Annotated in this window: 99 protein-coding genes and 1 tRNA gene (1 of these 100 only partly in view); 46 read left to right on the plus strand and 54 right to left on the minus strand. The window is 68.3% G+C overall.

The features are described 5' to 3' along the window. The 3 genes from tilS to R2APBS1_RS05005 all read right to left on the minus strand — a co-directional run. On the minus strand, positions 1 to 517 hold the 5' portion of the coding sequence (gene tilS / locus R2APBS1_RS04995) for a tRNA lysidine(34) synthetase TilS (RefSeq protein ID WP_015447097.1). It extends 788 nt beyond the left edge of the window; 517 of the gene's 1,305 nt are visible here — the first part of the coding sequence; the start codon lies at positions 515 to 517; its stop codon lies off the left edge, out of view. After that, positions 514 to 1,248, minus strand: a complete 735-nt coding sequence (locus R2APBS1_RS05000) for an NYN domain-containing protein (protein ID WP_007512021.1) — start codon at positions 1,246 to 1,248, stop codon at positions 514 to 516. The genes tilS and R2APBS1_RS05000 overlap by 4 nt, the downstream gene beginning before the upstream one ends. Before the next feature lie 63 nt (positions 1,249 to 1,311). After that, entirely contained in the window at positions 1,312 to 2,268 is a 957-nt protein-coding gene (locus R2APBS1_RS05005) for an acetyl-CoA carboxylase carboxyltransferase subunit alpha (RefSeq protein WP_015447098.1), read from the minus strand. Between the two features lie 159 nt (positions 2,269 to 2,427). Here R2APBS1_RS05005 and R2APBS1_RS05010 point away from each other — a divergent pair, with 159 nt between their 5' ends. Continuing rightward, positions 2,428 to 2,802 (plus strand): YajD family HNH nuclease, encoded by a 375-nt coding sequence (locus tag R2APBS1_RS05010; protein WP_015447099.1) that lies wholly within the window; start codon positions 2,428 to 2,430, stop codon positions 2,800 to 2,802. Between the two features lie 121 nt (positions 2,803 to 2,923). Here the strand turns inward: R2APBS1_RS05010 and dnaE are convergent, their stop codons facing one another. The 17 genes from dnaE to rpsB all read right to left on the minus strand — a co-directional run bounded on the left by dnaE (position 2,924) and on the right by rpsB (position 22,079). Beyond that, a complete protein-coding gene (gene dnaE, locus R2APBS1_RS05015; RefSeq protein WP_041676861.1) occupies positions 2,924 to 6,463 on the minus strand; it encodes a DNA polymerase III subunit alpha in 3,540 nt (1,179 codons plus the stop codon). Between the two features lie 111 nt (positions 6,464 to 6,574). After that, complete coding sequence (locus tag R2APBS1_RS05020; protein WP_007512027.1) at positions 6,575 to 7,114, minus strand: TlpA family protein disulfide reductase; 540 nt, start codon at positions 7,112 to 7,114, stop codon at positions 6,575 to 6,577. 67 nt (positions 7,115 to 7,181) lie between these two features. Then, on the minus strand, positions 7,182 to 7,385 hold the full coding sequence (locus tag R2APBS1_RS05025) for a hypothetical protein (protein WP_015447101.1): 204 nt from the start codon (positions 7,383 to 7,385) through the stop codon (positions 7,182 to 7,184). 214 nt (positions 7,386 to 7,599) lie between these two features. Further along, positions 7,600 to 8,253: a ribonuclease HII gene (rnhB, locus tag R2APBS1_RS05030; protein ID WP_007512028.1), complete on the minus strand. Its 654-nt coding sequence runs from the start codon at positions 8,251 to 8,253 to the stop codon at positions 7,600 to 7,602. Next, the gene (gene lpxB / locus R2APBS1_RS05035; protein ID WP_015447102.1) at positions 8,246 to 9,460 is read right to left on the minus strand and encodes a lipid-A-disaccharide synthase; all 1,215 of its coding nucleotides are present in this window, start codon (positions 9,458 to 9,460) and stop codon (positions 8,246 to 8,248) included. The genes rnhB and lpxB overlap by 8 nt, the downstream gene beginning before the upstream one ends. A gap of 51 nt (positions 9,461 to 9,511) precedes the next feature. Further along, on the minus strand, positions 9,512 to 10,285 hold the full coding sequence (gene lpxA, locus R2APBS1_RS05040) for an acyl-ACP--UDP-N-acetylglucosamine O-acyltransferase (protein ID WP_015447103.1): 774 nt from the start codon (positions 10,283 to 10,285) through the stop codon (positions 9,512 to 9,514). Beyond that, positions 10,282 to 10,755 carry a 3-hydroxyacyl-ACP dehydratase FabZ gene (gene fabZ / locus R2APBS1_RS05045; protein ID WP_007512031.1) on the minus strand — a complete coding sequence of 158 codons (474 nt, stop codon included), beginning with the start codon at positions 10,753 to 10,755 and terminating at the stop codon, positions 10,282 to 10,284. The genes lpxA and fabZ overlap by 4 nt, the downstream gene beginning before the upstream one ends. Continuing rightward, positions 10,748 to 11,776 (minus strand): UDP-3-O-(3-hydroxymyristoyl)glucosamine N-acyltransferase, encoded by a 1,029-nt coding sequence (lpxD, locus tag R2APBS1_RS05050; RefSeq protein ID WP_007512032.1) that lies wholly within the window; start codon positions 11,774 to 11,776, stop codon positions 10,748 to 10,750. The genes fabZ and lpxD overlap by 8 nt, the downstream gene beginning before the upstream one ends. A 131-nt stretch (positions 11,777 to 11,907) precedes the next feature. Continuing rightward, a complete protein-coding gene (gene bamA, locus R2APBS1_RS05055; RefSeq protein ID WP_007512033.1) occupies positions 11,908 to 14,328 on the minus strand; it encodes an outer membrane protein assembly factor BamA in 2,421 nt (806 codons plus the stop codon). Positions 14,329 to 14,520: 192 nt separating this feature from the next. Then, a complete protein-coding gene (gene rseP / locus R2APBS1_RS05060) occupies positions 14,521 to 15,867 on the minus strand; it encodes an RIP metalloprotease RseP (protein WP_015447104.1) in 1,347 nt (448 codons plus the stop codon). A gap of 36 nt (positions 15,868 to 15,903) precedes the next feature. After that, complete coding sequence (locus tag R2APBS1_RS05065; protein WP_007512035.1) at positions 15,904 to 17,079, minus strand: 1-deoxy-D-xylulose-5-phosphate reductoisomerase; 1,176 nt, start codon at positions 17,077 to 17,079, stop codon at positions 15,904 to 15,906. Next, positions 17,076 to 17,900 (minus strand): phosphatidate cytidylyltransferase, encoded by an 825-nt coding sequence (locus R2APBS1_RS05070; protein WP_015447105.1) that lies wholly within the window; start codon positions 17,898 to 17,900, stop codon positions 17,076 to 17,078. Before R2APBS1_RS05070 ends, R2APBS1_RS05065 begins: the two co-directional genes overlap by 4 nt. Positions 17,901 to 17,909: 9 nt before the next feature. Then, the gene (gene uppS / locus R2APBS1_RS05075; RefSeq protein WP_015447106.1) at positions 17,910 to 18,650 is read right to left on the minus strand and encodes a polyprenyl diphosphate synthase; all 741 of its coding nucleotides are present in this window, start codon (positions 18,648 to 18,650) and stop codon (positions 17,910 to 17,912) included. Positions 18,651 to 18,667: 17 nt separating this feature from the next. Further along, complete coding sequence (frr, locus tag R2APBS1_RS05080; RefSeq protein ID WP_007512040.1) at positions 18,668 to 19,225, minus strand: ribosome recycling factor; 558 nt, start codon at positions 19,223 to 19,225, stop codon at positions 18,668 to 18,670. A gap of 71 nt (positions 19,226 to 19,296) precedes the next feature. Then, complete coding sequence (pyrH, locus tag R2APBS1_RS05085) at positions 19,297 to 20,019, minus strand: UMP kinase (RefSeq protein ID WP_007512042.1); 723 nt, start codon at positions 20,017 to 20,019, stop codon at positions 19,297 to 19,299. 203 nt (positions 20,020 to 20,222) lie between these two features. Further along, on the minus strand, positions 20,223 to 21,104 hold the full coding sequence (gene tsf, locus R2APBS1_RS05090; RefSeq protein WP_015447107.1) for a translation elongation factor Ts: 882 nt from the start codon (positions 21,102 to 21,104) through the stop codon (positions 20,223 to 20,225). A gap of 102 nt (positions 21,105 to 21,206) precedes the next feature. After that, a complete protein-coding gene (rpsB, locus tag R2APBS1_RS05095) occupies positions 21,207 to 22,079 on the minus strand; it encodes a 30S ribosomal protein S2 (protein WP_007512047.1) in 873 nt (290 codons plus the stop codon). A gap of 313 nt (positions 22,080 to 22,392) precedes the next feature. On the opposite strand from rpsB, the gene map reads away from it, so the two are divergent. The 3 genes from map (at position 22,393) to R2APBS1_RS05110 (ending at position 26,405) form a co-directional block, all read left to right on the plus strand. Continuing rightward, a complete protein-coding gene (gene map, locus R2APBS1_RS05100; RefSeq protein ID WP_007512049.1) occupies positions 22,393 to 23,157 on the plus strand; it encodes a type I methionyl aminopeptidase in 765 nt (254 codons plus the stop codon). Positions 23,158 to 23,260: 103 nt separating this feature from the next. Continuing rightward, complete coding sequence (gene glnD / locus R2APBS1_RS05105) at positions 23,261 to 25,894, plus strand: [protein-PII] uridylyltransferase (protein ID WP_015447108.1); 2,634 nt, start codon at positions 23,261 to 23,263, stop codon at positions 25,892 to 25,894. 61 nt (positions 25,895 to 25,955) lie between these two features. Beyond that, on the plus strand, positions 25,956 to 26,405 hold the full coding sequence (locus tag R2APBS1_RS05110) for a CopD family protein (protein ID WP_015447109.1): 450 nt from the start codon (positions 25,956 to 25,958) through the stop codon (positions 26,403 to 26,405). Between the two features lie 102 nt (positions 26,406 to 26,507). Here R2APBS1_RS05110 and R2APBS1_RS05115 read toward each other — a convergent pair whose 3' ends face one another. After that, positions 26,508 to 27,518, minus strand: coding sequence for an NAD-dependent epimerase (locus tag R2APBS1_RS05115; RefSeq protein WP_015447110.1), 1,011 nt, complete (start codon positions 27,516 to 27,518; stop codon positions 26,508 to 26,510). A gap of 260 nt (positions 27,519 to 27,778) precedes the next feature. Between R2APBS1_RS05115 and thrS the strand changes: the two genes are divergently transcribed. The 9 genes from thrS (at position 27,779) to R2APBS1_RS05160 (ending at position 35,398) form a co-directional block, all read left to right on the plus strand. Beyond that, positions 27,779 to 29,680, plus strand: coding sequence for a threonine--tRNA ligase (thrS, locus tag R2APBS1_RS05120; protein WP_015447111.1), 1,902 nt, complete (start codon positions 27,779 to 27,781; stop codon positions 29,678 to 29,680). Positions 29,681 to 29,724: 44 nt separating this feature from the next. Next, the gene (gene infC / locus R2APBS1_RS05125) at positions 29,725 to 30,249 is read left to right on the plus strand and encodes a translation initiation factor IF-3 (RefSeq protein WP_304412458.1); all 525 of its coding nucleotides are present in this window, start codon (positions 29,725 to 29,727) and stop codon (positions 30,247 to 30,249) included. 320 nt (positions 30,250 to 30,569) lie between these two features. After that, a complete protein-coding gene (gene rpmI / locus R2APBS1_RS05130; RefSeq protein WP_007512063.1) occupies positions 30,570 to 30,767 on the plus strand; it encodes a 50S ribosomal protein L35 in 198 nt (65 codons plus the stop codon). An 11-nt stretch (positions 30,768 to 30,778) separates the two neighbouring features. Further along, entirely contained in the window at positions 30,779 to 31,138 is a 360-nt protein-coding gene (gene rplT, locus R2APBS1_RS05135) for a 50S ribosomal protein L20 (protein WP_007512065.1), read from the plus strand. A gap of 97 nt (positions 31,139 to 31,235) precedes the next feature. After that, positions 31,236 to 32,231, plus strand: coding sequence for a phenylalanine--tRNA ligase subunit alpha (gene pheS / locus R2APBS1_RS05140; RefSeq protein ID WP_007512067.1), 996 nt, complete (start codon positions 31,236 to 31,238; stop codon positions 32,229 to 32,231). Between the two features lie 22 nt (positions 32,232 to 32,253). Next, entirely contained in the window at positions 32,254 to 34,632 is a 2,379-nt protein-coding gene (pheT, locus tag R2APBS1_RS05145; protein ID WP_015447113.1) for a phenylalanine--tRNA ligase subunit beta, read from the plus strand. A gap of 1 nt (position 34,633) precedes the next feature. Continuing rightward, positions 34,634 to 34,933 carry an integration host factor subunit alpha gene (gene ihfA, locus R2APBS1_RS05150; RefSeq protein ID WP_007512071.1) on the plus strand — a complete coding sequence of 100 codons (300 nt, stop codon included), beginning with the start codon at positions 34,634 to 34,636 and terminating at the stop codon, positions 34,931 to 34,933. Then, positions 34,914 to 35,270, plus strand: a complete 357-nt coding sequence (locus R2APBS1_RS05155) for a MerR family transcriptional regulator (RefSeq protein ID WP_007512073.1) — start codon at positions 34,914 to 34,916, stop codon at positions 35,268 to 35,270. The genes ihfA and R2APBS1_RS05155 overlap by 20 nt, the downstream gene beginning before the upstream one ends. Positions 35,271 to 35,321: 51 nt before the next feature. After that, positions 35,322 to 35,398, plus strand: a tRNA-Pro gene (locus R2APBS1_RS05160). 127 nt (positions 35,399 to 35,525) lie between these two features. On the opposite strand, the gene serA is transcribed toward R2APBS1_RS05160, so the two are convergent. Next, positions 35,526 to 36,758, minus strand: a complete 1,233-nt coding sequence (gene serA / locus R2APBS1_RS05165; protein ID WP_007512075.1) for a phosphoglycerate dehydrogenase — start codon at positions 36,756 to 36,758, stop codon at positions 35,526 to 35,528. A gap of 115 nt (positions 36,759 to 36,873) precedes the next feature. Between serA and R2APBS1_RS05170 the strand changes: the two genes are divergently transcribed. Both R2APBS1_RS05170 and pip read left to right on the plus strand, forming a co-directional pair. Beyond that, positions 36,874 to 38,265: an FAD-binding oxidoreductase gene (locus R2APBS1_RS05170; RefSeq protein ID WP_015447114.1), complete on the plus strand. Its 1,392-nt coding sequence runs from the start codon at positions 36,874 to 36,876 to the stop codon at positions 38,263 to 38,265. 61 nt (positions 38,266 to 38,326) lie between these two features. After that, positions 38,327 to 39,286, plus strand: coding sequence for a prolyl aminopeptidase (gene pip, locus R2APBS1_RS05175; protein ID WP_015447115.1), 960 nt, complete (start codon positions 38,327 to 38,329; stop codon positions 39,284 to 39,286). A gap of 37 nt (positions 39,287 to 39,323) precedes the next feature. Here the strand turns inward: pip and upp are convergent, their stop codons facing one another. The 3 genes from upp to R2APBS1_RS05190 all read right to left on the minus strand — a co-directional run bounded on the left by upp (position 39,324) and on the right by R2APBS1_RS05190 (position 42,135). After that, positions 39,324 to 39,968, minus strand: a complete 645-nt coding sequence (gene upp, locus R2APBS1_RS05180; RefSeq protein ID WP_015447116.1) for a uracil phosphoribosyltransferase — start codon at positions 39,966 to 39,968, stop codon at positions 39,324 to 39,326. A 123-nt stretch (positions 39,969 to 40,091) separates the two neighbouring features. Next, positions 40,092 to 40,484 (minus strand): PsiF family protein, encoded by a 393-nt coding sequence (locus R2APBS1_RS05185; RefSeq protein ID WP_007512083.1) that lies wholly within the window; start codon positions 40,482 to 40,484, stop codon positions 40,092 to 40,094. A 154-nt stretch (positions 40,485 to 40,638) separates the two neighbouring features. Next, positions 40,639 to 42,135 (minus strand): aminotransferase class III-fold pyridoxal phosphate-dependent enzyme, encoded by a 1,497-nt coding sequence (locus R2APBS1_RS05190; protein WP_015447117.1) that lies wholly within the window; start codon positions 42,133 to 42,135, stop codon positions 40,639 to 40,641. 290 nt (positions 42,136 to 42,425) lie between these two features. Between R2APBS1_RS05190 and R2APBS1_RS05195 the strand changes: the two genes are divergently transcribed. From R2APBS1_RS05195 to secF, 9 genes are all read left to right on the plus strand, one after another. Continuing rightward, complete coding sequence (locus R2APBS1_RS05195) at positions 42,426 to 43,355, plus strand: ABC transporter ATP-binding protein (RefSeq protein ID WP_015447118.1); 930 nt, start codon at positions 42,426 to 42,428, stop codon at positions 43,353 to 43,355. A gap of 1 nt (position 43,356) precedes the next feature. Next, the gene (locus tag R2APBS1_RS05200; protein ID WP_015447119.1) at positions 43,357 to 44,148 is read left to right on the plus strand and encodes an ABC transporter permease; all 792 of its coding nucleotides are present in this window, start codon (positions 43,357 to 43,359) and stop codon (positions 44,146 to 44,148) included. A 45-nt stretch (positions 44,149 to 44,193) separates the two neighbouring features. Beyond that, on the plus strand, positions 44,194 to 45,423 hold the full coding sequence (locus R2APBS1_RS05205) for a sensor histidine kinase (RefSeq protein WP_015447120.1): 1,230 nt from the start codon (positions 44,194 to 44,196) through the stop codon (positions 45,421 to 45,423). Between the two features lie 75 nt (positions 45,424 to 45,498). After that, a complete protein-coding gene (locus tag R2APBS1_RS05210) occupies positions 45,499 to 46,101 on the plus strand; it encodes a response regulator transcription factor (protein WP_015447121.1) in 603 nt (200 codons plus the stop codon). A 66-nt stretch (positions 46,102 to 46,167) separates the two neighbouring features. Further along, positions 46,168 to 47,199 carry a tRNA preQ1(34) S-adenosylmethionine ribosyltransferase-isomerase QueA gene (gene queA / locus R2APBS1_RS05215; RefSeq protein ID WP_041676862.1) on the plus strand — a complete coding sequence of 344 codons (1,032 nt, stop codon included), beginning with the start codon at positions 46,168 to 46,170 and terminating at the stop codon, positions 47,197 to 47,199. A gap of 96 nt (positions 47,200 to 47,295) precedes the next feature. After that, on the plus strand, positions 47,296 to 48,423 hold the full coding sequence (gene tgt, locus R2APBS1_RS05220) for a tRNA guanosine(34) transglycosylase Tgt (protein WP_041676675.1): 1,128 nt from the start codon (positions 47,296 to 47,298) through the stop codon (positions 48,421 to 48,423). Positions 48,424 to 48,582: 159 nt separating this feature from the next. After that, positions 48,583 to 48,915 (plus strand): preprotein translocase subunit YajC, encoded by a 333-nt coding sequence (gene yajC, locus R2APBS1_RS05225; RefSeq protein WP_007512100.1) that lies wholly within the window; start codon positions 48,583 to 48,585, stop codon positions 48,913 to 48,915. Between the two features lie 111 nt (positions 48,916 to 49,026). Then, positions 49,027 to 50,910: a protein translocase subunit SecD gene (gene secD / locus R2APBS1_RS05230; protein WP_015447124.1), complete on the plus strand. Its 1,884-nt coding sequence runs from the start codon at positions 49,027 to 49,029 to the stop codon at positions 50,908 to 50,910. 71 nt (positions 50,911 to 50,981) lie between these two features. After that, complete coding sequence (gene secF / locus R2APBS1_RS05235) at positions 50,982 to 51,944, plus strand: protein translocase subunit SecF (RefSeq protein WP_015447125.1); 963 nt, start codon at positions 50,982 to 50,984, stop codon at positions 51,942 to 51,944. 141 nt (positions 51,945 to 52,085) lie between these two features. Here the strand turns inward: secF and murU are convergent, their stop codons facing one another. Further along, positions 52,086 to 52,790 (minus strand): N-acetylmuramate alpha-1-phosphate uridylyltransferase MurU, encoded by a 705-nt coding sequence (murU, locus tag R2APBS1_RS05240; protein ID WP_015447126.1) that lies wholly within the window; start codon positions 52,788 to 52,790, stop codon positions 52,086 to 52,088. Further along, positions 52,787 to 53,797 carry an aminoglycoside phosphotransferase family protein gene (locus R2APBS1_RS05245; RefSeq protein ID WP_007512108.1) on the minus strand — a complete coding sequence of 337 codons (1,011 nt, stop codon included), beginning with the start codon at positions 53,795 to 53,797 and terminating at the stop codon, positions 52,787 to 52,789. Before R2APBS1_RS05245 ends, murU begins: the two co-directional genes overlap by 4 nt. A 143-nt stretch (positions 53,798 to 53,940) precedes the next feature. Here R2APBS1_RS05245 and R2APBS1_RS05250 point away from each other — a divergent pair, with 143 nt between their 5' ends. The 7 genes from R2APBS1_RS05250 (at position 53,941) to panE (ending at position 61,505) form a co-directional block, all read left to right on the plus strand. After that, positions 53,941 to 54,429, plus strand: a complete 489-nt coding sequence (locus R2APBS1_RS05250; RefSeq protein WP_015447127.1) for an SUF system Fe-S cluster assembly regulator — start codon at positions 53,941 to 53,943, stop codon at positions 54,427 to 54,429. Between the two features lie 8 nt (positions 54,430 to 54,437). Then, positions 54,438 to 55,904, plus strand: coding sequence for a Fe-S cluster assembly protein SufB (gene sufB / locus R2APBS1_RS05255; protein WP_162829213.1), 1,467 nt, complete (start codon positions 54,438 to 54,440; stop codon positions 55,902 to 55,904). A gap of 211 nt (positions 55,905 to 56,115) precedes the next feature. After that, on the plus strand, positions 56,116 to 56,868 hold the full coding sequence (sufC, locus tag R2APBS1_RS05260) for a Fe-S cluster assembly ATPase SufC (RefSeq protein WP_015447128.1): 753 nt from the start codon (positions 56,116 to 56,118) through the stop codon (positions 56,866 to 56,868). Next, positions 56,865 to 58,184: a Fe-S cluster assembly protein SufD gene (gene sufD, locus R2APBS1_RS05265; RefSeq protein ID WP_015447129.1), complete on the plus strand. Its 1,320-nt coding sequence runs from the start codon at positions 56,865 to 56,867 to the stop codon at positions 58,182 to 58,184. Before sufC ends, sufD begins: the two co-directional genes overlap by 4 nt. 153 nt (positions 58,185 to 58,337) lie before the next feature. Then, positions 58,338 to 59,582 (plus strand): cysteine desulfurase, encoded by a 1,245-nt coding sequence (locus R2APBS1_RS05270; protein WP_007512117.1) that lies wholly within the window; start codon positions 58,338 to 58,340, stop codon positions 59,580 to 59,582. 74 nt (positions 59,583 to 59,656) lie between these two features. Beyond that, positions 59,657 to 60,571, plus strand: a complete 915-nt coding sequence (locus tag R2APBS1_RS05275; protein ID WP_007512119.1) for an acyltransferase — start codon at positions 59,657 to 59,659, stop codon at positions 60,569 to 60,571. Between the two features lies 1 nt (position 60,572). Continuing rightward, positions 60,573 to 61,505: a 2-dehydropantoate 2-reductase gene (gene panE / locus R2APBS1_RS05280; protein WP_015447130.1), complete on the plus strand. Its 933-nt coding sequence runs from the start codon at positions 60,573 to 60,575 to the stop codon at positions 61,503 to 61,505. A gap of 133 nt (positions 61,506 to 61,638) precedes the next feature. Here panE and R2APBS1_RS05285 read toward each other — a convergent pair whose 3' ends face one another. Further along, positions 61,639 to 63,675 carry a M13 family metallopeptidase gene (locus R2APBS1_RS05285; protein ID WP_015447131.1) on the minus strand — a complete coding sequence of 679 codons (2,037 nt, stop codon included), beginning with the start codon at positions 63,673 to 63,675 and terminating at the stop codon, positions 61,639 to 61,641. Between the two features lie 176 nt (positions 63,676 to 63,851). Here R2APBS1_RS05285 and R2APBS1_RS05290 point away from each other — a divergent pair, with 176 nt between their 5' ends. The 3 genes from R2APBS1_RS05290 (at position 63,852) to R2APBS1_RS05300 (ending at position 65,535) form a co-directional block, all read left to right on the plus strand. Beyond that, entirely contained in the window at positions 63,852 to 64,400 is a 549-nt protein-coding gene (locus R2APBS1_RS05290) for a GNAT family N-acetyltransferase (RefSeq protein WP_015447132.1), read from the plus strand. Beyond that, on the plus strand, positions 64,397 to 64,711 hold the full coding sequence (locus R2APBS1_RS05295) for a non-heme iron oxygenase ferredoxin subunit (RefSeq protein ID WP_007512127.1): 315 nt from the start codon (positions 64,397 to 64,399) through the stop codon (positions 64,709 to 64,711). Before R2APBS1_RS05290 ends, R2APBS1_RS05295 begins: the two co-directional genes overlap by 4 nt. 71 nt (positions 64,712 to 64,782) lie before the next feature. Next, the gene (locus tag R2APBS1_RS05300) at positions 64,783 to 65,535 is read left to right on the plus strand and encodes a CPBP family intramembrane glutamic endopeptidase (RefSeq protein ID WP_041676677.1); all 753 of its coding nucleotides are present in this window, start codon (positions 64,783 to 64,785) and stop codon (positions 65,533 to 65,535) included. On the opposite strand, the gene R2APBS1_RS05305 is transcribed toward R2APBS1_RS05300, so the two are convergent. Beyond that, positions 65,509 to 66,291, minus strand: coding sequence for a MipA/OmpV family protein (locus tag R2APBS1_RS05305; RefSeq protein ID WP_015447134.1), 783 nt, complete (start codon positions 66,289 to 66,291; stop codon positions 65,509 to 65,511). The genes R2APBS1_RS05300 and R2APBS1_RS05305 overlap by 27 nt on opposite strands. Before the next feature lie 140 nt (positions 66,292 to 66,431). On the opposite strand from R2APBS1_RS05305, the gene R2APBS1_RS05310 reads away from it, so the two are divergent. Beyond that, on the plus strand, positions 66,432 to 67,133 hold the full coding sequence (locus tag R2APBS1_RS05310) for an MtnX-like HAD-IB family phosphatase (RefSeq protein WP_015447135.1): 702 nt from the start codon (positions 66,432 to 66,434) through the stop codon (positions 67,131 to 67,133). Positions 67,134 to 67,180: 47 nt separating this feature from the next. Continuing rightward, positions 67,181 to 68,584 carry an aspartate aminotransferase family protein gene (locus R2APBS1_RS05315; RefSeq protein ID WP_007512135.1) on the plus strand — a complete coding sequence of 468 codons (1,404 nt, stop codon included), beginning with the start codon at positions 67,181 to 67,183 and terminating at the stop codon, positions 68,582 to 68,584. 897 nt (positions 68,585 to 69,481) lie between these two features. On the opposite strand, the gene R2APBS1_RS20020 is transcribed toward R2APBS1_RS05315, so the two are convergent. The 3 genes from R2APBS1_RS20020 to R2APBS1_RS05325 form a co-directional block, all read right to left on the minus strand. Next, positions 69,482 to 70,006 carry a hypothetical protein gene (locus R2APBS1_RS20020; protein WP_157769701.1) on the minus strand — a complete coding sequence of 175 codons (525 nt, stop codon included), beginning with the start codon at positions 70,004 to 70,006 and terminating at the stop codon, positions 69,482 to 69,484. Positions 70,007 to 70,706: 700 nt separating this feature from the next. After that, the gene (locus R2APBS1_RS05320) at positions 70,707 to 71,936 is read right to left on the minus strand and encodes a beta-ketoacyl-[acyl-carrier-protein] synthase family protein (protein WP_015447137.1); all 1,230 of its coding nucleotides are present in this window, start codon (positions 71,934 to 71,936) and stop codon (positions 70,707 to 70,709) included. Continuing rightward, a complete protein-coding gene (locus R2APBS1_RS05325) occupies positions 71,936 to 72,208 on the minus strand; it encodes an acyl carrier protein (RefSeq protein WP_007512144.1) in 273 nt (90 codons plus the stop codon). Before R2APBS1_RS05325 ends, R2APBS1_RS05320 begins: the two co-directional genes overlap by 1 nt. 90 nt (positions 72,209 to 72,298) lie before the next feature. Here R2APBS1_RS05325 and R2APBS1_RS05330 point away from each other — a divergent pair, with 90 nt between their 5' ends. Both R2APBS1_RS05330 and R2APBS1_RS05335 read left to right on the plus strand, forming a co-directional pair. Then, entirely contained in the window at positions 72,299 to 73,369 is a 1,071-nt protein-coding gene (locus R2APBS1_RS05330; RefSeq protein ID WP_015447138.1) for a GNAT family N-acetyltransferase, read from the plus strand. After that, complete coding sequence (locus R2APBS1_RS05335; protein ID WP_015447139.1) at positions 73,362 to 74,252, plus strand: hypothetical protein; 891 nt, start codon at positions 73,362 to 73,364, stop codon at positions 74,250 to 74,252. The genes R2APBS1_RS05330 and R2APBS1_RS05335 overlap by 8 nt, the downstream gene beginning before the upstream one ends. On the opposite strand, the gene R2APBS1_RS05340 is transcribed toward R2APBS1_RS05335, so the two are convergent. From R2APBS1_RS05340 to R2APBS1_RS05390, 11 genes are all read right to left on the minus strand, one after another. Beyond that, positions 74,249 to 75,844: an ArnT family glycosyltransferase gene (locus R2APBS1_RS05340; RefSeq protein WP_015447140.1), complete on the minus strand. Its 1,596-nt coding sequence runs from the start codon at positions 75,842 to 75,844 to the stop codon at positions 74,249 to 74,251. The genes R2APBS1_RS05335 and R2APBS1_RS05340 overlap by 4 nt on opposite strands. 136 nt (positions 75,845 to 75,980) lie before the next feature. Continuing rightward, on the minus strand, positions 75,981 to 77,186 hold the full coding sequence (locus tag R2APBS1_RS05345) for a DegT/DnrJ/EryC1/StrS family aminotransferase (RefSeq protein WP_041676678.1): 1,206 nt from the start codon (positions 77,184 to 77,186) through the stop codon (positions 75,981 to 75,983). A 22-nt stretch (positions 77,187 to 77,208) separates the two neighbouring features. Beyond that, positions 77,209 to 77,616, minus strand: coding sequence for a DMT family transporter (locus R2APBS1_RS05350; RefSeq protein ID WP_015447142.1), 408 nt, complete (start codon positions 77,614 to 77,616; stop codon positions 77,209 to 77,211). Beyond that, positions 77,613 to 77,993, minus strand: coding sequence for an EamA family transporter (locus tag R2APBS1_RS05355; RefSeq protein WP_007513327.1), 381 nt, complete (start codon positions 77,991 to 77,993; stop codon positions 77,613 to 77,615). Before R2APBS1_RS05355 ends, R2APBS1_RS05350 begins: the two co-directional genes overlap by 4 nt. Beyond that, entirely contained in the window at positions 77,993 to 78,829 is an 837-nt protein-coding gene (locus tag R2APBS1_RS05360; protein WP_007513325.1) for an alpha/beta hydrolase, read from the minus strand. Before R2APBS1_RS05360 ends, R2APBS1_RS05355 begins: the two co-directional genes overlap by 1 nt. 67 nt (positions 78,830 to 78,896) lie before the next feature. Further along, on the minus strand, positions 78,897 to 79,868 hold the full coding sequence (locus R2APBS1_RS05365) for an efflux RND transporter periplasmic adaptor subunit (RefSeq protein WP_007513322.1): 972 nt from the start codon (positions 79,866 to 79,868) through the stop codon (positions 78,897 to 78,899). Next, positions 79,865 to 80,617, minus strand: coding sequence for an ABC transporter ATP-binding protein (locus tag R2APBS1_RS05370; protein WP_007513320.1), 753 nt, complete (start codon positions 80,615 to 80,617; stop codon positions 79,865 to 79,867). Before R2APBS1_RS05370 ends, R2APBS1_RS05365 begins: the two co-directional genes overlap by 4 nt. 5 nt (positions 80,618 to 80,622) lie before the next feature. Continuing rightward, a complete protein-coding gene (locus R2APBS1_RS05375; RefSeq protein ID WP_015447143.1) occupies positions 80,623 to 81,753 on the minus strand; it encodes an ABC transporter permease in 1,131 nt (376 codons plus the stop codon). Between the two features lie 136 nt (positions 81,754 to 81,889). Beyond that, complete coding sequence (locus tag R2APBS1_RS05380; RefSeq protein ID WP_015447144.1) at positions 81,890 to 83,344, minus strand: TolC family protein; 1,455 nt, start codon at positions 83,342 to 83,344, stop codon at positions 81,890 to 81,892. 161 nt (positions 83,345 to 83,505) lie between these two features. Further along, positions 83,506 to 84,921 (minus strand): sensor histidine kinase, encoded by a 1,416-nt coding sequence (locus tag R2APBS1_RS05385; protein WP_015447145.1) that lies wholly within the window; start codon positions 84,919 to 84,921, stop codon positions 83,506 to 83,508. Then, positions 84,918 to 85,607 carry a response regulator gene (locus R2APBS1_RS05390; protein ID WP_007513313.1) on the minus strand — a complete coding sequence of 230 codons (690 nt, stop codon included), beginning with the start codon at positions 85,605 to 85,607 and terminating at the stop codon, positions 84,918 to 84,920. The genes R2APBS1_RS05385 and R2APBS1_RS05390 overlap by 4 nt, the downstream gene beginning before the upstream one ends. A gap of 272 nt (positions 85,608 to 85,879) precedes the next feature. Between R2APBS1_RS05390 and R2APBS1_RS05395 the strand changes: the two genes are divergently transcribed. From R2APBS1_RS05395 to R2APBS1_RS05405, 3 genes are all read left to right on the plus strand, one after another. After that, positions 85,880 to 87,562: a flavodoxin domain-containing protein gene (locus R2APBS1_RS05395; protein ID WP_041676680.1), complete on the plus strand. Its 1,683-nt coding sequence runs from the start codon at positions 85,880 to 85,882 to the stop codon at positions 87,560 to 87,562. An 81-nt stretch (positions 87,563 to 87,643) separates the two neighbouring features. Next, on the plus strand, positions 87,644 to 89,857 hold the full coding sequence (locus R2APBS1_RS05400; RefSeq protein ID WP_015447147.1) for a M1 family metallopeptidase: 2,214 nt from the start codon (positions 87,644 to 87,646) through the stop codon (positions 89,855 to 89,857). Continuing rightward, positions 89,857 to 90,777 carry a hypothetical protein gene (locus tag R2APBS1_RS05405; RefSeq protein WP_015447148.1) on the plus strand — a complete coding sequence of 307 codons (921 nt, stop codon included), beginning with the start codon at positions 89,857 to 89,859 and terminating at the stop codon, positions 90,775 to 90,777. The genes R2APBS1_RS05400 and R2APBS1_RS05405 overlap by 1 nt, the downstream gene beginning before the upstream one ends. 45 nt (positions 90,778 to 90,822) lie before the next feature. Here the strand turns inward: R2APBS1_RS05405 and R2APBS1_RS05410 are convergent, their stop codons facing one another. From R2APBS1_RS05410 to R2APBS1_RS05420, 3 genes are all read right to left on the minus strand, one after another. Continuing rightward, complete coding sequence (locus R2APBS1_RS05410; protein ID WP_007513306.1) at positions 90,823 to 91,362, minus strand: GNAT family N-acetyltransferase; 540 nt, start codon at positions 91,360 to 91,362, stop codon at positions 90,823 to 90,825. Between the two features lie 5 nt (positions 91,363 to 91,367). After that, on the minus strand, positions 91,368 to 91,841 hold the full coding sequence (locus tag R2APBS1_RS05415; protein WP_007513303.1) for an SET domain-containing protein-lysine N-methyltransferase: 474 nt from the start codon (positions 91,839 to 91,841) through the stop codon (positions 91,368 to 91,370). 104 nt (positions 91,842 to 91,945) lie between these two features. Continuing rightward, complete coding sequence (locus tag R2APBS1_RS05420; protein ID WP_015447149.1) at positions 91,946 to 92,314, minus strand: ComEA family DNA-binding protein; 369 nt, start codon at positions 92,312 to 92,314, stop codon at positions 91,946 to 91,948. 207 nt (positions 92,315 to 92,521) lie between these two features. Here R2APBS1_RS05420 and R2APBS1_RS05425 point away from each other — a divergent pair, with 207 nt between their 5' ends. The 5 genes from R2APBS1_RS05425 (at position 92,522) to R2APBS1_RS05445 (ending at position 97,782) form a co-directional block, all read left to right on the plus strand. Next, the gene (locus tag R2APBS1_RS05425; protein WP_007513300.1) at positions 92,522 to 93,937 is read left to right on the plus strand and encodes a M20 family metallopeptidase; all 1,416 of its coding nucleotides are present in this window, start codon (positions 92,522 to 92,524) and stop codon (positions 93,935 to 93,937) included. 100 nt (positions 93,938 to 94,037) lie between these two features. After that, complete coding sequence (locus tag R2APBS1_RS05430) at positions 94,038 to 94,772, plus strand: YggS family pyridoxal phosphate-dependent enzyme (RefSeq protein ID WP_007513298.1); 735 nt, start codon at positions 94,038 to 94,040, stop codon at positions 94,770 to 94,772. Between the two features lie 182 nt (positions 94,773 to 94,954). Next, complete coding sequence (locus R2APBS1_RS05435; protein WP_007513296.1) at positions 94,955 to 95,644, plus strand: C40 family peptidase; 690 nt, start codon at positions 94,955 to 94,957, stop codon at positions 95,642 to 95,644. Positions 95,645 to 95,783: 139 nt separating this feature from the next. After that, positions 95,784 to 96,401 carry a rhomboid family intramembrane serine protease gene (locus R2APBS1_RS05440; protein ID WP_007513294.1) on the plus strand — a complete coding sequence of 206 codons (618 nt, stop codon included), beginning with the start codon at positions 95,784 to 95,786 and terminating at the stop codon, positions 96,399 to 96,401. 25 nt (positions 96,402 to 96,426) lie between these two features. After that, positions 96,427 to 97,782: an amino acid permease gene (locus R2APBS1_RS05445; protein WP_015447150.1), complete on the plus strand. Its 1,356-nt coding sequence runs from the start codon at positions 96,427 to 96,429 to the stop codon at positions 97,780 to 97,782. 47 nt (positions 97,783 to 97,829) lie between these two features. Here the strand turns inward: R2APBS1_RS05445 and rapA are convergent, their stop codons facing one another. From rapA to R2APBS1_RS05485, 8 genes are all read right to left on the minus strand, one after another. Continuing rightward, on the minus strand, positions 97,830 to 100,670 hold the full coding sequence (gene rapA, locus R2APBS1_RS05450) for an RNA polymerase-associated protein RapA (protein WP_015447151.1): 2,841 nt from the start codon (positions 100,668 to 100,670) through the stop codon (positions 97,830 to 97,832). Between the two features lie 234 nt (positions 100,671 to 100,904). After that, positions 100,905 to 103,028, minus strand: a complete 2,124-nt coding sequence (locus R2APBS1_RS05455) for a M13 family metallopeptidase (RefSeq protein ID WP_015447152.1) — start codon at positions 103,026 to 103,028, stop codon at positions 100,905 to 100,907. A gap of 120 nt (positions 103,029 to 103,148) precedes the next feature. Continuing rightward, complete coding sequence (locus tag R2APBS1_RS05460; RefSeq protein ID WP_015447153.1) at positions 103,149 to 104,960, minus strand: M14 family metallopeptidase; 1,812 nt, start codon at positions 104,958 to 104,960, stop codon at positions 103,149 to 103,151. An 84-nt stretch (positions 104,961 to 105,044) separates the two neighbouring features. Then, positions 105,045 to 105,707: a DUF502 domain-containing protein gene (locus R2APBS1_RS05465; RefSeq protein WP_041676863.1), complete on the minus strand. Its 663-nt coding sequence runs from the start codon at positions 105,705 to 105,707 to the stop codon at positions 105,045 to 105,047. A gap of 570 nt (positions 105,708 to 106,277) precedes the next feature. Further along, a complete protein-coding gene (locus tag R2APBS1_RS05470; RefSeq protein ID WP_015447155.1) occupies positions 106,278 to 107,330 on the minus strand; it encodes a nuclease-related domain-containing protein in 1,053 nt (350 codons plus the stop codon). Positions 107,331 to 107,393: 63 nt separating this feature from the next. Continuing rightward, positions 107,394 to 109,904: a DEAD/DEAH box helicase gene (locus tag R2APBS1_RS05475; protein ID WP_015447156.1), complete on the minus strand. Its 2,511-nt coding sequence runs from the start codon at positions 109,902 to 109,904 to the stop codon at positions 107,394 to 107,396. 1 nt (position 109,905) lies between these two features. After that, positions 109,906 to 111,591 (minus strand): site-specific DNA-methyltransferase, encoded by a 1,686-nt coding sequence (locus R2APBS1_RS05480; protein ID WP_085999891.1) that lies wholly within the window; start codon positions 111,589 to 111,591, stop codon positions 109,906 to 109,908. Positions 111,592 to 112,238: 647 nt separating this feature from the next. Then, positions 112,239 to 112,826 (minus strand): ComF family protein, encoded by a 588-nt coding sequence (locus R2APBS1_RS05485; protein WP_007510375.1) that lies wholly within the window; start codon positions 112,824 to 112,826, stop codon positions 112,239 to 112,241. Between the last annotated feature and the right edge of the window lie 74 nt (positions 112,827 to 112,900).

A 112,900-nucleotide genomic window follows, 5' to 3' on the forward strand; every position in this document is an offset into this window, starting at 1 on the left:
AATCGCGCAACTGCCGCCGCGACAGCGCCAGCAGCGGGCGCCACAGCTGGCCGCGGCCGAACGGGCGCAGCGCGCGCATGCCGCCGAGTCCTTCCGGTCCGGCGCCGCGCAACAGTTTCAGCAGTACCGTCTCGGCCTGGTCGTCGCGATGGTGGCCGAGCAGCAGGCAGTCGCCTTCGCGCAGTTGCATCGCCAGCGCGGCGTAGCGCGCGTCGCGTGCGGCGGCTTCCACGCCCAGCCCGGTGTCGCCGTCGACCCGCACGCGCAGCACCTCGCACGGCACGTCCAGGGCGGCGCAGAAGCGCTCGCAGTGCGCCGCCCATGCCGCGCTGTCCGGGTGCAGCGCGTGGTCGACATGCAGCGCGCGCAGTCCGTGCATGCGTGCGGCCGGCAACTGCGCCAGCGCATGCAGCAGGGCGCTGGAATCCGGGCCACCGCTGAACGCCACGCACAGCCCTGCCGGCAACGGCATGGACGCCAGCGCAGCCTGCAGGTGCTGGTGCAGCGGCTCGTTCACTTCCTGCTTTCGCGGGGCCGCACGTAGAGGTGCTTGCCGTTGCCGATCTGGCGTTCCTCGGTGTCGAACAGGCCGATCCCCTTGATCAGGCCGCTGAGCTTGGCGTAGCCGTAATTGCGCGAGTCGAAGTCGGGCGACTGCTTGCTGATGATGTTGCCGATGGTGCCCAGGCTGGCCCAGCCGGTGTCGTCCGAGGCGGCCTCCAGCGCGCCGCGCAGCAGGTTCATCAGGCGCGTGTCGCCGCGCAGCTCCTTCGCCGAGCGCTGCTTCGGCGCCGCCGCGGTCTCGGTCTCGGCGATGCCGGCCAGCACCTCGGTGTAGATGAACTTGTCGCAGGCGGTGCGGAACGGCTCGGGCGTCTTCTTCTCGCCGAAACCGTACACGGTCTGGCCGGATTCGCGGATGCGCGAGGCAAGCCGGGTGAAGTCGCTGTCGCTGGAGACGATGCAGAAGCCGTCGAAGCGCCCGGCGTAGAGCAGGTCCATCGCGTCGATGATCATCGCCGAGTCGGTGGCGTTCTTGCCGACGGTGTAGCGGAACTGCTGGATCGGCTGGATCGAATGGCGCAGCAGCACTTCCTTCCAGCCGCTGAGATCGGGCTTGGTCCAGTCGCCGTAGATGCGCTTGACGTGTGCGGTGCCGTACTTGGCCACCTCGGCCAGCAGGCCCTCGACGATCGCCGGGCGGGCGTTGTCGGCGTCGATCAGTACGGCGAGCTTGTCGTGGGCCATGGTCGGCTACCGGCGGCGGGAATGCCGCCGATGGTAGCGCGCGGCCGGGCCGGCTGCAGGCGGCTATTCCTGGTACGCGCCGTAGCCGCGCAACCGCTGGTAGCGTTGCTGCAGCAGATCGGTGAGCGGCATCGCCTGCAGTTCGTCGAGCTGGTTCAGCAGCACCGCCTTCAGGCGGATCGCCATCGAGCGCGGGTTGCGGTGCGCGCCGCCCAGCGGTTCGCGGATCAGCTTGTCGACCAGGCCCAGTTCGAACAGGCGCGGTGCGGTCATGCCCAGCGCCTCGGCGGCGTCCTTCACCTTGTCCGGGCTTTTCCACAGGATCGAGGCGCAGCCTTCCGGCGAGATCACCGAATAGGTCGAGTACTGCAGCATATTGGTGCGGTCGCCCACGCCGATCGCCAGCGCGCCGCCGGAGCCGCCCTCGCCGATCACGGTGCAGATGATCGGCACTTTCAGCTCGGCCATCTCCAGCAGGTTGCGCGCGATCGCCTCGCTCTGGCCGCGTTCCTCGGCGCCCACGCCGGGGTAGGCGCCGGGGGTGTCGATCAGGGTCAGCAGCGGCAGGCCGAAGCGCTCGGCCATCTTCATCAGGCGCAGTGCCTTGCGGTAGCCCTCGGGGCGCGGCATGCCGAAGTTGCGGCGCACCTTGTCCTTGGTGTTGCGGCCCTTCTGGTGGCCGATGATCACCACCGGTCGACCGTTGATGCGGCCCAGCCCGCCCACGATGGCAGCGTCCTCGGCGTACATGCGGTCGCCGGCCAGCTCGTGGAACTCCTCGCAGATCACGCCGATGTAGTCCAGCGTGTACGGCCGCGCCGGGTGGCGCGAGAGCTGGGTGGTCTGCCACGAGTTGAGGTTGCGGAAGATCTCGGCGGTCTTGATCTTCAGCTTCTCGCGCAGGCGGCCCACCTCATCCTCGATGTTGAACGCCTGGCCGTCACTGGCGTGGCGAAGCTCTTCGATCTTCGCGTCCAGTTCGGCAATCGGTTGTTCGAAATCGAGGAAGTTGGGGTTCATTCGTTGCTATTCATGGCACAGAAGCGACTCAGTATACCGTCCCGCAGAAAAACGCGAGAACGCCGCCGTATGGCTGTGACGGGATCGACAGATGCCTGCCGCAGGCCGGGCGGTTGCGCTATCGTCCGCCCCATCGAACGCCGCCGCCGGATCCTCGCCATGCCCAACAAGCCCATCGACAACGCGAAACTCGACCGCATCGTGGCCGAGGCCCGGCACGCCGCCGAACAGCGCGAACTGGGCTATCGCGAGCGCGCGCTGAAGATGTACCCGTGGGTGTGCGGTCGTTGTGCGCGCGAGTTCACCCGCGCCAACCTGCAGGAACTGACCGTGCACCACCGCAACCACGACCACGATTTCAACCCGCCGGACGGCAGCAACTGGGAACTGTTGTGCGTGTACTGCCACGACAACGAGCACGCGCGGTACATCGACCATGTGCGCGGTGGGGTGATGGCGGTGGAGGCGGCGGCGCCGGCCACCGGCAATCCGTTCGCGGATTTGAAGGCGATGATGGAACGAGGCAAGTCGTAGGAGCCCGCTCGCGGGCGATGCTTTTTGCTTTTGCGAATTCCGGCTCTCAACAGACGAATGTCTGGTCATCCGGGCTTTCAAAGCATCGCCCGCGAGCGGGCTCCTGCGGGAGCGAAGCGGCTCAGTCCTGCTGCTTGACGATGCGCAGGCGCGCGGCCTGCACGCCGGGCAGGGCGCGCACGGTGCGCAGCAGCTCCGGGATGGCTTCCACGCGCCAGGCTTCGCCGAGTTCGAGATCGGCCTGCGCATGGCGGTTGCGGTAGCCGTGCAAGGTCACGCTGGTGCGGCCGCCGCGGTAGCCGGCCAGCGCCTGCTGCAGCTGGCCGACGAAACCCGGGCCGATGCCGTTCAACTTCAGCTGCAGCAATCGCGCGTGCCGGCGGCAGGCGTCGGCCAGTGAGCAGGCGCTGCGCGCGCGCAGCTGGAAGCCGCCGCCGGAGAAGTCGTCGATGCGCAGGCCGCCGTCGACCACCAGCATCTCGTCACGGGTCAGCAGCGGCGCCATCTGCTGGTACAGCTCGCCGAAGAAGCTCACCTCGATGATGCCGCTGCCGTCCTCCAGCCGCACGAACGCGTCGCTGTCGCCGCGCTTGCGCACGGCGGTGACCATGCCGGCGACGGTCCATGGCGTGTCGGGGCCGCGGCGGAAACGGTTGCCGTCGTCGTGGTCGTTCTTGCGCGGCTTCGGCGGCTGGTAGCGGTCGGCGATCTCGCCGAGCGGGCAGCTCGACAGCTGCGCCAGCTCGTCCTTCCACGGGTCGGTGGGATGGCCGGACAGGTAATGGCCGAGCGTGTCGCGCTCGCCCTGCAGCTTCTGCTCCAGCGGCCATTCGGGCACGGTCGGCAACTCGATCTTCAGCACCGGCGTGGCGTTGCCCATTGCTGCGCCGAACATGTCGTTCTGGCCGGACTGGCGGTCGCGCAGGTGCTGTTCGGCGGCCTTGATCGCGTCGGGCAGCTGCAGCATCAGGCTGGCGCGGTTGGCGGCGAGCGCATCCAGAGCGCCGGAGAGGATCAGCGCCTCCAGCACGCGGCGGTTGAGCCGGGTCGGATCGACGCGGCGGCAGAAGTCGGCCAGGTCGGCGTACCTGCCGTTGGCGCGCTCGGCGACGATGGCTTCGCAGGCGCCCTGGCCGACGCCCTTGATCGCGCCGAGGCCATACTGGATGACCTTCGGTTCCACTGCCACGAACATGTACTCGGACGCGTTGACGTCCGGCGGCTGCACGGCGATGCCGATGGCGCGCGACTCGTCGAGGAAGGTCACCACCTTGTCGGTGTTGTCCATGTCCGAGGAGATCGTCGCGGCCATGAACTCGGCCGGGTAGTGCGCCTTCAGCCAGGCGGTCTGGTAGGAGACCAGCGCGTAGGCGGCGGCATGCGACTTGTTGAAGCCGTAGCCGGCGAACTTCTCCATCAGGTCGAAGATGGAATCGGCCTTCTCGCCGCTGAGGCCGTCCTTCGCCGCGCCTTCGCGGAACTTGGCGCGCTCCTTGGCCATCTCCTCGAGTTTCTTCTTGCCCATCGCGCGGCGCAGCAGGTCGGCGCCGCCGAGCGAGTAGCCGCCGACGATCTGCGCCATCTGCATCACCTGTTCCTGGTAGACCATGATGCCGTAGGTCTCTTTCAGGATCGGCTCGACGCGCGGGTCGGGGTATTCCACGTCCTCGCGGCCGTGCTTGCGCGCCACGAAGCTGGGGATCAGGTCCATCGGGCCGGGGCGGTACAGCGCCACCAGCGCGATGATGTCCTCGAAGCGGTCGGGTTTCGCGTCCTTCAGCATGCGCTGCATGCCGGAGGATTCCAGCTGGAACACCGCGACGGTCTGCGCCTTCTTCAGCAGCTCGTACGACGCCGGGTCGTCCAGCGGCAGCGCCGAGATGTCGAGCAGGGCCTCGCCGGCTTTCGCGCGGCGCGCGTTGATCGCCTTCACCGCCCAGTCGATGATGGTCAGCGTGCGCAGGCCGAGGAAGTCGAACTTGACCAGGCCGACCGCCTCGACATCGTCCTTGTCGTACTGGGTCACCACGCCGCCGCCGCCGGCTTCGCAGTACAGCGGCGCGAAGTCGGTGAGTGGGCTGGGCGCGATCACCACGCCGCCGGCGTGCTTGCCGGCGTTGCGGGTGAGGTTTTCGAGCTTCAGCGCCAGGTCGATCAGCGCACGCGCTTCCTCGTCCTGCTCGTACAGCTCGCAGAATTCCTTGACGACGCGCTCGGGCTCCTTCTTCGCCTTCTCGCTGCGGCCCAGCGCGCACGACAGCGTGAGGTCGAGCGGCCGCGCCGGGATCAGCTTGGCGATGCGGTCGACTTGGGTGTAGCCGAAGCCGAGCACGCGGCCGGAGTCGCGCAGCACGGCCTTGGCGGCCATCGAGCCGTAGGTGATGATCTGGCTGACGCGGTCGCGGCCGTACTTGCGCGCCACGTAGTCGATCACCTCGTCGCGGCGGTCCATGCAGAAGTCGATGTCGAAGTCGGGCATCGACACGCGTTCGGGGTTGAGGAAGCGCTCGAACAGCAGGTTGAACTGCAACGGGTCCAGGTCGGTGATCTTCAGCGCCCAGGCCACCAGCGAGCCGGCACCGGAACCGCGGCCGGGGCCAACCGGGATGCCGTTCTGTTTGCCCCAGTTGATGAAGTCCGCCACGATCAGGAAGTAGCCGGGGAAGCCCATCTTGACGATGACGTCCAGCTCGCGCTCCAGCCGCGCCTGGTAGTCGGCGAGCGTGTGGTCGGCGGCCAGCGGCGCGTTGGCCAGGCGTTCCTTGAGACCTTGCCGTGCCAGCTCGCGGATGTGGCTGTCGAGGTCGTGGCCTGCGGGCACCGGGAAGTCGGGCAGGTAGTAGGTGCCGAACTTCAGTTCCAGGGTGCAGCGTTTCGCCAGTTCGACGGTGTTTTCCAGCGCCTCGGGCAGGTCCGCGAACAGCGCGGCCATTTCCTCCGGCGTCTTCAGGTATTGCTGGTCGCTGTAGTCGCGCGGGCGCTTGGGGTCGGCCAGCACGCGGCCCTGCTGGATGCACACGCGCGCCTCGTGCGCGCCGAAATCGTTCTGGGTGAGGAAGCGCACGTCGTTGCTGGCCAGCACCGGCAGGCCCAGTTCGGCGGCCAGCGCCAGCGCGGCGGTGTTCCAGGCTTCTTCGCCCTCGCGGCCGCAGCGGGTCAGCTCCAGGTACAGCCGCTCGGGGAACAGCTGCGCCAGCGGACGCAGCTTCGCCAGTGCGGCCTCGTTGCCCTGGTTCAGCGCGAGGCGGCCGACTTCGCTCTCGCGGCCGAGCAGGGCGATCAGCCCGTCGCTGGCATCGACGCTCAGCCAGCCGGCCTCGACCAGCGCACGGCCGCCGTGCTGGCCTTCCTGCCAGGCGCGCGAAACCAGTCGCGACAAATTGAGATAGCCCGCGCGGTGCTGGCACAGCAGGGTGAGCCGCCACGGGCGCGGGTCGTCCGGCGCGGCCATCCACAGGTCGCAGCCGCCGATCGGCTTGATGCCGGCGGCGCTGCAGGCCTTGTAGAACTTCACCAGCGCGAACATGTTGCTGTCGTCGGTCAGCGCCAGCGCCGGGATGCCGTCGCGCACGCAGGCGGCGACCAGCGCCTTGATGCGGATGGTCGAATCGACCAGCGAGTATTCGCTGTGCAGGTGCAGGTGGGTATAGCGGACGGTCATGCGTTCTTGCGCGGTGAGTCCCCGCAGGCTACCCGGCACCTTGCCCAGCGGCAAGATTGACTTCCGTGCGGTTTGCGCGAAGCGCGGCGGCGCCTCGCCGGAGCTTGCCGCTCAGCCCGGCGCGACGGCCACCGCCGGCGGTGCCGGCTCGGCCAGCAGTGCGTTGATCTCGGCGACCAGGCTGTCCAGCATGTCTTCGCCATAGCCCACGTGCACATGGGCTACGGTGCCGTCGCGATGCAGCATCACCATGACCGGGATGCCCTTGTCGGTGCCGTACGGTTTGCCGAGGGTGCCGTCGCGGTCCCAGGTCATCAGCAGGCCGGGCAGGCGCGGGCGCAGGGCACGAACGGTCCGCACGTAGGTCTGCCGGTCTTCTTCGTGATTGATGGTGACTACCTGCAGGGGCAGGCCACGCTCGGTGGCCAGCGTCTGCAGGCCCGCCAGTATCGGCAGTTCCTTCATGCAGTAGCCGCACCAGGTGGCCCAGAAGCTGACCACTACCACTTTGCCGTGCAGCGACGAGACGCTCACCGTCTTGCCGTCCTGGGTCGTGCCCAGCGCGTCTGGCGGCGCATCTCCCGGTTGCACGCCGGCATGGGCGGCCAGGCAGAACAGCAGTCCGAGCAGTGCGATGCCGAGGCGGCGCATGTCTTCCATCTCCATGTGGTATGCCGCCAGCGTAGCGGGATGCCCGGGGCAGGGGAAGCGGCGCGCCTCAGCGGACGCGGAAGCGTTCGCCATCCTCCCCGGCGGGCAACACGTAATGCTCCAGGCTGTTCACCGCCAGCGGGCGGAGGTTGTAGTCGGCATGCAGCGGCAGCGCCTCGTCGACGCCGTCGGGTGCGAGATGGACCGACTCGGGCACGGCCATGCTGGCCGGCATCGGTGGAACGGATGGGCGGATGGACGGAGGCATCATGGCACGACTCCTGCGGTCTGCGTGGTGCATCGAGGCACCTGTGGCAGCGGGTCGGCGGGTCGGCGCCGGCTGGACATCGCTGCTGCTGCGGATGCGTCCGTGCGGGTGGCGTTCCCTGATGTCAATGATGCTCCCGATCGGGAGAAAGTTGCATAGACCGATGGCCTATGCCGGTCAGTCTCATCCGGTGCGCGATCAGCGGCCGGCGCGGCAGTTAGAACAGCTGGCCCTGGTCCAGCAGCAGGCGCACCGGCGCGAAGCTGCGGCGGTGTTGCGCGCATGGCCCGAGCCGCTGCAGCGCGGCCAGGTGCGCCGGCGTCGAGTAGCCCTTGTGCGCGGCGAAACCGTAGCCGGGGTACTCGCCATCGAGCGCCACCATCACGCGGTCGCGGCTGACCTTGGCCAGGATCGAGGCCGCGCTGATCGCCGGCTCCAGCGCGTCGCCGCCGACGATCGCGCGGCCGGGACAGGGCAGGTCGCGCGGCAGTTGGTTGCCGTCGATCAGCGCCGCGTGGGCGGCCGGCGCAAGGCCGGCCAGCGCGCGGCACATGCCGGTCATGGTGGCCTGGAGGATGTTCAGGCGGTCGATCTCGTCGCGCTCGATCAGCACGATGCGGTACGCCAGCGCGCGCTCGATGATCAGCGGATACAGCGCCTCGCGCTTCGCCTCGCTGAGCTGTTTGGAGTCGTTCAGTCCGACGATCGGGCGGGCCGGATCGAGGATCACCGCGGCCACCGCCAGCGGGCCGGCCAGCGGGCCGCGGCCGGCTTCGTCGACGCCGGCGATGAAGATGCTGCCTGCGTTCGCCGGTTCCTCCCGCCGCGGGGAAGGTTCGCCCCGGCAGGGGTCGGCCGGGCGCTTATCCATCGCTGCGTTGCGCGTCGATCAGCTCGGCGATCGCCGCCGCCGCACGATCCCCCGCGTGGCCTTCCAGGCCGCCGCGCAGGGCTTGGTGCAGTTGCTCGAATGCGGCCACGATCGCGCCGCGCCGCTCGCTGTCCTTGAACAGCGCCAGGGTGGCGGCGGCCAGCTTGTCGGCGGTGCAGTCGTCCTGCATCAGCTCGGGCACCAGCAGGCCGTCGCCGAGGCCGCAGGCGCGGGCCAGGATGTTCGGCAGCGCGTAGATGTCGGTCTTCAGCATCTTCAGCGCGAGGGCGATGCGGTAGCTCAGCGGTGCGACGCGGTAGCCCACCACCATCGGCCGCTTGGCCAGCATCGCCTCCAGTGTGGCGGTGCCGGAGGCTAGCAGCACCACGTCGGCAGCCAGCATCGCCTCGTGCGCGTGGCCGTCCAGCAGCAGCGGCGTGGTTTCGTCGCGCGGTCCGCCGGCGAGCAGCGCCTCGAGCCGGGCGCGCACCTGCGGGTTGGCGGCGGGGATCACCACGCGCAGCCCGGGCACGGCGGCGGCCACGCGATTCGCCGCTTCGATGAAGGCCCGCCCCAGCCGGCTGACCTCGGACAGCCGGCTGCCGGGCAGCACGGCCAGCACCGGCGCCTGCTGCGGCAGCTGCAGGAGCTCGCGTGCACCGACGCGGTCGGAGACCAGCGCGAAACGGTCGGCCAGCGGGTGACCGACGAAGCGGGCGTCGACGCCGTGCTTCGCGTAGATCGCCGGCTCCATCGGGAACAGGCACAGCACGCGGCTGGCGCTTCGGCCGATCTTCTGCGCGCGCTGCTCGCGCCAGGCCCACACCGACGGGCTGACGTAGTGCACGGTGAGTACGCCGGCCTGCTTCAGGCGCTGCTCCACGCCGAGGTTGAAGTCGGGGGCGTCGATGCCGACCACCACCGCCGGCCGCTCCTCGAGCAGGCGCGCGAGCAGCACCTTGCGCAGGCGCAGCAGGCGCGGCAGGTGGCGGATCACCTCGCTGAAGCCGAACAGCGACAGCTCGCGGATGTCGTACCAGGATTCGAAGCCCTCGCGCTGCATGCGCGCGCCGCCGATGCCGACGAAACGCGCCTGCGGGTAGCGCTGGCGCAACGCCGCGATCAGGTCGGCGCCGAGCTGGTCGCCGGAGTCTTCGCCGGCGAGGATGGCGATCAGGGGGGATTCGAGCGGCGGGTGGTCAGTCATGCCGGAAGCATAAGCCAGAGCGAGTGCCTGATTGCCCGACAAGCGAGACGCTTATCGGGCGAGCGCCCGCTCGCTGTGGTCGAGGAATTCCAGCATCGCGCGCACGTCATCGCTCTCACGCGCCAGCTCGACCAGCTTCTCGCGCGCCTCGGGCAGCGGCAGGCCGGCCATGTACAGCGTGCGGTAGGCGCGCTTGATCGCGGCGATACGCGTGGCGTCGAAGCCGCGGCGCTTCAGGCCTTCGCTGTTGATACCGCGCGGGCGGCCCTGCTGCTCGTTCGCCATCATCACGAACGGCGGCACGTCGTGGCCGACCAGGCAGCCCATGCCGATGAAGGCGTGCGCGCCGACCTTGCAGAACTGGTGCACGCCGGAATAGCCGGACAGGATCGTCCAGTCGCCGATGGTGACGTGGCCGGCCAGTGCGGAATAGTTGGAGAACACTACGTTGTTGCCGATCTGGCAGTCGTGCGCGATGTGCACGTAGGCGAGCACCCAGTTGTCGTTGCCGATGCGGGTGACGCCGCCGCCGTGGCCGGTGCCGCGGTTGAGCGTGGTGAATTCGCGGATCAGGTTGCGGTCGCCGATCACCAGCTCGGTGCGCTCGCCTTCCCACTTCTTGTCCTGCGGTGCGCCGCCCAGCGAGGCGAACTGGGCGATGCGGTTGTCACGGCCGATCTTCGTGGGGCCTTCGATCACCACATGCGGACCGATCACCGTGCCGTCGCCGATCTCGACTTCGGCGCCGATCACGCTGTAGGCGCCGATGCCGACGTTGGCGCCGATGACGGCGGAAGGATCGATCAGCGCAGTGGGATGGATCATTTCCCGGCCCTCGCGGCGCACATCAGTTCACAACTGGCCACTTCCTTGCCGTCGACCAGGCTGCGTGCCACGAACAGACCCATGCCGCGCACCAGGCGTTTCTGGCTGACCTCGAAGCGCAACTGGTCGCCGGGCACCACCGGCGCGCTGAAGCGCGCGTTGTCGACCTTGACCAGGTAGAACAGCGGGCTGCCCTTGTCGCCCTTCGCGTGGCGGCTCAGCTGGGTCAGCAGGCCGGCGGCCTGCGCCATCGCCTCGATGAGCAGTACGCCGGGCATCACCGGGTGGCCGGGGAAGTGGCCCTGGAAGAACGGCTCGTTGATGGTTACGTTCTTCAGCGCGACCACGCTGACGTCGGGCACGATCTCGACCACGCGGTCCACCAGCAGGAACGGGTAGCGGTGCGGCAGCAGTTCCTGGATCTGTTCCACGTTGATCGGCAGTGCCGTGAAGTCGCCTTGCTCACTCATTGTCGCTGTCCTTCTCCAGCGCCGACACGCGACGCGCGTACTCGTCCAGATGCTTGAAGCGCGCCGCGTTCTTCCGCCACTGGCGGTTGTCCTGCAGCGGCACGCCGGATGAATATTCGCCGGGCTCGCGGATCGAGTGCGTGACCAGGCTCTTGGCGGTAATGGTAACCCGGTCGGCCAGTTCGAGATGGCCGAGCACGCCGGCGTTGCCGCCGATCATGCACCAGCGGCCGATCTTCGCACTGCCGGCCACCGCGGCGCAGCCGGCCATCGCGGTGTGCGCGCCGACGTGCACGTTGTGCGCGATCTGGATCTGGTTGTCCAGCCGCACGTCCTCTTCCAGCACGGTGTCGTCCAGCGCGCCGCGGTCGATGGTGGTGTTCGCGCCGATCTCGCAGTCGTCGCCGATGCGCACGCCGCCGAGCTGCGGCAGCTTGATCCAGTGGTCGGTGTCGAAAGCGAGGCCGAAGCCATCCGAGCCGATCACCGCGCCCGGGTGCACCAGTACGCGCCGGCCCAGCGTGACCCGCGTCACCAGGGTGACGCGCGCGACCAGCCGCGACTGCGCGCCGACGGTGCAGTCCTCGCCGATGAGGCAGTGCGGGCCGAGCACGGCACCGTCGCCGATCACCGCGCCGTCCGCGATCACGCAGCCCGGCCCGATGCTGGCGCTGGCGCTGACCTGCGCCCCAGTGGCGACCACGGCAGTGGGGTGGATGCCCGCCGGTGCGGCCGGCAGCCGTTCGAACAGTGCGGCGATCTTTGCGTAGGCGACGTACGGGTCGCGCGCGATCAGCGCCGCGGTGGGGCAGTCGGCAAGGTTCTCCTCGCGCAGCACCACCACCCCGGCGCGCGTGGCGGCCAGCTGGGCGGTGTACTTGCTGTTGGCGAGGAAGCTCAGCTGGCCGGGGTCGGCGCCGGTCAGCGTGCCGACGCCGCCGATGACTCGTGCGCCATCGCCGCTGAAGCCGAGGCCGAAGCGTTCGGCCAGCTCGGTCACCGTGTAGTTGATTGCGCTCATGCGTGGCTCCGGAACCTGCCGGCCATTGTAGGGGGTGGCACCATGGCCTGCAGTGCGCCAGGCGACGGCAGGCCGGCAAAAGAAAGCGCGGCCCGGCCGCGCTTTCCTTCGATCCCCGACTTGGGGTCAGCTCAGAACTGGCTGCCGAAGGTGAACTGGATGCGCTCCTCGTAGTGGCGATCGGCGGCCTTGGAACGCAGCGGTACGGCGAAGCTGATGATCAGCGGGCCGATCGGCGCCTGCCACTGCAGCGACAGGCCGGTGGAGGCGCGCAGCTCGCTGGCGTCGAAGCTCTTGTAGTCCTTGTAGACGTTGCCGACGTCCATGAACCAGGACACGCGCGCGGTGTTGACGTCCTTCAGGAACGGCAGCGGCAGGAACACCTGTGCGGTGCCGAGCACCTTGAACGCGCCGCCGATCGGCTGTGCGTAATAGGCGCCGTTGTTGCACATGCCGTTGGCGTCGGGCGCGCTGCCGTCGATGCAGACCCGCGGTCCCAACGTATTGTCCTGGTAGCCGCGCACGTCGCGCACGCCGCCGGCGTAGTAGTTCTGCCAGAACGGCAGGTCCTGGCGCATGTCGGTGATGACGTGACCGGGGCTCTGCGCCAGGCTGGCGTCCTTCAATGCCGTGAAGGCGTCGTCGCTGATGCCGTTCCCGCCGTAGGTCTTGCCGTAGCCGACCTGGCCGTCGAGGTACAGCACGAAGCCCTTGCCGATCGGCCAGTAGTGGTTGAGCTCGGTGCTGAGCTTCCAGTACTGCACGGTCGAGCCGGGCAGGGCGATGTCGGTCGAGGCGGAGATCAGGCCGCCGCGGGTCGGCGCCCAGTAGCCATTGCGGGTGTCGTGGTTCCAGCCCAGCGTGCCGGTCCAGGTGTGGATGGTCTTGTTGCCGATCTCGTTCTGGTAGTCGAGCAGCACCTGCGGGCTGTAGCCCTGGAACAGGTTGACCTTGTTGCTGCTGATGCCCAGGCCCACGCGCAAGCCGTCGGTTTCGCTGATCGGGATGCCGAGGTAGGTGGAGAAGCTTTTCGCGCTGGTGGCGTAGTTGGCGAAATCGGTGTTGCCGTAGTCGGTCTTCGAGTACGAGGCGCTGTAGCCGATGCCGATGCCGCTGTCGGTCAGGTACGGGTTGTAGTAGTTGAGGCCGAGGCGGGTGTAATAGGTGCTGCGCTCGCCGCTGATCGAGAAGCTGTCGCCGGTGCCGAACAGGTTGTTCTGCGACACCGAGGCATTCAGGATGATGCCGGAGTACTGCGAATAGCCGATGCCGAACTGCATGCTGCCGGCGGACTGCTCCTCGACCTTGACGGTGACGTCCACCTTGTCCTGGGTACCGGGCACCATCTTCTGGTCGATGTCGACCTTCTTGAAGTAGCCCAGCCGCTGCAGGCGGACCTTGGAGCGGTCGATCGCCGCCTGCGAGTACCAGGAGCCCTCGAGCTGGCGCATCTCGCGGCGCAGCACGTCGTCCTCGGTGCGCGTGTTGCCCTGGAACACCACCCGCCGCACGTACACGCGCTGGCCGGGTTCGACGTACAGGGTCAGGTCGACCGTGCGCTTTTCCTTGTCCAGCTTCGGGATCGGGGTGACCTTGGCGTAGGCGTAGCCGATGTTGGCCAGGATCGCCTTGATCGCCTTGGTGCTGGCTTCGACGGCGGCGCGGTTGAAGGTCTCGCCTGCCTTGATGAAGACCAGCTGGCGCATGGTCGCCTCCGGCAGGATCAGCTCGCCGAGCAGCTTGACGTCGGCGACCTTGTAGATCTCGCCTTCCTTGATGCTGGCGTCGATGTACATCGCGCGCTTGTCCGGCGCGATCGCCACCTGGGTGGAGTCGACGCCGAAATCGGCATAGCCGCGGTCCATGTAGTAGGACTGCAGCTTCTCCAGGTCGCCGGAGAGCTTCTCGCGCGAGTACTGGTCGTCCTTCGAGTACCACGACATCCAGTTGGTGGTATCCGATTCGAAACCTTCGCGGATCTGCTTGTCGGTGAACGCATGGTTGCCGAGGATGTTCAGTTCCTTGATCTTGGCGGCCTTGCCTTCGCGGATCTCGATCTCGACGGCGACGCGGTTGCGGTCCAGCCGGGTCACGTGCGGATCGACCGAGACGTTGTACTTGCCGCGGTTGTAGTACTGCCGGATCAGTTCCTGCTGCACGTTGTCCAGCGCCAGGCGGTCGAACGTCTCGCCCTCGGACAGCCCGATTTCCTTCAGGCCCTTCTTCAGGTCGTCGGTCTTGATGTCCTTGTTGCCGCGCAGGGTCAGCTTGGCGATCGACGGCCGCTCGACCACCTTGATCACCAGGATGCTGCCTTCGCGCTCGAACTCCACGTCGCTGAAGAACTTGGTGCGGTACAGCGCGCGGATGGCGCGCTGGGCGCCGTCGTTGGTCAACTGGTCGCCCTTGTTGATCGGCAGGTAGTTGTACACGGTACCGGCCGAGATCCGGCTGAGGCCGTCGATGCGGATGTCCGACACCACGAATGGGTCGAACGCGAACGCATTGGCGGAGAGGGAGGCAAGCAGGATCAGCGCGGCGATACGCTTCATCGTCGATTCCGTTGGGTTATTTCGATGGAGCGGCCGGCGCGGCCGCCCCGATCAACGCATGAGGCAGGGACAGGCCCCGCCTCGAAAATGAATCTGCACTCCACCGCGGGAGTGCGTCGGCGGACACATCGCCGCGCCGTGCCGCCGCGGACTGGCGTGTCGCCGACATGCTGCGTTCGCCGACCATCGGCATCACGACAGCAGCATGCGGTGGATATCGTTGTAGAACGCCAGCCCCATCAGGGTGAACAGCAACGCCAGGCCGATGTACTGGCCCACCACCATCGCCTGTTCGCTGACCGGGCTGCCCTTGATCAATTCGACGAGATAATACAGCAGGTGCCCACCATCGAGGACCGGGATCGGCAGCAGGTTGAGGATCGCCAGGCTCAGCGACACCAGCGCGAGGAATTGCAGGAACCACGGCAGGCCCATGCCGGCCGACGCGTTGGCCACCTCGGCAATGCCGATCACGCCGGACAGGTTGCGGGTCGAGGCCTCGCCGGTGAGCATCTTGCCGAGCATGCCGAAAGTCTGCGTGGTGTTGCGCCAGGTGGTGTCGAGCGAGGCGGTCATTGCTTTCAGCGGGCCGTAGCTCACGGTAGCCGCTTCGACCGGCGGCGCGCCGACGCCAAGCACCCACTTCGGCGGCTGGCCTTCCAGCGATTCCCACTTGGCGGTGACGTTCAGCCGCAGCGGCTGCCCCTCGCGCTCGATGCCGATCGCCAGCGTCAGCGACTTGGCTGCCGCAGTCTGCACCAGCTTGCCGAATGCGACGAAGTCCTCCACCGGCTGGCCGTTGACGCTGACGATGCGGTCGCCCCCGCGCATGCCGGCCAGTGCGGCCGGCTGGCCGGGCATCACGGTGGCGGCGACCGCCGGCGGCGGCGCCAGCTTCAGGCCGAGCTTGCCCAGGTACTGGCCCACGTCCTGCCCCGGCGGCAGTTCGTCCAGCGGCAACACCAGCTCGCGCGTGCGCCCGTCCTGGCCGCACACGGTGAGCGGCAGCGGTGCGCGCCCGAGCAGGGCGTTGGCTACCGCGTCCATCGTGTCGGTCCAGGTGGCGACGGTGCGGTTGTCGATGCGAAGGATGCGGTCGCCCGACTGGATGCCGGCGCTGGCGGCGAGGCTTTGCGGCGCCGCGGTCACCACCGGGGCCACGTCCGGGCGGCCCAGCATGAACATCAGCCAGAACGCGACGACGGTGAAGATCAGGTTGAAGCCCGGTCCGGCGGCGACGATGGCGATGCGCTGCCACACCGGCTTGCCGGTGAATTCCTGCTCGCGCAGGGCTGGGTCGACCTCGCCTTCGCGCGCGTCGAGCATCTTCACGTAGCCGCCGAGCGGGATCGCGGCGATCTGGTACTCGGTGCCGTCGCGGCCGATGCGCTTCCAGATCGCGTTGCCGAAACCGACCGAGAAGCGCAGCACCTTGACCCCACAACGGCGCGCGACCCAGTAGTGGCCGAATTCGTGGAAGGTCACCAGCACGCCAAGCGTGACCAGCAGCCAGAACACCGAGCCGAAGAAGGAAGTCATCAAGTACCGTGGCGAAAAGTCATCGAAGCAAGAATATCAGCAAGCATTGCGCAGGATGCGGCGGGCCGCCTCCCGGGCCGTGCGGTCGCGTTCACAAAGGGTTTCAACATCGACCACGGCTTGTGCCGGCAGTTCCGCAAGCACGGCCTCGACCACGTCGGCGATCGACAGGAACGGCAGCGCGCCGGCCAGGAAGGCTTCCACGGCGATCTCGTTGGCAGCGTTCAGCACGGCCGGGGCATCGCCGCCGGCACGCAGCGCCTGGAATGCCAGCGCCAGGCAACGGAAGGTGTTGAGGTCCGGCGATTCGAACTGCAGCGGCGCGCAGGCGGCCAGGTCCAGCGACGCCACGCCGGATTCGACCCGCTCCGGCCACGCCAGCGCGTGCGCGATCGCGGTGCGCATGTCCGGGTTGCCGAGCTGGGCCAGCACCGAGCCGTCGACGTACTCCACCATCGAATGCACCAGGCTCTGCGGGTGCACCACCACGTCGATCGCTTCGGCCGGCGCGCCGAACAGGTGGTGCGCCTCGATCACCTCCAGGCCCTTGTTCATCAGCGTGGCCGAATCGACCGAGATCTTGCGCCCCATCACCCAGTTCGGGTGCTTGCAGGCCTGGTCCGGCGTGATGTCGGCCAGCTCGGCGCGCGTGCGGCCGCGGAACGGGCCGCCGGAAGCGGTCAGGATCAGCCGGCGCACGCCGCTCCCGCGCAGCTCGGGGCGCCCGCCCGGCAGGCACTGGAAGATCGCGTTGTGCTCGGAATCGACCGGGATCAGCGCACCGCCACCGGTGGCGACTGCCTCCAGCAGCAGCGGGCCGGCCATCACGATGGATTCCTTGTTCGCCAGCAGCAGGTGCTTGCCGGCGCGCGCGGCGGCCAGGGTGGACTCCAGCCCGGCGGCACCGACGATCGCGGCGACCACGGTGTCGCACAGTCCGCCGGCGGCGGCGGCGGTCAGCGCGGCGTGGCCGCTGGCCACTTCGCAGCGCACGCCGGCGGCGACCAGCCGGCGCGACAGCTCGGTTTCCAGCGAGGGATCGGCGATCACCGCCAGGGCCGGCCGATGCTGCGCGCACAGCGCCACCAGCGCCTCGACCTGGCGATGCGCCGTCAGCACGCTGGCGCGGAAACGCTGGGGATGGCGCGCGATGACGTCGAGCGTGTTGCCGCCGATCGAGCCGGTGGCGCCGAGGACGGCGACGTTTTTCACTGGTCGAGCCCGAGCAGCGCCAGGCCGGCGGCGAACACCGGCAGTGCGGCGAACACGCTGTCCAGCCGGTCCAGCAGGCCGCCGTGGCCGGGGAACAGGGTGCCCGAATCCTTCACCTGGGCGTGCCGCTTCATCAGGCTCTCGATCAGATCGCCGACGATCGACGCCGCCACCGTCAGCGCCGTCAGCAGCGCCAGCATCAGCAGCGCGGCGCCGCGCACGCCGAGCAGCCAGCCGCCGGCCTCGGCGACCAGCACCCCGGCCACCATCGCGCCGTAGGCGCCGGCCCAGGTCTTGCCGGGGCTGATCTGCGGCGCCAGCTTGCGCCTGCCGAAGGTGCGGCCGCTGAAATACGCACCGATGTCGGACGCCCACACGATCACCAGTGCCAGCAGGGTCCACCAGTGGCCGTGCGGCACGCGCGCATGGATGCTGACCAGGGCGACCCAGGTCGGGAAGATCACGAACGCGCCGGCCAGCAACTTCAGCGTACGGTTTTCGCGAGTGGGCGCCGCGGCGAACGCGAAGTGGCGCAGCCACAGGCAGGCCAGCAGCCACCAAGCCGCGCCGGCGGCCAGCAGCAGCGGGGTCAGCGCGGTGGCGTGGCTTCGCCACAGCAGGGCGAACACGCCGGCCGCCACGAGCAGCAGGGCGACACGCCATGGGCGGCTGTGCAGGCCGCTCAGCTGCGCCCATTCCCACCCCGCGGCCAGGAACGCCAGCGCGACGATGCCCGCGAAGATGCCGGTCGGTGGCAGCAGGATGATCAGGATCGCCAGCGGCGCGAGCACCAGGGCGGTGAGAATGCGCTGAAGCAGCATGGAAATCCTCTACGAAGCGGTGGCGACCTGCTCGCCGGTACGGCCGTAACGGCGCTCCCGGCGGGCATAGTCTTCGATGGCCCGACGCAGGCAGGCCTGGTCGAAATCGGGCCACAAGGTGTCGGTAAAGTACAGTTCGGCGTACGCCACCTGCCACAACAGGAAGTTGCTGATGCGGCATTCGCCGCCGGTGCGGATGAACAGGTCCAGCGGCGGCAGCTCGGCCAGGCTCATCCACTGGCCCAGCCGGGCCTCGTCGATCTCGTCCGCGCGCAGCTCGCCGCGCGCCACCGCGGCGGCGGCCTGGCGGCTGGCCTGCACGATGTCCCAGCGACCGCCGTAGCTCACCGCAATGTTCACCTGCAGCCGGTCGTTGCCGGCGGTGCGGGCCATCGCCGCCTGCATGCGCTCGCGCAGCGCCTCGTCGAAGGCGGCCAGGTCGCCGATGAAGCGCAGCCGCACGCCGTGGCCATGCAGCTCGTCCACTTCCTTGTCCAGCGCGCGCACGAACAGGCCCATCAGGGCGCCGACTTCATCCTGCGGGCGTTGCCAGTTCTCGCTGGAGAACGCGAACAGGGTCAATGCCTGCACGCCCTCGCGCAGGCACGCCTCGATCGCCTCGCGCACGGCCTTGCGTCCGGCGTTGTGGCCGAAGCTGCGCGGGCGGTGTCGGGCTTTCGCCCAGCGGCCGTTGCCGTCCATCACGATGGCGATGTGGCGCGGAACCTGGGCGGCCTCGACGCCGGGCATGGTGGATGCGATGACGCTCAGAGCGCCATCAGCTCCTCTTCCTTCGCCTTGACCACGGCGTCGACATCCTTCACCGCGCGATCGGTGAGCTTCTGGATCTCGTCGTCGATGCGGCGGTCGTCGTCCTCGGTAATGAGCTTTTCCTTGAGCAGGTCCTTGACCTGCTGCAGGGCGTCGCGACGCACGTTGCGGATCGCGATCTTGGCGTTTTCGCCCTCGTGGCCGACGTGCCTGGCCAGCTCCCTGCGGCGCTCCTCGGTGAGCGCGGGCATGTTCAGGCGGATCACGGTGCCGGCGGTGGTCGGCGTGATGCCCAGGTCGGAGGCCATCAGCGCCTTCTCGATCGGCGCCACCATGGTTTTTTCCCACGGCGTGATGATGATCGTGCGCGCGTCGGACAGCGAGACCGAGGCGACCTGGGGCAACGGCATGTCCGAGCCGTAGTAGGACACCTTGATGCCGTCCACCAGCGCCGTGCTGGCGCGGCCGGTGCGGATGCGGGTGAGGTCGTGCTTGAGTGATTCGATGCTCTTGCCCATGCGGGTCTGGGCGTCGTTCTTGATGTCGTTGAGCATGGGCGCTTCCCGGTGGATCTGGCAACGTTCGATTATAGCAGTGGCGCGGCGTGAGGCTTGCTGCGGCGCGGTCAGCCGCCGTCGACCAGGGTGCCGATCGACTCGCCCCGCATGATCCGCATCAGGCTGCCCGGCACGGTCATGTCGTAAATGCGCAGCGGCATGCCATGGTCGCGGCACAGCGCGATGGCGGCGGTGTCCATCACCTGCAGGTTGCGCTGGATCACGTCGCCGTAGGTGAGCTGCTCGTAGCGGGTGGCGTCGGCGTGGCGCGCCGGGTCGGCGGTGTACACGCCATCCACCTTGGTCGCCTTCAGCAGCAGGTCGGCGCCGATTTCCACCGCGCGCAGCGCGGCGGCGGAATCGGTGGTGAAGAACGGATTGCCGGTGCCGGCGGCGAACAGCACGATGCGGCCTTTCTCGATGTGGCGGATCGCACGGCGGCGGATATAGTCCTCGGCCACGTCGTGGATCTGGATCGCGCTCATCACCCGCGCGTAGCCGCCGCGTTTTTCGATCGCATCGGCCATCGCCAGCGCGTTCATCACCGTGGCCAGCATGCCCATGTGGTCGCCGGTGACCCGGTCCATGCCGGCCGCGGCGAGGCCGGCGCCGCGGAAGATGTTGCCGCCGCCGATCACCACGCCCACCTCCACGCCGGCGCGGCGCACCTCGATGATCTCGTCGGCGAGCCGGCCGATCACCTTCGGGTCGATGCCGTAGTCGGCATCGCCCATCAGCGCTTCACCGGAGAGCTTGAGCAGGATGCGGCGGTACTTGGGCTGGTCGCTCATGGGGTCTCCGGATTGTGTGGGGCAAACCGGCGCATTGTAGCTGAGAGCCGGGGGCGGGACGAGGAGCGGAAGGCAGGAAGCGGCCGGTCCGCGTCCGGAAACGAACAGGGCCGCGGTTTCCCGCGACCCTGTTCGAAGCGCTGCCCTTTCTGAAAGTCCGGCCACGGACGGCCGGTTTTCACCGTCAGGGATGACGGGTCACATTACCTCAAGCCGGCCTGCTTCATCACTTCGGCGGCGAAGTCCTCTTCCACCTTCTCGATGCCTTCGCCGACGGCCAGGCGAGCCACCGAGACCACGTCGGCGCCTTCCTTCTTCAGCGCCTCGGCCACGCTCACGTTGGTGTCCAGCACGTAGGGCTGGCCGAGCAGGGTGACCTCGGAGACGATCTTGTGGACCTTGCCGGAGACGATCTTCTCCAGGATGTCGGCGGGCTTGTTCTTTTCCTTGTCCGACATGGCGGCCAGCGCGATTTCCTTTTCCTTGGCGAGGAAGTCGGCCGGCACGTCCTCGGCACGGACATAGGCCGGGTTCATCGCGGCGACGTGCATCGCGATGCCCTTGGCCAGTTCGCCGGAACCGCCCTTGAGCGCCACCAGCACGCCGATGCGGCCGCCGTGGATGTAGCTGCCGATGATGCCGTCGGTGGAGACGCGGGCCAGGCGGCGCACGTCGATCTTCTCGCCGATGGTGGCGATCAGCGCCTTGGCGGCTTCTTCCACGTTGGTGGCGCCCGGGTAGGCGGCCGCTTTCAGCGCGTCGATGTCGGCGGCGCCGGAGTTCAGCGCGACGTCGGCGACGGTGTCGCTGAATTTCAGGAAGCTGGCGTCCTTGGCGACGAAGTCGGTCTCGCAGTTGATCTCGACCAGCACGGCCTTGCCCGGGGCCTGGGCGGCCACGATGCGGCCTTCGGCGGCGACGCGGCTGGCCTTCTTGTCGGCCTTGGCCAGGCCGGACTTGCGCAGCCATTCCATCGCGACTTCGATGTCGCCGTTGTTCTCGACCAGCGCCTTCTTGCATTCCATCATGCCGGCGCCGGACCGCTCGCGCAGCTCCTTGACCAGTTGTGCGGAAATATTGCTCATCGTCAATCCTCTGAATGCGTCAGTTGCGCGGCGGCGATGGAGCGCCACCGCGCGGTTATCGCGTGCGGATGCGACGGCGGCGCCGGGCCGCCGGCGCCGCGCTTACTTGGCGGCAGGCGCGCCGTCGTTGCGCGGGCCGCGGCCGCCGTCACGGCCGCCATCGCGGCGCGGGGCGCTCTTGCGCGGGGCGGCGTCGCGGCGCGGAGCCGGCTTGCGATCGACCTTGGCGACCGGGTTGCCTTCCTCGTCCAGCTCGACGAAGTCGTTGGCGTCGCCCTGGGCGGCGGCCGGCGCGGCGGCCTTGCCTTCGAGGATCGAGTCGGCGGCGGCGCGGGCGTACAGCTGGATCGCGCGGATCGCGTCGTCATTGCCCGGGATGGCGTAGTCGACCAGCTCCGGGTTGTAGTTGGTGTCGACCACCGCGATCACCGGGATGCCGAGCTTCTTGGCTTCCTGCACGGCAATGTCTTCGTGGCCGATGTCGATCACGAACAGCGCGTCGGGCAGGCGGTTCATGTCCTTGATGCCGCCCAGCGAGGCCTGCAGCTTGTCGCGCTCGCGGCGACGGGCCAGCACTTCGTGCTTGACCAGCTTCTCGAAGCTGCCGTCGGTCTCGGCCGCTTCCAGCTCCTTCAGGCGCGAAACGGACTGCTTCACGGTGCGGAAGTTGGTCAGCATGCCGCCGAGCCAGCGCGAGGTGACGAACGGCATGCCGGCGCGGGCGGCCTCTTCGGCCAGCGGCTCGCGCGCCGAGCGCTTGGTGCCGACGAACAGGACGGTGCCGCGCTTTTGCGCCAGACCCGACAGGAAGTTCATCGCGTCGGTGAACAGCGGCAGGGTCTTTTCGAGGTTGATGATGTGGATCTTGCCGCGGGCACCGAAGATGTACGGGGCCATCTTCGGGTTCCAGTAACGGGTCTGGTGACCGAAATGGACGCCGGCTTCGAGCATCTGGCGCATGGTGACTTGGGCCATGGGTGTAACTCCGATTGTTGAGCCTGGTGACAGGCTCGGGGGTTGGGACCTCCACGCATCCCCGGCTTCGACCGCGACTGGCCCGGTTTCACTGATGGGCGAGGCGCGGCACCCCGAAGGCGGTGCCGATGCGTGTGTGGCGTTGGTTGGGTGTTGTACCGCTGGGGGTTACAATCCCGGTTCGCTTTGCGCTGGCCGGGCCGTCAAGACGGGCCGGTCAGGTCTGCAAAACTCCGAAATTGTAGCCGGTCCGCCGGCAGCGCGGCAAGTTGCTGGATTTCCTGGGCTTCTGTCGCCATATGAAGTGGAATCCATGGCCATTACCCTGAAATCCCCCGCCGACCTCGAAGGCATGCGCGTCGCCGGCAAGCTGGCGGCCGAAGTGCTGGCGATGCTCAAGGAGTACGTCAAGCCCGGCGTCACCACCGAGGAACTGGACCGGCGCGCCTACGAGCACATCGTCAAGGTGCAGAAGGCGATCCCCGCCAACGTCGGCTACCACGGCTTCCCCAAGACCCTGTGCACCTCGGTCAACCACGTGATCTGCCATGGCATCCCGAACGAGGGCAAGGTGCTCAAGGACGGCGACATCGTCAACCTCGACGTCACCGTGATCAAGGACGGCTGGCACGGCGACACCAGCCGCATGTACATCGCCGGCGCCCCTTCGGTGCTGGCCAAACGGCTGGTCGACACCACCTTCGAGGCGATGATGCGCGGTATCCAGGCGGTGCGCCCGGGCGCCACGCTGGGCGACATCGGCCACGCGATCCAGCAGCATGCCGAGGCGGCCGGCTTTTCGGTGGTGCGTGAGTATTGCGGCCACGGCATCGGCAAGGTCTACCACGACGAGCCGCAGGTGCTGCACTACGGCAAGCCCGGTATCGGCGTCGAGCTGAAGAAGGGCATGACCTTCACCATCGAGCCGATGATCAACGCCGGCAAGCCGCATACCCGCCAGCTGCCGGACGGCTGGACGGTGGTGACCAAGGACCACTCGCTGTCGGCGCAGTGGGAACACACCATCGCCGTCACCGACGACGGCTTCGAGATCCTCACGCCCTGGCCGGATGCCTGATGGAGGGATATGGGGAATAGGGAATGGGAAGACCCGGATGTCGCCGCGGCGTGGCAGACTGGCTTTTCCCATTCCCTATTTCCCATTTCCTGTTCCTTTCGCAATGAGCGTCGTGCTGCCGCCACTCCCCCGTCTGCCGACAGCCGTGCCGCGCTCGGGCGTGTCGGCGGAGGCGCGGCAGGCGTTGCGGCAGCTGCTGGGCGACGTCGACCGCATGCTGGCCACCGCGTTTCGCGATGGCGCCGACGCCAGCGTGCTGGCGCGACGCCGCGGCGAGTCGGTGGCGCGCATCGTGGCGCACGTGTGGACCGCCTGCCTTGGCGATGTGACCGGGGCGGCGCTGTTCGCGGTCGGCGGCTTCGGCCGTGGCTTGCTGTTTCCGTATTCGGACGTGGACCTGCTGGCGCTGGTGCAGTCGCCGGAACCGGCGCGCCTGCGCGCGCTGGAACAGTTTTTCGCCACGCTGTGGGACGTCGGCCTGAAGGTTGGCCACGCGGTGCGCGATCCTGTGCAGTGCCGCGCGCTGGCCGCGCAGGACGCCAGCGTGTTCACCAGCCTGCTGGATGCGCGCCGGCTGGCCGGCGATGCGGCGTTCGACGCGCAACTCAAGACCATCGTGGAGGACCCGGCGCTGTGGCCGCCGCAGGAATACCTGGCCGCCCGGCTGGCCGAACGCAATGCGCGGCACGCACGCTACGACGATACCGCCTACAACCTGGAGCCGAACCTCAAGGACGGCCCGGGCGGCCTGCGCACGCTCGACTCCCTGCGCTGGATGGGGCAGCGGCTGGCGCATGCGGACGACCTGGCCGACATGGTGGCCGAAGGCCTGCTCGACCCGGCCGAACAGGCCTTGCTGGAACAGTCCGAAGCGGTCTTGCGCCGCTACCGCTATGCGCTGCACCTGGAGGCCGGGCGCCCCGAGGAACGATTGCTGTTCGACTACCAGCGCGCGCTGGCCGCGCGGCTGGGCTTCGAGGACGAGCACGCGAAGAATCTCGGCGTCGAGCAGTTCATGCAAGGTTATTACCGCGCCGCCAGCCAGGTCGAGCGGCTCGGCATGCAGGTGGCCGAGCGCTTCGAGGAGATGCTGGAGCCGCCGGGCGAAGCGGTTCCGGTGGGCAGGGATTTCGTGCGCTACGGCAAGCGCCTGGCGGCGGTCGACCCGCATTTGTTCATGCGCCGGCCGGCCGCCCTGGTGGAAATCTTCATCGCGCGGATGGACCAGTCCGGCGTGGCCGGCTTCAGCGCTGACACCATGCGCCGCATCCACCAGGCCACCGCCGCGCATGGCGATGCGCTGGCCGACGACGGCGAGGTGCTGGCCGCCTTCCTGCGGCTGCTGCGCCGTGGCGCGCCGGCGGTGGAGGCGCTGTGGCGGATGAACCGGCACGGCCTGCTGGCGGCGATCCTGCCCGCGTTCGGCAAGGTGTTCGGGCGCATGCAGTACGACCTGTTCCACGTCTACACGGTCGACGAACACACCCTGCGCGTGCTGCGCAACCTTGCACGCTTTGCCGACCCGGCGGCACAGCGCGAATTCCCGCTGGGCTGCGAGATCTGGGCCGGCCTGCCGGTACCGGAAGTGCTGCTGCTGGCGGGGCTGTTCCATGACATCGCCAAGGGCCGCGGCGGCGACCATTCGGTGCTGGGTGAGCAGGATGCACGCGTCTTCTGCAGCCGGCTGGGCCTGCCGCCCGGCGACGTCGAACAGGTCGCCTGGCTGGTGCGCTGGCACCTGCTGATGAGCACCACCGCGCAGCGCCAGGACATCACCGATCCCGACGTGGTGCACCGGTTTGCGCAAGTCGTCGGCAATCGCGAGCGGCTCGGCCAGTTGTACCTGCTGACCATCGCCGACATCATCGGCACCAGTCCGCGGCTGTGGAACGGCTGGAAGGACCGGCTGCTGGCCGACCTTTACACCAGTACCCGCTACGCCTTGCGCAGCGACGTGGAGCTGCCGCGCGACATCGGGGCGCGCGTGCGCGAATGTTCCGAGTATGCACTCGCGCTGCTGCTGGACGAGGGGCACGCTGAAGCCGATGTGGTGCGGGTCTGGGCCGACTTCCCGCAGCTCAGCTTCCTGCGCCATCGGCCCGAGCAGATCGCCTGGCAGACCGCGGCGATCCTGCGCGCGCACGGTGCGCTGCCGCTGGTGGCGGTGCACCCGCTGTCGGTGCGCGGCAGCACCGAGCTGTTTGTCTACACGCCCGATCGCGACGGCCTGTTCGCCACCGTCACCGCGGTGCTGGACCGCTTGCGCTTCTCGGTGATGGAGTCGCGCATCCTCAGCTCGCCGACCGGGATGGCGCTGGACACCTTCCTGCTGCTCGATGCGGACAGCCAGCAGCCGGTCAGCGCGGCGCGCGCGGAGGAACTGCAGCAGCGGCTGCAGCGCGCACTGGTGCAATCGGCCGGCGTGCAGCCGAGCAAGCGCGGCCTGTCGCGCCACCAGAAACATTTCCAGATGACGCCGCAGATCAGCTTCCACGCCGCCGGCGACCGCACCCAGCTGGCCCTGGTCGGCACCGACCGCCCCGGCCTGCTGGCCGCGGTGGCGCAGGTGATGCTGGCCACCGGGGTGCGCGTGCACGACGCGCGCATCGCCACTTTCGGCGAACGCGTGGAGGATTTCTTCCAGCTCACCGACCGGCACAACGCGCCGCTCGATGCGGCCCAGCAGGATCGCCTGCTGCATGCGCTGCTGGAGCGCATCGGGCCGGCACGGGATTGACCGGCGATCCCCGCGCTATCATCGCGACCGCTGCGCGTCGCAGCGGCCACGTGTCTTTGCCATGACCTATCTGCTGATCAAGTCGCTGCATCTGCTGTTCGTCATTGCCTGGATGGCCACGGTGTTCTACCTGCCGCGGATCCTGGTGAACCTGGCCGAGGCGGCGAACGAGCCGGTGGTGCTGGCGCGGCTGCAACTGATGGGGCGGCGGCTGTACAAGTTCGGCCACAACATGTTCGGCATCGCGTTCCTGTTCGGGCTGACCCTGTGGCAGGGCTGGCGGGTGTTTCCGCAGACGTTGCCGAACGTCACCGCCGGCACGCACTGGATCGACGCCAAGCTGACCCTGGTCGCCGTGCTGCTGGCCTACTTCGTCTGGGCCGGGCGCATGCTCAAACGTAGCGAGAAGGGCGACGCGCTGCCGTCCTCGCGCGCGCTGCGCTGGCTCAACGAACCGCCGGTGCTGCTGCTGCTGGCCGTGATCTGGCTGGTGCTCGCCAAGCCTTTCTGAGGCCGCGTTGTCGTAGGAGCCCGCTTGCGGGCGGTGTTCTTGCGAATTCCGAATCCCGCGAAAAGTATCGCCCGCAAGGGGGCTCCTGCGCGCGCATGTGCATCAGTCGAGGCGGTGGTATTCGCGGTACCACGCGACGAAGCGTGTCACGCCATCCTCGATCGAGGTATTCGGCGCGTAGCCCACGTCGCGGCGCAGCGCCGTCACGTCGGCCCAGGTGTCGGGCACGTCGCCTGGCTGCATCGGCAGCAGGCGTTTTTCCACGCGGCGGCCGAAGTTCTGCTCCAGCAGTTCGATGAAGCGCAGCAGCTGCACCGGCTGGTCGTTGCCGAGGTTGTAGACGCGGTACGGCGCGTTCGAGCTGCCGGGGTTCGGCCGCTCCGCGTCGTAGGCCGGGTCCGGTTCGGCCGGATGGTCGAGCGTGCGGATCACGCCCTCGACGATGTCGTCGATATAGGTGAAGTCGCGGCTGTGGTGGCCGAAGTTGAACACGTCGATCGGTTCGCCGCGGCTGATGCGGTCGGCGAACAGCATCGGCGACATGTCCGGCCGGCCCCACGGCCCGTACACGGTGAAGAAGCGCAGGCCGGTGGTGGGCAGGCCATACAGATGGCTGTAGGTATGCGCCATCAGCTCGTTCGCCTTCTTGCTGGCGGCGTACAGGCTGACCGGATGGTCGACCGCGTCCTCCACCGCGAACGGCAGCTTGCGGTTGGCGCCGTAGACCGAGCTGGACGAGGCGTACACCAGATGCTCCACGCTGCCGTGGCGGCAGGCCTCGAGCATGTTGACGAAGCCGACCAGGTTGCTCGCCACGTAGGCCTGCGGGTTCTGCAGCGAATAGCGCACGCCGGCCTGCGCGGCGAGGTTCACCACCCGCTGCGGTGCGCATGCGGCAAACGCGTGATTCAGCGCCTCCGCGTCGGCCAGGTCGGCACGCTGGTGCGTGTAGTTCGGATGGTCGATGAAGCGCGCCAGCCGTGCTTCCTTCAGCGCCGGGTCGTAGTAGGTGTTGTGGTTGTCGACGCCGTACACCACGTCGCCGCGCGCCAGCAGGCGCTGCGCCAGCGCGGCGCCGATGAAGCCGGCGGTGCCGGTGACCAGGATGCGCATGGAGTGTCCTCGGAAGATCGGGGCATTCTACCGTCGGGCGCGGCCGGCAAGGCTGCGCCAAGTGTGGATTGACAGGCAATCCGGGCTAAACTAGCGTCTCGGCATCATCCACGAGACCCAAGGTGGCCCGCGCCTGCGCCGGCCGAGTGTGCGACATGGCAACTACCCGCTTCCACGACTGACCGCCGCCACGCCTTCGTTTTTTCGTTTACCAAAGAAAAGGGCGTCATGCCCTTTTTTGCTTTTCCAGAGAAGCTTCCATGATTGAAATCACGCTACCCGACGGCAGCAAGAGGCCGTTCGATCACCCCGTCACCGTGCAGGACGTGGCCGCCTCCATCGGCGCCGGCCTGGCCAAGGCGACTCTGGCCGGCAAGGTCGACGGACGGCTGGTCGACGCCAGCTTCGCGATCGGGCACGACGCCAGCGTGCAGATCGTCACCGAGAAGAGTCCCGAGGCACTGGAAATCCTGCGCCACTCCACCGCGCACCTGATGGGTCAGGCCGTGCAGCGGCTGTTCCCCGGCGCGCAGGTCACCATCGGCCCGGTGATCGACAACGGCTTCTACTACGACTTCGCCTACGAGCGCCCGTTCACGCCCGAGGACTTGCCGAAGATCGAGGCGGAGATGCACAAGCTCGTCGCCGAGCAACTGCCGGTGACGCGCAGCGTGAAGTCGCGCGACGAGGCGGTGGCGTTCTTCCGCGGCCTGGGCGAGAGCTACAAGGCCGAGATCATCCAGGGCATTCCCGCCGCCGAGGATCTGTCGCTGTACTCGCAGGGCGAGTTCACCGACCTGTGTCGCGGCCCGCACGTGCCGAACACCGGCAAGCTGCATTCGTTCAAGCTGATGAAGGTGGCCGGCGCGTACTGGCGTGGCGACTCCAGCAACGCAATGCTCAGCCGCATTTACGGCACCGCCTGGCTCAACGACAAGGATCTGAAGGCGTATCTGTACCAGCTGGAGGAGGCCGAGAAACGCGATCACCGCAAGCTTGGCAAGCAGCTCGACCTGTTCCACCAGCAGGAAGAAAGCCCCGGCATGGTGTTCTGGCACCCGAACGGCTGGGCGATCTGGCAGCAGGTCGAGCAGTACATGCGCGGCGTCTACAGGAAGAGCGGCTACCAGGAAGTGCGCTGCCCGATGGTGCTGGACGTGTCGTTGTGGAAGAAGTCTGGCCACTGGGACAACTACAAGGAGAACATGTTCTTCACCGAGTCGGAGAAGCACACGTTCGCGCTCAAGCCGATGAACTGCCCCGGCCACGTGCAGATCTTCAACGAGGGCTTGCGCAGCTACCGCGACCTGCCGCTGCGCTACGGCGAGTTCGGCGGCTGCCACCGCAACGAACCGTCCGGCGCGCTGCACGGCATCATGCGCGTGCGCGCGTTCACCCAGGATGATGGCCACATCTTCTGCACGCCCGGGCAGATCGAATCGGAAGTCACCGAGTTCCACCGCCAGGCCATGCAGGTGTATGCCGACTTCGGTTTCAACGATATCGATGTGGCGCTGGCCCTGCGGCCGGACAAGCGCATCGGCGGCGATGATGTGTGGGATCGTGCCGAGGCGGCGCTGCGCGGCGCGTTGTCCGCCGCCGGGGTGAAGTGGACCGAGCTGCCCGGCGAGGGCGCGTTCTACGGCCCCAAGATCGAGTACCACATGAAGGACTCGATCGGTCGCGACTGGCAGGTCGGCACCATGCAGGTCGATTTCATGATGCCCGAGCGCCTGGGCGCCGAATATGTGGACGAACACTCGCAAAAACGGCATCCGGTGATGCTGCACCGGGCCATTGTCGGCTCGATGGAGCGTTTCATCGGCATCCTGATCGAGCACCACGCCGGCCTGCTGCCGGCCTGGCTGGCCCCGCTGCAGGCGGTGGTGCTCAACATCACCGACGCGCAGGCCGGTTACGTTCGCGAGGTGACGCAAGCCCTTGTCGACAAAGGTTTCCGGGTACAATCGGATTTGCGCAACGAGAAAGTCGGCTATAAAATCCGCGAGCATACGCTGCAGAAAGTGCCTTATCTTCTCGTGGTCGGTGATCGCGAGAGGGAAAGGGGTGCCGTTTCCGTGCGTACCCGTTCCGGCGAGGACCTGGGCAGCATGCCGCTGGCCGGCTTCGTCGAACGACTGGAGACCGAAATCCGGCGCTGAGCGCCGGGCGGTCTGTTTCATCACTTCTTCTGGAGGATCGTGGTATCGCTACCACCGACAACAAGGGCAATCGTCGCAACCTGGAAATCCGCGTGCCGCGAGTGCGCGTGATTGGCGCCGACTCGGAACAGCTGGGCATCCTCAGCCGTGACGAGGCGCTGAGCCTGGCGCAGGAAGCAGGCATGGATCTGGTCGAGATCCAGCCGAACGGCGACCCCCCGGTCTGCCGCATCATGGATTACGGCAAGTTCAAGTTCGAAGCCCAGAAGAAGGCGCAGGCCGCCAAGAAGAAGCAGAAACAGGTCGAGATCAAGGAAGTGAAGTTCCGTCCGGTGACGGACGTGGGCGACTACCAGATCAAGCTGCGCAACATGCTCCGCTTCCTGGAAGAGGGCGACAAGGTCAAGGTCACCATCCGTTTCCGCGGCCGCGAGATGTCGCACCAGGACCTGGGCCAAAACCTGGCCAAGAAGATCCAGGAAGACGTCGGCGACAACGGCCAGGTCGAGTCCTTCCCGCGGCTGGAAGGGCGCCAGATGGTCATGATGATCGGCCCGAAGAAGAAGTAAGCCGAGCGTCTTTGGTAGGAGCCCGCTTGCGGGCGATGCTCTTCGCGTCGCAGGGCCTGAAGCATCGTTTCCATGGGCTGCGGGCAAGCCGCACCCTCACCTCAATCCTCTCCCGAAGGGAGAGGATGCCATCGTCAGCACTTCGTGCTGGTGTTTGGCTTTTTGAGCCCGTATAATCACCGGTTCGACCCGCCCGGATGGGTCGTGTCCCGATCGTGGCAGGACGGAAAGCGTGGCCGGACCCTCGGGTCGCGGTCGCCGCCAGATCAGTCAGAAACCGGGGCTGCCCGCGCAAGGCCGTCCCACTCAAGGAGCATCCCATGCCCAAGATCAAGACCAACCGAGCGGCTGCGAAGCGTTTTCGCAAGACCGCGTCGGGCAAGATCAAGTGCGGCCACGCATTCAAGTCGCACATCCTGACCAAGAAGTCGACCAAGCAGAAGCGTGGTCTCCGTGCCCCGAACCACCTCAAGGCGTGTGATGCGCCCGGCGTGGCTCGCATGCTGCCGTACTTGTGAGGAGATAGACCATGGCTCGTGTAAAGCGTGGTGTCACCGCACGTCGTCGTCACAAGAAAATCATCGGCCGCGCCAAGGGCTATTACAACGCCCGCCGCAAGGTCTTCCGCGTTGCCAACCAGGCCGTGGTCAAGGCCGGCCAGTACGCGTACATCGGCCGCAAGCAGCGCAAGCGCCAGTTCCGTGCACTGTGGATCGTGCGCATCAACGCTGCTGCGCGCATGTTCGGCCTGTCCTACAGCCGCCTGATCAATGGCCTCTCCAAGGCCGGCATCACGGTCGACCGCAAGGTTCTCGCTGATATCGCCGTGCACGACATCAAGGCGTTTGGGGCCATTGCTGACAAGGCGAAGGCTGCCCTGGCTGCTTGATCGTCGCTTGCGACGATAGAATGCGAATCAAGCGGGGAGGAGGCCACACGCCTCCTCCCCGTTTTCGTTTTTGGACGTCCGAACCGGGATTGCACCGATGGATGATTTGGAACGCCAGGCCGCGCAGGCGCTGGCCGATATCGACAAGGCCGACACGCTGGAGGCGCTCGACGCGCTGCGCGTCGCACTGCTGGGCAAGAGCGGCGTCGTCACCGCTGCACTGAAGACGCTGGGTGCACTGGCGCCGGAGGAGCGCAAGGCGCGCGGCGCCGAGGTGAACAAGGTGAAGGACTGCCTTGCCGACGCGCTGGCGGTGCGCAAGCAGTTGCTGGAGCAGGCCGAGCTGGATCGCCGGCTCGCGTCCGAATCCATCGACATCTCGCTGCCCGGCCGCGACGGCGAGCGCGGCGGCATCCACCCGGTCACCCGTGCGCTGGAACGCATCGCATCGATCTTCGCGCGGCTCGGCTACCAGCGTGCCGATGGCCCGGAGATCGAGGACGACTGGCACAACTTCGAGGCGCTGAACTTCCCGCCGCACCATCCGGCGCGCGCCATGCACGACACCTTCTACTTCGGTGACGGTCGCCTGCTGCGCACGCATACGTCACCGGTGCAGATCCGCAGCATGGCCGGGCGCCAGCCGCCGATCCGCATCATCGCGCCGGGCAAGGTCTACCGCAGCGATTCGGACCAGACCCACTCGCCGATGTTCCACCAGATCGAAGGCCTGCTGGTCGACGAGACCTCCAGCTTCGCCGACCTGAAAGGCACGCTGGCCGAGTTCATCCGCGCGTTCTTCGAGCGCGACTTCGAGATGCGCTTCCGCCCCAGCTACTTCCCGTTCACCGAACCTTCGGCCGAAGTGGATATCCGCTGGGATGCCGAAGATGGTTCGACGCGCTGGCTCGAAGTACTGGGCTGCGGCATGGTCCATCCGAACGTGCTGAAGAACTGCGGCATCGACCCGGAACGCTACACCGGTTTCGCCTTCGGCCTCGGTGTCGAACGCTTCGCGATGCTGCGCTACGGCGTGTCCGACCTGCGCGCGTTCTTCGAGAACGACCTGCGTTTCCTCAGGCAGTTTGCCTGATCGCATCCGGGAATCCACGAGCATGAAATTTTCCGAGAACTGGCTGCGCGAGCTGGTCGAGATCCAGGCCGACCGCGCCGAGCTGGCCCATGCGTTGACCATGGCCGGGCTGGAAGTGGAAGAACTCACCCCGCTGGGTGACGGCCTGGCTGGCGTGGTGGTGGCCAGGATCGTCGCCGCCGAGAAGCATCCCGAAGCCGACCGCCTGCAGGTATGCAAGGTTGACGCGGGGCAGGGCGAGCCGCTGCAGATCGTCTGCGGCGCGCCGAATGCGCGAGTCGGCATCAACGTGCCGCTGGCCACCATCGGCGCCACCTTGCCTGGCGGCATCCGCATCAAGGCGGCCAGGCTGCGCGGCGTGGAGTCGTTCGGCATGCTGTGCTCGGCGAAGGAGCTGGGCATCGACACCGACGCCTCCGGCTTGCTGGAGTTGCCGACGGATGCGCCAGTCGGCCAGCCGCTGGCCGGCTACCTCGGCCTGCCCGACGCCAGCTTCGAATTGAAGCTGACGCCGAACCGCCCCGATTGCCTGGGCCTGGTCGGCCTGGCCCACGACGTGGCCGCGCTGTTCGGCAGCACGGTGAGGCTGCCGGCATCGGCGACGGTGCCCGTGACCAGCAACGCGCGTCGCGGCATCCGCCTGGAGGCAGGCAAGGACGCGCCGCGCTACCTCGGTCGCATCATCGAAGGCGTGGACCCGGCGGCGCGCTCGCCGCTGTGGCTGGCCGAGCGCCTGCGTCGCGCCGGCCTGCGCCCGATCAGCGCGGTGGTCGACGTCACCAACTACGTGATGCTGGAGCTGGGCCAGCCGCTGCACGCGTTCGACAACGACACGCTGGAAGGCGACATCATCGTGCGCCACGCGCACGCTGGCGAAACGCTGAAGCTGCTCGACGGCAACGAGGCGAAGCTGGACGAGAGCTTCGTGCTGATCGCCGACGAGAAGAAGGCGCTGGCCGTGGCTGGCGTGATGGGCGGCCACGACTCGCGCGTCAGCGACGCCACGCGCAACGTTTTCCTGGAATCCGCGCACTTCGCGCCGGCCGCGATCATGGGCCGCGCACGCAAGCTGGGCCTGCACACCGATGCCTCGCACCGCTTCGAGCGCGGCGTCGACCCCGAGCTGCCGCGCCGCGCCCTGGAGCGCGCCAGTGAGCTGCTGCTGGCGATCGCCGGCGGCCAAGCCGGCCCGGTGCTGGCGGCAGAGAACCCGGCCGATCTGCCGATGCCGGCTCCGGTCGCCTTGCGCCGCGTGCGCCTGCAGCGCGTGCTCGGCGTGGACGTGGCCGAGGCCGAGGTGGCGCGCATCTTCACCGCGCTGGGCATGCAGGTGGCAACGACCGCCGACGGCTGGCGGGTTACCGCGCCGAGCAGCCGTTTCGACATCGAGCGCGAGGAGGACCTGATCGAGGAGGTCGCGCGCATCTTCGGCTACGACAACATCCCCACCGCGACGCCGGCCGGCGCGCTGACCCTGGCGATCGAGCCGGAGGCGCGCATCAACGAACTGGCGTTGCGCGAACAACTGGCCGCACGCGGCTATCACGAGGCGATCAACCTGTCGTTCGTGGCAGCGGAGTTGCTGGCGGGCTGGGGTTTCACCGAGCACCTGGTGCCGCTGGCCAATCCGTTGTCGGCCGACCTGGCGGTGATGCGACCCTCGCTGTTGCCGGGGCTGGTCGAGGCGCTGCGCCACAATCGCGCGCGCCAGCAAGAGCGGGTGCGGCTGTTCGAGGTTGCGCGGGTATTTGCTGAGGGCAACCCGCCGGTGGAAACCCCGAGCCTGGCCATCGTGGCCTGTGGCGCTGCCCGTGCCGAGCAGTGGGGCGAGCCGTCGCGGGTGCCGGATTTCTTCGATCTCAAGGGCGACCTGGACGCACTGATCGCCTGGGGCGGCGAGCCCTGGCGCTGGTCGGTGCATGCCGATGACCTGCCGGGCTGGCTGCACCCGGGGCGCGGCGCCCGGGTGGCGCGGGATGGCCTCACCGTGGGCTACCTGGGCGCATTGCACCCGCAATTGGCCAAGGCGCTCGATCTGGGCCCGGACGTGCACGTGCTGGAGCTGGCGCTGGAGCCGCTGCTGACCCGTCGCCTGCCCCGGGCGCAGGCGGTACCCCGGTTCCCGGCCGTGCGCCGCGACATCGCGGTGGACCTGCCCGAAGCGGTCCGTTGGTCACAAATCGAGCAGGTGGTTCGCGGCACGCTGGGCGAACGGCTGAGGGAATTGCGCCTGTTTGACCGTTACCGCGGCAAGGGAGTCGAAGCAGGCCGAAAAAGTCTCGCTATGGGCTTGATTTTGCAGGACGCTTCACGCACGCTTACCGACGACGACGCGGACCGTTGCGTACGTGATGCGATAGCTGCGTTGGAGCAATCATGCAAGGCAAAGCTGCGAGGGTGAGATGGCGCTGACCAAGGCGGAAATGGCCGAGCGGCTTTTCCTCGACGTGGGCCTCAACAAGCGTGAGGCGAAGGAGTTCGTGGACGCCTACTTCGAGGTGGTTCGCGGAGCCCTGGAAAACGGCGAACAGGTGAAGCTGTCCGGCTTCGGCAATTTCGACCTGCGACTGAAGAACCAGCGGCCCGGACGCAATCCGAAGACCGGCGAGGAGATTCCGATCTCCGCCCGGCGCGTGGTGACGTTTCGGCCTGGACAGAAACTCAAGGTAAGAGTCGAGGGCTATGCTGGACCAAGGGAATAACACCGAACTGCCTGCCATCCCGGCCAAGCGCTACTTCACCATTGGTGAGGTCAGCGAGTTGTGCGGTGTGAAGCCTCACGTACTGCGCTACTGGGAGCAGGAGTTCCCTGCGCTCAATCCGGTCAAGCGCCGAGGCAACCGCCGCTACTACCAGCGCCACGACGTGCTGATGATCCGCCAGATCCGCTCGCTGCTGTACGACGAGGGCTTCACCATCACCGGCGCGCGTGCGCGTCTGGAAGGTCCGCAGGCGCGGATGGAAGCGAGCATCTCGCACCAGATCGTGCGCCAGGTGCGGATGGAACTGGAAGAAGTGCTGACCCTGCTGCGTCGCTGAAGGCTTCCGGACGCGCCGCACAAGCTGTTAGACTTGCCAGCTTGCCGTAGTCGGGGCGTAGCGCAGCCTGGTAGCGCATCTGCCTGGGGGGCAGAGGGTCGTCGGTTCGAATCCGGCCGCCCCGACCAATTCGGCCTGGACATGAAAAAAGCGCCCGATGGGCGCTTTTTTCATGTCGCAAATGGAGGTGGCAGGGGGAACCGGAAAAGCAGGTGGAATCGCCGCTTCGACTCTTCCGATTCCCGATGCCCGGCCTCAATACAACACGCGGCTGCGCAGCGTGCCCGGGATCGCCGCCAGCTTCGCCTTCAGCTCGCTGGCCTGGGCCTCGTCGGCGCTGACGTCGATCACCACGTAGCCCACCTCGCTGTCGGTCTGCAGGAACTGCGCGTCGATGTTGATGTTGCCGGCCGAGAACAGTTCGTTGATGCGCGACAGCGTGCCCGGCACGTTGCGGTGGATGTGCAGCAGGCGGCGGCTGTGCGGGTGTTCGGGCAGGGCCACTTCGGGAAAGTTCACCGCCGACAGGGTGGAGCCGTTGTCGCTGTAGCGGACCAGCTTGCTGGCTACCTCGATGCCGATGTTGTCCTGCGCTTCCAGCGTGCTGCCGCCGATGTGCGGGGTCAGGATCACGTTGTCCAGGCCGATCAGCGGCGAGACGAAGGGATCGTCGTTGCCTTTCGGTTCGAGCGGAAACACGTCGACCGCGGCGCCGGCCAGGTGACCGGCGCGCAGCACCGCGGCCAGCGCGTCGATGTCCACCACGCTGCCGCGCGAAGCGTTGATCAGCATCGCGCCGGCGCGCATCTTCGCCAGTTGTTCGCGGCGGATCATCAGCCGGGTGGCGGGGGTCTCCGGCACGTGCAGGGTGACCACGTCGGCGCGTTCCAGCAATTCGTCCAGACTGGACACGGCGCGCGCATTGCCGAGCGCCAGCTTGGTCTCGATGTCGTGGAAGATCACCCGCATGCCCAGGCTTTCGGCCAACACGCCGACCTGGGTGCCGATGTGGCCGTAGCCGACGATGCCGAGCACCTTGTCGCGCGTCTCGTAGCTGCCGCTGGCCGACTTGGCCCAGCCGCCGCGATGGCACTGCGCGTTCTTCTGCGGGATGCCGCGCAGCAGCATGATCGCCTCGGCGATCACCAGCTCGGCCACGCTGCGGGTGTTGGAATAAGGCGCGTTGAACACCGGCACGCCGAGCCTGCGTGCCGCGGCCAGGTCCACCTGGTTGGTGCCGATGCAGAAGCAGCCCACCGCGATCAGCCGCTTGGCCTGGGCCAGCACGTCGGCGGTGAGCTGGGTGCGCGAGCGGATACCGACGATGTGCGCGTCGGCGATGCGCGCCTTCAGTTCGTCTTCCGGCAGCGACTTTGCATGCAGCTCGACCTGGCTGTAGCCGGCGCGGCGAAAGTTGTCGACCGCACTGGCACTGACGCCCTCCAGCAGCAATACCTTGATGTCCTGGCGGGGGTAGGAGGTCTGCATGCGTCGTCCCGGGTCGAGTGGAGTTGTCGGCCACTATGCCAGATTTGCGGCACTGCAGCACTGGACGCGGAGCGAAGCGGCTGGCAGGCTGCGGAAATGCCCCTGGAGCCGAAGCATGTCCGACCCACGCCTCGCCGAACTGTCCCGCCGCTTGCCGGCACTGCGCCTGCTCGCGACGGCCGCCGAACTGGAGCATTACGGTCGCGACTGGACCCGTCGCTGGACACCGGCGCCACTGGCGATCGCGCTGCCGGCCGGCGCAGAGGAGGTGCAGGCGATCGTGCGCTGGGCGAACGAGCTGCGCGTGGCGATCGTGCCGTCAGGCGGGCGCACCGGCCTGTCCGGCGGCGCGGTGGCGGCCAACGGCGAGCTGGTGCTGAGCCTGCAGCGGATGAACCGGCTGCTGGATTTCAACGCGGTCGACCGCACGCTCACCGTGCAGCCCGGAATGGTCCTGCAGCATGTGCACGACGCCGCGCGCGAGCACGGCCTGCTCTACCCGGTGGATTTCGCCGCGCGCGGCTCGTGCTCGATCGGCGGCAACATCGCCACCAACGCCGGCGGCATCCGGGTGATCCGCTACGGCAACACACGCGAATGGATTGCCGGGCTGAAGGTGGTGGCCGGCAACGGCGAACTGCTGGACTTGAACCGCGGCCTGATCAAGAACTCCAGCGGCTACGACTTCCGCCAGTTGCTGATCGGTTCGGAGGGGACGCTGGGCATCGTGGTCGAAGCCACGCTGAAGCTGACCAATCCGCCGCCGCCGTCGCAGGTGATGCTGCTGGCGCTGCCGGACATGGATGCGCTGATGCAGGTGTTCGCGCTGTTCCGCGCACGGCTGGTGCTGCAGGCGTTCGAGTTCTTCACCGACCATGCTTTGCGGCACGTGCTGGCGCACGGCGCGCAGCGCGCCATCGACGGCGACTACCCGTACTACGTGGTGTGCGAGTTCGATGCGGCCGACGAACGGCAGCAGGAGGCTGCGTTGAGCGCATTCGAGCGTGCGCTGGAACAGGGCTGGGTCAGCGACGGCGTGATCGCACAGAGCGAGGCGCAGGCCGCCGCACTGTGGCGGCTGCGCGAAGGCATCACCGAGAGCCTGGCGCCGCGGCGGCCGTACAAGAACGATGTCTCGGTGCGGGTCAGTGCGGTGCCGGCGTTCCTGCACGAGATGCAGGCGTTGCTGGCGCGCGAGTATCCGCAGGCCGAGGTGGTCTGGTTCGGCCATATCGGCGACGGCAACCTGCACATCAACGTGCTGCGTCCGGACGGCCTGGCGGAGGATGCGTTCATCGCGCAGTGCGAGCACGTCACCACGCTGCTGGCGGCAACGCTGCAGCGCCATGGCGGCAGCATCTCGGCCGAACACGGCATCGGCCTGGTCAAGCGGGCCTATCTGGAAAGCACCCGCAGCGCGGCGGAAATCGCGCTGATGCGCGGCGTGCGCCAGGTGTTCGATCCCAACGGCATCCTCAATCCCGGCAAGCTGTTCGCAGCGGATTGAGGGCCGGGAAGCCGCGCCCGTGCTAGGCTTGACGGCTTGTCGTTGACATTCAGGAGCCGTCATGCCGTCGTCGCCGCTGCGTTCGCTGTATCCCGACATCGAGCCGTTCGACAGCGGCTTCCTGCCGGTCTCGGCGCTGCACACGCTGTACTACGAGCAGAGCGGCAACCCGCACGGCAAGCCGGTGGTGTTCCTGCATGGCGGTCCGGGCGGTGGCACCAATGCGAAGTGCCGGCGCTTCTTCGATCCGGCGGTGTACCGCATCGTGCTGTTCGACCAGCGCGGCTGCGGCAAGTCCACCCCGTATGCGGAGCTGACCGACAACACCACCTGGGACCTGGTCGCCGATATCGAGCGCGTGCGCGAGCATCTGGGCATCGATCGCTGGCAGGTGTTCGGTGGCTCGTGGGGCTCCACGCTGGCACTGGCGTATGCGCAGACCCATCCGGACAAGGTCAGCGAACTGGTGTTGCGCGGCATCTTCATGCTGCGCCGGTCGGAGCTGGAGTGGTTCTACCAGAACGGCTGCGACGCGCTGTATCCGGATGCCTGGGAGACTTATCTCGCGGCGATCCCCGAGGTCGAACGCGGTGACCTGATGAGCGCCTACCACCGCCGCCTCACCAGCGCCGATGCGAAGGTCCGTACCGACGCGGCGCGCGCCTGGTCGGTGTGGGAGGGCGCCACCAGTTTCCTGTGGCAGGACAAGTCGCACATCGAGTCCAGCGCCGAAGACGAATTCGCGTTGGCGTTTGCGCGCATCGAGTGCCATTACTTCGTCAACGGCGGCTTCTTCGAACACGACGACCAGCTGCTGCGCAACGTCGAGCGCATCCGCCGCATCCCGGCGGTGATCGTGCAGGGCCGCTACGACGTGGTCTGCCCGTTGCGCAGCGCGTGGGACCTGCATCGCGCCTGGCCCGAGGCCGAGCTGCACATCGTGCAGGACGCCGGCCACTCGGCGTTCGAGCCGGGCAATGTGCACGCGCTGGTGGAGGCGACCGACCGTTTCGGCCGGTGAGGCGAGCCGCGACGGGCTCCTTCGCGGCTGGTATCGGTCAACCGTTCGCCGGTAGCTGCTTGGTGCCAAAGATCTTGTCGCCGGCGTCGCCGAGGCCGGGCAGGATGTAGCCGCGTTCGTTCAGTCGCTGGTCGATCGCGGCGGTGTAGATCTCGATGTCCGGATGCGCTGCCTGGACGCGCTTGAGGCCTTCCGGCGCGGCAACCAGAAACAGGCCCTTGATGCGCTTGCAGCCGGCCGCCTTGAGCATGTCGACGGTGGCGACCAGGGTACCGGCGGTGGCCAGCATCGGGTCGACGATCAGCGCGATGCGCTCGTCCATGCGGCCGGTGAGCTTCTCGTAATAGGTGGTCGGCTTCAGCGTCTGCTCGTCGCGCTGCAGGCCGACCACGCTGACCTTGGCCGCGGGAATCAGGTCGAGCACGCCGGGCAGCATGCCCAGGCCGGCGCGCAGGATCGGCACGATGGTGATCTTCCTGCCCTTGATCCGGTGCACCTGCAGCGGGCCGGCCCAGCCATCGATCTCTTCCTCGACGGTTTCCAGGTCCTTGGTGGCCTCGTAGGTAAGCAGGGCGGCAACCTCGGAAGCCAGCTCGCGGAACTCCTTGCTGCTGATGCCGGCACGCCGCATCAGGCCGAGCTTGTGCTGGATCAGCGGATGGCGGACTTCGACGATCTTCATGGGCGGCTGTCTTCCGGGCATCGGGGGCGTGACAGTCGGGGAGCTTAACGAAGCGGCCCCGCCGGCGCACGCATGGACATGCGAACGCCGGCGGGGCCGGAGGCGCGACAGGAGCCGGCGGTATTACGGAGTGCCGGCGGCGCCCTTGAGACAGCTGCTCATGAACGCCTTGCGCTCGGCGCCCTTGAGCGCCTTGGTCTTGGCGTCGGCATTGCAGGACTTCATTCTCTCCTGCTGGGTCTCATGGGCCGCAGGCGTCGCCGAGGGTGCGGCAGCGGCAGGAGCAGCGGCTGCGGCGGTGCTCTGGCCCTTCAGGCAGGAGCTCATGAAGGCCTTGCGTTCGGCACCTTTCTTGCCGGTCGCCTGCTTGTTGCAGTCGATCATTCGCTGCTGCTGGGCGGTATGCGGCTTGGCCGCCGGGGCGGTGGCGGGGGTGGTGGCCGGGGTGGCAGCGAAGGCGAGGCCGGCGAAGGCGAAGCAGGCGCTGAAGGCGAGCAGACGTAGTGACAGTGACATCGTGAGTCCTCCCTGGGTGACCGGCAGTTGCCGGCCGGGTCAGTCTAGGCAGGGGCCAGCCCTCACGGGAGTCGGCAAGATCTTACGTGCATGAAGTATTCAGCTGCGGCGGCATGTCGTGCGCCGCCGCCGCCGGTGTGGGCCAAACCGTCGGTCAGGCCGCTTCGGCCTTGGCCTTGCGCGGCCCTTCCAGTAGTGCCTTGCGCACATGGGACACGATCAGGTCGACCTCGGCGCTGGTGACGTTGAAGTGCGGGGTGAAGCGCAGCGAATTGGTGCCGCCATGGATCACCCCGACGCCGTGCTCGCGCAGGTATTCCTCGGTGGAACCGGCGCCGTAGCACTTGTACTCCGGGGCCAGTTCGCAGGAGAACAGCAGGCCGGTGCCCTGCACCTTGGTGATCAGGCCGCCCAGCTCGTTTTTCAGCGCGTTGAGCTTGTCGACGAACTCCTTGCCGCGCTCGCGGATGTTGCTGCGCACCTGGTCGCTGAGCTCGCCCAGCGTGGCCAGCGCCACATCCAGCGCGCGCGGGTTGGCGGTCATGGTGTTGCCGTAGATGCCCTTGCGGTACAGCCCGGCGGCGCGTTCGCCGACGGCCAGCACCGACAGCGGATACTGGCCGGCGTTGAGCGCCTTGGAGAAGGTTTCCATGTCCGGCGGCGGCAGGCCCTCGAAGCCGGGGTAGTCCACGAACGACAGCACGCCATGTGCGCGCAGGCCGGCCTGGATCGAGTCGACCAGCAAGAGGGTACCGTGCGATTCGGTCAACGCGCGCGCGGCCTGGTAGAACTCCGGCGTCACCGCGCGGCCGGGGTCGCCTTCGCCCATCACCGGCTCCAGGAACATCGCCTCGATGAACCAGCCGTGCCGGTCGGCGTCGGCGAACGCCGCTTCCAGCTGCGCCACGTCGTAGGGGGCCACGGTGATCAGGGTGTCCTCGTGGCGGTAGCTGGCGAGGTTCTGCTGGTAGGTCTTGCGGCTGGAGTCGGAATACAGCGCCGGCGCCTCGGTGCGGCCGTGGAACGCCCCCTTGACCGCCAGGCGCTTGATCGCGCGGCCGGCGTAGCGCCCTCCGGCGTCGGTCATCGCCTTGGCGTTGACGTCGGCGATGCGGCAGGCCAGCGAGACCGACTCGGAGCCGGAGTTCAGGCACAGGTAGCGCTTGTACGGGCTGCCGCCGCGGCTGCGGCCCAGTTCCTTGTTCAGCGCCGCGGTGAAGCGCAGCTGCGCCACGCTGGGCGACATCACGTTCGCCATCACCTGCGGGCGGGCCAGCGCGGCCAGGATCGCCGGGTCGTTGTGGCCGAAGCCGAGCATGCCGTAGCCGCCGTTGTCGTGCACCACGGCGCCCTTCAGGGTGACGATCCACGGACCGCGGGCGGCCGCCGGCAGGTACGGGTTGATCGCGTCGTCCGGGTAGAAGTTGACGAAACCGGCCTGCGCCCGGGCAAGCTGCTCGGCTTCATCGAGCTTGAGGAAGTCGGCCAGGTCGGCGCGCAGCTCGCGATGGCGCGCCACGGCCTCGGCAATCGCCTGGCCCAGCAACGGGTCGTTCGCCGCCATGCGCTCGATGCTGGCGTCGTCCAGGCCGGTGGTCCGCGGCTTGCCGCCGAATTCGCGCAGTTCGCGCAACTGGTTGATCACACCCATGATGAATCCTCCGTAGCTCCGCCGTAGCGGCAGGCCGTGCCGGATGGCGAAATTGATGACTGCGTGGCGGGAACCGCAAAATCCGGCGCTTCCCCAATGTTTTCAGGCGTTTCGCAGCGCCGGGGAAATGCTTCCGGCGTGCTTTTATTCCTCACAGGATACCTTGCGGCGGCGGTGGCCGTAACCCCGTGCCCTGCCGCGGGTGACGGCTGTCATGGCGGATGGTTGACGCCGGCGACTGCCGGCCGCGGCTGGCCGCGCGCAGGATGCACCGCAACCGGAGGACTCCCATGCCGCATTTCCACGACCCCGTCGCCCGCCTCGACGGCGCCATCAAGCGCTACGGCCGGCTCACCGCGCTGGATGGCGCGGACCTGCAATTGCGCCGCGGCGAACTGCTGGCGCTGCTCGGTCCCAACGGCGCCGGCAAGACCACGGCGATCGCCTTGTTGCTGGGGCTGATCCGTGCCGATGCCGGTACGGCAGAGCTGTTCGGCCAGGAGCCGCAGCGGATCGAGGCGCGTCGCCGCATCGGCGTGATGCTGCAGAACGCCGAGCTGCCGCCCACGCTGCGGGTGGGCGAACTGCTGCGGCTGACCGCCAGTTACTACCCGGCGCCGCGAGCCCTGGCCGAAAGCGCCGAGCTGGCCGGCGTCGCCGATCTGCTCAGGCGGCCCTACGCGAAACTCTCCGGCGGCCAGCAGCGGCGCGTCCAGTTCGCGCTGGCGCTGTGCGGCCGGCCCGAACTGCTGTTCCTGGACGAACCCACCGTGGGCATGGACGTCGAGGCGCGGCAGCAGCTGTGGGCAGCGATCCGCCGACTGGTGGCCGAGGGTTGTTCGGTGCTGCTGACCACGCATTACCTGGAAGAGGCCGAGGCGCTGGCCGACCGCGTCTGCGTGATGTCGCGCGGAAGGATGATCCACGAGGGTACCGTCGAGGCCTTGCGTGCGCGGGTGGCGCTGAGGCGCGTGCGTTGCCTCAGTACGCTGTCGGTCGAAGCAGTGCGCGACTGGCCCGAGGTCAGCGAGGTGCGCCGGGACCGCGAACGCCTGCATATCGCCACCGCCGCGGCCGAGGCCGTGGTACGCCGCCTGCTCGACGCCGACCCGCGACTGCGCGAGCTGGAAGTGCAGCGCGCCGGCCTGGCCGAGGCTTTCACCGAACTCACCCGCGACGCCGCCGCGGCCGCGGATACCGACCAGCGCGAGGCCGCCTGACATGCAAACCGCCATTTCCGTCACCGCATCGGCACCCGCCATCGACATGCCGCGCCGCCGGGTGCTCGGCGCCTATCTGGAAGAGGCGCGCAGCGAATGCCTGCGCTACCTGCGCGCGCCCGGCTTCACGCTGCCGATCATGCTGTTCCCGGGCATGTTCTACCTGCTGTTCGGCGTGCTGATGGCGAAATCGAACGGCGCCGACGCGGCGCGCTACCTGCTGGCCAGCTACGGCGTGTTCGGCGTGATGAGCCCGGGCCTGTTCGGCTTCGGCGTGTCGCTGGCGCTGGAGCGCGACGGCGGTCTGCTGACCTTCAAACGCGCACTGCCGATGCCGCCCGGTGCCTATCTGCTGGGCAAGATGCTGATGGCGATGGCCGCCGCGGGCGTGGTGATCCTGTTGCTGCTGACGATGGCGCTGACCCTGGGCCACGTGAGCTTGAGCCTGACCCAGGCCGGCGCCTTGCTGCTCACCGGCGTGTTCGGCGTGTTGCCGTTCTGCGCGCTGGGCATGTTCGTCGGCACGCTGATCAAGGGCCAGGGCGCGCCCGGCATGCTGCAGCTGGTCTACCTGCCGATGTCGTTCCTGTCCGGCCTGTGGATGCCGCTGCCGATGCTGCCAAAGTTCCTGCAGCAAATCGCGCCGGTATGGCCGAGCTATCACCTGGACGTGCTGGCGATGGCGGCAGTGGGTATGGACAAGGGCCCACGGCTGGGCCATGTGCTGGTGCTCGTCGGCTTTGTCGCGGTATTTCTTCTGATGGCGGCACAGCGCCTGCGCCGGCACGGTTGAAGTAGCATGCCCCGCAGACCCGGCCCCTCAGCGACCAGCCACGTCATGATCCCCGCCTTCATCGCCCGATGGTTCGTGCCGGCGCCCGATTCCGCGGTGGCCGACGACCTGCGTCGCGGCAAGTCGCCGTGGGCCGACAGCGTGCACCTGCTGTGGTCGCTGTGGATCTTCATCACGCCCCTGTTCGACCATGGCCTGCGCGGCTACACCCCGACCTGGCTGCTGTGCACGCTGGGCTCGTATCCGCTGTTCCTGCTGCTGTTCGCCAGGTTGCGGCTGGCTTCGCGGCGAACGGCGCATCGGTATGCGTGGGGCATGGCGGCGCTGTGTTTCGGCCTGCTGCGCTGGTACCCCAGCGGGCTCAGTTATTTCGTGTACGCCTGTGTGATGCTCAGCCATTGCGGCCTGCGACACTTCCGCAGTTACGTGATCCAGGTGGTGCTGCTCAACGTGGTCTATGTGGCGCTGGCCTGGTGGATCGGCTATCCGCAGGCGCTGCTGGTGATCATGCCGGTCACGGTGTTCGTCATCTGCACCATCGTCACGGTCGAGCAGATCCACCAGGAGAAGGATGCCGCGCTCAGCCTCTCCCACGACGAGGTGCGCCGGCTCGCCGCCACCGCGGAGCGCGAGCGGATCGGGCGCGACCTGCACGACCTGCTGGGGCACACGCTGTCGCTGATCACGCTGAAGCTGGAGCTGTCGCGCAAGCTGTTCGACCGCGATGTCGATGCCGCCCGGCGCGAGGTCGAAGAGGCGGAGAAGGTCGCCCGTCACGCCCTGGCCGAAGTGCGCTGCGCCGTCACCGGCATCCGCGCCACCGACCTCGCTGCCGAGCTGGCTTCGGCGCGGCTGCTGCTGGAGTCCTCGCGGGTGCACCTGGATTACGGCGAACTGCCCGCGGACCTGCCGGGCGACATCGAGCGCGGCCTGTCGCTGGTGTTGCGCGAGGCGGTGACCAACATCGCGCGCCATGCCGATGCCAGTCAGGCGCGGATCGAGCTGGCGCGCGAGCGGAACAGCGTCTGCCTGCGGATCAGCGACAACGGCCGCGGCGGCATCGAGAGCGACGGCAACGGCCTGAGCGGCATGCGCGAGCGCGTGCGCGCGCTCGGCGGCACGCTCGCGTTCGAGTCGCCGCGTGGGCAGGGCTCGCGCCTGCGGGTGGTGGTGCCGCTGCCGATCGTGCGCCTGGTCGAGTCGTCGCGATCGGCGCCGGATCCGTCGATGGCCGGGCCGCTGGCGCAGCCGGTTACGGATCGGCCCGTCGCATGAGTCCACCCGTGTTTCCATGCCCGCACAGACCATGACGCCCATCCTTTACCCCCGCGAACACCGGAGAGTCATCGCATGATCCGCGTGCTGCTGGCCGAGGACCAGGCGATGGTGCGCGGTGCACTGTCCGCACTGCTGAACCTGGAAAGCGACATCGAGGTACTCGGCTCGGCCGCCGACGGCGAGGCCGCTTGGCGCGAGCTGCAGCGACTCAAGCCTGACGTGCTGGTCACCGACATCGAGATGCCCGGGCTGACCGGGCTGGAACTGGCGCAGCGCATCCAGCGGCATGAACTGCCGATCAAGGTGGTCATCGTCACCACCTTCGCGCGGCCCGGCTTCCTGCGCCGCGCGCTGGATGCCGGCGTGTCCGGCTACCTGCTGAAGGATGCCCCTGCCGAGAACCTGGCCGAGGCCTTGCGCACCGTGCATCGCGGCGGCCGCGCGATCGACCCGCAGCTGGCGCTGGAGGCGTGGTCCGAAGCCGATCCGCTGAACGACCGCGAGCGCCAGGTGTTGCGCCTGGCCGGCGAAGGACAGTCGGCGGGCGACATCGCCGCGCAGCTGAACCTGTCGCACGGCACCGTGCGCAATTACCTGTCCGAGGCGATCGGCAAACTCGGCGTGGCCAATCGCATCGAGGCCTATCGGCTGGCGCGGCAGAAAGGCTGGTTGTAAGCGGTTGCGCCGGAATCGGCGCGCTGCGGGATAATGCCCCGTTTTCCGCTGCCGGCCGCGCCCGCCTTGAAGAAGTCCGATTTCGATTTCGACCTGCCGCACGAGCTGGTCGCGCAGGCGCCGTTGCCCGAGCGTTCGGCCAGTCGCATGTTGCTGCTCGACGTGGCGGCGCAGTCGCGGCAGGACCGCCTGTTCCGCGAGCTGCCCGACTTCCTGCGCCCCGGCGACCTGCTGGTGTTCAACGACACCCGCGTGCTGCCGGCGCGGCTGTACGGGCGCAAGGACACCGGCGGTGCGGTGGAGATCCTGATCGAGCGGGTCACCGGCGCACACGAGGCGGTGGTGCAGCTCGGGGTCAGCAAGAAGCCGAAGGAAGGCGCGCGGATCGAGCTGGCCGACAGCAGCCACGCACTGGTGCTGGGCCGCGACGAGGGTTTCTTCCGGCTGCGTTTCGAGGCGCCGGAGCCGCTGGAGAAGCTGCTGCTGAAGCTGGGCGAGATGCCGTTGCCGCCATATATCGAGCGGCACGCCGACGCCAGCGACATGGAGCGCTACCAGACCGTGTTCGCACGCGAGCCCGGCGCGGTCGCGGCGCCCACCGCCGGGCTGCATTTCGACGAGGCGATCCTGGGCCGGCTGCGCGAGCGCGGCGTCGAGTTCGGCTACGTCACCCTGCATGTCGGCGCCGGCACGTTCCAGCCGGTGCGCGTGGATGACCTGAAGGACCACTGCATGCACCGCGAGTGGCTCAACGTCGGCGCGCACCTGATCGGGCAGATCCGCCGCACCCGCGCCAACGGCGGGCGGGTGATCGCGGTCGGCACCACCGTGGTGCGCGCGCTGGAAAGCGCCAGCAGGGACGGCGAGCTGCACCCGTTCGCCGGCGAGACGCAGATCTTCATCTTTCCCGGCTACCGCTTCAGCAGCATCGACGGCCTGATCACCAACTTCCACCTGCCACAGTCGACGCTCTTGATGCTGGTGTCGGCGCTGGCCGGACGCGAGTTCATCCTGGACAGCTACCGCCACGCGGTCGAGCAGCGCTACCGCTTCTTCTCCTATGGCGACGCCATGCTGATCCTGCCGCACGGCGCCTGAGCGACACCTTCGCGTTGCCGCAGGAGCCCGCAAGCGGGCTCCTGCACACGCGATGTGGCGATGGGCGTGGCGGACCAAACCCGCGATAATGCCCGGATGACTTCCCTCCAGTTCGAACTCCACGCCACCGACGGCGCCGCCCGCCGCGGCCGCCTCGGCTTCGCCCGCGGCACGGTGGAGACGCCGGCGTTCATGCCGGTGGGCACCTACGGCTCGGTCAAGGCGATGACGCCGCGTGACCTCGTCGAGACCGGCGCCGAGATCATCCTCGGCAACACCTTCCACCTGTTCCTGCGGCCAGGGCTGGAGGTCATCGAACCGTTCGGCGGGCTGCACAAGTTCATCGGCTGGGACAAACCCATCCTCACCGACTCGGGCGGTTTCCAGGTGTTCTCGCTGGCGCACAAGCGCAAGATCACCGAGGAAGGCGTGACCTTCGCCTCGCCGGTGGACGGCTCGAAGGTGTTCCTGTCGCCGGAAGTGTCGATGCGGATCCAGAAGACACTGGATTCGGACATCGCGATGATCTTCGACGAGTGCACGCCGTATCCGGCGACGGAGAAGGTGGCGGCCGATTCGATGGAGCTCAGCCTGCGCTGGGCCGAGCGCTCGCGCCGCGCGTTCGACGATTTGAAGAATCCGAATTCGCTGTTCGGCATCGTGCAGGGCAGCGTCTACGAAACCCTGCGCCGACGCTCCGCGGAAGGGCTGGTGAAGCTTGGCTTCGACGGCTACGCGATCGGCGGCCTGGCGGTAGGCGAGCCGGAGGCCGAGCGCAACCACGCGCTGGATTTCACCGTGCCGTTGCTGCCGGCGGACAGGCCGCGCTACCTGATGGGCGTGGGCCGGCCGGAGGACATCGTGGAAGCGGTACGCCGCGGCATCGACATGTTCGACTGCGTGATGCCTACCCGCAACGCGCGCAACGGCTTCCTGTTCACCGCCGCGGGTACGCTGCGCATCCGCAACGCCAAGTACGCCAGCGACACCGCGGTGATCGAGGAAGGCTGCGACTGCTACGCCTGCAGCCACGGTTTCAGCCGCGCCTACCTGCGCCACCTCGACCGCTGCAACGAGATCCTCGGCAGCCAGCTCGCCACCATGCACAACCTGCGCTACTACCAGCGGCTGATGATCGGCCTGCGCCAGGCCATTGCCGACCACGCGCTGGAGGCGTTCGTGGCGGAGTTCTACGCCCGTCGCCAGGGCGCCGCGGTTTCGTAGGAAGGCTGCGCCGGGCGCGCCAGCTGGCGGTTTTCGGAGGGATCCGGACCGCCGGCAGCGCCGCCGTGCATGCTTGGGGGGTGCATGGCATAATCGGGAATCTTTTTTCAGGCGTTCTGTCGAAAACTTCGACGGCGCCATAACTTGCGAGACAAATCCATGAGTTTTCCGATCTCTCCGGTGATCGCCCAAGCCGCAGCGCCGCAGCCGCAGGGCGGCGGCATGTCCATGATCATCATGATGGTGGTGCTGTTTGGCCTGATGTATTTCATGATGATCCGGCCGCAGATGAAGCGGCAGAAGGAGCATCGCGCGCTGATCGCCGGCCTGGCCAAGGGCGACGAAGTGGTCACCAACGGCGGCATCGCCGGACGCGTGGACGAGGTGGGCGAAACCTTCGTTACGGTCGAGATCGCGGCCAACGTGAAGGTCAAGGTGCAGAAGGGCGCGGTCCAGCAGGTCCTGCCCAAGGGTTCGCTGAAGTCCGCCTGAGGACGGGTGCGAGGCACTGCCAGGCAGCTTGCGGCGGTGCCTTGTCTGCGGTCATTTCCCGATTGTTGCTACCGCTGCGGCCTGCTGCCGCGGCCTTGATGGATGCAGGGCATGAATGATTTTCCCCGCTGGAAGTACGCGCTGGTCGCGCTGGTGATGTTGTTCGGCATCATCTACGCATTGCCGAATGCATTCCCGCCGGTGCCGGCCGTGCAGGTCACCGCCAACCGCGATGCGCCGCCGATCAACCAGGCACTGCAGCAGAAGGTGCAGGCGGCGCTGGGCGCGAAGAAGATCGCGGTCACCAGCGTGTTCGTGGAAGGCGACCACCTGCTGGCCACCTTCGCCAACTCCGACGTGCAGAAGAGCGGCCTGGACGAGATCAAGGCGACGCTCGGCGACGGCTACACGGTCGCGTTCAAGCTGCAGTCCAACGTGCCGGGCTGGCTGGGCGCGATCGGCGCCCGTTCGATGCCGCTGGGCCTGGACCTGCAGGGTGGTGTGCACTTCCTGATGCAGGTCGACCAGAAGGACGCGATCGAGAAGCAGGAAAACAGCTACGCGGACGATATCCGCAGCCTGCTGCGGCAGAAGAACATCCGCTATGAATCGGTCACCCGCAGCGCGACCAGCGGCCAGGGCATCGCGGTGGTCCTGCGCTCGGCCGCCGATCGCTCCACCGCGGCCGACGCGATCGCCAACGAGTACACCGACCTCAACGTGGCGAACGGCGCCAGTACCGGCGACCGCTTCGTGCTGAACGCGGTCATCAAGCCGGAAAAACTGCGCGAGCTGTCGCGCAGCGCGATCACCCAGAACCTGGGCACGCTGCGCAACCGCATCAACGCGCTGGGCGTGTCCGAGCCGCTGATCCAGCAGCAGGGCGACAGCCGCATCGTGGTCGAGCTGGCCGGCGTGCAGGACCCGACCGAGGCGAAGAAGCTGATCGGCGCGGTCGCCACGCTGCAGTACCGCCCCGGCATCGGCCAGCCCGGCGATGCGCGCGCGGTGGAAGCGGCGCGCACCGGCAACATCCCGCCGGACGCGAACCTGTACTACATGCGCGGCGACAACCGCCCGGTGCTGGTGAGCAAGCAGATCATCGTGACCGGCAACCAGCTGGTGGACGCCTCGTCGGGCATCGACCAGCAGAGCGGTACGCCGAAGGTCGACGTCACCCTGAACGCGGCCGGCGCCAAGAAGATGGGCGACTTCACCAATGCCAACGTCGGCAAGCCGATGGCGGTGCTGTACGTGGAGCAGGTCTACGAGACCAAGGTGGTCGATGGCAAGGAAGTGCGCGTGCCGAAGATCACCGAGACGGTGATCAACGATGCCACCATCCAGAGCCCCTTCAGCAAGCAGTTCCAGACCACCGGCCTGGGCAGCGCGAAGGAAGCCTCCGACCTCGCCCTGCTGCTCAAGGGCGGTGCGCTGGCGGCGCCGATGGACATCGTCGAGGAAGGCGTGATCGGCGCCAGCCTCGGCCAGGACAACATCGACAAGGGCTTCAAGGCGGTGCTGCTCGGCCTGGCACTGGTGCTGCTGGCCGCGGCGATCTACTACAAGCTGTTCGGCCTGGTGGCGGACATCGCGCTGTTCTTCAACCTGGTGATCCTGCTGGCGGTGATGTCGCTGATCGGCGTCACCCTGACCATGCCGGGCGTGGCCGGCATCGTGCTGACCCTGGGCATGGCGATCGACGCGAACGTGCTGATCTGCGAACGCGTGCGTGAGGAATTGCGCAACGGCTCCAGCCCACACGCGGCGATCCGCGCCGGCTACGAGAAGGCGTGGTCGACCATTCTGGACGCCAACGTCACCCACCTGATCGCCGCCCTGGCGCTGACCACGATGGGTACCGGCGCGATCAAGGGCTTCGGCGTGACGCTGATGATCGGCATCCTGACCTCGCTGTTCACCTCGGTCACGCTGACCCACGCGTTCACCGCGGCGATCCACGGCCACCGCAAGCTCAAGACGCTGTCGGTCTAGGGTTTATTGAATAGTGCGGCCATGGATGGCCGCTTTTGCCCGGAAATGGACTTCCATAGAGAGAATCCATCATGGAAATCTTCAATCACGACAGCAACATCCACTTCCTGGGGATGCGCAAGTACACCATTGCCATCGCCATCTTCCTGATGGTCGCCTCGATCGGGCTGATCGCGTTCAAGGGCCTCAACTACGGGCTGGACTTCACCGGCGGCGTGTCGATGGTGGTCGATTACGGCCAGTCGGTGGAAATCTCCGAGGTGCGTGGTGCGCTGGAGAAGGGCGGTATCCACAACGCGATGGTGCAGAGCCTGGGCGGCACCCGCGAGGTGTCGATCCGGCTGCAGCCGAAGGACGACCCCGGCGCCGTCGACACCAGCGGCAAGTTCAACCTCGACCGCATCGCCGCCGACGTGATCAAGGTGCTGCAAGTGGCCCGCCCGGACGCGAAGCTGAAGAGCCGCGACTACGTCAGCGCCCAGGTGGGCCAGGAATTGCGCAGCGACGGTACGGTGGCCGCGGTGTTCGTGATTCTCGGCATCATGTTCTACCTGTGGATCCGCTTCGAGCGCCGCTTCGCGATCGCCGCGGTGGCCACCGAGATTCACGACACGCTGGTGACGCTGGGTATCCTGGCGCTGGTGCAGCGCGAGTTCGACATGACCGTGCTGGCCTCGGTGCTGGCGGTGATCGGTTACTCGATCAACGACAAGGTGGTGGTGTTCGACCGCATCCGCGAGCTGTTCCGGCTGGCGCGCAAGGCCGAGCCGGAGGAGATCCTCAACCGCTCGATCAACAACACGCTGTCGCGCACCATCATCACCTCGCTGTTCACCGGCATCACCATGGGCGCGCTGTACTTCTACGGCGGCACCGCGGTGCACGGCTTCGCCGTCACCATGCTGATCGGCATCGTGGTCGGCACGCTGTCCTCGATCTTCGTGGCCAGCCCGATCCTGCTGTGGCTTGGCGTGTCGAAGAAGGACTTGATGCCGGTGACCAAGGAAAACCCGGAGCTGGCGCGGCGTCCCTGAGCGTCCATCGCCGGCAAGCTGGCGATGCTGACGTTCTCTCCCCTGCTCGCAGGGGAGAGGCCCGAAGGGCAGGGGGTAGCCCCACGAAACGAAACGGCCCGGTCTCCACCGGGCCGTTTTGCTGTTCCGGTCGTTTGCACGTTACCCGCGCAAGGCGGATTCCAGCTCGGCCAGCCGCTGTGGCGTGCCGACGTCGGTCCACGCGCCGCGATGCGGCGAGCCATCGACCCTGCCGTTTGCCATTGCCGTTTCCAGCAGTGGGCGCAGCTTGAAGCGCGGCGGTTTCGCCTCGGCACCCGGTGCAGCGCCGACGGCCTCGCGCCAGCCGTCCAGTAACTCCCGGCGGAACACGCCGATGCCGCTGTAGGTGAGCCGGGGTTCGCCGTCGTCGTGCAGGCGGCCTTCGGCGTCCAGCCGGAAATCGCCACGGGGATGATGCGCGGGGTTGCCGGTCATCAGCAGATGCGCGAGACCCCGCGGTTCGGCAGGCAGGGCGGCGAAATCCGCGTCGCACCATACGTCGCCGCTCACCACCAGGAATGGCTCCGGCCCCAATAGCGGCAGCGCGTTCAGCATGCCGCCGCCGGTTTCCAGTGGCGCGGGGCCTTCGTAGGCGTAGCGGATGCGCAGGCCCCAGCGCGAGCCGTCGCCCAGCGCGGCAGGGAACTGCTCGGCCAGGTGCGCGGTGTTGATCACCACGTAGTGCACGCCGGCCGCGGCCAGTTTTTCCAGGTGCCATGCGATCAACGGTTTGCCAGCCACCGGCAGCAGCGGCTTGGGCGTGTGCTCGGTCAACGGGCGCATGCGCTCGCCGAGCCCTGCGGCGAAGATCAGCGCATGCCTCATGCGGCCACCTGCGTGAGGTCGCGCCCCTGCACGTGGCGTTCCAGCAGCGCGGCGAAGTCGGCCAGCTCGGGGTAGCTGCCGGCCACCTCGATCACGTAGCGGTATACCTGCGGCACGTCCCTGAGATAGCCCGGCTTGCCGTCGCGGTACCACAGCCGGTAGAACTGGCCCAGCACGCGCACGTGGCGGTGCAGCCCGGTGAGGTCGAACCAGCGCAGGAAGTGCGCGGCATCCACGCTGGCGTCGATCACGCCGGCGCCCAGCAGGCGTCGCCGGTAGGACTCCACCCAGCCTTCGACACGTTCGCGCGGCCACGCGATGTAGGCGTCGCGCAACAGCGAGGCGAGGTCGTAGGTGAGCGGGCCGTGCAGCGCACCCTGGAAGTCAATGATCCCCGGGTTGTTCTCATCGACCACCAGCAGGTTGCGGCTGTGGAAATCGCGATGCACGAAGCGGCGCGGCTGCGCCAGCGCGTTGCGCACGATCACGCCGAAGGCGGCTTCCAGCACGTCCCATTCGCCGCAGGCGGGCGCGTGGCCGAGGTGGCGCTGCAGGAACCATTCGGGCATCACTTCCAGCCCGCTCACCAGCACGGCGTGGTCGAACGGTGGCAGGTCGTCGCTGGGCACGCGGGTCTGCATCGCCAGCAGCGCGTCCATCGCGTCGCCGTAGAGTCTGTCCGCGTTCGCGCCGTTCAATTCCGCCAGGTACAGCCGCGAGCCGAGATCCTCGATCAGCAGGAAGCCCTGCTGCAGATCGTGTGCTTGCACGGCCGGCACGTGCAGGCCGGCGGCGGCCAGCCGCGCGCCGATCGCCAGCCATGGCCGCGGGTCTTCGCGCTGCGGCGGCGAATCCATCACGATCCAGCTTTGTCCGCCATGCGCGGTGCGCCAGTAGCTGCGGAAGCTGGCGTCGGCCGAGGCAGGTTGCAGGGTCAGGCTGGCGTCGTCCAGCACCTGGCGGGTCCAGGCGAGACGGGCGGCGGCGCGATCGGCGATCGGGGTCATGGCAACCATGGGCAACAGGATGGCGCCAGCTTAGCGATCCGTCGGCGTGGTGACGAGACAGCCGGCGCCGCGGCATTGACCGCGCGGCATCGAATCAGTACCATTTTAGTCCCGATTCAAGCACGCCAGCCCGAGCGCCCCCCATGCTCCGCGTCAGCCGACTGACCGATTACGCCACCGTGGTGATGACCTGCATCGCCGCGCACCCGGCCGAGGTGCTCAGCGCGGTGCAGATCGCCGACGAGACGCGGCTGGAACTGCCCACCGTGAGCAAGCTGCTGAAGGCGGTCGGCCATGCCGCGCTGGTCGAGTCGTTCCGCGGCGTCAACGGCGGCTACCGGCTGGCCCGGCCGGCCGGCGAGATTTCGCTGGCCGAGATCGTCGAGGCGATCGAAGGGCCGATCGGCATGACCGAATGCAGCGTGGCCGAAGGCCAATGCGAGCGCGAATCGCAGTGCGGCGTGCGCGGCAGCTGGCAACTGGTCAACAACGTGCTGGACAACGCGCTGCGCGCGGTCAGCCTGGCCGACATGCTCAAGCCGCAGCCGCCGCGGCCGCCGCGCCGGATTGCCACCGTGCCGCTGAGCGACATCGTCATGCCGGCGAAAGCCCGCCGGGTCACCACCGAATGAACGAGATCATGAACAACCAGAGCAGCACCGCCGCCACACTGCGTGACAACGCGCAGGTGGCCCAGATCCTCGGCCGCAACTACAGCGCCGGCTTCGTCACCCAGATCGAGATGACCGGCCTGCCGCCGGGCCTGGACGAGGACACCATCCGCGCGCTGTCCGCGGTCAAGCGCGAACCGGAGTGGATGACCGAGTGGCGGCTTGAGGCCTACCGCCACTGGCTGACCATGCCGAAACCGGACTGGGCCAAGCTCAACATCGACCCGATCGATTACCAGGCGATCAGCTATTACGCCGCGCCCAAGAAGCAGCCCAAGTCGCTGGACGAAGTCGACCCGGCGCTGCTGGAAACCTACGAGAAGCTCGGCGTGCCGCTGCACGAGCGCGCCGCGCTGGCCGGCGTGGCGGTGGACGCGGTGTTCGACTCGGTCTCGGTCGGCACCACCTTCCGCAAGCAGCTGGCCGACGCCGGCGTGCTGTTCTGCTCGATGAGCGAAGCGATCCGCGAATACCCCGAGATCGTGCAGAAATACCTGGGCAGCGTGGTGCCCACCGGCGACAACTTCTTCGCCGCGCTGAACTCGGCGGTGTTCTCCGACGGCAGCTTCGTGTTCATCCCGAAAGGCGTGCGCTGCCCGATGGAGCTGAGCACCTATTTCCGCATCAACGCACAGAACACCGGCCAGTTCGAGCGCACCCTGATCGTGGCCGAGGAAGGCGCCCACGTCTCCTACCTCGAAGGCTGCACCGCGCCCAAGCGCGACGAGAACCAGCTGCATGCGGCGGTGGTGGAACTCGTGGCGCTGGAAAAGGCGCAGATCAAGTATTCCACCGTGCAGAACTGGTACCCCGGCGACGAGAACGGTGTGGGCGGCATCTACAACTTCGTGACCAAGCGCGGCGACTGCCGCGGCGACGATTCGAAGATCTGCTGGACCCAGGTCGAGACCGGCTCGGCGATCACCTGGAAATACCCTTCCGTGGTGCTGCGCGGCGACCGCTCGGTGGGCGAGTTCTACTCGGTGGCGCTGACCCACCACTTCCAGCAGGCCGACACCGGCACCAAGATGATCCACCTCGGCAAGCACACCAAGTCGAAGATCGTCTCCAAGGGCATCAGCGCCGGCAAGAGCTCCAACAGCTACCGCGGCCTGGTGAAGATGGAGAAGGGCGCCGAGGGTGCGCGCAACTACACCCAGTGCGACAGCTTGCTGATCGGCAAGAAGTGCGGCGCACACACCTTCCCGTACATGGAAGTGAAGAACCCCACCGCGATCGTCGAGCACGAGGCGACCACCTCGAAGATCTCCGACGAACAGATGTTCTACTGCCGCAGCCGCGGCATCGGCGAGGAAGACGCCGTGTCGATGATCGTCGACGGCTTCTGCAAGCAGGTTTTCCGCGAACTGCCGATGGAGTTCGCGGTGGAGGCGAAGAAGCTGCTTGAGGTGAGCCTCGAAGGCGCGGTGGGTTGATGTTTATTCCTTCTCCCTCCGGGAGACAAATCGGCAGGACTGCCGATTTGCACGGCGCGAGCCGCCGAAGGCAAGGCACATGGATGTGCCGAATGAAGGTGCCCGAAGGGCGGATGAGGGTACGGGCGGAGCGAGACATTGCGGCCCGCCCCGCACCCTCACCCCAACCCCTCTCCCGATGGGAGAGGGGCTAAAGAAACCAGGAACAACCATGCTCAAAATCGAAAACCTGCACGCCCGCGTCGCGGGCAAGGAAATCCTCAAGGGGCTCAACCTCAGCGTGAACGCGGGCGAAGTGCACGCGATCATGGGGCCGAACGGCGCCGGCAAGTCGACGCTGGGCAACGTGCTGTCCGGCCGCGAGGGCTACGAGGTGACCGCCGGCTCGGTGACCTACAACGGCATCGACCTGCTGCAGCTTTCGCCGGAAGCGCGTGCGGCGGCCGGCGTGTTCCTGGCGTTCCAGTACCCGGTGGAGATTCCCGGCGTCAACAACACCTATTTCCTGCGCGCGGCGCTCAACGCGCAGCGCAAGACGCGCGGCGAGAAGGAACTCGATTCCATGCAGTTCCTCAAGCTGGTGCGCGAGAAGCTCAAGGTGATGCAGATCTCTGACGAGTTGCTGCACCGCGCGGTCAACGAGGGCTTCTCTGGCGGCGAGAAGAAGCGCAACGAGATCTTCCAGATGGCGGTGCTGGAGCCGCAGCTGGCGATCCTCGACGAGACTGACTCGGGCCTGGACATCGACGCGCTGAAGCAGGTGGCGCAGGGCGTCAACACGCTGCGTTCGCCCGATCGCGCGTTCCTGATGATCACCCACTACCAGCGCCTGCTCGATTACGTGGTGCCGGATTTCGTGCACGTGCTGGCGAACGGCCGCATCGTCGAGAGCGGCGACAAGTCGCTGGCGCTGAAGCTGGAAGAGCACGGCTACGCCGGGCTTGGCACGGGGGCCGTGGCATGAACCAGCCGGCATCCCTGCCGTTGGCCGCCTCGCTGCTGGACGCGCCGCTGCCGGCCAGCGGCATCGCCTGGCTGGATGAGGCGCGCCGCGAGAACCGCGCCGCGTTCGCTGTCGGCGGGCTGCCCGGCGCGCGGGTCGAGGCGTGGAAATACACGGCGCTGCGCGGTCTCGGCCAGCGCCGCTTCGCCGCCGGCGACGCCGGAGCGGCGACGCGCGACGTCGATGCCGCCGAGTTCGCCCTGCCGGGCGTGGGCGGGCCGCGGCTGGTCTTCGTCAACGGCGTGTTCCGCGCCGACCTGTCGGCGCTCGAGGCGCTGCCCGACGGGCTGTCGCTGCAGCCACTGGCGCTGGCCCTGCGCGACGACGCGGAGCCGCTGCGCTTTGCCTTGTCGCGGCCGGCCTTGGTCGGGCACGTCCGCGAGGGCGGCGACGCGTTCGTGCAGGTCAACGCCGCCAGCGCCGCCGACGGTGTGGTGCTGAAAGTCGCCGCCCACGCGACGATCGCGGTGCCGGTGCAACTGGTCTTCGTCGGCGCCGCCGCGGAAAGCGAACTGGCCTGGCATGCGCGCAACCTGATCGAGCTGGGCGAGGGCGCCTCGCTGGCGCTGGTCGAGCACCACGTGGGCCACGGCGAGCAGGCCCAGCTGGCCACCCTGGTCGGCGACGTCGAGCTGCACGAAGGCGCGCAACTCCACTACACCGTGCTGCAGAACACCGCGACCGGCGCCCACCTGATCCGTCGCAGCGGCCTGCGCCTGCACGCGCGCGCGCAGATGCGGCTGCACGTGCTGGAGCTGGGCGGCGCGCTGGTGCGGCACGACCTGCAGGCCGAGCTGGTCGGCGACGGAGCGCAGCTGCACACCCGCGGCGTGTTCATGCCGCACGGCCGCCAGCACGTCGATACCCAGCTGGCGATCCGCCACCAGGCGCTGAACACCACCTCCACCTCCACCTGGCGCGGTGTCGCCAACGACCGTGCACGCGGCGTGTTCCGCGGCGCGATCCTGGTGGCGCCCGGCGCCGACGGCAGTGATGCCAGCCTCACCAACAAGAACCTGCTGCTGTCGCCGAATGCCGAGATCGACACCAAGCCGGAGCTGGAGATCTACGCCGACGAGGTGCAGGCCGCGCACGGCGCCACCGTGGGCCAGCTCGACGAGCGTTCGCTGTTCTACCTGCGCTCACGCGGCATCCCGCTGGCCGAGGCGCGTGCGCTGCTGACTGCCGCATTCTGCCGCGCGGTACTGGACGACGTGCCGAACGAGGCGCTGCGCGAGCATTTGTCGGCGTTGCTGAGCGCGCAATTGCCGGACTGATGCCCTTATCGCCTCCCCCGCTTGCAGGGGGAGGCGGGGAGGGGTAAGGCTTGTGATCTGAAGGTCAGGAGCGACCCCTCCCCAACCCTCCCCTGCGACCGAAGGAAGTCCCTTTGGGGCAAGCAGGGAAGGGACCCAACCGGATTCCCTCGAATGAACACCACCGCCAGCACGCCCACCGTCTTCGACGTCCAGCGCATCCGCGCGGATTTCCCGCTGCTGGCGCGCACGGTGCACGACAAGCCGCTGGTGTACCTGGACAACGCCAACACCAGCCAGAAGCCGCTGTCGGTGATCGAGGCGGTGGACCGGCACTACCGCGAGCGCAACGCGAACGTGGCGCGCGCGGTGCACCAGCTGGGCGAGGAAGCGACCGCCGCCTACGAAGGCGCACGCGACCGGTTGGTGCGCTTCCTCAACGCGCCCTCGCGCAACGAGGTGATTCTCACCTCCGGCACCACCCAGTCGATCAACCTGGTCGCCTACAGTTACGCGTTGCCGCAGCTGAAGCCCGGCGACAGCATCCTCACCACGGTGATGGAGCACCACGCCAACATCGTGCCGTGGCAGCTGGTGGGTGCGCGCAGTGGCGCCACGGTGAAGGCCGCGCCGATCGACGAGCGCGGCGAGCTGATCGTGGAGAAGTACGTCGAGATGCTGACGCCTGAGGTGAAGCTGGCCTGCGTCACCCACGTTTCCAACGTGCTGGGTACGGTCAACCCGGTGCGCGAGATCGCGCGCGAATGCCGGAAACGCGGCATCCCGCTGCTGGTCGACGGCTCGCAGGCAGCGCCGCACCGGCCGGTCGACGTGCAGGCGCTGGGCTGCGATTTCTACGCGGTCACCGGGCACAAGATGCTCGGCCCCACCGGCACCGGCGCGCTGTGGGCGAAGCGCGAACACCTGGAGGCGATGCCGCCGTTCTTCGGCGGCGGCGAGATGATTCGCGAGGTGAAGTTCTCCGGCACCACCTTCGCCGCGCCGCCGCACAAGTTCGAGGCCGGCACACCGAACATCGCCGGCTTCGCCGGGCTGTCGGCGGCGATCGACTATTACGCCTCGGTGGGCTTCGAGGCGATCCATGCCTGGGAGCAGCAGCTGCTGCACTACGCCACCGAGCGCCTGCGCGAGGTTCCCGGCCTGCGCATCATCGGCGAGGCGGCCGAGAAGGAGCCGGTGATCTCGTTCCTGCTGGAAGGCGCGCAGGCCACCGACCTGGCCACCCTGCTCGACCTGCAGGGCGTCGCGGTGCGCTCCGGCCATCACTGCGCGCACCCGCTGATGCAGTTCTACGGCGTACCCGCCACGCTGCGCGCCTCGCTCGCGTTCTACAACACGCGCGAGGAGATCGACGCGTTCGTGGTGGCCTTGCTCAAGGTACGCAAGCTGCTGATGTGAGGCGGCGCCCGCCCGCATGGTCTGTCGCCGCCGTCGGCATTATGCTTTCCGTTCCACCCGCCACGACCGACTCCATGCTCGCCAAGCTCCCCGGCCCGATCCGCATCCCGCTGGCCCTGCTGCTGCTCGCCGCCAATATCCTGCTGCACGTGCTGCCGCTGTTCGCGCTCAGCCTGGTCAAGGTGGTCGTGCCGGTGCACGGGATCCGGCTTGCCTGCTCGCGCATGCTGGTGGCGATCGCGGAGAGCTGGATCGGCGTCAACAACTTCCTGTTCGGCTTGTTCACCCGCATCCGCTGGCAGGTCGAAGGGCTGGCCGGCCTGCGTCGCGACGGCAACTACCTGGTGCTGTGCAACCACCAGAGCTGGGTGGACATCCCGGTGCTGCAGAAGGTGTTCAACCGGCGCGTGCCGTTCATGCGCTTCTTCCTCAAACAGCAGCTGATCTGGGTGCCTCTGCTCGGGCCGGCGTGGTGGGCGCTGGATTTCCCGTTCATGAAGCGCTACTCGCGGGAAACCCTGCTGCGCCATCCCGAACTGCAGGGCCGCGACCGCGAGGCCACCCGGCAGGCCTGCGCGAAGTTCCGCCACATGCCGGTGTCGGTGATGAACTTCGTCGAGGGCACCCGTTTCACGCCGGCCAAGCACGACGCGCAGTCCTCGCCGTACCGGCACCTGCTGCGGCCGAAGGCCGGCGGGCTGGCGTTCGTGCTGGACGCGATGGGCGACGCGCTGCACGCGACCCTCGACGTCACCATCGTCTATCCGGAAGGCCGCGGCACGATGATGGATCTGATTGCCGGTCGCGTGCACGACATTCGCGTGCACGTGCGCGAGCTGCCGATCGACGCCACCCTGGTGGGCAGCTACGACGACGACGCGGCGTTTCGCGGGCGCGTCAAGCTGTGGGTCAATGCGCTGTGGCGCGAGAAGGACGCCCGGGTCGCGCAGATGCTGATGGCGGCGGATGCCGCACCGGTGGGAGAGTGACATGCGTATTCTGATCGTGGGCGCCGGTGCCACCGGTGGCTACTTCGGCGGTCGCCTGCTGCAGCACGGGCGCGACGTGACGTTCCTGGTGCGCGAAAAGCGCGCGGCACAACTGGCGCAGCATGGCCTGTCGATCAGGAGCGCCACCGGCGACGCCGACCTGCGTTCGCCGCCGACCGTGCTGGCCGGCGACCTGCGCGGGCCGTACGAGCTGATCGTGCTGAGCTGCAAGGCGTATGGCCTGGAGCAGGCGATGGCTGACATCGCGCCGGCGGCAGGGCCGCAGACCGTCATCCTGCCGCTGCTCAACGGCATGCGCCAGCTCGACCTGCTCGATGCGCGCTTCGGTGCGCAGCACGTGCTCGGCGGGCAGTGCGTGATCGCCGCCACGCTGGATGCAGACGGCGCCGTGCGCCACCTCAATACCTCGCACAGCCTCACCTTCGGCGAGCGCGACGGCAGCGCGTCGGCGCGCATGCAGCGGATCACGCAGGCGCTGTCAGATGCGGGCTTCGATGCGCGGCCGAGCAGCACGGTGCTGCAGGACATGTGGGACAAATGGATCTTCCTGGCGGCGCTGGCCGGCATCACCTGCCTGATGCGCGGCTCGGTCGGCGAGATCGTGGCTGCGCCGGGCGGCACGGCGGCGGCGCTGGATCTGCTGGAGGATTGCCGCGCGGTGGCCGAGCGTGCCGGCCATGCGCCGAGCGAGCAGACCCTGCAGCGGGCCCGCGGCGTGCTGACCGAGGCCGGCTCCACGCTGACCGCCTCGATGCTGCGTGACCTGCAGCATGGCCACCCGATCGAAGCCGACCACATCGTCGGCGACCTGCTGGCCCGCGCCGACCGCTCGCGCGACGAAGGCTCGCTGCTGGCGACGGTGTATGCGCATCTGAAGGTCTACGAAGCGGGCCGGTCGTCGGCGGCGGCATGAAACCACCACGGCACAGGGCGGGCAGTGCCTGCCCTGCGCCGTCGGTGACCTGCGCGAACGCTCGCTGCCGGCTACGCGCCATGCAGAGCCGCGGCCTTGCGGCTGCGGCTTCGGGTAGCGCAGGCGCCCGGGCTTACCAGATCTTCACCTGGCGCTCGCCGTCGCGCACCATGGCGTCGCCGCTCTTGCACCGGAATGCCCGGGCGAATTCCGGCATGTTCGACGGCGCGCCGATCGCGCGGAATTTCGCCGGTGCGTGCGGGTCGGTGTTGAGCAGGGTCAGCTGCGCCTCGGGGCGGATGTTGCCGCGCCACACGCGGGCCCAGTTCAGGAAGAAGCGCTGCTCCTGGGTGTAGCCGTCGACCTTGCGCTGCGCCTCGGCCGGGTTCTTCGCCAGCGCCATCTGCAGCGCGGTGTAGGCCGCGTTGAGGCCGCCCAGGTCGCCGATGTTCTCGCCCATGGTGAGCTGGCCGTTGACGTGCTTGCCGGGCAGTGCTTCATAGCCGTCGAACTGCGCGCCAAGTTTCGCGGTGCGCGCCTCGAACGCCGCGCGGTCGGCGTCGGTCCACCAGTTGACGTTGTTGCCGCGGGCGTCGAACTTGCTGCCCTGGTCGTCGTAGCCGTGGCCCATCTCGTGGCCGATCACCGCGCCGATGCCACCGTAGTTGATCGCGTCGTCTGCGTTGGCGTCGAAGAACGGCGGCTGCAGGATCGCGGCCGGGAACACGATCTCGTTCTTCTGCGCGCTGTAGTAGGCGTTCACCGTCTGCGGGGTCATGCCCCATTCGCTGCGGTCGACCGGCTTGCCGATCTTGGCGATGGCGTAGTCGTAGTTGAACTTGTTCGCCGCCTGCACGTTGGCGTAGTAGTCGCCCGGCGTCAGTGCCAGGCCGGACCAGTCACGCCACTTGTCGGGGTAGCCGATCTTCGGCACGAAGGTGGCCCATTTCTGCAGCGCCTTCTGCCTGGTCGCGTCGCTCATCCATTCGAGCTGCTCGATGCGCGTGCGGAAGGCCGCGCTGAGGTTGGCCACCAGTTCCTCGGCGCGCTGCTTCGAGGCCGGCGAGAAGTGGTCGGCCACGTACAACTGGCCCAGCGCCATGCCCATGCCGTCGTTGGTGGCGTCGAGCACGCGCTTCCAGCGCGGCTTCATTTCCTTCTGCCCGTTCAGGGTCTGCGCGTTGAACGCGAAGTCTTCCTGCTGGAACGGCGTGGACAGGTACGGCGCCGCGTTGGCGATCGCGTGGTAGCGCAGGTAGGCCTGCCACTGCGCCAGCGGCACGTCGCCGAGCATCTGCTGCACTTCGGCGAAGAACTTCGGCTGCGACAGCGAGAAGCCGTCCTTCACGTAGGCACCCTGTGCCTTGAAGAACGCGGCCCAGTCGAAGTCCGGCGTGACCTTGTCGGCCTCGGCGAGGCTGACGTAGTGGTAGCGGTTGTTCGGGTTGCGCATTTCCACCGGGGGCAGCGACACGGCGGCGAGGCGGGTTTCGAACGCCAGCACCGACTTGGCCTGCTGCTGCGCGTCGGTGGCGCCGACGCCGGTCAGTTCCAGCAGCTTGGCGATGTGCGCGACGTAGGCGGTGCGGATCTTGGCGTAGTCGGGCTTGCTGTAGTAGTCGACGGTGGGCAGGCCGAGGCCGCCCTGGCCGGCGTAGGCGATCTGCCGGTTGGAATCCTTGAAGTCGGCGTTGCCAGAGAAGCGGAACAGCACCGGCTCGCCGCGGGCGTAGCTGTCGCGGATGTAGCCGACCACGTCGGCACGGTTCTTCAACCCGGCGATGCGCGCCAGCTGCGGCCTGAGCGGATCGAAGCCGGCCCGCTCGATGGCCGCCTCATCCATGCCGGAGGCGTACAGGTAGCCGATCTTCTGCTCGATCGAGCCCGGCCTGGCGGCGGCCGCTTCGCGCGCGGCCTTCTCGACGATCGCGTGCTGCACGTTGAGGCTGCCCTCGCGCAGCGCGTCGAACGAACCCCAGCGCGTGCGGTCGGCGGGAATCGGGTTGGCGGCCACCCATTTCGCGTTGACGAAGCCGTTGAAGTCGGTGCAGGCCTTGATCGAGCTGTCCAGCTCGTTCACGTCGAAGGCGGTGGTGGGGGCGGCCAGCGCGCTGCCGCCCAGCGTCATCGCCAGGGCGAAGGCCAGCGGCTTCATGCAACGGTGCTTCATAAGTGGGTTCCTTCGGTGGGCACGCGGGTACGCCCGGCCATCCGGGCGTCGCAAAATTTTGCGCAAACGGCAGGCTAGGCAAGGCGGTCGCGTGCTGCCCAGTGTCGAAGGTCACGCCCGGGCCGCCTGTTCCAGGTCATGGTGGGCTCGCCGGACGGCGCATTATCATCGCCGCGATGAGCGCCCCCACCCTTCCCGTTTTCCGCCCGGCGACTCTCGCCGATGTCGAAGCCATCGTGGCCCTGGTCGAATCCGCGTACCGCGGCGAATCCGGCCTGCGCGGCTGGACTACCGAATCGCACCTGCTGGACGGCCAGCGCACCGACGCGGCCGACGTGCGCGGACTGATCGAGCGCCCGGGCAGCCGTATCCTGCTGGCCGAACGCGACGGCCGGCTGGTGGCCAGCTGCCACGTCGAACGCCAGGGCGACAACGGCTACTTCGGCATGTTCGCGGTCGATCCGGCCGGGCAGGGCGGTGGCCTCGGCAAGCAGGTGCTGGCCGAGGCCGAACGGATCGCGCGCGAGGAGTGGCATTGCCGCGGCATGCGCATGACGGTGATCGTGCAGCGCGAGGAACTGATCGCCTGGTACGGCCGCCGCGGCTACCGGCGTACCGGCGAGTACCAGCCGTTCCCCTATGGCGACGAGCGTTTCGGCATCCCGCGCCGCGACGATCTGCGCTTCGAGGTATTGCGCAAGGACTTCGACGAGGTGACGGCATGAACGGCTGGGTACGGGTCGGCACGCGCAGCGACTTCCTGCCGGGCGAGTACAAGGTGGTGTGGGACGGCGACACGCCGATCGCGGTGTACAACATCGACGGCGCGCTGTACGCGGTGGAAGACATCTGCACCCACGACGGCGGCGATCTGGCCGGTGGCGAGGTGTTCGGCTTCGAGGTGGAATGCCCGCGCCACGGCGCCCGCTTCGACCTGCGCACCGGCGCGGTGACGAAACCGCCGGCGTACGAGCCGATCGCCAGTTTCCCGGTGCGCGAGGACGACGGCGCGATCTGGACCCGCGACGATCGCTGATATCCTGCGCGCCGCTGGCGTTTGCCGGTGGTGATGGGGCAGGGGCAGCCGTGAAGAACCGTTGGCGGGCGATGCTCGCATTCGTCGTGTTGTGGCTGCTGTACCAGTCGGCCGAAGGCGTCGGCGGACGCTGGCTGCACAGTTTTCCGGTGCAGGCCGGCCTGGTGCTCTCGTGCGTGCTGGTGGCCTGGCCGCTGTCGCGCTGGCTCGGCTATCGCGGCTACGGCGCGTACGCGCTGACCCGTCGTCATGGCTGGCAGACATGGTTGCCAGCCGGCTTGTTGCTGGCCGTGCTGGCGAAGTTTGCCGCAGTGCGGCTCGGCCTGGCCTGGGGCGTCTATGCGCCCGACCCGCAGACAGCCAGCGGCGGCGTGGCCAGCCTGCTGTCCGCGCTGCCGTTGCTGTTGCTTTCCACCTTCGTGGCATCGCTGGCCGAGGACATCCTGACCCGCGGCTTCTGGTATCGCGCCGCCGACGTGCACTGGCGCGGCGGTGTGGTGTTCGTGCTGGCATCCAGCACGATCTACGTGCTCAACCACATCTACCGTCTTGCCGACGGCCCGCTGGAGTGGTTCACGTTGTTCAGCTTCGGGCTGGCTTATGCCGCCGCGTTGTGGCGCAGTGGCAGCCTGTGGGCAGCGGTCGGCCTGCATTGGGGCTGGAACCTGGGCAACGGCGTGGTCGATGCCACGCTGCCCGCGACCGTGGTGGATGCGCGGATGGCTCCCTGTCTGTCCATCGGTGCACACCTGCTGATGCTGTTGCTGGTACTGGCCTTGCCGACATCGCGCGTGGCCTCACAGGTGGTAGACGAACGCCAGTGATTCCGACAGCTGCGTGCGCGAGCCGTAACGGGTAACCAGCGGACTGTCGGCAGCATCGCCGAGCAAGCGCCCGTAGACCAGCGCCAGCGCCATGCCGGTGTGCCGGCTGGTGGGCATGAACAGGTTGTACTCCAGCGAGGCCAGCTGGCTGCCGGCGCCAGGTTGCCACGCGCGCACCGACAAGGCGCGCGCGGCTTGCGGACCGATGCCGAAGAAGCGGTTCATCGCCGGCGCGTTCATCGCCTGCCAGTGCAACTCGAAGGATTGCTCCAGCAGGCCGATCGGCGGCGGGTCCCATTCCGCATACAGCTCCAGATAGGCGCCGGCGCCGTTGATGTCGTGGCGGAGGCTGCCGCCCACGTCGAGCTGCCGGTTGAGCTGCCATTCGAGGTAGCCGCCCAGGTTGATCCGCGGCGCCAGCGACGGGATCTTCCCGCCCAGGCTGCCGAGGTCGTCGCGCGAGCGACCCCATTGGTAATCGCCATGGATGCCGGCGTGCCATGTGTCGCCGTGGACCAGCTGGATCTGCAGCCCGTCCAGGGTGGAGAAGCTGCCGCGACCGGGCAGTTCGATGTCGATGTACGGCAGCGGCTCGCTGTGCTGGTTGCTGGCGCCGGGCCAGCTGGGCATGCGTTGCATGCCGACGCCGACGGCGAGCGTGGTCGGCTCGGCCGCTGCGGTGCAGCCCGGCAGCCACAGCAGGCACGCGGCCAGCAGCAGGCCAAGTTGCAACGGGATGGCGCAGTGGTTCGGCATGGGGTGGCAGCATACGGGCTGCCGGCGTGCTTCAGCGGGCGACACGGTGCGTACGCTCAGCATCCGTTCGGAAAGGGGAAAGGGCGCCGAAAGACAGCGTTCCTAGGCTGCACCACATCATCCATGCGAGTGTGCCGACGATGCCCGTTTCCGGCTGGACCATCCTGTGCGATTTCGACGGCACCATTTCCGTCGAGGATGTGATCGACTCGCTGCTCGATCGTTTCGGTCGTCCCGGCTGGGAAGTGCTGGAGCAGGATTGGCGCGCCGGCCGGATCGGTTCGCGCGAGTGCATGGCCGGCCAGGTCGACCTGCTGCAGATGAGCCGCGCCGAACTCGATGCGCACCTGGCCGAGATGTGGATCGACCATGCGTTTCCGGGTTTCGTGGCGAAGGCGCGCGAGCTCGGCGTGCCGATCCGCGTGGTCAGCGACGGCCTCGATTATGCGATCCACCGCATCCTCGGCCGCTACGGCCTGGACGACCTGCCACTGGCGGCGAACCACCTGGCGCCGGCCGAACCGCCGCGGCAGTGGCAGCTGACCTCGCCGTTCCAGGCGGACGGTTGCCGCAGCGGCACCTGCAAGTGCGCCTGCGTGGGTCAAGCCCGCGAGACGGGGGCGAAGACCCTGCTGATCGGCGACGGCGCCTCGGATTTCTGCGCTGCCGACCGCGTCGACTTCGTGTTCGCCAAGCACCGCCTGATCGAGCACTGCCGCGCCGCCGGCATCCCCTACGTGCCGATCACCGGCTTCGAGGACGCGCTCGAGTTCTTGCCGCGACTGCTCGACGGCAGCCTGTCCGGCCATCCCACCGCAACCGCATCGGCGACGACAGCCTGAGCGGTCGCCTTGCCACCCATCCCCCGCTCTCCGACTCCGGACTCCCGATGAATGTTTTCGACAAGAACGCTTCCGTGGTGATCGACGACGCCGAGCTGCTCGCCGACGAGGCGAAGTACAGCTCGTTCGGCGACACCGTGCACTACGTCGACCCGCCAAAGATCTTCCGCCACGGCGAAGGCAGCTACATGTTCGACACCGCCGGCACACCGTTCCTGGATCTGCAGATGTGGTACTCGGCGGTCAACTTCGGTTACGGCAACAAGCGCCTCAACGACACGCTGAAGCGCCAGATCGACCTGCTGCCGCAGGTGGCCAGCCAGTACCTGCACCAGACCCGCATCGAGCTGGCCAAGACGGTGGCGCTGGACGCGAAGAAGAAGTTCGGCCTGGACGGCCGCGTGCACTTCAACGTGGGCGGCGCGCAGGCGATCGAGGATTCGCTCAAGCTGGTGCGCAACTACAAGAACGGCAAGAGCCTGATGTTCGCCTTCGAGGGCGGCTACCACGGCCGCACCCTGGGCGCCTCGTCGATCACCTCCAGCTACCGCTACCGCCGCCGCTTCGGCCACTTCGGCGAGCGCGCGATGTTCCTGCCGTTCCCGTACCCGTTCCGCCGCCCGAAGGGCATGACGGCGGAGGAGTACTCGGACGCCTGCGTGAACCAGTTCGCGCGCCTGTTCGAGACCGAATACAACGGTGTGTGGGATCCGAAAACGAACCAGTGCGAATACGCCGCGTTCTACGTCGAGCCGATCCAGGGCACCGGCGGCTACGTCGTGCCGCCGATGAACTTCTTCAAGGACCTGAAAAAGGTGCTCGACCAGTACGGCATCCTGCTGGTGGTGGACGAGATCCAGATGGGTTTCTGGCGCACCGGCAAGCTGTGGTCGATCGAGCACTTCGGCGTGACGCCGGACGTGATCGTGTTCGGCAAGGCGCTTACCAACGGCCTCAACCCGCTGTCCGGCCTGTGGGCGCGCGAGGAGATGATCAACCCCACCATCTTCCCGCCGGGCTCCACCCACAGCACGTTCAACTCCAACCCGCTGGGCACCGCGCTGGGCCTCGAAGTCATCAAGATGGGTTACGAGCTGGACTACGAGAAGACCGTGCCAGTGAAGGGCGCGCATTTCCTCGAAGGCCTGCGCGGACTGCAGAAGAAGCACAAGGAAATCGGCGACGTGGATGGTCTGGGCCTGGCGCTGCGTGCCGAGATATGCACCGACGACGGCTTCACCCCGAACAAGGCGCTGCTCGACAAGATGGTCGACATCGGCCTGGCCGGCGACCTCACGCACAACGGCAAGAAGATCGGCCTCGTGCTCGACGTGGGCGGCTGGTACAAGAACGTGATCACGTTTGCGCCGTCGCTGGACATCACGCATGAGGAGATTGATCTGGCGATCAGCCTGCTGGATCAGCTGCTGACCAAGGCGAAGAAGGGCTGATACGCGTATAGCGGATGGAAGGCCCGGCAGGCGACTGCCGGGCCTTTTTCATGTCCGCGACTTTCTCCCTCTCCCCGTCATGCCTGCGAAGGCAGGCATCGCACTTCATCCACCATGCCTGCGACGGCCAGCTCTCTGCCGCGTCCCCCATGCTCGTCATGCCTGCGAAGGCAGGCATCGCGTTTCATCCGTCATGCCTGCGACGGCCAGCTCTCTGCCGCGCCCCCATGCTCGTCATGCCTGCGAAGGCAGGCATCGCATTTCATCCACCATGCCTGCGACGGCCAGCTCTCTGCCGCGCCCCCCGTGCTCGTCATGCCTGCGAAGGCAGGCATCGCATTTCATCCACCATGCCTGCGACGGCCAGTTCTCTGCCGCGCCCCCCATGCTCGTCATGCCTGCGAAGGCAGGCATCGCACGTCATGCCTGCGACGGAGCTTCCAGGCAGGCCAAAGCTTTCGTCTGCCTGCGGCAGCCGAGCTACTTTCTCTTTGCGTGCTCAAAGAGAAAGAGCACCCCGCTTGGCGCTTGCCGGGCATCGGGCAACTGCTCCCTGCGTTGCCTCAACTCGGGCATCCATGCCCTCGCCTGCCCGGCAAGTCCGTGAGCCGGGGCCGGGCTTTTCGACAGGGCATCCTGCCCTGGCGAAAAGGAGCCGACATCCTTGTCGGCTCCCGCTGCGCGGCCTGTCGTCCCCGCCTCACCGCCGCACAGGGGCCCCGGGTAGAGCAGCGCGCCATCCTGGCGCGCACTCGGTGCGCAACCGCTTCGCGGTCGCGAGAGCAGGGCGCGGCGGCAAAGGGAACGTCCTCTATCGGCCAGAAGCAGTCACTCGCCACAGTCAGTTATCGGGCAAAGATAAAGTATCGGCAGCTCAATCAGAGAAGCCGGGTCGCCTCAGGCGCGCACCCCAATCCACAAGGCGACGCCGTGACGTTCTGACTGAGGGTCGTCGGTGAAGACAACCGGCTGGTAATTGACACCTGCTGCGTCGAGCGCACTCATGAGACGTCGCTTGTCGGATGTCTCGGGACCACTGAGTTCCACGCCCATCGTGGTGTTCGTCATGCCGCCGAACCACGTAATATCAAGGCCGCCTGCCTTCAGCGCTTCACAGACCTGAGCGTGATATGCGGCTGGTTCAGCCTCATGACGGTTGTGTGCGACCCATACCCTAAAGGGCGGACCTTCGCGCAGCTTCTCTGCAATTTTTAGGGATTGTTTTGGCGTGAGGGCTCGTGGGCGAAGAGGAGTCAGCTCTCGGTTGTTTGCGATACGGCTCACGATTGGAGCCATGGCGGCAATGCAGCCACTGACGACTGCCGTTTTGGTCCAACCATACCCACCAGCTGCAGCTGATACCGAAGCTGACAACACGGTGGTGACGAAAGCGACGCGGTCCAAGAATTGGATGGCGCTCATTGGCAACCCATTTTCGAATTGAGGCGAGACGGACATTGCACCACAGACCTCTCTGGCTGGGGCAGCAAAAAATCAGCAGTTGCCTTCAACGATGCAACCACTGCTACCAGCGTCCGAATTCAGGCGATCATTATCAGTGGATCGAACTTCCGCAAAGGGTCGCAAGCGGTCGATCAGCAATTGGCTTTGGAGCTCTTGCCCTCGTGGGGAACGTGACAGTTCGCGTGCGGTGCTGTGGCTTTGCTCCGGCTTTCTCCAGAAGTGCGGGCCAGGATGGCCCGCTGCTCTACCGGGGCCCCTGTGCGGCGGTGAGGCGGGGTCGACAGGCCGCGCAGCGGGAGCCGACAAGGATGTCGGCTCCTTTTCGCCAGGGCAGGATGCCCTGTCGAAAAGCCCGGCCCCGGCTCACGGACTTGCCGGGCAGGCGAGGGCATGGATGCCCGAGTTGAGGCAACGCAGGGAGCAGTTGCCCGATGCCCGGCAAGCGCCAAGCGGGGTGGCCTTTCTCTTTGGCCACGCAAAGAGAAAGTAACTCGGCTGCCGTAGGCAGACGAAAGCTCTTGCTCTCAAATGCCGTCGCGCCAAGCAAGAGCATCGCGCGCAAGCGCGCTCCTACAAGGCATTCGTCGTCTTGCGCGGCGACTGAAGCGCGATTCCTGCCTTCGCAGGAATGACGAGCAAGCAAGATCGGGGCTTCCGGCTACGGTGCCCGCTTCAACGCCAGCACCGCGTTCAACCCCCCGAACGCGAACGAATTGCTGAGCACCGCCCGCACCGGCATCTCGCGCGCCACGTTCGGCACGTAGTCGAGGTCGCAGGCAGGGTCGACCTGGTCGAGGTTGGCGGTGGGCGGCACCACGCTGTCGCGCAGCGCGCCGATCGCGGCGACCAGTTCCAGCGCACCGGAGGCGCCGAGCGCGTGGCCGTGCATGGACTTGGTGGAGGACACCGCGAGGCGGTCGGCGTACGCGCCGAAGGCCAGGCGGATCGCGCGCGTCTCGGTGGCGTCGTTGGCCTGGGTGCCGGTGCCGTGGGCGTTGATGTAATCCACGTCTTGCGGGTTCAGTTCGGCCTCTGCCAGTGCCAGGCGCATCGCCGTAGCGGCGCCTTCGGCGCTGGGCATCACGATGTCGCTGGCGTCGGCGCTCATGCCGGTGCCGGCCAGTTCGGCGAGGATGGTGGCGCCACGCGCCTGCGCGTGCTCCAGCGATTCCAGCACGAAGATGCCGGCGCCTTCGCCGAGCACCAGGCCGCGCCGGTTCGCGCTGAACGGACGGCAGGTGTCGTCGGCCACGACGCGCATCGCCTCCCATGCGCGCAGCGCGCCGTAGGTGAGGCAGGCTTCGGTGCCGCCGGTGACGGCGGCGTCGGCCATGCCGTAACGGATCATCTGCGCGGCCTGGATGATCGCGTGGTTGGCCGAGGCGCAGGCGCTGGCCACGGCGTAGGTGGGGCCGTGCAGGCCGTACGCGATGCTGATCTGGCTGGCCGAGGCGTTGGTCATCAGCCGCACGATGGTGAGCGGGTGCGCGCGCTGTGCGTTCTCGGCATACAGGCGCCGGCTCTGCTCGTCCTGGGTGGTCTCGCCGCCCACGCCGGTACCCACGATCACCGCGGTACGCAGGCCCAGGCCGCCGGCGAAGTCCACGCCGGACTGCGCCACCGCCTCGCGCGCCGCGTGCAGCGCGAACTCCGAGGTGCGGTCGAGCAGGGGCAGGGTGCGCTCGTCGATGTGGGCGGCGGGGTCGAAACTCTCCGGTACCTGGGCGGCGACCTTCACGCGCAGGCGTTCGGCATCCGGGTGCCGCAGCGGGCCGATCGCACTGCGGCCCTCGCGCAGGCCCTGCCACAGTGCCGCGGCGCCCACGCCCAGCGGGCTGATCGCACCCATGCCGGTGATCACCACCCGGCGCGTCGATACGGTCGGCATCACTTGCTTCCTTCGCCCGTGGCGGCCTTGTCGTCCAGCGCTTTCTGCACCGCGTCGACCAGGCTCTGCGCGGTGTCGGTGTCGAAGTTGGCGCCCTGCTGGTCGGGGAAGTTGATGTTGAAGTGTTCCTCGATGTCGAAGATCATCTCGATCGCTTCCAGCGAGGCGACGCCCAGGTCCTTCAGGGTGGATTCGGGCCTGATCGTCGCCACCTCGATCTTGGCCTGCTTGGCGATGATCTCGAATACCTGCTGCTGGATCGTTGCGGTCATGACGATGTCCTTCGGTGGCAGACAGTGATGGAAGGCCCGCGCAAGGTGTCTGGTGCAGGCTGCGCACAGTCTAGGCAAACTCGCTTACTCATGCCTTTCATTTCGCAACTGGAACCGGATGCGTTGCTCGCGGCATTCATGCTGGAGCCGCCGATCGGCTTCGTGGTGGACCATTCGCCGCAGGGCATGCCGGTCTTCGTGGCGCCGTTCGACCTCTTGACCACCGCCGACGAGGCACTGCGCCGTCGCCTGGCTGCCTTGCCGCTGTACCGCCACTGGAGCCGTCTGCTGCGCTGGCGCACCCGCTTCGCCGGCACCACCGTGACCGAGTACGCGCCGCTGCCTGCCGGCGTGTCGCCGGTGCGGCTGGCGCAGGGGTTGAAGGCTGCGTTCGGGCGCGAGTGCGCTCTGCTGATCGTGAAAGACATTGCGCAGGAGTCGCCGCTGCTGGACGAGGCGGCGAATGCCCACGCGGGTGCCTTCGCCGCGGCCTGTGTGGCGGCGGGCTTCGTGTTGCTGGAAGGCCAGGCGCTGGCCTTCGTGCCGATCGACTTCGGCTCGGACGACGACTATCTCGCGCGGCTCTCGCACAGCCGGCGCAAGAATATCCGGCGCAAGCTGCGCTCGCGCGCCGACCTCGAGATCGAGACGCTGCGCACCGGCGACGCCTGCTTCCGCGACGAGGCGACGCTGGCGGCGTTCCATGCGCTGTTCGACAATGTGTATGCACAAAGCACGATCCACTTCGACCGGCTCAGCGCGGCGTTCTTCCGCCTGCTGCTGCAGGATGCGGCCAGCGGTGGCGTGGTGTTCGTCTATCGCCATGCCGGGAAGATGATCGGCTGGAACCTCTGCTACGAACACGGCGGCAAGCTGGTCGACAAGTACGTCGGCTTCGCCTACCCCGCGGCGCGCGAGCACAACCTGTACTTCGTCAGCTGGATGCACAACCTGGGCTACGCGCGCGAACGCGGCCTGACGCATTACGTGGCCGGCTGGACCGACCCGGAGGTGAAGTCCTTCCTCGGCGCGCGCTTCACCTTCACCCGCCACGCGGTGTACGCGCGCAATCCGCTGCTGCGCGCGCTGCTGCGCCGGCTCGGCAGTCACTTCGAGAGCGATCGCCGCTGGCAGACGGCGGTGGAGGCGGTCGATGGATAGGCTGGCCAACCGTCCCGTGGTGCTCGACATCGACCATTCGGTGGGGCCGCTGCCGGATCGCCTGGTGCTGCCGCTGGAGCATTGGCAGGAGTCGATCCGCTTCGGCTGTTTGCTGTCCGGCATGCAACGCTTCCGCACCATGCTGGACCAGCTGCTGCCGGAGCGCCACGGCACCGTGTTCACCGGCAGCGGCGACTTCCATCATCTGAGCTGGCCGCTGATCGAGCGCGTGCGCAGCAAGGCGCCATTCCAGGTGGTGGTGCTGGACAACCACCCGGACAACATGCGCTTCCCGTTCGGCGTGCACTGCGGCTCGTGGGTGCGCAAGGTGGCGCGGCTGCCGCAGGTGAGCCACGTGCACGTGCTCGGCATCACCTCCGCCGACATCGGCGCCGGTCACGCCTGGGAGAACTACCTGGCGCCGCTGCTCCGCGGCAAGCTGAGCTACTGGAGTATCGGCGTGGACACCGGCTGGGCGCGCCGGCTTGGCCTGGCGCGCGCGTTCCGCGGTTTCGACACGCCCGCGGCGCTGGTCGATGCGTTCGTCGAGTTCCAGCGTACGCACGCCGCGCCGAGCTACCTCACGATCGACAAGGACGTGTTCGCCGCCGACGTGGCACGGACCAACTGGGACCAGGGCCGCCTGCAACTCGACCACGCGCGGGCGCTGATCGGCAGCCTGCGCCACGGCCTGGTCGGCAGCGACATCAACGGCGAGATCTCGCATTACCGCTACCGCAGCTGGTGGAAGCGCAAGCTGTCGGCGCTGGACCAGCAGCCGGTCATCGACCCGGCGCAGCTCGCCGGCTGGCAGGCGCAGCAGCACGCGCTGAATCTCGAACTGCTGCGGGCGATCGCGGCGCGCGTCGATGCCGCGCCCTAATCGCGCGATGGAGCCGCCATCGCGCCGGTGACGTCGCCGGCGCGCCAGATGCGCAGGCTGCCGTCGCGATAGGGCTGGCGGTACAGCGGGGTGGCCGGGTAGCGGTAGTCCGGCTCGCTGCTGATCACCCAGCCTTGCGGATGCGCATGCGCCCAGACGGCCACCGCGGCCGGGTTGCTGGTGGCCGGGATCGGCGCGGTCAGCCGTCCGGCGAAAGTGAGCAGGCCGTACTGCGGGCCGGCGAACAGCAGCGGCACGCCAGCCTGTTGCGCGGCGGCCACGCGGCGGGCGGCCGCCGCGATGTCGTAGCGCGGGCCGGCGGCCAGCACGAAGGCGAGCTTGCCCAGCAGCAGCGCCGCCAGCATGCCGAGCGCGGCGCGGCCCACCGGCAGCGGCGGCGTCCGTCGCCCCACCACGAACGACAGCCCCACCACGACGATCAGCACGCCGCAGGCGATCGCCCCGATGCGGCCGGCATGATCGACCGCGAGCTTGCCCAGGCCGACCGCCACGGCGATGCCGATCAGCGCCAGCAGCAGCCCGACGCGCCAGCCCACCACGCGCCAGCGGCCTGCGCCGAGGCGAACCCCGCCGGCCAGCGTCAGCGCCGGCAGCAACGGCAGCAGGTAGTGCGGCTGCTTGCCGCTGATCAGGCTGAACAGCACGAAGCCGGGCACGAACGCGGCCGCCACGAAGCGGTCCAGCATCCGGCTGCCACCGGCTGCGGCGGCCTCGCCGCGCCCGATTGCCGCCACCCACGGCAGCAGCATCGCCGGCAGGATCGGCAGGTACCACCACCACGGCCGGGCGTGCGCGAAGCTCTGCACCACGCGGCCCAGCGTCTGGCGCAGGAAGATCGCGTCCGCGTACTGCGTGCCGCCCGCCCTGGCCGCGGGCAGCGCCCAGGCCAGCGCCAGCAGCACAGCGCCGAGCAGCGCGGCGAGTAGCCGCAGCCAGGTCGCCAGCGGCCGCGTCTGCGGCCGCCACCACGGTGCCAGCAGCGCCGGCACGCCGCCCACCAGCAGCGCGACCGGCCCCTTGACCAGCGTCCCCGCACCCAGCGCCAGCGCCATCGCCACCACCGCGAGCGGCCAGCGCCGGCCGGTCAGCGCTGGCGTGGCCCGCCACGCCACCAGCGTGCACAGCGTGAGCAGCATGTCGAACATCACCGTGCCGGCGTACACCGCGAACGCGGCGCAGCCCAGCCACAGCCACAACGAGGCCTGCACGGCGGCGGGTGCGGCACCCAGCCGCCGGCCGAGCGAGGCGAGCAGCGGCAGCGTGGCCAGCGCCAGCAGCAGCTCCAGCAGGCGCGCCGCCCAGGCATGCACGCCGGTTACCGCCCACACCAGGTTGATCAGCCAGAACAGCAGCGGCGCCTTGTCCGAGTACGGCGCGCCGTCCAGCCACGGCACCAGCCACTGGCCGCTGAGGCGCATGTTCCACGCCACGGCGAGGTAGCGCGTCTCGTCGATCGGTACCGGAAACAGGAAGAACACCGGCGGCAGCAGCAGAAGCAGCGCCGCGAGCGCCTGCAGCCGTGGCTCCTCGCGGAACCGGCCGATGAAACCCGTGTGCGGTGCTACCGTCATGGCGATCCCCCCGGAACTGCGCGAGAATCCTCGCCGGCGCTTGCGTGCGGGCATCGGCGGAGCGGCGAGGCGGCGCCATTCTTGCGGGTGGAAGATTTCGTCCGCGTGAAATGCCGGCGGCAGCCGCGGCGCCGCCTCAGCCGTTGCCGAGCACGCCGCAGATCGTCTCGAAGTCCGCGTCGGTCAGCCACGGGCTGTTGCCGAGGCTGAGGCTGCGCGCGGCCAAGTCGCGGGCGTGCGGCACGTCCGCGGCGGGAACCACGTCGGCGAGATAGGGGTAGTCGGGCAGGGCGTGGATGAACAGCCGGCTGGCGCCGTAGCCGGCCGGCCACAGCTGCGCCAGCGCGGCGTCACGGCGCCGGCGGTCGGGCAGCAGCAGCAGGAAGAATGGCCAGGTGCCGCAGGCGCCGGCGGGGTCGTCGAGCACGTCGATGCCGCCGATCTGGCGCAACCGCGGCAGGCGACGTTGCGCCTGCGCGGACAGCTGGGCGAGAAACGCCGGCAGCCGCGGCACGGCATGCGAGCCCACCGCCTGCCGCCAGCGGCCGACGCGGTGCAGCGGGATCGTCGGCGGGAAGTCGTCGCCCACCGCGGCGATCTCGTCGCCGCGGCGCAGCGCGCGGCGCAGCGGTGCGCCGTAGGCCAGGCGCAGGCCCCACGGCCGGTACAGCGCGGCGTAGCCGAGCAGTTCGAGGCGGCGCCGCCACTCCCAGTCCGGCCGTTGCGGCACGCCCGCGGCGGCGCGGGCCAGCCGCTCGCGCAGCGCGGGGTCGCGCGCAGCGAGCAGGCCGCCCTCGTAGATCGACAGGCCCTTGCCGGCGGCCAGGCTGAAGAAGCCCGCGTCGCCGGCCAGCCCCACGCTGGTGCCGTCGGCCCGGCGTGCGCCCAGCGCCTGCGCGGCATCCTCGATCACGTACGCGCCGACCTGGCGCGCCACGGCGAGCGCGTCGTCCACGTCGGCGACGCGGCCGGCCAGGTGGGTGGGCACGATCGCCAGCGTGCGCTCGTCGCAGGCCGCGCGCAGCGCGGACGGGTCCATGTCGTAGTGGCCGGGCCGCAGGTCGCACAGCTGCAGCTCCAACCCGGCCTGCCGCACGGCGATCGCCACCAGCGGGCAGGTGTACGCCGGCACCACCACGCGGCGGCGGCGCGGCGCCAGCTCGCGCAGCGTGGCCAGCGTCAGCAGCAGCGCCGCGGTGCCGGAACAGGTCAGCTGCAGCGGCGGTGTGCCCAGCAGCGCGGCGATGTCGTCGGCCAGCGTCGGCGCCCCGGGGCGCAGGTCGGCGAGGCGCAGCGGCAGGCCGGCGGTGGGCGGCAATTCGTGGCGGCGACGGAGCAGCATGCGCGCAGCGTAGCGCGGGCGCCTAGCCGCGCGCCGGCTCGGCATCGGCTTCCGCTGGGTGTTCGCGGCTCTCGGCCAGCCCCAGGCAGACGATGCCGGCGATGATCGCCAGCGCACCCAGCGCGCGGGCAAGGGTGAGCTGTTCGTCGAACAGCCAGATCGACAGCAGCATCACCGACACCACTTCCAGGTGCGAGGCGGCGAAGGCGGGGCCGATCGGCGCACGCTTGAGCAGGGCCATCCAGGTGAAGAAGGCGCCGATGTAGCCGATCACCGCGCCGTAGACCCAGGGCTGGCCGAACACGCGCAGCAGCCACGCCAGGTTGGCCTGCACCGGCAGCGCCTGGCTGCCGGCATACTTGAAGCTGATCTGGGCGAGGGTGTCGAAGCCCATCAGCAGCAGGAAGCCGAGCAGGTAGAAGCGCTTCATGTGCCCAGCCCCACGATCGCCACGCCCAGCGTGACCAGCAGGATGCCGGTGACCCGCAGCCGGGTCAGCTTTTCGCCGAACAGGAAGCGTCCGGCGACCATGATCGCCACGATGTTGATCGAGCCCAGCAGCACGCCTTCGGACAGCGGGATCAGCGACAGGAACGCGATCCACACCAGGAACTCGATCACGTAGCTGGCCACGCCCAGCCATAGCCAGGGCCGTGATGCCATGTGCTTCCAGCGCGCCAGGCCATCACCGGCCGCTTCATCGCCGGCGGCGGCCTTGAACGCCAGCTGGCCGCCGGTGTCGAGCACGATGTTGAGCAGCCACAGGCCCGCCACGAGGGTGGAGATGGAGCCTTCCGCCGGCATCATCAGGCAGCGACGCGCTGCGTGCCGTTCGACGCGACGATGCCGTCGAAGAATGCCGCCGAGCGATCGATCAGGGTGCGCCGCTGCTTGTCGATGGTGATCATGTGGTAGCTGTCCTCGAGCAGCAGCAATTCGGTCGGTGCGCTGACTCCGCGCACCACCAGCTCGGCGTTCTTCGGGCTGGCGACGTCGTCGTCGCTGGCATGGGCGACCAGGCACGGCGCGGTCACCTGCGGCAGCTGGCGCCGCACGCTGGCGGCCAGGCCGTACATTTCGGCCAGCGAGTACCACGGATTGCCGGGCAGGCCGGCGGCGGCGCTGTCGCCGCCGAGCATCGCCGCGCTGACCTGCGCGCGCAGGCGCTCGTCGCGGATGCCGTAGGGTGGCTGCTCCATGAAGCTGCGGTCGCGGCCGATGCCCAGTTTCTTCAGCAGTGGCAGCAGGAACGATAGCCGTGCCAGTTTCGGGATGCTCCAGCCGTCGTAGCGGAAGGTGGCGCCGTAGACGCCCACGCCGGCGATCCGCCCGGGCCGGTCCGCGGCCAGTTTCAGCGCCAGCAGCGCACCCATCGAGAGGCCGCCGACGAACAACTGGTCGACCTTGCCGAGCATCGCGTCGGCCGCCCGCTCGACGCTGGCATACCAGTCGCGCCAGCCGGTGGCGAGCAGGTCCTCGACGTTGCCGCAGTGGCCGGCCAGCTGCATGCCGTGCACGGTGAAGCCGGCGTTGTTCAGGCCCTTGCCCAGCAGCTTCATTTCCATCGGCGTGCCGGTGAGGCCATGGATCAGCAGCACGCCGCTGCGCCCGCCCTCGAGGAAAAAGTCGGTCTGCTGGATCACGCGCTTGCCTCGCTGGAACGAATTACGGCGATTTTCATGCCTGGCATGGTCGCAGCGGGCGGTTTCCTCAGTCTTTCGGCGCGCTGGCGGTGCCGAAGCGCACCGTCACGCGCTGGCCGATGCGCAGATCCCGGGTCGGCTCGGCGTCGGGCTGGTCGAACGCCAGCACGCATTCGACCGTGCGCGCGTTGGCGCGCACCTGCGGGTCGTTCTCCAGCGTGGCCGGCCCGTAGACCTGGCCGATGCGCAGCACGTGCGCGCGCCAGCGCGCGTGCGCGCCGCCGCTGTCGGCGACCACCTCGGCCGGCATGCCCGGGCGCACTGCCGCGGCGAAGCTGTCGTTGAGCTCGGCGCGGACGATCCGCGGTTTCTGCGGCAGCAGCACGAACAGCGGCCCGGACGCGGGCGACACGCTGGCGCCGGGCTGGGCCGACACCCGCACCACGTCGGCGTCGAACGGGGCGAGCAGGCTGCGCTGTTTCAGCTCGTAGCGGGCCTCGTCCAGTTTCTGGCCGGCGACGCTCAGGGCCGCGCGGGCGGCCTGCTGCTCCGCGTCGACCTGTGCTGCCGCCTCGTTCGCGTCGTCGGCGCTCTGGCCGTCTCCGGCACCGGCGTCGGCCGCGGCGGCCAGCCGCCGGGCGCGTTGCTTCGCCGCGGCCAGCTTGATCCCGAGCAGCTTCAGCTGCGCCTGCGCCTGTTCGCGTTGCGCCTGCGCCGCTTCGACTGCCAGTCGCGCCGGCTCGGTGTCCAGCGCCGCCAGCAACTGGCCCTGTTTGACGTGGTCGCCTTCATGCACGGCCACCGCGGCCAGCGTGCCCTCGCGCGGCATCGCCAGGCTCAGCAGGCCGCCTTCGATGTCGACCTTGCCGCGTGCCACCGCGACGTAGGCGGCCGCGGGCGAGGCGCTGCTGTCGGCCGGCGCCTGGCCGGCGGGCGAACAGGCCGGCAGCAGGCACGCGACGGCCAGCGCGAGGCCGCCGCGGCGGAGCAGTCGCGCGGCTTGCGTGCGCCGCGACGGGTGGAAGGCTGGCGGCTTCATGCGGGGTTTTCCTTGCTGTCGATGACCGCGGCGCGATTGCGCCGGTCGCTGAGGATACGGCCGTCTTCCATGGCCAGCACGCGATCGGCGTGGACGACCAGGCGCGGGTCGTGGCTGACGCACAGCACGGTGGTGCCGTGGGTATGGGCGATCCGGTGCAGGATGTCGATGATGATCTGGCCGTTGGCGGCGTCCAGCGCGCTGGTCGGTTCGTCGGCGAACAGTAGCTCGGGCTGCTTGGCCAGCGCGCGGGCGATCGCCACGCGCTGTTTCTCGCCGCCGGACAGCTCGGACGGACGCAGCTGCATGCGGTGCGCCAGGCCGACTTCCTCCAACGACTGCTGCGCGCGCCGGCGTGCCTCGTCGCGCGACAGGCCCATGTGGTTCAGCGGCAGCTCGACCTGCTCGAACGCGGACAGCGCGGGAAACAGGTTGAAGCCCTGGAACACGAAGCCGGTGTGCTGCAGGCGGAAGCGTTCCAGCGCGCGCAGGTCGAGCTGGCCCAGCTCGCTGCCGAGCGCCCGCACACGGCCGCTGTCGACCTTCTGCAACCCGCTCAGGATCGCCAGCAGGGTGCTCTTGCCGCAGCCGGACGGGCCCGAGATCAGGGTCAGTTCGCCGGCGTCGATGCTCAGCGAGAAGTGGTCCAGCACCTGCGTGCGCTGGTGGCCGGAGACGAACGCCTTGCTGACGTTCTCGGCCTGCAGCGCGGGCGTGCCCAGCGGTTCGGCGACAGGGGCGGGATGCATCGCGGCTACCTCAGCAAGGTCGCGGGGTCGGCGCGGCGCAGGCTGCGCATCGCGGCCAGCCCGGAGACGGCAGCCAGGCCCATCACCAGGATGATGCAGGCCAGCGCCGCCGGAACATTGAGGATCACCGGCACGTCCTGGCTGCGTGCCAGCAGCATCAGCACGATGCCGAGCACGCTGGCGCCGAGCAGGCCCAGTGCGCCGACCCAGAACGCCTGCTCCAGCACCACCTTGCGCAACGCGTTCACGCCCACGCCGAGCGCGTTGAGCGTGGCGTATTCGCGCACCGAGCCGTTGACCGCGGCGATCAGGGTCTGGCTGGTGATCGCCGCACCGACCAGGAACACGATGCCGGCCAGGAACAGCACGCCGGCGCCGGCGCCGGTGTCGAACAGCCAGTAGCGCACCGAGAGCCGGGCGAAGTCGCTGGCGCTCCATGCCGTGTACGGGCCGAAGGCGGTGTCGCCGCGCAGGCGCGTCGCCACCATGTCGGCCTGGGCCGGGTCGCGCAGTTTCGCCACCAGGTAGGTCGGCCCGGCATCGGTCGGATCGTTGTTCAGCCGGCGCGCGGTGTCCAGCGAGCACAGCACGTTGACCCCGCCGAGTGCGCGCAGACCCGTGCTGATGCCGACCACGCGCACCTGCTGGCCGTTGATGGTGGCGGTCTGGCCGACGTCGACGCCAAGCTGGTCCTGCGCGGAGCGGTCGATCACGATCGCGTCCGGTTCGGCCAGTCGCGCGCGCAGCGCCGGCGAAAGGGTTTTGGAGAACATCAGCCCGTCGGCGGCCGGATCGATGCCGGAAACGAACACCGAGACGCCACCGGTCTCGCGCGGCCCGCGCCAGTCGCCGTCGACCCACAGGTACGGCTCGACCTGCTGCACCGCCGGATCCATCAGCAGGCGCGACTCCACGTCGGGGTCGATCGTGCGGCCCAGGCTCACGCTCTGCGTGCCGGGGTAGCCCACCCACACGTCGGCCGACGAGCCGGTGATGTACAGGCTGGTACTGCCGAAGATGCCCAGCACCAGCGCGATCTGCAGCAGCTGCAGCAGGCCGGCGAAACCGACCGCCAGCATCGCCGGCAGGAAGCGCCGCCACTCGTAGATCAGCGTCTTGCGCGCCAGGGCCACCATCAGCGGGAACCTCGGAAAACCAGCCCATTCCGCGTCATTCCTGCGAAAGCAGGAATCCAGCGTCTCTTGCCTTCAATGGTCCGACGGCATTGGACCCCGGCTTTCGCCGGGGTGACGGCGTTGTTCGCGGTTCCCATCAGCGCGGCGCTCCGTGGGCGTCGGCGGGCGCCGGCGAGGCGGCCTGTTCGGTATCCGGCGCGGGCAGCGGTGCGCCGCCCAGCGCCTTGAACAGCGCCACGTAGGCGAGGCCGTGCGCAGCGCGCGCATCGGCCAGCTCGAGCGCGGCCTGGTCGGCGGCGACCCGGCTTTCGAGGCGATCGAGCGGGCCGTCCAGGCGCAGCCGGGCGCGCACCTGCACGGCCTGGTCGGCGCGCTGCAGCGCCTGCCACGCCTGCCTGTCCTGCTGTTCGCGCTGGCGTTGCTGCTGCAGGCTGCCCAGCGCGGTTTCCACCTCGGCCACGCCCTGCAGCACGGCCTGCCGGTAGGCCAGCACGCTGGCCCTCAGCTCGTGCGCCTTGGCGTGCGTGGCGGCCAGCCGCATGCCCCAGTCGAACAGCGGGATGTCGATCATCGGGCCCAGCGAGGCGATGCCGTTCGGGGTGGTCGAAATGCGATGGTTGTTGTTGATGTCGGTGGCCCAGACCATCGAGGCGCCGAAGCCGACGCTGGGAAACAGCTCGGCGTGGGTCAACGCCAGTTCGCCGGCGGTGCGCAGCACGTCCGCCTCGGCGCGGGCGATCTCGGGCCGCGTGCGCAGCAGCTCGGCCGGGGTGCCGTCGAGTCGCCAGGCGCCCAGCTCGGGCGGCGCGCCCGCCTGCAGCCACGCCGGGTCGGGGTGGTTCTGCCCGAGCAGGACGGCCAGCCGCTGCGCGCTGGCGTCGATCGCCTGACGTGGTGCCGCCAGTGCGGCTTCGGCCTGCGCCCAGGCGGCCTGCGCCTGGTCCACCGCGCCGGGCGCCGCCAGCTGCAGGCGCTGCCGCGTCTGCTGCAGTTCCCACGCCTGCCGGCGCTGCCGGCTGATCTGCTGCAGCAACTGCTCCTGCTGCTGCGCGGTGCGCAGGCCGATCCATTCGCGCACCACTTCGGCGACCAGGCTGACCCGCGCGGCGTGCAGGTCCGCCACGCCGGCATCCAGGGCGCCCTGCGATTCGCGCCGGGTGCCTTCGGCGCGACCGAACAGGCCCAGTTCCCAGCTGGCATCGAAACCGGCCATCAGGAACGAGGCGCTGGCGTCCGGATCGATCGCGTCATGGGTGCGCGCGTGCAGCTCCGGCAGATAGCGGGCGTGGGCGCGTTCGTGCAAGGTGCGCACGGCACGCAGCCGCTCGACCGCCTGCGCCACGTCGAGGTTGCCGGCCAGCGCGCGATCCACCAGCGCATCCAGCGCGGGGTCGGCAAAGGCGTGCCACCAGCCATGCAGGTCGGTCGGTCGCGCCGGATCCGCGGCGACCGCATGCTGCCAGCGCGCAGGCACCGGCGGCGCCAGCCGGGGCAGCGGCGCGGCGCAGCCGGCCAGCCCGCAGGCCACGGCACCGAGCAGGCAGGTAAGCCACCCGTGCTTCGAGGTTGTCTTGCTCAGTGGCCGTGGCACGGCGTGCGCTTTCCCGGGGTCATGATCGGACGGGATACCAAGGGAGGAGTGGATGGGAGGTCATCGCACGCCATTGTTGCCGAAAAATCTTTCTTCGTCCTGACGACCGCCGTAGCGGCGCGGCCGGCTCGCGGGGCGCAGCGGATCATCGCCGGTCGTTCTCATGCCGGTCGGTCGAGGATCGCCGGCGGGGCGGGGAAACGCACTTCCACGCACAGACCGCGCGACTCGCCTGGCCGGTAGACCACGTCGGCGTGATGCCGCTCGGCGATGCGCTGGACGATCGCCAGTCCCAGCCCGCTGCCTTCCTCGTTGTTGCTGGCGGCGCGGAAGAAACGCTCGCTCAGTCGCGGCAGCAGCTCGGCGGGCACGCCGGGGCCGTTGTCCTCGACGCTGAGGCTGGCGCCGCCATCGGCGCGTGCCGCCAGCCTGACGGTGACGGTGCTGCCGCGGCCGGCGTAACGCACCGCGTTGTCGATCAGGTTGTCCAGCAGGTCGTGCAGGCTGGCGGCGTCGCCGAGCACGAACAGTGCCTGCCCGCCGCCTTCGTAGCCCAGGTCCACGCCGGCCCGGATGGCCTCGTGGACCCGTTCCGACACCGCTTCGGGGATGAACCGGGCGAGGTCGAGCAGGGTGCGCTCCCCGGTCTCCAGCGACGGCGCCTGCGCGCGCGTCAGCGCCAGCAGTTGCGCGGACGTGCGCGCGGCGCGCCGTACCAGTCGCTGGATGTGGAGCAGGGCGTCGGCCACTATCTCCGGCTGCGGGTTGGCCATGGCATGTTCGACGTGCAGGCTCAAGCCGGTCAGCGGCGTGCGCAACTGGTGCGCGGCATCGGCGATGAAGCGGTCGTGCAGGATCAGCATGCCGCGCAGGCGGCCGAACAGCGCATCGATGGTCTGCGTCAGCGGCCGGATCTCCAGCGGTACGTCGGAGCCGTCGATCGGCGTGAGTTCGTCGGTGCGCGCGGCGAGTCGGGCGGTCAGCGGGTCGAGCACGTGCAGGCCGCGGCCGACGCCGAACCAGACCAGCGAAAGCACGCCGGCGATCAGCAGCGTCTGCGTCACGCTGGCCAGCAGCAGGATTTCGCGCGCCTGCTGGTGCCGGTCGTGCAGGGTTTCGGCGACGGTGACGACCAGGCTGTCGCCGGGGTCGCTGCGCATGGCGATGTGTACCGTGGCGGCGCGCAGGGCGTGCTTCGCCAGCTGCGCGTCGTACAACGTCGGGCGGGCGCCGATGGCCGGCACCTGCGCGGGCTGCGGCAATTGCCCGTTGCTGGCCAGCAGGCCGTGCCGGGCACTGCTCACGGTGAAGTAGCTGTGGCCGCCCGGATCGTATTCGAGCAGGAAGCGCGCCTGCGGGGTCAGTTCGCCATCGAACCGGTCGTTGCCGAGCATCGTGGCCAGGGTCAGGGCGTCGTTGCTGAGGTCGCGGTCGTGTACCCGGTTGGCGTAGGTGAGTGCCACGCCATAGGTCAGCAGCGCATCCAGCAGCAGCAGCACGCCGACCGGGACCAGCAGCGCCAGCAGCAGGCGCCGGCGCAGGCTGGGGCGCAGCGGACGCATGCGTGGCCGGTTCATGCCTGGCTGTTCCCGCTGTCGTCGGTTTCTTCCAGCAGGTAGCCCAGCCCGCGGATCGTGCGCACGCCGGTGCCGCTGCCTTGCAGCTTGCGGCGCAGCCGGTGGATCGCGATGTCCAGGCCGTTGTCGGTCAGCTCCTGGTCCCAGTTGCACAATGCCGCGACCAGTTGGGCGCGACTGGTGACGCGATCGACCCGCGTGGCCAGCGCCTCGAGCAGGCCGAACTCGCGTGCGGTCAGTTCCAGCGGCGTCTGGCCGATCCAGGCGCGGTGCCCCGGTAGGTCCAGCCGCAATCGGCCCAGTTGCAGCTCCGGCTTGCCCTGGCTGTTGGCCCGGCGCAGCAGTGCCCGCACGCGGGCTTCGAACTCGGCCAGCGCAAAGGGTTTCACCAGGTAGTCGTCGGCGCCCAGGTCGAGCACGCGGATGCGTTCGGCCAGGCCCTCGCGGGCGGTCACCACCAGCACCGGCATGCCGGTGCCGCGATGACGCAGGCGGCGCAGCACTTCGGTGCCGTCCAGCGCGGGCAGGCCCAGATCCAGCACCAGCAGGTCGTAGTCGTGATCGCGCAGCGCCACGTCGGCCAGGTTGCCCCGCGCGGCATGGTCCACCGCATGGCCGCCATGGCGCAGCGCCGCACAGAGGCCGTCCGCGATGGAAGGGTCGTCCTCAGCCAGAAGAATGCGCATGCGCTGGGTGCTCCCGGGATGCATGGAGATGGCTCGGCGCCAAGCTCGATGGGTTTGTTGAGATTGATTCTTGTTTGCGGTCTAATGATCGCCGGCGCAACCCGGGACACCGGATTCTGCGCTCATCGAGACCATCCATGCCGGCCGCAGTTCCCCGGGTGGCACGGGTGTGCGAATCATGGACAAGCATGGGTCAGTCGTCATCATCCGCCAACTTGCTTGAACCACGGCGCGGTACCTGCCGCGGGGGGGGCGCGGCAGCCGTGGCCGCGATGAGCAGGCACGACGCGGCGATGGCATGGCGCGCGGCACTCGGCAACGCGATCCTGCCGGCCGGGTGGGCGCTGCTGCCGGTGGCGCTGCTGCTGTGGCACACCGATGCGCGCGATCCGGGCGCCACACGCTGGCTTGGTGCGGCGCTGGTGCTGGCGGCGTGGCTGGGCCTGCTCGGCTGGTGGCGTCTGCGGCGCCCGCTGGCGCCGCGCAAGCCGCTGGCCGTGGCCGATACCGCCGCCGCTCACGATCCGGTCGCGGTGGTTGCCGCGGCGCCGGTCGACGCTTCGCAGGCTGCGGTCGGCGTTCACGTGGTCTACGCCAGCCAGACCGGCTTCGCCGAACAACTCGCGCGGCAGACCCTGCAGAGCCTGCAGGCCGCAGGCATGCCGGTGCGGCTGCATGGCATCGACACCTTGACGCTCGAGGAGCTACGCCATGCCGGTCGCGTGCTGTTTGTGGTCAGCACCACCGGCGACGGCGAGCCGCCGGACAGGGCGCAGGCGTTCAGCCGTCTGGCCATGCGGCAACTGGCGCAGCTGGGCGGTTTGCGCTACGGCCTGCTCGCGCTGGGCGACAGCGACTACGAGAACTTCTGCGGCTTCGGCCGCCAGTTGCAGCGCTGGCTTGAGGCCAGCAACGCGCAGGCGCTGTTCGATCCCGTGGAAGTGGACAGCGAGGACGAGGCCAGTCTGCGTCACTGGCAGCACTGCCTGGCGATGCTCACCGGCATCAGCGACCTGCCGGACTGGCAGGCGCCGAAGTACCAGCGCTGGCGGCTGGCCGAACGGCGCCTGCTCAACCCCGGCAGCGTGGGCGAACCCTGCTTCCATCTCGAACTGCAGCCGCTGCAGGGGCGTGCGGACTGGCAGGCCGGCGACCTGGTCGAGATCGGGCCATGCCACGCGCCGGACCGGGTGGCGAGCTGGCTGGCGGCCAGCGGACTGGATGGCCGCGTGCCGGTGGCGTCGGGCAGGGAGCGGCTGCCGCTGGCCGAACTGCTGGCGCGCTGCCGGCTGCCCGAAGCTCACCAGATCGACGGGCTGGACGAGGAAGCCGTGGCGGCGACGCTGCAACGACTGCCGCACCGCGCGTACTCGATCGCCTCGCTGCCGGGCGACGGTGCGATCCACCTGCTGGTGCGCCAGATGCGCGGCCGCGGCGGCTACCTCGGGCTCGGTTCGGGCTGGCTGACCGCGCACGCGCCGGTCGGCGCGGCGATTGCTCTGCGCGTGCGTAGCAACGTCAATTTCCACGCACCGGCGAATGCGCGGCCGCTGCTCCTGATCGGCAACGGCACCGGGCTGGCCGCGTTGCGTGCGTTGCTGAAGGCGCGCATCGCCGCCGGCCACCGGCGCAACTGGCTGTTGTTCGGTGAGCGCCATGCGGCGCACGACTTCCTCTATCGCGAGGAGATCGAGCGCTGGCTGGCGGATGGCCGGATCGAGCGCGCCGATTTTGCCTGGTCGCGCGACCAGGCCGAGCGCATCCACGTGCAGCAGCGGCTGCGCGAAGCGGCCGACGAGCTGCAGTGCTGGGTCGACGCCGGCGCGGCGGTGTATGTCTGCGGCAGCCTCGATGGCCTGGCGCCTGGTGTCGATGCAGTGTTGCGCGACGTGCTGGGCGATGCGCGGGTCGAACAGTTGCGGGCGCAGGGTCGCTATCGGCGCGACGTCTACTGAACCCCGCGGCATGACCTATGGCCTATGCCCGGCATGGCTGCTTGGGTGCACTCTGCGGGGATTGCTCAGGGGAGTGGCAAGATGCGGCGAATCGTACGCAAGTGGGGGCGTCTGTGCGCTGTGGCCGTGTTCTGGCCCTGGCTGGCGGCGGCGCAACAGGTCGCTCCGGCGGCATCGGCCACGCCGCCGGCCAGCGTGGCGCTACCCGACATTCCCTTTGCGGCCGCCGACGCCGCCGCGGTCGGCGTGCCCAGTGCTGCGGATGCCTGGGGTGGCGAGCGCAGCGGCAACGAGCCGACCCTGTCCGACCGTGTGGTGAGCTATCGCATCGACGCCGTGCTGGACGCGGCCAGGCACGCGGTGAGCGGCCAGCAGCACATGACCTGGCGCAACCGCAGCGACCGTCCGGTCAGCAAGGTCTACTTCCATCTGTACCTCAACGCGTTCCAGAACGAGGCCAGCACCTGGTTCGCCGAGCGCAAGGTGCTCACCGCGCACGGCAGTTCGCGTGGCGCGGCGGTGCTGAAGAAAGGCGAGTGGGGCTGGATCGAGCTGAAGCAGGTGAAGCAGGGCGACGCCGCCTTGAAGTGGCGCTTCGTGCAGCCTGACGGCGGCCCGGCCACTGACCAGACCGTGGCGCAGGTCGAGCTGGCCGAGCCGGTGCCGGCCGGCGGCACGCTGACGCTGGACATCGATTTTCTGAGCCAGCTGCCGCGGGTGGTCGAGCGCACCGGCTGGTTCGGCGACTTCAACCTGGTGGCGCAGTGGTTCCCGAAGATCGGCGTGCTGGAACTGCCCGGCGAGCGCGGCGCCACCGCGCCGCGCTGGAACGTGCACGAGTTCCATTTCAACAGCGAGTTCTACGCCGACTTCGGCCTGTACGACGTGCGCCTCACCGTGCCCGGCGACTACACCGTGGGCGCGGTCGGCAAGCTGCAGGGGCCGCCGGAGACGGCGAACGGCAAGAGCACCTACCACTTCGTGCAGGGCGACGTGCACGATTTCGCCTGGGTCGCCGCCAAGGGCTACAAGACGCTGGACGGCAGCTGGCAGGGGCCGGGCAGCCCGAAGGTCGACGTGCGGGTGATCTACCCCGCCGAATACGCGGCCAGCGCCGGGCCGGTGCTCAAGGCCACCACCGATTCGCTGACGTACTTTTCGAACTCGCTGGGCGCCTACCCGTACCAGACGGTGACGGCGGTGGTGCCGCCGTACAACGCGTCGGAGGCGGGCGGCATGGAGTATCCGACCTTCTTCACCGCCGATGGCTTCGCCAAGGTCGAGCCGGGCACGCTCACGCAGTACGCGATCGATTTCGTCACCATCCACGAGTTCGGCCACGGCTACTTCTACGGCCTGCTCGCCTCCAACGAATTCGAGGAGCCAATGCTCGACGAGGGCATGAACGAGTACTGGGACGGTCGCATGACGCGCGCCAGCGGCGAGAAGATCGTGCTGGCATCGGGCTGGATGAAGCGCCTCGGCATCACGCCGGCGATGACCGGCTTCGAAGCGGAGCGGCTCAGCGCCGGCCTGCATCAGCCGCCCGACCCGCTGGGCGCGAATGCATGGGATCGGCTGTCCAGCAGCAGCTACGGCACGGTGTATTCGCGCACCGCCACCGCCATGCACGACCTGGAGGAGCGCCTGGGCACCCCGGTGCTGGAGCGCGCGATGCACGCGTACTACCGGCGCTGGCGTTTCCGCCATCCGTCGACGGCCGACCTGCGCGCCACCCTGGCCGAGGTCTCCGGCAACCCGCAGGCGGTCAACGAGATCTTCGACCAGTACGTCTACGGCACCGCGCAGATCGACGACCGGGTCGCCAGCATCGACGCCACCGAAGTGCTGCCGTTGGCCGGCAGCACGCTGAAGGACGGCAAGCGCAGCGAGCTCGACGACGATGCCCTCGACAAGCGGGTCGACGAACAGCGCAAGGCCTGGAACAAGGCCCATCCGAACGCGAAGCCGGGCAGCGGGCCGTTCCCGTGGCACAGCACCGTCACCGTGCGCCGTGACGGCGTGCCGGTGCCGCAGCTGCTGCGGGTGAAGTTCGCCGACGGCAGCAGCGAGGACGTGCACTGGAACGACGGCCGCCGCTGGACCCGCTTCGATTTCACCCGGCCGTCCAAGGTGGTCGCGGCCACGCTCGATCCCGAGCAGAAGATCTACCTGGATGCGAACAAGCTCAACGACAGCCGGACCAGCAAGGCCGACGGCAGCGCCTCGCGCCGCTGGAGCGCGGATGCCGCGTCGCTGTTGCAGGTCTTCTACGCCTTGATGGGGTCACTGTGATGATGAACAGACATGCTTCCCGGCGGGTGGATCTCGGTGCCGTGGCACGCGCGCCGCTGGCCGCCATGCAGTGGCGCCTGCTGCTGCTGTGGACGCTGTTGCTGCTGCTGCCGACCGCGGTGGTCAGCCTGCCGCTGTGGCGCAGCCTGAGCGGGCTGCTCGACCACTCCGTGCAGGCGCCGGCATGGGCTGCGCAGTTCAGTCCGGTGATGTTCGGCGACACCCTGTCGGCACTGCGCGACGATACCGGCTGGCTCAGCGGCGTGGCGATCCTCGGCCTGCTGCTTACCCTGTTGCTGACGCCGTTCCTCAACGGCATGCTGGTCGGCGGTGGACGCGCCAGCCGCGTGCTGGGTTTCGGCCACCTGCTCCAGTGCGGCATCGTCGAGTACGGCCGCATGTTCCGCCTGATGCTGTGGTCGATCGTGCCGTACGCGGTGATGGCGGCGCTGATCGGTGTGGCGTTGCACATGGCCGACGGCGTCGGCGACAAGGCGGTGCTGCAAGCGCAGGCCGACCGCGCGACGCACCTGGCCTTGTTCGTCGCTGGCGTGCTGTTCGTGCTGGCGCAGGCCATGGTGGAGTCGGGGCGGGCCGCGTTCATCGCGGACGGCAACCTGCGTTCGGCCACCCGCGCCTTCGGCCGTGGCTTCATGCAGCTGCTGCGGCGCCCGTTCAGCACGCTGCTCAGCTACGTGCTGATCAGTGTGATCGGTTATGCGGCGGCGCTGGCCCTCGGCGTGGGTCGCGTGCACACCCCGGCGCTCGGCACGACCGGCCTGCTGCTGGCGGTGCTGCTGACGCAACTGCTGGTGCTGGTGCTGGGCTGGGTGCACGTGGCCCGGGTGTTCGCCCTGGCCGAAGTGGCGCGCTCGCTGTGGTCATCCCGGCGCGGCGGCGGCTTGCCGCAGGCGCTGTAGGTCGTTCTTCACCGCCTTGCCGGCACCTGCCGGCGGGGCGCTGGGTCAGCCGTAGGCGCGGCGATGTTCGCGATGCGGCGGATAGTAGGCGAACACGTGGCTGTGGCTGCCGTAGAAGTCCATGTCCTCGATGTGTTCGCCGCCGAGCCGCTCGGCGACCCGGTCGGAGGCCTCGTTGCCGATCCGCACCAGGCTGATCACGCGCGGGGCGTGCAACTGGTTCCAGGCGAAATCGAGCACGGCGTTGCCCGCCTCGGTGGCGTAGCCGTGGTGGCGGTGCTCGGGCTTGAGCATCCAGCCCATTTCCAGGTCCGGCCAGCCGTCGGGATACATCAGGCCGGCGCGGCCGATGAACTCGCCGGTGGACTTGAGCTCCAGCGCCCACATGCCGAAGCCGCGCAGTTGCCAATGGCCCAGCAGCATCGCCAGCGAGCGCCAGGCATTGGTGCGGTCCAGCGGTTCGCCGTCGCCGATCCAGCGCGTGCTGTCCGGGTCGGCCAGCATCGCGGCGTAGTCGTCGAAATGGCGCTCGGTGAGCGCGGTGAGGCGCAGGCGCGCCGTTTCAAGGGTCGGGATATCGAACATCACGCTCAGCGGTGGGCGGCAGCCAGCAGTTCGGCCAGTACACGGGTGCTGTCGGCGAGGCTCTCCTGCCAGGTCAACCCGGTAATTGTCTCACCTGTGACCGAATCGACAAAATCCTCGGCCTGGCCGGGGGGCAGCAGGTGCCGGTAGTCCACCGTGATCTCGCTGCCGGCGGGCAGTTCGGCCAGCGCGAACACGAAACCCAGGTGCCACAGCCCGTTCGGCGTGAAGCTGTGGTTGATGTAGCACTCGTCCGGCCAGTCCGGCGACAGCGTGTAGTGATCCTCGAACCAGCGTGCGCTGGCGTGGAACTGCGCGCGGAGCTCAGGTGAGGCCATGATGTCGGCGTAGCGGAAGGTCTGCTCGATGCCATCCGGCGCGGTGATGATGCGCCCCGCCGCCACGGCTTCGTCGAGGAACAGGCCGTTGCCCGCACCGTGGATGGCAGAGGCGGCGATGTGGTAACGCGGCAGGATCATGGCGGCATGGCGACGGATTGGGCGCGCGAGTGTAGCGCAAGCGGCGCGGCCTGCCGTGGGTCGCGCCGCCCGGCTCCCGGCCGGCGGGAACCTTGGGCCGTGGCCTACTCCTCGGCGGCGGTCTCGGCCATGGCGGCCTTCTTGCTCCGCTGCGCTTTCTTGGCGGGGGCGTCCGCTCCGGCGGTGGCCGCGGCGGCGGAGCCATCGTCGGCGAGCAGAATGGCGGCGCGGTTGCGCTCGATGGTGGCCTTGCCGATGCCCTTGACGTGCTTGAGGTCGTCGGCCTTCTTGAACGGGCCGTGGGCTTCGCGCCAGGCCACGATGGCCTCGGCCTTGGCCTGGCCGATGCCGTCCAGCGACTTGGCGATGGCGGCCGCGTCGGCCTGGTTGATGTTGACCGGCGTGGCGGCCAGCAGCAGCCCGGGCAGGGCGAGGGCGAGCGCGAGGGTGGCAGCGGCGAGTTTGTTGAACATGGCTTTTCTCCTTGGGCGATGGTGGTGGCGGCGTCCCGGGGCCGCCGGCGCACTATGGCGCCGCGGCGCCGGGACGCGCAGTGGGAGGCGCCAAGGGCCAGGCGTACGCGGTGGGCGCTTTCGCCTGTGGGCAGCTTCCGCTCGTGTGTCGGTGCACCGGAAGCGCGCTGTTACAATGCCGCTCTTGTCCGCCTGATGGAGTGAGCCATGGATACCGCCCGCCTTTCCCGCTACGTCAGCGGCCTGTGGGACGACGAGATCGTGCCGCAGCTGGTCGAATACATCCGTATTCCCAACAAGTCGCCGATGTTCGACAAGGACTGGGTGGCGCACGGCTACATGGATGCAGCGGTCAGGCTGATGGAAACCTGGGCGCGTTCCAAGCTGAGCCAACTGCCCGGCGCCACGCTTGAAGTGGTGCGGCTGGAAGGGCGCACGCCGCTCATCTATATCGAGGTGCCGGGCCAGGGCGACGACACCGTCATGCTGTACGGCCACCTGGACAAGCAGCCGGAGATGACCGGCTGGGCCGACGGCCTGGGCCCGTGGACGCCGGTGCTCAAGGGCGACAAGCTGTACGGCCGCGGCGGCGCCGACGACGGTTATGCGATCTTCGGCTCGCTGGCGGCCTTGCTGGCGCTGCATGAGCAGGGCGTCCCGCATGCGCGCTGCGTGGTGATGATCGAGGCTTGCGAGGAATCAGGCAGCTACGACCTGCCGTTCTATGTCGACCACCTGGCCGCGCGCATCGGCAGCCCGTCGCTGGTGGTGTGCCTGGATTCGGGCTGCGGCAACTACGACCAGCTGTGGCTGACCACGTCCTTGCGCGGCATGACCGGCGGCAACCTCAGCGTGCAGGTGCTGGAAGAGGGCGTGCATTCGGGCGACGCGTCCGGCGTGGTGCCGTCGAGCTTCCGCATCCTGCGCGAGCTGCTGTCGCGGCTGGAGGATCCGGAAACCGGCACGATCAAGCCGAAGGAGCTGTACGTCGAGATCCCGCCGCAGCGCATCGAGCAGGCGAAGCTCTCGGCCGAGGTGCTGGGCGAGGACATCTACAGCAAGTTCCCCTGGGCCGAGGGCATGCAGCCGGTCACGAAAGACCTGGCCGAGCTGGTGCTCAACCGCACCTGGCGCCCGCAGCTGGCGGTCACCGGCATCGGCGGCATCCCGCCGCTGGAAAGCGCCGGCAACGTGCTGCGCCCGTTCACCGCGGTGAAGCTGAGCCTGCGCGTGCCGCCCACGCTGAACGGCGCCAAGGCCGGCGAGTTCGTCAAGCAATTGCTGGAGAAGGACCCGCCGTATGGCGCCAAGGTCAGCTTCACGCTGGAGAAGGACGGCTCGGGCTGGAACGCGCCGGCGCTGTCGCCGTGGCTGGAGCGGGCGGTGGCCGACGCTTCGCAGAACTATTTCGGCGCACCGGTCGCCTGCATGGGCGAGGGCGGCAGCATTCCGTTCATGGGCATGCTGGGCGAGAAATTCCCCAAGGCGCAGTTCCTGATCACCGGCGTGCTCGGCCCGCACTCCAACGCGCACGGCCCGAACGAGTTCCTGCACATCCCCACCGGCAAGAAGGTCAGCATGGTGGTGGCCGAAGTGGTGGCGAAGCACTTCAAGCAAGGCTGAGGGCGAGGAGTGAGTAGTGAAGAGTGAGAGATAGCCGCCCGCTCCTCTCACTCCTCACTCCTCGTTTCTCACTCCTTGTTTTCCGCGCGGAGTCCGCAAGATGACCACCCCCTCCCACCTCGCCGCCAACTGGTCCGACATCCGCCGCCGGGTGGACGAGGCCTGCCGTGCCGCCGGCCGCGACCCGGCCGGGGTAGCCATCCTGCCGGTCAGCAAGACCTTCGGCCCGGAGCTGATCCGCGAGGGTGTGGCGCTGGGCATGCGCCGCTTCGGCGAGAACAAGGTGCAGGAGATCCGCGACAAGGCACCGCTGTTGGCCGACTGCGGCATCGCCTGGGTGATGATCGGCCACCTGCAGACCAACAAGGCGAAGGACGTGGCGCGGCTGGTCAGCGAGGTGCAGTCGCTGGACCGGCTGGAACTGGCCGAGGCGCTGGATCGCCGCCTGCAGCACGAGGGTCGCGCGATCGACGTGCTGGTGCAGGTGAAGACCTCCACCGAGCCCAGCAAATACGGACTGCTGCCTGAACAGCTGGCCAGCTTCCTGGACACCCTGCGCGGCTACGCCACCTTGCGCGTGCGCGGCCTGATGACCCTGGCGATCCACTCCACCGACCCGGTCGAAGTGCGCGGCTGCTTCCGCCGGCTGCGCGAACTGCGCGACCGGGCCATCGCGCAAGGCCATGACATCCCGCGGCTTTCCATGGGCATGAGCGGCGACTTTCCGCTCGCGATCGCGGAAGGGGCGACCGAGGTGCGGATCGGTACGGCGATCTTCGGCAGCCGGCCGTATCCGGACGCGTATTACTGGCCGGAACCGACAGCGAAGCCATAATTCAAGATGAATCAATGGCTTGGACGGAATGTGCGCGGTGTCGCCGTTTTTTGAAACGACAGGGTTCAGTTAACCTCGATCCAACATCTGGGCGTCCCCTTCTTGTTAAGTTCACCACTTCGTCACGTCGTCGGCTTCTGCCGGGCGGCCAATCCTGTGAACAACAAGGGATTTTTCCCGGCATGCCCATCAAGCCACTGACCGCCGCCGCCGCGCTCGTCTTCGTGTTGCTGGCATCCGGCCCGCTTCAAGCCAAGAGCCTCCCCGCTTCACCCGCCACCGGCAGCACGCCGGCCGCCACCCTCGATTCGCCCCTGCCGGTCCAGCTGCCGATCCTCGACCCGGCGACCGCGCTGGCGCGGTCGGTGCTCCCGGACGCCGCCTCGCTGCAGGCGCCGGCACAGCCGCTAGCCGATGCCGCGGACGAGCAGGACGCCGCCACGGCGGCGGCCAGCGCGAACATCACCGACCTGCGCAAGTCGCTGATCGCGATGGCGATGAAGCTGCGCGACACGCGCTACGTGCGGGGCGGTCGCGACCCGTCCACCGGTTTCGATTGCAGCGGCTTCGTCCGCTACGTGTTTGCCCACGCGGTCGGCATGCAGCTGCCGCGCAACTCCGCGTCGCAGTTCCTGGCCGGGCTCAAGGTCAATCGTGCCGACATGCAGCCGGGCGACCTGGTGTTCTTCCGCACGCATGGCAAGCGGCGCATTTCGCACGTGGGCATCTACATCTCGAATGGTCGCTTCATCCACTCGCCGGCCAGCGGCAAGTCGGTGGAGATCTCCAGCCTCAACGAGGGGTACTGGGCCAAGCGCTTCGCCGGCGCCAAGCGCCCGGAAGCGATGGCGCAGGTGGTCGACAAGGGCTGAACCTTGCCGGCGCCGGTGCCTCGCCAGGCCGCCGCAAGGCGGCTTTTTGCTGACCGCGGCGGATGAACCATCGCCGCCGGGCGCGGTCTGCCGGCGGTTGCGCCGTTATGCTGCTCCCTGATTCCACGGAAACCGCCCGATGCCTCTGGACCTGCCGCCTGTCACCCGCAACCTGCTGATTGCCAACGTGGCGGTGTTCTTCCTGCAGTTCGTGGCGGGCCAGTTCCTGCTGCTGCACTTCGCGCTGTGGCCGCTCGGCTCCGGCCTGTTCGAGGTATGGCAGATCGTCACCAGCGCGTTCATGCATGGCGGCGTCACCCACATCATGTTCAACATGCTCGCGCTGTACATGTTCGGCGGCACCATCGAGCGCACCTTTGGCGCGCGCGAGTTCACCGTCTACTACTTCGTCTGCGCGATCGTCGCCTCGCTGCTGCAGCTGGCGGTGCTGTGGTTCTTCCCACCGGCCCAGTACGGCCCCACGCTGGGTGCGTCCGGCGCGATCTTCGGCCTGCTGCTGGCGTTCGGCATGCTGTATCCGCACGAGAAGGTCATGCTGATCTTCCTGCCGATCCCGATGCCGGCGTGGTTGTTCGTGATCCTCTACGCCGCCGCCGAGCTGACCATGGGCGTGACCGGGATCGAGCCGGGCGTGGCCCACTTCGCCCATCTCGGCGGCATGCTCGGCGGCCTGGTGCTGATCCAGTACTGGCGCGGGCGGCTGCCGTGGAAACCAAGGCGCCGCCTGCTACGCTGAGCGCTTCCACGCCACGAATGCACCCATGACCCAGACCCTGCAGCGCCAGCTTACCCCGCGCCACATCACCTTCATGGCACTGGGCATGTGCATCGGCGCCGGTCTGTTCCTCGGCTCGGCCAGCACCATCCAGCTGGCCGGGCCGTCGCTGTTGTTCGCCTACCTGTTTGGCGGCACGATGATCTTCATCATCATGCGCGCGCTGGGCGAGATGGCCGCGCACGAGCCGATCGCCGGCTCGTTCAGCGCCTACGCGCACAAGTACCTCGGCCCGTTCGCCGGCTACCTCACCGGCTGGAACTACTGGATCCTGATGATGGGCGTGGGCATCGCCGAGAGCACGGCGGTCGGCATCTACATGAAGGCGTGGTTTCCGGCATCGCCGCAGTGGATCTGGGCGTTCGCCAGCGTGGCGATGATCGGCGGCCTGAACCTGATGGCGGTGAAGGTCTACGGCGAGCTGGAGTTCTGGTTCGCGCTGATCAAGGTGCTCACGGTGGTGGCGATGATCGCCGGCGGCTGCGCGATGATCTGGCTGGGCTGGGGCAACGGCGGCAAGCCGATCGGCCTCAGCAATCTGTGGACGCACGGCGGCTGGTTCCCGAACGGCATCACCGGCATGGTGCTGGCGTTGCCGGTGCTGGTGTTCTCCTTCGGCGGCATCGAGACCATCGGCATGGCTGCCGCCGAGGCGGCGCAGCCGGAGCGCACCATTCCGCGTGCGGTGAACTCGGTGATCTGGCGCATCCTGATCTTCTACATCGGCTCGCTGTTCGTGATCATGGCGATCTACCCGTGGAACGCACTGGGCACGCAGGGCAGTCCGTTCGTCACCACGTTCGCCAGGCTGGGCATTCCGCAGGCGGCGGGGCTGATCAACTTCGTGGTGATCACCGCGGCGCTGTCCAGCTTCAACTCAACGATGTTCAGCGGCAGCCGCATGCTGCACAGCCTGGCCACGAAGGGGCAGGCGCCGATGGCGATGGGGCGGCTGAGTGCGCAGGGCGTGCCGGTGCGCGGGGTGCTGGTGACGCTGGTGTTCCTGCTGTTCGGCGTACTGATGAACTACCTGGTGCCGGGGCGCATCTTCGGCATGATGATGTCGATCCTCGCCTTCAACACGGTGTGGACCTGGGGCATGGTGCTGGTGGCGCACTGGCGCTTCCGCCGCCAGCAGCCGGTGCCGCTGGCCTTCCGGTTGCGCTGGTTTCCGCTGAGCAGCGTGGTCTGCCTGGCGTTTCTGGCGTTCGTGCTGGTGATGCTCGGCTACAGCGCGGACACCCGCGTGGCACTGTACGTGGGCGTGATCTGGCTGGCGCTGCTGACGGTGGGCTACCGCGTGGGCGGCATCGAGCAGCGCATGCGCATGGCGTCGGCTTGAGCTGAGGGGTGCCGCGGCCTTCTCCGCACACCGGGGCGGGGTGGGCCTCAGCGCAACGCCAGGAAGTCCGCGCTGACCACGAAACGCACCGCATCCAGCCGCAGCCGCGATTGCGGCAGCGCGGCCAGCAGGGCGGCGCGCTCGGCGGCGATGGCGGCGATCTCCGCTTCGCTGACCGACGGGTTCACCGCACGCAGCGCCAGCAGGCGCGAGAGCTCGGCGTCCAGCGCCGCGGTGGCCAGCGCCACCGCCTCGTCGATGCGCGCCTGGCCGCGCGTGCCGGCCAGCGCCTCGGCGCGCTCCAGCATCGGCGGCACCAGCTTGGCCAGGAACTTGCGGTAGCGCGGTACCTCGATGTTGCGGTCGCCGGCCTTGCGCAGCGCGACCTCGCTGGGTGCGAAGTCGGCGCGCTCGGCCAGCCGGGTGTCGACGGTGACCGCGATCGGCAGCACCGGCAGGAAACGTTCGGCGTCGAGTTTCCGCTCGGCCACGCATTCGAGCAGGAACACCGCCTGCAGCAGCGCGGTGCGCGGCGGCAGCACGTCGTCGACCATGAAGGCGGCGTTGCCCTGTTCGCCCGACAGGGCCAGGTCCAGCGCGCCGGCGACCAGCGGGTGGTCCAGCCGCAGCAGCGGCAGTTCCTCGCGCGCCAGCGCCACCTCGCGCGCGAAGGTCACCGACTGCGGACCCTCGGCGAAGCCGGGCAGGGCGTCGGTGGACAGGTATTGCGGGTCGAGCAGCAGCACCTGGCCGCCGAGTTCCTCGGCGTGGATGCCGAACGCCTCCAGCAGGCGCTGCACGAAGGCGTCGCGGCCGGGGTCGCGGTCTTCGCGGGCGAACGCCTGCTGCAGCTCGTCGGCGTGCAGGTCGCGGCTGGCGGCCAGCTCCAGCAGGCGGTCGCGGCCACCGCGGATCAGCGCGGCCATCTGCTCGTGGCTGGCGCGGGTCTCGGCCAGCAGCGCGTCCAGTTCCTGGTCGCGGTTGTCGTCGCCGCGCGCATGCTCGTCGGCCAGCCGGGTCAGCGGCTCGCCGTAGCGGCGCAGCAGCTCGCGGCCGTCGGCCGGGCTCGAGCGGAACGCGTCGACGCCCTCGTCGTACCAGCGCGCCAGCACGTGCTGGGCGCTGTCGGCCACGGCCAGGATGTGGATCGCGATGTCGTGCTGCTGGCCGATGCGGTCGAGCCGGCCGATGCGCTGTTCGAGCAGGTCCGGGTCCAACGGCAGATCCCACAGCACCAGCCGGTGCGCGAACTGGAAGTTGCGCCCTTCCGAGCCGATCTCCGAGCACAGCAGCAAGCGTGCGCCGTCGGGCTGGGCGAAATACGCGGCGTTGCGGTCGCGCTGCACGATGCCGAGGCCTTCGTGGAAACGCGCCACGCCGACGCCACTCCTGGTGCGCAGCGCTTCCTCCAGCGCCAGCACCTTGGCCTGGCTGCGGCAGATCAGCAGGAACTTGTCCTGCGGGTGGGCATCGAGCAGGGTGACCAGCGCATCCAGGCGCGGGTCGGCGGCGTAATCGACCTCGATCAGCGCGGGCGGCTGCTGGATGTCGGCGTGGAATTCGGCCAGCAGCGCCTGGCGTGCGCTGTCGTCGAGCGTCGTCATCGGCAGCAGGTGCCATTCGGGCCGGCGCTGCGGGAAGCCGCCGACGCCGGCGCGGTTGTTGCGGAACATCGCGCGGCCGGTGCCATGGCGGTCGATCAGCGCGGCCAGCAGTTCGCGCGCGTTGTCCGCTTTGGTCGGGTCGGCCAGCCGGGCGGTGAGCGCCTGGTCGCCATGGAAGGCCTCGGCCAGCGCGGCGCGCTGCGCGTCGTCCAGCGGCTGGCCGTCCTGCAGGCGGTCGGCGATCTTCGACAGCGCCAGGTAGCTGTCCGCTTCGGCCAGATAGCCGTCCAGGTCGTGGTAGCGCTGGGGGTCGAGCAGGCGCAGGCGGGCGAAGTGGCCGCTGCGGCCGAGCTGTTCCGGGGTGGCGGTGAGCAGGACCACGCCGGGAATCGCCGCGGCCAGTTGCTCCACCATCGTGTAGCGCGGGCTGGCCGCTTCCGGCGACCACGCCAGGTGATGCGCCTCGTCCACCACCAGCAGGTCCCACGGCGCGTCCAGCAGCTGCCGCGCGTACTTCGGCGAAACTTCCAGGAAGCCGAAGTCGGCGATCACCAGTTGCTCGTCCTCGAACGGGTTGTCGGCGTCGCCGGATTGTTCCAGTGCTTCGCAGCGTTCCTCGTCGTAGATCGCGAAGCTGAGGTTGAAGCGGCGCAGCATCTCCACGAACCACTGATACACCAGCGTGTCGGGCAGCAGCAGCAGCACGCGCGAAGCACGACCGGCGGCGAGCTGGCGCGCGATGATCATGCCCGCCTCGATGGTCTTGCCCAGTCCGACCTCGTCGGCCAGCAGCACTCGCGGCGGGCGACGGGCAGCGGCGATGCCGGCCACGCGCAGCTGGTGCGGTACCAGTCCGATCCGCGCGGCGCCCAGCCCCCACATCGGCGAACGGCGTGCCTCGGCACGTCGCTTCAGCCCTTCCAGACGCAGCTCGAACTGCGCCACCGCGTCGGTGCGCCCGCCTATCAGGCGGTCGTCGGCCTGGCTCACGCTCTGCTCGTCGTCGAGCTGGCCCTCGTGCAGTTCGCGGCCTTCGCCGCGGTAGATCAGCAGCTCGTCCTTGATCTCGACGCGCTCGACCAGGAACGCAATGCCCTTGCCGGCGACGCGCTGGCCGGCGCGGAACTCGGCGCGCAGCAGCGGCGCCGAATCGACCGCATACGGGCGCAGCACCCCGGCCTTGGCGAACAGCACCTGTACGCCGCGTCCCTCGACGCGCAGCACGGTGCCGAGGCCTAGCTCGGGTTCGGCGGAGGAGATCCAGCGTTGACCAGGGACGAACATGGGGCGACCGTGCGGCATCAAGGGCCGCCGATTATCCGCTCCACGGCCCGCGCTGGGAACCGCCGCGGCGCGGCCGCGCGCGGTTTCGGGGTGCCGCGCGGCGGCCAGCCGTCGGCATCGGTGCCGCCTGGCCCCGGCATGCGCAGGCGACGGAAAGAAAAACGCCGCGCAGTGGCGCGGCGTTTCCGGGCTGGCGAGCTGGCCGCCACGGCGGATGCCGTGGCGGCCGCGGACTCACCAGATCTTCACTTGCTTGTCGTCGGCACGCACCATGGCGTCGCCCGGCTTGCACTGGAACGCACTGGCGAAGGTCGGCATGTTCGACGGCGCGCCCATCGCGCGGAACTTCATCGGCGAGTGCGGATCGGCGTTCAGATAGACCATCTGCGCCTTCTCGCGGATGTCGCCGCGCCACACGCGGGCCCAGTTGAGGAAGAAGCGCTGGTCCTCGCTGTAGCCCTCGATCTTCTTGCCGGCTTCGGCCGGGTTCTTCTTCAGCGCGGTCTGCAGCGCGTCATAGGCGATGTTCAGGCCGCCCAGGTCGGCGATGTTCTCGCCCAGGGTCAGCGTGCCGTTGACGTGCAGTTCGGGGTGATCGGTCAGCGGCGCGTAGGCGTTGAACTGGTCGACCAGCTTGCCGGTGCGCGCCTCGAACTGCTTCTTGTCGGCGTCGCTCCACCAGTTGACGTTGTTGCCGTCGCCGTCGAACTGGCTGCCCTGGTCGTCGAAGCCGTGGCTGGCTTCGTGGCCGATCACCGCGCCGATGCCGCCGTAGTTGATCGCGTCGTCGGCCTTGGCGTCGAAGAACGGCGGCTGCAGGATCGCGGCCGGGAAGTTGATCGTGTTGTCGGTCGGGTTGTAGTAGGCGTTGACCGTCTGCGGGGTCATGCCCCATTCCTTGCGGTCGGTCGGCTTGCCGATCTTGGCGATGTCGTACTCGTAGTTGAACTTGCTGGCCGCCTGCATGTTGGCGTAGTAGCCGTCCTTGCTGATGCTCAGGCCGTCCCAGCTGCGCCAGGTTTCCGGATAGCCGATCTTGGGCAGGAACTTGGACCACTTGTCCAGCGCCTTGGCCTTGGTCTCCTCGCTCATCCAGTCCAGGTTCTGGATGCGCGTCTTCAGCGCGTCGCGCACGTTGGTGACCAGCTCTTCCGCGCGGGCCTTGGCCTCGGGGGTGAAGTACTTGGCCACGTAAAGCTGGCCCAGCGCCTGGCCCATCGCGCCGTTGACCGCGTTCAGCGAACGCTTCCACTGCGGCTGCTGTTCCGGCTGGCCGCGCAGGGTCTTGCCGTAGAAATCGAACTGCGCGTCCACGAACGGCTCGGACAGGGCGGTGGCGGCGTTGGAGATGGTGTGCGCCTTCAGGTAGGCCTTCCATTCGTCCATCGGCGCGCTGGCGACCAGCTTGTCGAATTCGGCGAAGAACTTCGGCTGCGACAGCGAGAAGCCCTTCTCGACGGTGACGCCCTGCCCAGTGAAGAACGCATTCCAGTCGAAGTGCGGGGTGACCTTGTTCGCCTCGGCGACGGTCGCGAAGTGGTACTGGTTCTCCGGCTTGCGCATTTCCACCCGCGGGATGGAGTGCTGCGCCAGGTCGGTCTCGAACTTCATCGCCAGCGCGGCCTGCTTGCTTGCGTCGGCGGCGCTGCTGCCGGTCATCTCGAACAGCTTGGCCAGGTACTTGACGTAGCTGTCGCGGATGTCCTTGTACTTCGCGTCGGTGTAGTAATCGGTGGTGGGCAGGCCCAGCCCGCTCTGCTCGGTGTAGGCGATCTGCACCTTGGCGTCCTTGTAGTCGGCGCCCGAGCCGAAGGCGAACACCGCGCCGTCACCCTTGGCGAAGGACTGGCTCAGCCATGCCGGCAGGTCCTTGTTCGACTTCAGCGCGTCGATGCCGGCGAGGTCGGCCTTGATCGGATCGAAGCCGGCCTTGTTGCGCGCGTCCATGTCCATGCTGGCGTGGTACAGCCAGCCGATCTTCTGCTCGATCGAACCGGCCTTGGCGCTGTCGGCGTTCTTTACCGCGTCGTCCACCAGCTGGTGCTGGTCGGCCAGGCTCTTCTCGTGCAGCAGGCTGAAGGCGCCCCACACGGTCTGGTCGGCCGGGATCGGGTTGGCCTTGACCCACTTGGCGTTGACGAAGCCGTTGAAGTCCTGGCACGCCTGCGCGCCGTCGCCCAGCTCGCTGACATCGAAGATGCTCTTGCCGAGGTCGGCGGCGGCGGTGGTGCCGGCGGCGGCCGGCGCGGTGCTGGCCGGAGCCGGCGCGTTGCTGGCTGCCTCGTGCTTGCCGCAGGCGGTCAACGCCAGGCTGACGGCCAGCGCCAGCGCCAGCGGCTTCAGAAACTGCTTGGTCATGGATATCCCTCTGTGAATGGTGGGTGGTGTCATCAGGCCGCGTCGTCGGGTCCCCCCCTCGCAACGCGGACGTGGCCGTTCACGCTAGGTCAAACGTCATGGGTGGCACAGTGTCAAAGGTCAGGGGTGCCGCGGCGCCGGGGTGGGGGCCAGCGGCGCCAGTTGCCGCCGTTGCGCGGCATCCAGGCGCAGCACCGGGTAGGCACCCACAGCTTGCGCGGCGTACCACGGCGAACGTTCGAAGAAGAACGCCAGCCGCGCGCGCGAGTCGGCGGCGAAGGCGGGGTCGTCGTGCAGCTTCTGCGCGAACGCGGCCTTGAGCGCCGGGTCCCGCGCCAGCATGTCGCGCGCCAGCTGTTCGACCACGCGCGGCTCGCCGTATTCCTTGGCCTCGAACACCGCGTCCAGAAAGCCCCAGCGCAGCAGCGAGTCCGGCGCCTGCGGCTCCAGCAGCTCGATCGCCACGTTCGCCGCACGCTGGTCCAGCGGCACGATCGCCGAGCCGGCCGGCAGGGTCACCTCGCGCGGCACCGCGCGCAGGCGGAAGTCGCGCAGCATCAGGTGGCCCTCGAACGGCTTGCTCGCCCACACCGGATCGTCCAGCTGGTAGCCCTCGGCGCGGATCGTCAGCGGGCGGTCGGTACGGCGGTAGGCGATGCCGTGCGCGTCGAGCCGCTCGATCACCGCCGTCCACGGCGCCGGCACCGCATAGGCGGCCGGCGGCGCGATCGAGACGTCCGGCAGCAGGCCGTTCCAGTTGTCGATGGTGTAGCGCTTCGGCGTGCGCGGGTCGTAGCGGATCCACTCGCTGCCGGAAATGTCGCTGTGGCTCAGCGTGAAGGCGTAACCCTTCAGCTCGAACCTCGTCGGTTGCGGATCGGGCTCGAAACTCAGCGCCACCCGCGCGTTCGCGTCATGGGCGCGGGCGATGGTGTCGGCATCCGCCTTCGCGGTGGCGGCGAGCAGGGCGGCCGGGTGCGCGCCGACCTGTTCCAGCAGCAGCTCGACCAGGTCGTACACGGCGCGCACGCGGTTCGCGTAGGGCTTCAGCATGTGCGTCTCGATCAGCAGCGCGGGGCGGTTCTGCAGCGCGGCGTAGCCGGTGGAGAAGCGCGGGCCGGAACCGAAATTGATGATGCCCTTGCGTGGGTCGCGGCCGTCCTTGAACTCCAGGTAGATCGAGGCGAGGTGGCCGCGCTTCTCGTACGCCGGCATCACGTGCTTGACGATGGCGTCGCGCTGCCACGCGCTCAGCGCGGGGTCGAGCTTGTGCGGGTCTTCGGTGTACCAGGTGAGGTCGTACTGGTAGTCGGCGCCGTCGGTGGTGTGCACGTCGATCAGGAAGTCCGGCAGCCAGCGCTGCCACAGCTTCAGCCATGCGCGCATTTCCGGCGCGTCGGCCTTCACGTAGTCGCGGTTGAGGTTGAGGTACTGCGCCTGGCCGCGGAAGCCCATGCGCTCCGGGCCATTCTGGTTGATGCGGTGGTACGGCGAGGCATTCTCGTGGCCGTCCACGCTGAACACCGGGATGTACACCAGCACCACCTGGTCGAGCAGGTGCGGGACCTTGCCGGTGACCGCGATATCGCGCAGCAGCATCAGCCCGGCGTCCTTGCCCTCGATCTCGCCGGGGTGGATGCCGGCCTGCAGCAGCACGACGGGTTTGTGCGCGGCGCGCGCGGCGGCCGGATCGAAGGTGCCGTCGGCGCTGGCGATCACCACCGTCATCGGTCGCCCTTGCGGCGTGCTGCCGAAGGTCTCCAGCCGGATCACGCTCGGCGCCGCCCGCTGCAGCCGCTGCAGGTACGCGAGCGTGTCGGCATAGCTCGGCGTGGTGCGGAACTGCGCGGCCTCGGCCGGGGTGGTCCAGTCGGCGGCGTTTGCCGTAAAGGCGGCGAGCCCGAGCAGGGCAGACAACAGCAATCGGTGCATGGCGAGTCTCGGCTTGCTGCAGGAGCGCGCTTGCGCGCGAAGCTTTCCGGGGGTCGACGAAGAGCATCGTGCGCGAGCGCGCCCCTACGGGTTTTCGGCAGGCAGGCGGGGCGAGGCAGGCAGCGTGTCCGGCGCCACCGCGCCGCCGGAAATGATGAACGCCATCGCCTGGTCCATGGTCCAGTCGGTTGGCGTGAGCTCGTCCAGCGGCACCACCTCCAGATAGCCGCCGGTGGGGTTCGGCGTAGTCGGGATGAACACCGCCGCCATCTCGCGGCCGCTGCCCTCCTCGATCATCACCCGGGTGACGAAGCCGACCACCTTCATGCCGCGACGCGGAAACTCCACCAGCACCACGCGCTGCACGCCGGATGGCTTGTTCTGCAGCACCGCCATCAGCTTCTTGGTACCGCCGTAAATCGTCTGCACCAACGGAATGCGCGCCAGCAGGGCGTCGAAGCCATTGAGGAAACGCTGGCCGATCACCCGGTTCGCCACGAAGCCAAGCAGGTACAGCGCGACCAGGGTGATCAGCAGCGCCAGGATGAAAACCAGCCATTCCACCTTGAGCGATTCGGCCGTATGCGGCGCCACCAGCGCCAGGCCGTTCAGCAGCCCGGCCACCAGCGGTGCGCCGATGCCGGCCAGCAGCCCCAGCACGAACTTGAACACCAGCCAGGTCACCCACAGCGGCAGGAAGGTGAGCAGGCCGGTCAGCAGGTAGCGTTTGAAGCGCAGGCGGGGCATGAAGTGGTCCGTGGCGGTGGGATCGTCCGCATTGTAGGCGAGGGCGGTTGTGCTGCGCCCGGGCACGAGGTTCCAGCGCAGCGTCACCTTCCCACAGTCGTCATTCCGGTCGAAGGCCCGCCCGCTGCAGCACCCTTCCACACCCGTCATGCCTGCGAAGGCAGGCATCGCACTTCATCCATCATGTCTGCGGCGGAGCCTGCAGGCAGAGCAAGAGCTTTCGTGCGCCTGCGGCGCCCGAGTTACTTTCTCTTTGCGTGCTCAAAGAGAAAGTAACCAAAGAGAAAGAGCACCCCGCTTGGCGCTTGCCGGACTCCTGTCCGGCAAGTCCGTGAGCCGGGGCCGGGCTTTTCGAGCGGGCATCGTGCCCGCGCGAAAAGGCGAGTCCATCCATGGACTCGCCCGCTGCGCGGCCTGTCGTCCCCAACTCACCGCCGCACAGGGGCCCCGGGTAGAGCAGCGGGCCATCCTGGCCCGCACTCGGTGCGCCACCGCTGCGCGGTGGCGAGAGCGGAAGAGCAAGATCTGGCGGCTGACTTGCAGACAAGCTCCTGTTACGGGGGCGCTACTTCAGAGGTTGATGAAATAGATCTCCGAGGTGTTGCATTCAGCGCACTCGCGATAGAACTGGTTGCCTGCTTTTCGAAGACGTGGCTTATGCCCTGCCTGGCAGGTGAACTTGATCGCGGTGTTTACGCTGCATTTCGCACATTGGAAGTAGTACCCGTATTTGCCGTATTGGATGCTGCCGTTGATGCCTTGGCAGTCCTTGCAGCGTGGACCAATGCTGGAGGACAGCGTCACCGGTGCCGCGCTGACGACGTTGTGGTGCGTCGTTGCCGGAAGTTCGGCAACTTTTGCGAAAGGAGCGGGTTTGGCCGAAGGTGTCCCGACTGAATTTGCCGCCATCGACGGGGGGCGTATCGGCTGGGAAGGTCGGTGCAGCTTGGCCAATTGCCGCGCAACATCGCGCACCGTATCCGCAGACACAATTTTCGCGACGGTCTTCGCTATGCCGACGAAGCCATTCTCGTTGTCGATGTCGCGTGAGATTCGCTCGCGCAGTTGATCGGCTTTGATCACTCGGCTGGCGTCAAACTTTTTGGGTCGGTCAATACGTGCGGTCGGCGACACCAGCACCAGCGATTGAAAGGCGAGTTGGATACGTATGCCCAAGCGGGTAGGCAGATCTATCGCCTTCATCGCATCGCGCAGTACGGCGATATGCCGGTCGTTCTGCTCCAGCGGCGATGGCATCCCCTCGAAGGTGTGCTTGAAGCCGTTCCAGCGCATGAACTCGCCGTCCTCGGTGATCTTGACGCCGTCGCGAAAGTGCTTTGTCTCCAGCACATAGCACTCCATCCAGCGGTTGATCAGCAGATGGTCGATTTGCGCCACGCGGCCGTCGTACTCGATGCGAAGGTCATGGATCACCGTCCAGTTGGTCGATGACCCGAAATGGAAATCGATCAGGTAAGCCGACTCGGTCTCGCCCTTCATGCCTGCGCGGCGGATCGCGAGCTCCTTCTTTGCATGTATCGCCGCGTCCCCGCGGCCCGTCATGGTCAACCGTTCAAGTTCTGCCAGTTCTTCGCTGTGGTCGTCGGCTTTCTTGATCAACATGGGGTTTTACCCTCCTTGGCGGCTTGGGGTGGCCGCGTGCGTGCGCACGGGGCCTCAGATTATTCACACATACCGCAGCCGCTCCACCGCAAACGCGCCGTCGGTGTCGAGCCTCTCGCCCAGCTTGCGCAGGTGGTTGAAGGTGGCTTGCCCGCGTTCGCGGCCGACCATGAAGACCGGGCCGTAGTCGGTGTGGCGGGCGGTGGCTTTTTCCACTTCTTCGGTCTTGCCCCAGAACTGGTTGCCTTTGACTTCCAGCAGGGCGATGCCGCCGGGCGTTTCGCGCTCGGCCAGGCTCACCACGAAGTCGGGATAGAAGCCGTCGCCGTCGTCCCAGCGGTACAGGCCCAGCGCGTCGGGGTATCGGTAGTCCGAAGCGTTGCGGTGCCACCAGCGCACCAGCGGGCTGTCGTCCAGCAGCCGGGCCACGGCCTGCTCGTCGTCGTTCAGGCCCGCAGGCATCACGCCGTACAGCGCGCGTCGCGCGCTGGGCAGGCGCAAATCACTTTGCAGTTCGGCCCGCAGCGGCGCGTCCACGTCGACGACCTGATCGTGTCGCGCGCGCTTGTAGGCGGCGGCCAGCAAGGTCGGGTGGCGCACCAGCACGAAGTCCAGTTGCTGCATCAGGGTCTCGTCGTCGGCCGGTGCCTCGGCACCGGCCAGTTCGATCGCGCGGCGGAAGCGCTCCAGCAAGCGCAGATGCAACTCGCGGTCGTTGGACTCCTTCAGCCGCAGCCGGATCTGCTCGGCGCGTTCGGCCACGGCTTCGGGGGCGAGGTCGGCAAACAGATCCTTGCCGTCGTCGCCGACGTGGTTGCCCTGGAACAGATCGCGCTCGTCGCGGCTGACCCGCTCGCGCGTGCGGGTGCGGCTGTTCAGCACCTCGCCGCTGAAGTCCACGAAGTCGACCAGCCGCGCCTCGAAGTCGGACGGCGCCGGCGGCAGCCGTTCGCTGCGCAGCACGCTCGGGGCATCCGGCCGGCGCGGGTAGCGGTGCACGCTGGCGCGGGCCAGGGTCAGCAGCGGCCGCTGCGCATCCGGCGTCGCCGCCGGGGCGGTGCCGGCGACGCCGGCCAGTTGCAGCAGGTCGTGCGCTGCCGGCACCCACAGTTCGCGTTCGCCGCCGGCCACGTCGCCGCCGGTGGCGTCGGCGTTTTGTACCGATCCTTCCGGCGTCGGCGCGGCCTGCGTCTGCACGCCCTGCGGCGACACCAGCAGCGCCAGCGGCTCGCCGCTGCGCGCCACCTGCACCTGCGCCGTGTCGCCGATCACCGTGATGACGGTCTGCGTGCCTGTCTCAGGTGCGTGCGTGGTCAGCGCGTTGATCTGCGCGCCAGCGTCGAGCAGGCCTTCCTGCGACTCGGCGTTGGCGAGGAACACGTAGCCCTGGCTCAGCATCTCCGGCAGGTCGTCGCGTTCCTGCAGCAGCGCGTGCCGGCGCACGATGCGGCCGATCACCTGCACGCCGAACGCCTTGTCGCGCGCACCGCGCAGCGCGGCGAGGGTGAACGCACGCGGCGCATCGAAGCCCAGCGCCACCGCCATCTTGAAGATCAGCACCTCGACGGTCGGGTCGCTGGCCAGCGCGATCAGGTCCGGGTCGGGTTCCGCGGCAGTGTGCACGCGCACGGCGCTGTCGGCAAAGCCGAGCACGTCGACCAGGTAGCGATGCGCGTCCTTCTGTGCCTGCGCGCCGTCGGGCACCTGCACCAGCATCAGCGGCGTCAGCGCGATGCCGGCCGTGCGCAGCGTGTGGTGGATGTGCCGGTGCATCGCCGCGCATTCGCGCAGCGCCAGGTGCTCGAAGTCGATCAGCTGCGCCGCGTCGCCGTCGCGCGCCAGGAAGCGCACGATGCGCACGCCGCGCTTGAGCAGGCCCGCTTCCACGGCGGCGTGACGGCTCACCGAGGCCCAGTCGGCCGGCTCGCCGATGCGGTAGCCGGTGTCGCGCTCGAACGCCAGCGCGTCCGCATCGCGCGGGGTGGCGGTCATCATCAGCGTGTAGTCCGGCTTCAGCACCTCGCTGAAGAAGGCGCGCGCCTGCGCGGCCTTGTGGAAACCGTGGTGCGCCTCGTCCACCACGCAGCCGATGCGCACGCCATCCAAGCGTGCCTGCACGATCAGCGCATCCAGCGATTGGCCGTCGTCGCCCTTGCTGCGCGCGCGCCGGCTGTCCGCGTTGCGCGCGGCCACCGAGCCCCAGGTGGTGACGAACACGCCGCCGCCGTCCACCGCGCCCAGCCGGCGGTCGCTGTCCAGATCGAGCAGGCGCAGCGACGGCGCGTGTGCGGCGATCACCGCGCGCGACTGCTCCACCAGCCCGGCGAACGGCGCAAACCAGAACCACAGTACGCGGCGCTCGCGGCTGAAACGCGCCAGCGCCTCGATCGCGATGATCGTCTTGCCGGCGCCGGTCGGTGCCTGCAGCACCACCGCGCCGTCGCGCTGGCGTACTTCGTCCACCACGGCGCTGTCGCCCAGGCGCGGGTCGTCGTACAGCGTGCGCACGTTGTCGAAGCGGGCCACGATGCCCGCGCACACTTCTTCCTGGAAGGGTTTGAGATTCAACGGCATGTCAGCGTCCAAAGCGTGCGCGCAAGGCTTGCGGAATGGGTTGCCAGTCGGCGTCCGGCGCCAGTTCGCGCACGCGCTCGGGTGACCAGCAGTAGATGGTGGGGCGGGCTTTTATTGAAGAGTGCGGCGACGGATCGCCGCCTTTTGACGTTTGCGCGTGGGGATGCGCGCACGGGTATGCCGCCAGCCAGTCGCGCAGGTGCGCGACGTGCGCCTCGCGGAAGTCGGCCAGATAGGCCAGCGCGCCGTCGGCGGCAAAGCCGGCGTTGGGCCACGGCGACAGCGCGTGATCGTGCAGCAACTGCAGCGCGTGCCATACCTCGGCGTGCTCCAGCTTCACGCTCAGCCGGTGCGGCGCGATGCGCCGCGCGCGCAGGTAGGCGAAGCTGCCGCCCAGGCCCGCCACTGCTTCGCCCTTGCTGTTGGTGTAGCCGCCCATCACCCGGCGCACGCGCTCGGCGCAGACGTCGCGGCACAGGTTCTTGTCTGGCTGCTCGTCGGTGGCCTCGGTGCTGGAGACCAGGATGAAGCGTCGCTCGCCGCCGTCTTCGGCGTTGAGCTTGGCCACCGCCTGCGCCAGCGTGCCGGAGCCGGCGAAGAAGTCGAGGGTGGTGTCGCCCGGATTGCTGGCGATGCGCAGGATGCGTTCCATCAACTGCACCGGCTTGGGGGTGGAGAACACCTCGCCGGACGACTCGAAACGCAGCACGTCGAGGAGCTGCTTCTTGGCATCCTGCGTATGACCCACTTCACCGTAGGTCCAAAGCGTTTGCGGGACGACGCCTTGTTTCACTTCGGAGAGGAAGCGTTTGATGGCTGGCACGTTGTTGCCGTCCTTGCCCCACCAGATGCGAGCGTCTGCATCCAATTCCGCAAACTTCTCCTTTGAAGCACGCCAATACATTCCGGACGGTGGGCTTTCAATCACACGGCCGGAAGGGCAGGTGATTCCGTATGTCCCGGCTCCATAAAAATTGCGTGCTGATAGATCGCTAGGTTTCCATGGCCCTCGCGGATCGTTGTCGGGGTTCTTGTATGCGCGGTTCTGTCCCTCGCTCCGTGGTACGGGATTGGGATGCCAGTTTGCGCGGCTCTTTGCGTACACGACGATGTATTCGTGATCGTCGGAGAAATGCTGCGCAGTGTTCTTGGGCGAATACACCTTCTGCCAGATCACATTGGCGATGAAGTTCCCCTCGCCAAACACCTCATCCATCAGCATCCCCAGCCGGAACAGCTCGTTGTCGTCGATGCTGACGAAGATCACGCCGTCGTCGGCGAGCAGGTCCTTGGCCAGGCGCAGGCGCTTGTACATGAACTCCAGCCACAGCGAGTGGCGGAAGCGGTGGCTCTTGTCGACGAAGCGGTCGTTGTAGACGAAGTCGCGGTTGCCGGTGTTGTACGGCGGGTCGATGTAGATGCAGCGGATCTTGCCGGCGTGGCTCATGCGCAGGGCGCGCAGGGCGTCGTAGTTGTCGCCCTCGATGATCAGGTTGCGCCAGGGCGCGTCGCCGTGGCTGAGCGCAGAGTCGAGGTCCAGCGCCACGTAGTCATCGTTGATCGCGGTGTCGGGGTCGATGTCATCCCTTTCCCACACCAGGCCGAGTTGACGCTCGGTGTCGCGACGGGTCAGCAGGCGTACCAGCGCGTCCTTGCCCAGGTGGTCATAGCGGGATGGCTGCGGCATCGCGCCGGGTTGGTTCGATGCCTTCGTTTTGTCTGGCGTCGCGGGTGACGGTGTTGGAGCCTCGACGCGATGTTCGGCGGCCTGCTCGGCCACGCGCGAGGTGAACAGGCCATGCTGCGGGTCACTGGAACCTGGCTGCCATTCCTCGGGAGTGGCGCGGTCGCGCAGGTCGGCACGCAACCCGTCGCTACAGCCGGACAGAAATGTTTCCCAGTCATGTGCCGATTTCAGGGTGGTCGGTGCGGCGGAGCCATGGATCAGCACGGCGGCCTTGCCGGCGCGCACAAGGCGCAGGACGTTCAGCACGGTGCCGGGGCTCTTGCCATCCCAGATCATCAGACCGAAGTCGGCAGCCTGGGCCATTTCGCGATCCTTGGCGGCATAGAACTGGAAGCCCTTGGCGGTCTTCGGCGGCGTGACGACCTGCAGGTTCCACTGCCCGAGGTTGTTGCGCGGGCGAGGCCCTGAGCAGTACACCGTGACCTTGCGGTAATCCGCTTCATGCAGGAACTTCTGCACCGCCCGGTCGGCACCGTTGGCGTCACCGACGACCACGTCATGGCCCTTGCTCATGACGTTGTCCAGCCGTTCCCTGACCTGACTGGACAGGTGCGACACGTGGCGCGAGCCACCGATGAAAATGGTGCTCAATGGTGACTCCGTGTGCGGGTGATGGTGAGCACGCTGACGCTCATTGCCTGACCAGCTTGCAACAGCACGTCCGTAATGGCGTTCAAGGTCGAACCCGAGCGGAACAGGTCGTCGAACAGCAGCACTCGCTTGCGCGCCGTGTGTCGGGCATCCACGGTGTAGAGCCCGTTCAGCAACTGCGCACGCTGGGTCGGATCTTCGACGCCCTTGAGCTGGGCGGGTGCCCGCGTGGTGCCAACACAGTCGATCACCGGCAGGCCGACAGCGGCTCCGATGCCGTGCGCCAGCAGGATGACTGGCTGCAGGGCGCGTGGCGTGGAAGGCGGGACAGGAATGATCACGTCGAATTTCGACCGGTATGGCTTCAGGTAGTTGGCAGCCGTAGTGATGATAGCTTGCGCAGCGCTGCGATCCTGCCGGTACTTGAGCCGGTACAGGAGTTCGGCGATTTCCGGCCGGCTGGTATCAAATTGCATGTGGCCCTGTGCGTTGGGGCCAATCGGTGTGCTGCGGGTCGTATGGAAATCAAGAGCCATGCCGGCCAGCCACTTGCCGGTGATTTTCTGCGGGTTGATCGCGATCATGGAAGCCCTCCTAGCCTGGGTGAACGCGATTCGATTGTATCCATCCGGGTTCCGCGCGGTTGCCCGTGGATTTG

This window comes from Rhodanobacter denitrificans (assembly GCF_000230695.2).
Lineage (GTDB): Bacteria > Pseudomonadota > Gammaproteobacteria > Xanthomonadales > Rhodanobacteraceae > Rhodanobacter > Rhodanobacter denitrificans.

Coding starts and splice junctions, on each gene's coding strand:
- R2APBS1_RS05000 (WP_007512021.1), bottom strand. CDS start 1,248: ATGGCCCACGACAAGCTCGCCGTACTGATCGACGCCGACAACGCCCGC.
- R2APBS1_RS05005 (WP_015447098.1), bottom strand. CDS start 2,268: ATGAACCCCAACTTCCTCGATTTCGAACAACCGATTGCCGAACTGGAC.
- R2APBS1_RS05010 (WP_015447099.1), top strand. CDS start 2,428: ATGCCCAACAAGCCCATCGACAACGCGAAACTCGACCGCATCGTGGCC.
- dnaE (WP_041676861.1), bottom strand. CDS start 6,463: ATGACCGTCCGCTATACCCACCTGCACCTGCACAGCGAATACTCGCTG.
- R2APBS1_RS05020 (WP_007512027.1), bottom strand. CDS start 7,114: ATGCGCCGCCTCGGCATCGCACTGCTCGGACTGCTGTTCTGCCTGGCC.
- R2APBS1_RS05025 (WP_015447101.1), bottom strand. CDS start 7,385: ATGATGCCTCCGTCCATCCGCCCATCCGTTCCACCGATGCCGGCCAGC.
- rnhB (WP_007512028.1), bottom strand. CDS start 8,253: ATGGATAAGCGCCCGGCCGACCCCTGCCGGGGCGAACCTTCCCCGCGG.
- lpxB (WP_015447102.1), bottom strand. CDS start 9,460: ATGACTGACCACCCGCCGCTCGAATCCCCCCTGATCGCCATCCTCGCC.
- lpxA (WP_015447103.1), bottom strand. CDS start 10,285: ATGATCCATCCCACTGCGCTGATCGATCCTTCCGCCGTCATCGGCGCC.
- fabZ (WP_007512031.1), bottom strand. CDS start 10,755: ATGAGTGAGCAAGGCGACTTCACGGCACTGCCGATCAACGTGGAACAG.
- lpxD (WP_007512032.1), bottom strand. CDS start 11,776: ATGAGCGCAATCAACTACACGGTGACCGAGCTGGCCGAACGCTTCGGC.
- bamA (WP_007512033.1), bottom strand. CDS start 14,328: ATGAAGCGTATCGCCGCGCTGATCCTGCTTGCCTCCCTCTCCGCCAAT.
- rseP (WP_015447104.1), bottom strand. CDS start 15,867: ATGACTTCCTTCTTCGGCTCGGTGTTCTGGCTGCTGGTCACGCTTGGC.
- R2APBS1_RS05070 (WP_015447105.1), bottom strand. CDS start 17,900: ATGCTGCTTCAGCGCATTCTCACCGCCCTGGTGCTCGCGCCGCTGGCG.
- uppS (WP_015447106.1), bottom strand. CDS start 18,650: ATGCCCGGCGTCGAGGCCGCCCAGGTTCCGCGCCACATCGCCATCGTG.
- frr (WP_007512040.1), bottom strand. CDS start 19,225: ATGCTCAACGACATCAAGAACGACGCCCAGACCCGCATGGGCAAGAGC.
- pyrH (WP_007512042.1), bottom strand. CDS start 20,019: ATGAGCGACCAGCCCAAGTACCGCCGCATCCTGCTCAAGCTCTCCGGT.
- tsf (WP_015447107.1), bottom strand. CDS start 21,104: ATGAGCAATATTTCCGCACAACTGGTCAAGGAGCTGCGCGAGCGGTCC.
- rpsB (WP_007512047.1), bottom strand. CDS start 22,079: ATGGCCCAAGTCACCATGCGCCAGATGCTCGAAGCCGGCGTCCATTTC.
- map (WP_007512049.1), top strand. CDS start 22,393: ATGGCCATTACCCTGAAATCCCCCGCCGACCTCGAAGGCATGCGCGTC.
- glnD (WP_015447108.1), top strand. CDS start 23,261: ATGAGCGTCGTGCTGCCGCCACTCCCCCGTCTGCCGACAGCCGTGCCG.
- R2APBS1_RS05110 (WP_015447109.1), top strand. CDS start 25,956: ATGACCTATCTGCTGATCAAGTCGCTGCATCTGCTGTTCGTCATTGCC.
- R2APBS1_RS05115 (WP_015447110.1), bottom strand. CDS start 27,518: ATGCGCATCCTGGTCACCGGCACCGCCGGCTTCATCGGCGCCGCGCTG.
- thrS (WP_015447111.1), top strand. CDS start 27,779: ATGATTGAAATCACGCTACCCGACGGCAGCAAGAGGCCGTTCGATCAC.
- rpmI (WP_007512063.1), top strand. CDS start 30,570: ATGCCCAAGATCAAGACCAACCGAGCGGCTGCGAAGCGTTTTCGCAAG.
- rplT (WP_007512065.1), top strand. CDS start 30,779: ATGGCTCGTGTAAAGCGTGGTGTCACCGCACGTCGTCGTCACAAGAAA.
- pheS (WP_007512067.1), top strand. CDS start 31,236: ATGGATGATTTGGAACGCCAGGCCGCGCAGGCGCTGGCCGATATCGAC.
- pheT (WP_015447113.1), top strand. CDS start 32,254: ATGAAATTTTCCGAGAACTGGCTGCGCGAGCTGGTCGAGATCCAGGCC.
- ihfA (WP_007512071.1), top strand. CDS start 34,634: ATGGCGCTGACCAAGGCGGAAATGGCCGAGCGGCTTTTCCTCGACGTG.
- R2APBS1_RS05155 (WP_007512073.1), top strand. CDS start 34,914: ATGCTGGACCAAGGGAATAACACCGAACTGCCTGCCATCCCGGCCAAG.
- serA (WP_007512075.1), bottom strand. CDS start 36,758: ATGCAGACCTCCTACCCCCGCCAGGACATCAAGGTATTGCTGCTGGAG.
- R2APBS1_RS05170 (WP_015447114.1), top strand. CDS start 36,874: ATGTCCGACCCACGCCTCGCCGAACTGTCCCGCCGCTTGCCGGCACTG.
- pip (WP_015447115.1), top strand. CDS start 38,327: ATGCCGTCGTCGCCGCTGCGTTCGCTGTATCCCGACATCGAGCCGTTC.
- upp (WP_015447116.1), bottom strand. CDS start 39,968: ATGAAGATCGTCGAAGTCCGCCATCCGCTGATCCAGCACAAGCTCGGC.
- R2APBS1_RS05185 (WP_007512083.1), bottom strand. CDS start 40,484: ATGTCACTGTCACTACGTCTGCTCGCCTTCAGCGCCTGCTTCGCCTTC.
- R2APBS1_RS05190 (WP_015447117.1), bottom strand. CDS start 42,135: ATGGGTGTGATCAACCAGTTGCGCGAACTGCGCGAATTCGGCGGCAAG.
- R2APBS1_RS05195 (WP_015447118.1), top strand. CDS start 42,426: ATGCCGCATTTCCACGACCCCGTCGCCCGCCTCGACGGCGCCATCAAG.
- R2APBS1_RS05200 (WP_015447119.1), top strand. CDS start 43,357: ATGCAAACCGCCATTTCCGTCACCGCATCGGCACCCGCCATCGACATG.
- R2APBS1_RS05205 (WP_015447120.1), top strand. CDS start 44,194: ATGATCCCCGCCTTCATCGCCCGATGGTTCGTGCCGGCGCCCGATTCC.
- R2APBS1_RS05210 (WP_015447121.1), top strand. CDS start 45,499: ATGATCCGCGTGCTGCTGGCCGAGGACCAGGCGATGGTGCGCGGTGCA.
- tgt (WP_041676675.1), top strand. CDS start 47,296: ATGACTTCCCTCCAGTTCGAACTCCACGCCACCGACGGCGCCGCCCGC.
- yajC (WP_007512100.1), top strand. CDS start 48,583: ATGAGTTTTCCGATCTCTCCGGTGATCGCCCAAGCCGCAGCGCCGCAG.
- secD (WP_015447124.1), top strand. CDS start 49,027: ATGAATGATTTTCCCCGCTGGAAGTACGCGCTGGTCGCGCTGGTGATG.
- secF (WP_015447125.1), top strand. CDS start 50,982: ATGGAAATCTTCAATCACGACAGCAACATCCACTTCCTGGGGATGCGC.
- murU (WP_015447126.1), bottom strand. CDS start 52,790: ATGAGGCATGCGCTGATCTTCGCCGCAGGGCTCGGCGAGCGCATGCGC.
- R2APBS1_RS05245 (WP_007512108.1), bottom strand. CDS start 53,797: ATGACCCCGATCGCCGATCGCGCCGCCGCCCGTCTCGCCTGGACCCGC.
- R2APBS1_RS05250 (WP_015447127.1), top strand. CDS start 53,941: ATGCTCCGCGTCAGCCGACTGACCGATTACGCCACCGTGGTGATGACC.
- sufB (WP_162829213.1), top strand. CDS start 54,438: ATGAACAACCAGAGCAGCACCGCCGCCACACTGCGTGACAACGCGCAG.
- sufC (WP_015447128.1), top strand. CDS start 56,116: ATGCTCAAAATCGAAAACCTGCACGCCCGCGTCGCGGGCAAGGAAATC.
- sufD (WP_015447129.1), top strand. CDS start 56,865: ATGAACCAGCCGGCATCCCTGCCGTTGGCCGCCTCGCTGCTGGACGCG.
- R2APBS1_RS05270 (WP_007512117.1), top strand. CDS start 58,338: ATGAACACCACCGCCAGCACGCCCACCGTCTTCGACGTCCAGCGCATC.
- R2APBS1_RS05275 (WP_007512119.1), top strand. CDS start 59,657: ATGCTCGCCAAGCTCCCCGGCCCGATCCGCATCCCGCTGGCCCTGCTG.
- panE (WP_015447130.1), top strand. CDS start 60,573: ATGCGTATTCTGATCGTGGGCGCCGGTGCCACCGGTGGCTACTTCGGC.
- R2APBS1_RS05285 (WP_015447131.1), bottom strand. CDS start 63,675: ATGAAGCACCGTTGCATGAAGCCGCTGGCCTTCGCCCTGGCGATGACG.
- R2APBS1_RS05290 (WP_015447132.1), top strand. CDS start 63,852: ATGAGCGCCCCCACCCTTCCCGTTTTCCGCCCGGCGACTCTCGCCGAT.
- R2APBS1_RS05295 (WP_007512127.1), top strand. CDS start 64,397: ATGAACGGCTGGGTACGGGTCGGCACGCGCAGCGACTTCCTGCCGGGC.
- R2APBS1_RS05300 (WP_041676677.1), top strand. CDS start 64,783: ATGCTCGCATTCGTCGTGTTGTGGCTGCTGTACCAGTCGGCCGAAGGC.
- R2APBS1_RS05305 (WP_015447134.1), bottom strand. CDS start 66,291: ATGCCGAACCACTGCGCCATCCCGTTGCAACTTGGCCTGCTGCTGGCC.
- R2APBS1_RS05310 (WP_015447135.1), top strand. CDS start 66,432: ATGCCCGTTTCCGGCTGGACCATCCTGTGCGATTTCGACGGCACCATT.
- R2APBS1_RS05315 (WP_007512135.1), top strand. CDS start 67,181: ATGAATGTTTTCGACAAGAACGCTTCCGTGGTGATCGACGACGCCGAG.
- R2APBS1_RS20020 (WP_157769701.1), bottom strand. CDS start 70,006: ATGAGCGCCATCCAATTCTTGGACCGCGTCGCTTTCGTCACCACCGTG.
- R2APBS1_RS05320 (WP_015447137.1), bottom strand. CDS start 71,936: ATGCCGACCGTATCGACGCGCCGGGTGGTGATCACCGGCATGGGTGCG.
- R2APBS1_RS05325 (WP_007512144.1), bottom strand. CDS start 72,208: ATGACCGCAACGATCCAGCAGCAGGTATTCGAGATCATCGCCAAGCAG.
- R2APBS1_RS05330 (WP_015447138.1), top strand. CDS start 72,299: ATGCCTTTCATTTCGCAACTGGAACCGGATGCGTTGCTCGCGGCATTC.
- R2APBS1_RS05335 (WP_015447139.1), top strand. CDS start 73,362: ATGGATAGGCTGGCCAACCGTCCCGTGGTGCTCGACATCGACCATTCG.
- R2APBS1_RS05340 (WP_015447140.1), bottom strand. CDS start 75,844: ATGACGGTAGCACCGCACACGGGTTTCATCGGCCGGTTCCGCGAGGAG.
- R2APBS1_RS05345 (WP_041676678.1), bottom strand. CDS start 77,186: ATGCTGCTCCGTCGCCGCCACGAATTGCCGCCCACCGCCGGCCTGCCG.
- R2APBS1_RS05350 (WP_015447142.1), bottom strand. CDS start 77,616: ATGAAGCGCTTCTACCTGCTCGGCTTCCTGCTGCTGATGGGCTTCGAC.
- R2APBS1_RS05355 (WP_007513327.1), bottom strand. CDS start 77,993: ATGATGCCGGCGGAAGGCTCCATCTCCACCCTCGTGGCGGGCCTGTGG.
- R2APBS1_RS05365 (WP_007513322.1), bottom strand. CDS start 79,868: ATGAAGCCGCCAGCCTTCCACCCGTCGCGGCGCACGCAAGCCGCGCGA.
- R2APBS1_RS05370 (WP_007513320.1), bottom strand. CDS start 80,617: ATGCATCCCGCCCCTGTCGCCGAACCGCTGGGCACGCCCGCGCTGCAG.
- R2APBS1_RS05375 (WP_015447143.1), bottom strand. CDS start 81,753: ATGGTGGCCCTGGCGCGCAAGACGCTGATCTACGAGTGGCGGCGCTTC.
- R2APBS1_RS05385 (WP_015447145.1), bottom strand. CDS start 84,921: ATGAACCGGCCACGCATGCGTCCGCTGCGCCCCAGCCTGCGCCGGCGC.
- R2APBS1_RS05390 (WP_007513313.1), bottom strand. CDS start 85,607: ATGCGCATTCTTCTGGCTGAGGACGACCCTTCCATCGCGGACGGCCTC.
- R2APBS1_RS05395 (WP_041676680.1), top strand. CDS start 85,880: ATGAGCAGGCACGACGCGGCGATGGCATGGCGCGCGGCACTCGGCAAC.
- R2APBS1_RS05400 (WP_015447147.1), top strand. CDS start 87,644: ATGCGGCGAATCGTACGCAAGTGGGGGCGTCTGTGCGCTGTGGCCGTG.
- R2APBS1_RS05405 (WP_015447148.1), top strand. CDS start 89,857: ATGATGAACAGACATGCTTCCCGGCGGGTGGATCTCGGTGCCGTGGCA.
- R2APBS1_RS05410 (WP_007513306.1), bottom strand. CDS start 91,362: ATGTTCGATATCCCGACCCTTGAAACGGCGCGCCTGCGCCTCACCGCG.
- R2APBS1_RS05415 (WP_007513303.1), bottom strand. CDS start 91,841: ATGATCCTGCCGCGTTACCACATCGCCGCCTCTGCCATCCACGGTGCG.
- R2APBS1_RS05420 (WP_015447149.1), bottom strand. CDS start 92,314: ATGTTCAACAAACTCGCCGCTGCCACCCTCGCGCTCGCCCTCGCCCTG.
- R2APBS1_RS05425 (WP_007513300.1), top strand. CDS start 92,522: ATGGATACCGCCCGCCTTTCCCGCTACGTCAGCGGCCTGTGGGACGAC.
- R2APBS1_RS05430 (WP_007513298.1), top strand. CDS start 94,038: ATGACCACCCCCTCCCACCTCGCCGCCAACTGGTCCGACATCCGCCGC.
- R2APBS1_RS05435 (WP_007513296.1), top strand. CDS start 94,955: ATGCCCATCAAGCCACTGACCGCCGCCGCCGCGCTCGTCTTCGTGTTG.
- R2APBS1_RS05440 (WP_007513294.1), top strand. CDS start 95,784: ATGCCTCTGGACCTGCCGCCTGTCACCCGCAACCTGCTGATTGCCAAC.
- R2APBS1_RS05445 (WP_015447150.1), top strand. CDS start 96,427: ATGACCCAGACCCTGCAGCGCCAGCTTACCCCGCGCCACATCACCTTC.
- rapA (WP_015447151.1), bottom strand. CDS start 100,670: ATGTTCGTCCCTGGTCAACGCTGGATCTCCTCCGCCGAACCCGAGCTA.
- R2APBS1_RS05455 (WP_015447152.1), bottom strand. CDS start 103,028: ATGACCAAGCAGTTTCTGAAGCCGCTGGCGCTGGCGCTGGCCGTCAGC.
- R2APBS1_RS05460 (WP_015447153.1), bottom strand. CDS start 104,960: ATGCACCGATTGCTGTTGTCTGCCCTGCTCGGGCTCGCCGCCTTTACG.
- R2APBS1_RS05465 (WP_041676863.1), bottom strand. CDS start 105,707: ATGCCCCGCCTGCGCTTCAAACGCTACCTGCTGACCGGCCTGCTCACC.
- R2APBS1_RS05470 (WP_015447155.1), bottom strand. CDS start 107,330: ATGTTGATCAAGAAAGCCGACGACCACAGCGAAGAACTGGCAGAACTT.
- R2APBS1_RS05475 (WP_015447156.1), bottom strand. CDS start 109,904: ATGCCGTTGAATCTCAAACCCTTCCAGGAAGAAGTGTGCGCGGGCATC.
- R2APBS1_RS05480 (WP_085999891.1), bottom strand. CDS start 111,591: ATGCCGCAGCCATCCCGCTATGACCACCTGGGCAAGGACGCGCTGGTA.
- R2APBS1_RS05485 (WP_007510375.1), bottom strand. CDS start 112,826: ATGATCGCGATCAACCCGCAGAAAATCACCGGCAAGTGGCTGGCCGGC.